Source organism: Kitasatospora sp. NPDC002551 (assembly GCF_040296005.1).
Classification (GTDB): Bacteria; Actinomycetota; Actinomycetes; order Streptomycetales; family Streptomycetaceae; genus Kitasatospora.
Genome location: NZ_JBEOWI010000027.1, coordinates 1 through 114,071, shown reverse-complemented (window position 1 = coordinate 114,071; position 114,071 = coordinate 1). Strand labels below are relative to the sequence as shown.

Genomic DNA, 114,071 nt, shown 5'->3' with positions numbered 1-114,071 from the left:
TAAAACCCCTCCGGAGACCCCCCTCTCCCCCCCCCCCCCGCCCTCCCTATCGGCAAACCCCCCCGTCCGTGTCCCGGGGGCGGGGCCGGCCGCCCGCGGGCGCTCCCCCCGGCCCGGTTCCCCGCCCGGGCACTCCGGCTCCCCGGAGCCGCCCGGGCGGGGATCACGCGTGCCCCGGGGAAGGGGCCGCGCAGCGCGTCGGCGAGCCGCGCGGCCACCCCGGGCAGGTCGGCCGCCGGGCAGACGCCGACCAGTGAACCGCCGCCGCCGGCGCCGCTGAGCTTGAGCGGCAGCGCGGCGGAGCGAAGTGCCAGCGCCCGCAGCTCCTCCAGGAGCGGGGTCGACATGCCCTGGAAGTCACGCATCGCCGCGTGCGCCCGGCTCATCGCCTCCCCCAGCGCCTCGTGGTCGCGCCGGCGCAGCGCCGCCCAGGCGGCGCCCGACGCGCGGTCGGCCTCCGCCCGGTAGGCGGCGAGGTCGGGGTCGCCCGCCGCGAGCTGCGCCCGCACCGTGCGGATGTGGTCGGCGGTGTTCTTCCGGGTCCCGGAATCCACCACGACCACCCCCCAGTCCTCCGGGAACTCCAGCCGCTCCCGGACCACCGGCAGACCGCGCTCACGGCCGTCGATCAGCAGGGCGCCGCCCTCGGCGACGGCGAGGTGGTCCATGCCGCCGCCGTTGAAGCGGGCGAACTCGAACTCGTACGCCCACTGGACGAGTACGGCGTCCGGCGTCCTGTCCGGCCCTGCCTCCTCCACCGCCTGCGCGAACGCCCGGAACAGCGCCACGATCAGCGCCGTGGACGAGGACAGCCCGCTGGCGGCGGGCGCCTCGCTGCCGACGCGCACGGCCGGCGGGGGGCCGGCCGCCCCGGCCAGCCGCTCGCCCAGGAACGCCCACACCTGCTCCGGCCAGTCGCCGTCCGTCCGCTCCGGCGCGCCGGACGGCCCGTCCGGCAGGACCTCCACCGTGGTCGGCAGGTCGAGGGCCAGGCTGACCGAGCGGCCGTCGCCCAGCCAGTCCAGGTCCTCCCCCGACAGACACGCCCGGCACGGCACCGCGACGCGGATCGGTTGTTCTTCGCTCACCTTGCCTGGAACCTCCCGTCGGTGACGAACGCGCGGTACATCCCGAGGACGATCCGCGTGGGCGGGTGCAGCGGCGCCGGCGGGTCGTCGAGGGACCGGAACTCCGCCCGGCGCACCTCGTCCGCCCCCGGGGAGAGCTCCCCCGACCAGCGCCGGGCCGCGAAGCACAGCGCGAAGCAGTGGTTGACGTCCCCGTTCGGGTAGGTCACGGTGTGCACGGCCGGCTCGGACAGCGACCCGAAGGCGACCAGGTCCTCCTTGGCGACCCGCAGCCCGGTCTCCTCCGCCACCTCCCGGACGGCGGCGTCGGCGAAGCCCCCGTCCTCCTCGCAGGCGCCCGCGGGAAGCTCCCACACGCCGTTGTCGACCCGCTGCTGGAACAGCCCCCGGCCCGCCCCGTCGAGCAGCAGGACCTGGGCCCCCGGCACCAGGAGCCTGGCGCCGCCCATCTTCTGACGCAGCGACCAGACGTACGACCCGACGTAACCCATGCGCGCACCGCCTCCTCCGGCCTCCGCCCCACGGCGGACGGCCACGGCGCCACAGACTGTCACGCGCCGTCCTCGGCGAGCCAGCGCGGCACCGCCTCCGGCGTCTTCTCCAGCCAGCGCACGTACCGGTCCACGCCCTCCGCGACGCCGATCCGGGCCTGCCAGCGCAGCAGCTCCCGGCTCCGCTCGGTGTCGGCGAACCCGCCGAGCGGGTCGCCCTCGGGGCGCGGGGTGACGATCCGGCGGGCCTCCGGGAAGTAGGGCATCAGCAGGTCGGCGACCTCCCGGACCGCCGTCGGCCGCCCGGTCCCGACGTTCACCGTCTGCCCCGCCATCCCCTCCTCGACGAGCGCGAGCGCCGTCGCCTCGGCCACGTCCTGGACGTGGATCATGTCGCGCACCTGGACGCCGCCGCCGTTCAGGCGCATCGGCCGGCCGAGCTTGGCCTGCAGGGACAGCCAGGGCACCATCCAGGAGTGGCTGCCCGGCTTCGGGATCTGCGGATCGCCGTAGACGGAGAAGTAGCGGACGATCGCGTACTCGGTGGCGGACGAGGCCCCGAGCATCAGCCGGGTCTGGTGCTCCGCCCACAACTTGCCGTTGGCGTACACCGACAGCGGGAACAGCGCCTGGTCCTCGTGGAACATGTGCGGACCGGGCGAGTCGGTCGGGCCGTCGCCGTACACGGACGCGGAGGAGACCAGCACCAGGCGGCGCACGGCCGTCCGGGCCAGCTCCTCCAGGATCACCTGGGTGCCCTGCACATTGGCGCGGAAGGCGATGTCGGGGTCCCGGGTGCAGGCGGCCACGTCCGCGTAGGCGGCGGCGTGGACCACGTAGTCGGCGTCCCGGAGCAGCCCGGCGACCGCGTCGCGGTCGCAGACGTCCCCGACGACCAGCTTGGCCCCGGTCTTCTCGACCCCGAATATCGCGTGCCCGTCCTCGGGGTAGGCGTCCATCCGGTCCAGGACGGCCACTTCGGCACCGACCCGGCACAACAGGGCGGTGAGCCGGCTTCCCACCAGGCCCCCACCTCCGGTCACCACGATGCGGGCATCGCGGAGCTTCTCCAACCGGGACTCGACGCTCTCCCCCGCGTCGGGTGCGGACTCGTTCGACGGCGCGTGCGATCCAGCGGACATATGGGGTTCCCTCCGTGAAGACGGCGAACTCTAGAAAACGCGCTCACACACAGCCACATGCTTCCCACGGAAGGTGGCGTGTCCGTCCAGCATCCTTGGGACACCAACCGTGACGCCAGTGCCAATTCGGCACTCTTGCCAGCCCACGGCGCGATCCGTACTGTCCGGAATCGATGGCACCCGCAGTATTCGCTGGTTCCAGAAGTGCCATCAAATCCCGTATGTCCCACCGATGAAAGGGTACAAAAGTGACGAGCCATCAGCTCAGCGGGGTGGTCATGACCCACCCCAAGCGCCGGCCGGACGCCGAGCGGATGGTCCAGACCTCTCCCCCTGGCGCGCTACGCGTCGTCATGGACCCGGACCCGACCGGGACTCCCTCGGTGCTGCGCACCGCGCTCGCCGCCTGGGAGGCCATCGAGGACGGCGCAACCCACCAACTCGTGATCCAGGACGACATGCTGTTGTCCGAATCGTTCTTCGAACGGGTCAACCTCGCCATCGAGGCGATGCCGGACGCGGCGCTGGCCCTGTTCGCCCTGTGGGACTCCCGCAACGGGGCCGCGATCCGCTTCGGCGCGATGGCCGGCGCCCGCTGGGCCGGCGCGGTCAACGAGTACTTCCCGTGCGTCGCGATCGTACTGCCCCGGGCCGTCGCCGACGGCTTCGTCCGCTACGGCCGCGCGCGCCTCGGCGCCTGGCCCGACGACATCCTGATGCACCGTTACCTCACCGACCTCGGCGTCCCCCGCTACGTCTCGGTGCCCAACCTCACCGAGCACCAGGACCACGGCTCGATCTCGGGCAACGCCTTCCGGGGGCCGCGCCGCTCGGTCTGCTTCCTGCCCGGCGACCGGCCCGGCGACGACGAGGGGCGCCGGCTGACCGGCCTGACCGTCCTGCCGTTCTTCAAGTACGGCGTCGCGCGCTGCGCCGTCCGGGTCCCCGGGCCGGGCCCCGAGCGGTGGCTGCACATGGACTGCGAGCAGTACCTGCGTGGTCTGGACCTGCCCGACTCGCTGTTCACGCCGCCCGGACCGGAGTCGGACGCGCCGGACGTCCGGGGGACGTGGCTCACCGCCCTCGCCATGGGCCACGAGGCCGCCCGCCTCGGCCTGGACGTCGACGGCTCCGCGCCGGAGGTGCGGCCCGAGGTGTACGCCGAGGCGGTCGCGACGATCGGGCCGGGCGGCATCAGCAACACCAGCACCGAGGAGCGGATCGCCGAACGCCGCGAGGCCCTGGCGGCCGTGGCCCGACGGGCCCTGACCGCCGGTCGCGAGGCCGCCGACCGCCCGGCCCCCCGCCGGCCCCGGCGGCGGGGCGGCCTCACCGTGCGCGGCGGCGCCTCACCGCTCGGCGAGCACCTCCTCCGGCGGCTGGCCGACCTCACCGACCCGGCCGACACCGGAGCACTCGACGCCGTCCTCGACCTGACCGGCCTGCGCGAGGGCGCCCCGGCCCGCGAGCTGCGCATCCACCTGCCCGGCGACCCGCGGCCGTACACCCTGGCCGTCGGCGAGGTGTACGGCCCCGGCTGCTCGCGCGACACCCTCATCGGCCGCATGGTGTGGGACGCCCTGCGCAGCCAGCCGGTGACCGTCCAGGGCGACCCCGACACCGAGATCCACCCCGTCTACGTCGACGACCTCGCCGACGCCGTCCTCACCGTGCTCCGCACCCGCCCGGCCACCCGCTCCCTCACCGTCGCCCCCGAGAAGCCCACCACCCTCGCCGACCTGGCGAACGCCGTCCACGCCTCCGTCCGCCCCGTCCCCGTCCACACCCACCCCACACCCCCCGCCCACCCCACCCCCGCCCCCGACCTCACCAACACCCCCCGCCCACCCGCCTGGACCCCCACCACCGCCCCCACCAAGGGCCTCCACGCCTACGCCCAATGGCTCGCCTACGAGGGCACCCTCCTCACCACCATGTGACCCCCGCCCCCACTCGCCGCTCTCGCCCGCTCGCCTCGGGCGGGAGCGCGGGCAGGGGTGGGCCCAGGCCGGGCGGGGGCCGGCCTGGGCCTGGGGGGGGTGCGGGGTCAGGGCAGGTAGCCCTTGGAGGCGAGGTTCTCGCCGATCTCGTCGTAGACCGCGGGGTCGTCGGGGGTGATCGCGGCGAGGCCGTCGACGTAGCGGTTGTACATGCAGAACGCGGAGGCGATCAGCACGGTGTCGTGGATGGTCTCGTCGTCGGCGCCCGCCGCGCGGGCGGCGGCGATGTGCTCGTCGGTGACGGCCAGGCCGCTGACCTGGACGTGGCCCGCGAGTTCCAGCAGCGCGCGCATCTTCTCGCTGACCGGTGCGGTCGCCAGGTCGCGCTTGACGGCGTCGACCACGGTGTAGTCGCCTCCGCTCAGCGTGTGCGCGGCGGCCGCGCTGTGCGAGCCGGTGCAGTAGCGGGTCTCGTTGCGGGCGGAGACGAACGCGGCGATCAGCTCGCGCTCGCCCACGGTGAGCGGGGACTCGCCGCGGAGCAGCTGCTCCGCGAGCTCACTGAGTGCGCGCCCCGAGGCGGGCTTGCTGGCCATCAGCCCCCGGATGCCCGGTCGCTGGTGGGGGACGGCGATGTGCGGCATGCGAATCAGCCTCCGTAGCACGTTACTTGTTGAACCACGAGACGGTCGTCTCATCCGTGCTGAACTGGTTCAGCAGCATAGTGGCGACCTTCTGCTCGCCGGTGGGACCCGGGTGCACCAGGTCGCCTTCGAGGTCCGAGCACTTCCACTCCAGGCCGTCGCCGCGCCCGGGGACGCCGCCGGCCGCGTTGTCCGCGCCCAGGCCGTCGGCCCACAGGTACGGGCCCCAGGAGAGCCAGGGGGCGACGCCGCCGGCGCCGTACGCGAGGGTGGGGTCGCCGTTGATCTGCTGCTCGATCAGCCACTTGACGGAGAAGCCCTGCTGGTAGGCGCCGGCGCTGCGGGCGGGGTTGTAGGTGTAGATGCGGCTGGCGACGTAGCCGAGTGCCAGATTGGCGTACTCGGCGCGGGCGTTGCGGGCGATGGCGGCGAGGCTGTCGCGCAGGGACCGGGCACCGGCCGGGAAGGCGCCCAGGTTGTCGCCCACGTACTGCTCCTTGATCCAGACGGCCTGGACCTGGGCGGCGGTCACCCCTGCGGCGTTCAGCCGGCCGGCCAGCACCGACCAGGTGGCGCTCGCCGGGTCCTCCCAGGCGTGGGCGTCCTGACCGCCCTGGGCGCCGTCGACGATCACCAGCCGGCTGTTGAGGTCGGCGTACCGGGTGGTCCTGGCGATGAAGGCCTGGAACTCCTGGGTCGTGTTGGACATGCCGATCGAGATCAGCACCACCTTGCCGTTGACCGGGTCGACCTGGCCGGCGGCGTTGCGGGGAAGCACGTGCTGGAGCGCGATGTCCTTGCCGGCCCGGGTGTGCGCGGCCGGGCGGGTGTTGCTCGCGCCGGGGTACAGTCCGCCGGACTGGCCCTGGTAGGTCGAGCCGCCCATGTCCACCAGCGGGGTCTGGTTGCTGGAGGTGTAGGAGCAGCCGGCGGCGGCCGAGGTCGTCCCGGGTGCGACGACGACGGCCGCCGAGGCGGCGGTGAGCAGGAACGCGGTGAGTCCGTGGCGCAGCTTCATGCGGCATTCCTCCCTACGTGGCAGTGCCGGTTTCTCCGTACGGCCGGCCCGGACGCGCCCGGGGGCGCCGGAGGCGGGGGCGGCGGAACACCAGGTAGAGGGCGCTCGGGAGCAGGACCGCGTCGGCGCAGAGCAGCAGGACGTTCCAGGCCCCCTCGATCCCGTGCTCGTGGGTCGGGCTGCCCTCGTCCGCCGGGTCCGCGACGGGGCGGCTGTCGGTGGCGATGGCGGTGGCGGCGCCGACCCCGAAGGCCGTCGTGCCGGAGACCTCGCGGCCGCCGTCCAGGACGAGCCGGTAGGTGACCTGGTAGGTGCCCTCGGCGTCGATCCGGACCGGCGAGACCAGGCGCCGGCCGTCCAGCCGGGGGCTGCCGTCACTGACGGGCAGGCCGTTGGGCCCGTTGACCTGGAGATAGACCGATCCGGGCTGGAAGTCGTCGCCGGAGAAGGTCAGAGCGACCTCGCTCGGGGCCTGGGCGAGGCCGCTGCCGTCGGCCGGAGTGACGCTCGCCAGCCGGACCGGCTGGCGAGCGCTGATCCAGAGCAGCCCGACGAGGAGCAGCACGACCACACCGACGCCGAGCGCGACGGCGCGCTGGAAGGACTGCGTCGATCCGGTGCCACTCACGCGGTCGCCGCGGCCTCGTGACGGTGGACGGCGTGCTTGCAGCTGCACGTCATCTCGGACAGCTCGTCGTGGTTGGGCCGCAGGTGGTAGTACATGCCGATCACCATCGGGATGAAGACGACGGTGTTGTAGAAGAGGTGCAGCTCGACCCGGGGGAACACCAGCTGCAGCACCGAGACCGCCGCCGTCTTTCCGAACAGGAAGTGCCCGGTCTGCGCCTGCAGCAGCAGGAGCAGGTGCTCGATGTGGTGCCAGAACTGGATCACCAGCGCCACCGTCCACCAGGTGCGGCCCCGCCCGACGAACCCGGGGCGCAACAGGAACAGCCCGATGATCATCACCAGGGCGTAGCCGTAGTGCATCCACTCCGACGTCACCAGCCACGGGAACTGGAGCCCCAGCAGACCCTTGGACTTCGGAACCGACCAGCCGAGGCCCCAGATCTGGTACGCCTGGGTGAGGTGCTCGGCCCAGTGGGCGAGCACCACCACCATGAAGAGGTTCAGCGCGGCGCGGTGCGATCCGTGGCTCAGCCGGCTCAACAGCTTTCTCGAGCCGGGGTTCGACGGTGCGGTGTACGTCGTCATCAGTCTGGTTCTCCTACGGGGGGAGGATGCCTGGGAGCCCTCGCGCCGACGGGGCGGCGAGGCGGTGGGACGGCGGGGCGTGCCCCAGACTGATGGCCTCGCGCCGGAAGTGCTTCTCCCAACGTGCTCAGTTTGTCAGATCGACGCGCTCGGGATGCAGGACCCGGGTCAGTTCGGCGGTGCACATCATGTAGCCGTCGGGGGTCGGGAGTTGGGAGAGGTAGTGGGCGAGGTCGGTGCCGAGGGAGAAGACCCGGACCGGGATGCCGGCGGCGCGGGCGGCTTCGACGACCCGGCGGACGCCGTCGAGGACGGCGGGATGGCGGGTCTGGTAGGAGTCGGCGACGAGGTGGTTGCCGCGATCGGCGGCCAGGTAGAACTGGACCAGGTCCTTGACCCCGACGAAGAGCTCGCTGGCGCCGGCGGCGCAGATCTGCGGGGTGGCGTGGACCGCGGCCGGGGTCTCGATGAACGCGGAGAGCGAGACGGTGGCGGGGAGTTCGAGGTGGGCCCGTAACTGGGCGTACTCGTCCGCGTCGTTGAGGAACGGGACGGAGAGGTGGACGCGCGCCGCCTCGTCGCCGAGCCGGGTGCGCAGGGTGTCGAGCACCGTGTGCAGGGCGTCCCGGTAGGCGGTCGAGCCGAGCAGCCACCGGGCGCCGTGCAGGCCCAGCTCGGGGTTGGGTTCGACGGCGACGGCGGACTGTTCGGTGACGCTGGCGGCGTGGTCGGAGCGCAGGTCGAGCAGGCGCAGGATGAGGCGCTGGTCGGGGAGGAGCTCGTCGACGAAGGCGACGAGGCGCTCGGCGATGGCCCGCCCGTAGCGGGTGATCTCTTCGGGTCCTCCGTCGAGGGCGTCGAGCGGGCTGAGCCCGGCGGCCAGGCAGAGGAACTCCTCGCGGATGAAGAAGGAGTCGACGCGCTTCGCGTTCGGCCCGCAGGAGTTGACGGTCCGGATGTCCTGGAAGTCGGCGATGACCGCGCAGGCGGCGCCGAGCTGCTCCGCGGTGGGGGCGGCCGGACCCGGCGCGGGGGCGGACCCCGCGGCCGGGTCGGGTTCGAGCAGGATCGCCCCGTTCTCCAGGTCGAGGGTGACCTCGCCGACCAGGGCGGCGAGGTCGGCCTCGTCGACCCTGAGCACCGGAATGCCGCGGCCGCGGCAGAGCGACTGCATGTGGCCGGTCTGGCCGCCTCCGCCGCAGACCACGGCGTCGGCCGCGACGATGGCGTCGTACAGGCCCGCCTCCAGATGGGGGGCGATCAGGATGGATCCCGCCTGCGGGTGCCCGGTGCGGTTGCAGGTGCCGCGCAGGGTCGCTCGGGTGCCACCGGTGAGCATGAAGCCCTGGATCCGTCGCCCGTTCAATTAGTCCTCCATGGACTCGTAGGTGTCCGCGCTGTCCGGGATCCCCAGGTGAAGCCGAAGTTGGCGTGGCGTCACGGAGACGTCGGTGAGTCTCCGGACGGCCGACCGGCCGACCGCCGTCCGCAGTCGGCGGCGGTGTCCGGGGTCGTCCGGGGCGGTGGAGGAGCCGATCAGGGCGTCCAGGCGGGCGTCGATCCGCTCCCGTTGGGCACGGGTGCCGGTCGCCATCCTCCTCACCTCCAGGTTCACAGCCTGCTCGAACACGGGGTCGGCTGCTTCCTCGAACGTGCCGTCGGAGGTACCGGATCCGGCCAAGTCGCGCGCCCGTCCGGATTCCGGGGCGACGGGCCGGCCGGAGCCGGCGGCGGCGCCGGCCCCCGGACCGGCCGCGGGGACGGGCTCGGAGAAGGACTCGGAGACGGGCTCGGACAGCTCCAGTTGTTCGATGACGTGGGCCGCGACCGCGATGGAGTGGTTCTTGATGGCGGCGAGGTTGAAGGCGAAGGCACCGGTGCGGCCGTTGCGCACGATCTCGTCGCCCTCGCGCAGCGGGCCGACGGCGGTGAGCGGACCGCTGGGCGCCCCGGAGGGATCGAGCAGGACGCCGCGGTGGTCGACGTCGAGACCTCGGCCGGTGCGCTCGTGCGCGGTGGCCAGACCGCGCCGCAGCAGGTTGCGCCACAGCGGCTCCCCGACCCGCAGGTAGTCGCTCTCCCGGCCGAAGTTGGAGACCACCAGGTCCGCCTGGACGGCCAGCTTCCCGTCCGCGGTGGCGACGGCGACCTCCAGCCGGCCGGACTCGGCGGGGGTGACCGACTGGACGGCCCCGACCAGCAGCCGGAGCGGGCCGGATTCCATCGCCCGCTCGATGACCTCGATGGTGTACCGCACCGCGCCGACCCGCAGGGCGGCGACCGCGGTGCCGAACTCGTCCAGCAGGGAGCGCAGCTCGTCCGACGGGATCCGTTCGATGGCGGTGGGCAGGTGCGGCTCCCAGGCCTTGGCGACCCGTTCGGCGACCACCTCGGGGGCGACGTCCGGATACTCGCGGGCCACGGTCGCGCAGGCCGCCTTCCACTCCGCCCGGACCCGGCCGAGGAACTCCTCGCGGTTGCGGTAGGGCTCCAGCAGCGTGCTGGGACAGGAGAGTCGCAGCACACCGTGCTCGTGGGTGCCCGGATAGGTGCGGAACATCGTCCCGGTGCGGGAGACCAGCCGGATGCTTCCGGTGTGGCCGCGGCGCAGCAGCAGGCCCGCCGAGTCGTAGGCGCTGAGCACCGAGCCGACGACGACCACGTCGGCCCCGGGCGGCAGCGCCTCCAGCTTGCGCACGCCCTCGGCCGAATAGGGGTGGCGGACGAACCCCGGGTGCTCCAGCACCTCGGTGGCGAAGGGCAGGTCCTTCAGCTCCAGGCCGGTGGCGAGGACCACGTGCGCGGCGGCCATCACGTGCTCCGCGCCGTCGCCCCGCCGGACCGTCAGGTCGGCCCCGGTGGGGGTGAGGGCGAGGTCGACGGCGTCACCCTCGGCCTCGGTGAGCACGACGCCCGGGTAGGCCTCCCGGGCGGCCTCGGCGAGCCGCTGCTCCAGGTAGTCCTGGAAGATCCGCCGGGGCGCCGGCCCCGGCTCGGTGAACTCGTGGTCGGCCCACTGCGCGGGCCAGTCACCGCGATCGGCCTCCCGGTTGGCCCAGTGCACGAAGTCGAGGACGTCCTCCCTGAACACCGACATCCGCCCGGCCTGGATGTTGAAGACATGGTCCCAGGGGTTGCCGTCCCGGTGGTAGGCGACCCCGGCGGCGCGGTAGTCGGCGCGCCGCTCCAGCAGGACGATCTCGACCGGGCGGCGGGCGAAGCGGAGCATTCTGATGGTGGTGGCGGTGCCGGCCAGGCCCGCTCCCACCACGACGATCCTGGGGCTGGTCCCTGCGCGAGTCATGCTGGAGCCTCTCGGTCACGGAGTCGGAACGCGGGGCCCGACGCCGTCCACCGCGCCGGGCCGAGCTACTGGGCTGGATGGGGCGGAAGTGACGCGTGATGGAAGTTGATGCGACGTCAACGTCATTATCCATAACGCCCGTTCCGCTCGTAACCCGCAGGACGCGCGGCCGGCCGGGGAGGGGGCGGCACGAACCCCCGCAATCAGAGCATTCACGAAGAAGACCGCCTCCCGCGCCGGGGCTAGGCTTCCCGGCGGAGCGCTCGAACCGGCCCGGGATTCAGGCCGGGGCCGCCGCTCGCCCTCCATCTGCGCAGCAAGGGCCACGACACAGACCTTGGGAGCGAACACAGCATGATCTACGAGCTGCGCGAATACACCGCGGTCCCCGGCCGCATGCCCGCCCTGATCCGCAGGTTCAACGAGCATGCGCTGAAGGGGCTGGCCAGGCACGGGATGGAGGTCGTCTTCATCTCGCTGACCGAGTTCGGCACGAACACCATGAACGAGATCGTCTACGTCCTGAGATTCGATTCCTACGATGAGCTCGAGCGCAAGTGGAACGCCCTGCTCGCCGATCCGGAGTGGATCGAGGCCAAGCGGCTCAGCGAGGTGGACGGCCCCCTCGTCGCCTCGCTGGGGCGCCGGATCCTCACCGGCAATCCGTTCGCCCAGGGCCGACCGTGATCATCCTCGCCGGTACCACCGCGCGCGAACTCAAGGAGAGCCGCATGACCGAACTGAAGGTACTCAACGGAAGCGTCGGTCAGAGCGCCATATTCATCGCCTGCTCCCGGCGCATGGAAGGCCGCCGCCCCGATGCGCTGTTCCAGGACCCGTTCGCCGAGGCGATCCTGGAGATCCTGGCCGACGATCCCACCCTCGCCAGGATCGCCGCGGCGATCGGCCAGAGCATGGACAGCGACGAGAAGTTCACCACCGACTACTTCGCCGTCCGCACCCGGTTCCTGGACGACGGCATCCGGGCCGCGCTGCGCGGCGGGGTCCGGCAGGTCGTCTCCCTCGGCGCCGGGTTCGACGGTCGCACGCTGCGGCTGGACTGCCCGGAGGGCACCGACTGGTACGAGGTCGACCTGCCCGAGGTGGTCGAGCCGAAGTCGGCGCTGGTCGCGCGGTCCGGCCTCGCGCCGACGTGCGCGCGCCGCGACGTCGTCGCGGACCTGTCCGACGACTGGGTGCCCGCGCTCCTGACCGCGGGCTTCGACCCGGGCAGGCCCACGGTCTGGCTCCTTGAGGGTCTGGTGTTCTACCTGGCCGAGAGCGCCGTGGAGAGGCTCGTGACGGCACTGACCGCCCTGTCCGCGCCGGGAAGCGCGCTCCTGCTGGAGCATCTGGCGGTCAGGATGCTCGGCGAGGCGGGCCGGGAGCTGCGCGCGCTGAACAGGACCTACGGCATCGAGTGGCTGTCGGCCCACGACGAACTCGCCCCCTGGCTGGCCGGCCACGGCTGGGACGCCGAGGTCTTCGCCCACGACGACCGGCGGATCGGGCACGGCCGCACGGTGGCGGAGAACCCGGCGATGTGGCTGGCCACCGGCGTGCTGGCCGCCGCCTCCGGTCCCGCCGCCGCGCCCGCCGCACCCACGACGCCCTGACATCGAGACGTCGAGACGTCGAGACGGCACCGGACCGACCGGCAGCCACCGCGTACACCGCCGCATACACCACGGCGACGACCATGTCCCACGGTTCGTCAGGAAGCCGTCCTCTGCGATAGATCAACTCACACCACGCGCCGTCCTCGAGTACGGTGTCCTCGGTCTGAGCAGAGAAGGAGCCTGGGCGTGACGACGAAGGATGAGGGCTTTGATCGCCTGATCGAGCCGTTCCGGCCGGAGTTGCTGGCGTACTGCTACCGCATGCTCGGCACGGTGCACGACGCCGAGGACCTGGTCCAGGACACGTACCTGAGGGCGTGGCGGGCGCGGGAGCAGTACGACGAGTCCCTCAGCTCGGTGCGCACCTGGCTCTACCGGATCGCGACGAACGCCTGCCTGACCGCCCTGAAGGCGCACGGCCGGCGGCCGCTGCCGTCGGGGCTGGTGGCGGAGTCGGAGCCGCTGGCCCCACTGGTCCTGGGGGACGACGTGCCCTGGCTCCAGCCCTTGCCGGACTCGTTGCTGAGGACGGCCGATCCGGCCGGGGCCGTGATCGACCGCAGCAGCCTGCGCCTGGCGTTCGCCGCGGCCCTGCAGCATCTGTCGGCGCGGCAGCGCGGTGCGCTGATCCTGCGGGACGTGCTCGGCTTCTCCTCCTCCGAGGCGGCGGAGATCCTCGGCAGCACCGTCGTGTCGGTGAACAGTTCCCTGCAGCGGGCACGGACCCGGCTGAAGGAGGTCGGGATCCAGGACGATGGCCTCAGCGAGCCGCCCGAGCTCGAGCAGCGGGCCTGGATCGAGCGCTACATGAAGGCCTTCGAGAACGCCGACGTCGAGAGCCTCAAGCGGCTGCTCACCGAGGACGTGCTCATGGAGATGCCGCCGATGCTCAACTGGTTCTCCGGCCGCCACAACTACGGCCTGTTCATGGAGTGGGTCTTCGACAAGGCCGGAACGGACTGGCGGCTGAGGACCGTCGCCGCCAACGGCCAGCCCGGGTTCGCCGCCTACTGCCGCGCCGGTGACGGCTACCGGCTGCACACGCTCCAGGTCTTCACCGTCACCGCCGCCGGCATCAGCCGGACGTCGGTGTTCCAGACGGCCGAGGTCTTCGCGCCCTTCGGTCTGCCGGCCGCGCTCGACGCGCGGGGGCTGCCCGTCGCGGTGTCCTGAGCCCGGATCCACCGGCCCGGCACCGCCCGGATCCGGGCCCCGGCCCGACCGCCGGAAGAGTCACCGATCTTTTTTCCGCGGGCGCGATGAGTTCCGGCCCCGCCGTCGGTATGTATTGGCGAGTTCGCCGGATCGTCCGGGCGAACCGATCGCAAGGGAGAATCGAATGTCGGACAAGCGTGCGGAAGACGTCGCCGCCATCGAGGCCGTTCTCGCCGACTCGTACAAGGCGTGGGAGGCCGGCGACGCCGACCGCATGGTCGCCAACTACACGGAGGACGCGACCGCCATCATGACCGGCTCGTTCCGCGACAGCCGTGACGTGATCCGCGAGAACATGGCCTTCGCGTTCGCGGGGCCGCTCAAGGGCAGCTCGACCTCCAACAAGCAGATCAGCCTGCGCTTCCTGGGACAGGACGCCGCGATCCTCGTCAGCGAGTCCGCGATCCTGTTCGGCGGCCAGACCGAGGCTCCGGAGGAGGGCAAGGTGACGGCGACCTGGGTGCTGGAGAAGCGGGACGGCCAGTGGCTGATCGCCGCCTACCACAACAGCCCGAAGCTGGCGCCCGCGCAGTAGGCCCTCCCACCGACCGGCGGTCCCCCGTGTAGCGGCGTGGGGCTCCGGCATCGCCACCCGCGATGCCGGAGCCCCACGAGGTCCGGGTCGGTCACAGGGCCCGTAGCTCGCGCCGGTAGTGGAGGGCCGCCGGCGGGTGCTCCCACACTCCCGGGGCGCCTTCGACCACGACGGGGATCGCCTGGATCATCGGGGCGGCGATGGCGTAGAAGCCGGGGGCGGTGGGGTCGTCGGCGTAGTGGAGCCTGTTGTCGCGCGTCGAGGCGCTGGCCACCACCGTCGTGCGCAGGGACGGGCGTCCCTCGATCTCGATGTACCAGCACGTGTCCGCGGTGACCTCGGCGGGCTTGAGGTCGTCGCCGCAGTAGAAGATGCCCTCCGAACGGTAGAACTCCTTGCCGCCGCTGATCCCCGACATCCGGATCACCCGGCCGCCGAGCGTTCCCGCGCGGATGGACGGCCCGTTGGACCGCTCGATGTCCGCGGGGGCGACCAGCTTCAGGCTGCTCGTCTCCACGGAGTCCAGGACCACTCCCATGTGCCGGGCGACGTTGCGGATGGACACCGAGTGGTAGCGCTCCAGCCCGGTCATCAGGAACTCCTCGCCCAGGGCCGCCTGGTCGAGGGGCTTGCCGAAGCCGAACTGGTCGAACAGGCCGCTGCCCACGGAGTCGGAGCGCCAGATCTCCTTCATCGTGATGTGCTCCACGTCGCTGCACAGCCCGGACAGCGTCGTGACCAGCCGTTCGCCGATGAAGTCGCCGTTCACTCCGGTGGCGTAGAGCGTCGCCCCGCCGGCCCCGGCCAGCCGCTCGAAGCGTTCCAGCGCGCCGTCGTCCCGGTAGCGCAGGCCCTCGTAGGCGAGGGAGGTGACGACGTTGATCCCGGCCTGCAGGAGCGACAGGATGTCGTCGTCGGTCCGCTTCCAGTCGACGGGGTCCAGCGGTGCGTACAGCACCACGTCGGGACGCGCGTCGATGAGCGCCGCCGGGTCCGCGGCGACCTCCACCCCCAGCGGGCCCATCCCGAGCACCTCGCCCACGTCGAGGCCCTGCTTCTCCACCCGGTACCCCAGGGCGCCGACGAGTTCGAGGGAATCGAGCCTGACGATCTCCCTGATCGCGGCTCCTCCCACCTGACCTGTCCCCCACACCGCTACCCGATACGGTTCACGCACGTTTTCCTCCACCCACGAGTGGTCCGATGACAGCCGGAACAGTGCGACTGTTGCACCGAACCGGCCGGCCGGAGTTCTCCGGGCTTGCCCTGTCGGCACCGGCTCGACTCCCGTGAACGACAGGGCAACCACGAAGATGGGTCCCGCGTCGCGCCGCCCTACGGTCGAAACCGCCAGGTTTTCCCCACCTTCACACTCAGGAGCAGCACGTGACGACTCTCGGGGCACCGCAGCATGACGAGCTCGTCGGCCGGGCGACGGAACTGGTCCCGCTGATCCGCAAGCACGCCGCCTGGCAGGAGGAGCACCGCGTCCTGCACGACGACGTGCTCCGGGCGGTGATCGACGCCGGCCTGCTCAGGATGCGGGTCCCGCACCGCTACGGCGGCTACGAATCGGACGCCCGCACCGTGTGCGCCGTGATCTCCGAACTCTCGCGCGGCGACGGCTCCCTCGGCTGGACCTCGGCCACGATGGCCATCGGCACCTGGCAGACCGGGCTGTTCCCGGACGAGGTGCAGGACGAGGTCTTCGCCGACCCGGACGTCCGGCTCGGCGGCAGCATCAGTCCGGGCGGCATCGCCGTCCCGACCGAGGGCGGCGTGATCCTCAACGGCCGGTGGCCGTTCTGCACCGGTGTCACGCAGAGCCAGTGGTTCGTCCACTCCGCCCTGCTGGCCGACGAGAACGGCGACCGCATCCCGGTCATCGTCCTCGTCCCGGTGTCCGACCTGGAGATCGTCGACGACTGGTTCACCTCGGGCCTGCGCGGCACGGGCAGCGTGACGACCATCGTGAAGGACCTGTTCGTCCCCGAGGCGCGCGTCCTGCCGATGACCCCGGTGATCCGCGAGGGCCGGCACCGCTCACTGAAGAACGCCGACTCCCCCGTGTGGAAGTCCCTGTTCTCCCCGATCGCCTCCGCCGGCGTCAGCGCGGTCCCGCTGGGCATGGTCCAGGCCGCGCGCGAGGTCTTCTTCGAGCGGCTGCCCACCCGGAAGATCACCTACACCGACTACAAGCGCCAGATCGACGCCCCGCTCACCCACCTCCAGGTGGCGGAGGCGGCCGTGAAGATCGACGAGGCCGAGTTCCACGTGCGCCGCGCGGCCGAGCGCCTGGACGGCAAGGCCGCGACCGGCGCGGACTGGACCCTGACGGAGCGGGGCCTGGCCCGCATGGACATGGGCGCCACGTGCATGCGCGCCAAGGAGGCGATGGACATCCTCAGGACCGCCAGCGGCGGCTCCTCCGTCTACTCCGACGTCCCGATCCAGCGCATCGACCGGGACCTCCAGACCATCTGCCTGCACGGAGTCCTGCACCCGAACACCAACCTCGAACTCTACGGCCGCATCCTGTGCGGGCTGGAGCCCAACTCGCACCTGATCTAGGGCCTGGACCCCTCGCCGTGACCCCGGACGTACGAAAGGTTCGCCCATGACGAGCGAGCGCCGCTCCCTGACCTTCTTCGAGTCCTTGTTCTACTCCCGGCGCGTCGGTCCCGTCGTGGCGAGCGTCCGCCTGGAGGGCCCGGTGGACGCCTCGGTCATGGACCGGGCCGCACGGCTGCTGCAGCGCGACCATCCACTGCTGCGCTGTTCCCTGCTCCGGACCGATGACGACGTCGCCCTGGTGCTGTCCGACGAGGCGCCGGGGCTGGCCGTCGCAGCGCCGGACGCCAACTCCCTCGCGGACGAGCTGAACGTCCCCCTCCCCGGGAACCGTCCGCTCAGCCGGATCTCGCTGTCCCGGACCGCCGATTCGGCGGTGCTCAGCCTCGCCGGCGACCACGCCGGCACCGACGGCCGGCTGAACACGCTCCTGTTGCGCCGGCTGCTCGGCTACTACACCGATCTGTCGCGCGGCGTGGAACCCGCGCCGAGCGGTAGGTCCGCGTTCGAGGGGTCGCTGGAGGAGGCCCTGCTCGCGGCGTACGAACCGGGCCCGGTGCGGCTTCCGGCCGAGACCGCTCCGCCGCTGACGCTGGCCGGCGAACCCGGCGAACCCGGCGAACCGGGTGAACCGGGCCCGCAGGGCGTGCACGGCCTCGGCTACGACCGGGACACGACCGCGGCGCTGGTCGCCGCTGCCCGCAAGGGCGGGATCTCCCTCACCAGCCTGCTGGCCGGGGCCCTGGCCTGCGCGGTGCGCGCCCGGTTCCCCGGCGCCGGGCGGATGCCGGTCTCGGCGGCCTTCGCCGTCGACCTGCGCCCGCGCGTCACTCCCCCGATCCCTCCGGACGCCCCGTTCTGCTGTGTGGCGCGGCTGGTGTCCGCCACCGACGTCGACGCCGGCGAGCGGCCCGTCGAGGTGGGCCGTCGCATCGGCACGAAGCTGAAGGCGCTCCTGGAGCAGGAGGAGATCCAGCACAGGCTGGTGGCCCAGCGGCTGGCCGGCACGCCCACGCCGCTCCCGCCGATGTCCTTCATGGTGTCGAACATCGGCGTCATCGAGGACCATCCCGTGCCCGACGGCCTGCGGATCACGGACAGCCGCTGGGCCGGCACGTCCCGCGGACCGGTTCCCTCGCTCTACGGATCGACGGCGGACGGCAGGCTCACCCTCGACCTGGTCCACGACACGGCGTTCCACAGCGCCGAGGTGATCGGCGATGTCATCGGGCACTTCGAGGCCTCCCTGATGTCGGCGGCCTCGGACCCCGGCGCCGAAACCACCTGACGGCGTCCTCGCGAACGGAGTTCCTGTGAACAGCGGATTGAAGACCAGGCCCGGCCTGGCGGTCCAGGCCGGGACGGTGCCCCTGGCGGTGCGGATGGCGGTCGAGGCCGAACGGCGCGGGCTGCCGTCGTTCCACACGAGCGAGTTCTACGACCGCTCGGCGGTCGTGACCCTCGCCGCCGTGGCCCGGTCCACCTCCCGGATCCGGATCGGGTCGGCCGTGGCCTGGGCCATGGCCCGCACGCCGGTGACCCTCGCCACCGAGTTCCGTTCGCTCGCGGAACTCGCGCCGGGCCGGGTGCAGCTGGGCCTGGGCACCGGCAACCCCCAGGTGATCGCGGACTGGCACGGCCTCGACGAGCGCCGCCCGGCCGCCCGGCTGCGCGAACTGGTGCCGTTGGTCCGCAGGATCTGGGAGGTCGGAACGACCTCGGTCGACCACGACGGCGCGTTCTACCGCTGCCGCATTCCGGCCGACCCCCTGCTCCAGCCCTGGCCCGAGCCGGCGGACCCGGCGGCCGGCGACAGCCGCCCCCGGATCCTGGTGGCGGGCGGCCGCCTGCCGATGATCCGCACCGCGGGCACGGTCGGTGACGGCCTCCTGGGCCAGCCCATCTTCAGCCCGGCGTTCGTCGAGGAGGTGGTCCGCCCCGCGCTCGCCGACGCCGCGGAGCGGGCCGGGCGCGAGGCGCCGGTGCCGATCACCGGGATGATCACCTGTGCGGTGAGCGAGAACGCCGAGCAGGCGCGGACCCTCGCCGCGGTGCAGATCGGCGTGTTCGCGATCCTGCCCTCGGCGGCGCCGCTGATCTCCTTCCACGGCTTCGAGTCCGAACTCGCCGCGATCCGCGAGGCGTTCTCGCGGCGCGACATTCCGGGCGTGGCGGCCGCCGTCTCCGACCGGATGCTCGACACACTGACCGTCCACGGCACGCCCGCGGAGGCCAGGGAGCGGTTCGCGGCCGTCTTCGACGGCGTCTACGACGAGGCCCTGGTGTTCACCGCCGGCAAGGGCATGCCGGAGGGCGGCTTCGAGGAGAGCCTGCTGGGCGTCTGCGAGGCCTTCGGGGACTGACCGACTGCTCGGCTTCGCCGACTCCGGGGCGGCGGACCTCCCCGGCACCACGGTGGTGCCGGGGAGGTCCGCCGCCTTCGGCCTGCCGGGCGGGCTCGACGCCCGGGGGCCCCCGGGATCGACCGCGATCGGCCGCGGGATCGACCGTCCGAGAGGGCACGTTGGGAGGAGTCGGCTCCCGGCGGCCCGCCCGACACTGGTGTCCACTCCCGGATACCCGCCCCGTCAACGGTGGCGCGCGGCTCGGACCGGATCGAAGGAGCGAACCCCATGAACGACCGTCTGAAGCGGCACCGGCTCCCGGAGTCCGCGCCCACCCCCGAGCAGAGCGAGTGGCTCGGCCGGGTCGACCGGGTCGCCCCGGTGGTCGAGGCGCACCGGGACGCGGCGGAGCGCGACCGGCAGATGCCGCGCGAGGTCTACGCGGCCCTGCGCGACGCCGGCTTCACCCGCATGTGGGTCTCCCACGCGTTCGGGGGCGAGCAGGTCTCGCTGACGGCCGGCATGTACGCACTGGAGGCGCTGGCCAGGCTCGACGCCTCGGTGTCCTGGCAGATCGGCGTCCAGGGCGCCATCGGCCGGCTGTCCGACTACCTGCCGGAGGAGACCTCCCGGGAGCTGTTCCGGGACTGCGAGGGCTTCGCGGTCGGCGGGGTCAAGCCGTCCGGCCTGGCCGAGCCGGTGGACGGCGGCTGGCTGCTGCGCGGCGAGTGGGCGATGGGTTCCGGCTCGGCGCACGCCGACTGGCTGGTCTGCACGGCGCTGGTCTGCGAGGACTGGCAGCCCGTGCAGACTCCGGCCGGCCCGGACATCGTGATGCTGTTCGTGCCCGCCTCCGAGGTCCGGATCGAGGACACCTGGTACACCGTCGGCCTGCGCGGCACCGGCAGCAACCACTTCCGGGTCGAGGAGCGGTTCGTCGCCGACGCGTACGCCGTCCGCAAGGGCCGCATGGCGCAGGCGCCGCCGGAGCGGGACTCCCGGGCCTACCCCGTCGGGTACTTCGACTTCGGGCCGTTCTCCACCGCGCCGGTCGCGCTCGGAGTGGCGCAGGACGCGCTGGACGCCTTCTGGACCACCGCGCACGCCAAGACCCCGGCCAGCGGCACCCAGCGGCTGGCCGCCAACCACGTCGTCCAGGAGCGGTTCGGGCGCGCCGAGGCGGCGCTGTACTCGGCGCGGCTGCTGCTGTTCGAGGCGGCCCGGCAGGTCGAGGAGTCCGGTACGGCCGGCGCCGACCTCAGCGCGCTGGTGCGGCTGGCCTCGGCCACGGTCGGCGAGGCCGCGACGGCCGCGGTGGACACCGTGTTCACGCTGGCCGGGACGTCCTCGATGTACGCCTCCAGCCGGCTGGAGCGGGCCTTCCGCGACATCAACGCGGTGACCAAGCACATCGCGCTCTCCTACTCGCACTTCGAGACGGTCGGCGCCTACCTGCTCAGCGAGGAACCACTGGTGATGCGCCGCTAGAGCGCAGGCCCGTCCCCCGACCCCGGCCGCCCGGCGGCCGGGGTCGCGGCCTTCCGCGCGGTCGGCCCCCGGTAGCGCGAAGAGCCGTACCGGGCCGCCTGGGCGGTCCGGTACGGCTCGCGGCGGGGCGCGGCGTCAGGCCTTGCGCGCCAGCCCGCACCACATCGGCATCGGCCGCGGGCCGGACTCGCCGGGATCCGGCCGCCAGTCGGGCAGTTCGGCCACGCCGGGCTCGACCGGCTCCAGGCCGGCGAAGTACAGGTCCGCGGCCTCCTGCCTGGTCCGGCGCACCACCGACTCGCCCCACTGCTGGTTGAGCAGCTCGAAGGCCTCGTCCATCGCGGCGTCCTCGCCGACCCGGGCGAACTGGGAGAACGCGACGTGGCTGCCCGCGGGGACGGCGTCCACGATGCGCTTCATCAGCTCGGCGGGGCCCTGGTCGTCGGGGAAGAAGTGCAGGATGCCGAAGAGGATCACGCCGATCGGCTGATCGAAGTCCAGCACGGTCCGCGCCTCGTCGAGGATCCGGTCGACGTCCTTCATGTCGGCGTGCAGGTAGCGGACCTCGTCCTCGGGCAGGTCGGCCAGCAGGTGGCGGGCGTGCGCCACCACCACCGGGTCCTTGTCCACGTACACGGTGCGGGCGTCCGGGATGATGCCCCGCGCCACCTCGTGGGTGTTCTCCCTCGTGGGCAGGCCGGTGCCGATGTCGAGGAACTGCCGGATGCCCGCCTCGGCGGCCAGGTGGCGGACGATCCGGACCAGCGCGCCGCGCGCCGCCCGGATGTCCACCGCGACGTCGCCGCCCGGCCAGGAGGCGAACGCGTACTCGGCCGCGGCCCGGTCGGCCGCGAAGTTCGCGGTGCCGCCGAGCATCAGGTCGAACACCCGGGAGACGTGCGGGACCTCGGGGTCGACGCCCGGGATGTTCCCGGCGGCCGCGTTTTCCACTGTCATCGACGTTCCTTTCCGAAATGCCGCGCCGGAGCGGCGCGGACGTTTTTCCCGGTGACGAGAGAATCGTCCCAGCCGGGGCCGCGCCGGGAATACTCCGAGAATGCCCGGCGCCTTTTCCGACGGAATGTCAGACGGCCTGGAGCGCCTCGGCGATCCGCTCGCCGATCAGCACGGTGGTCAGCGCGGTGTTGGCGCACACCATCGACGGCATGACCGAGGCGTCGGCCACGTGCAGGCCGGCCACGCCGCGGACGGCGCCGAACTGGTCCACCACCGCGCCCGGGTCGTCGGCCGGGCCCATCCGCAGGGTGCCGGCCGGGTTGAAGGCGGTGTCGACGGTGGTCTCGACGTACTCCCGGAGCAGTTCGTCGTCCTCGACGGTCTTCTCGTCCATCCCGACCACCCGCTCGGCGTGCGCGCCGATCCCGGCCGAGTTCGCCAGCTGCCAGCAGGTGCGCACCGCCTCGGCGAACAGGCCGTGATCGCGAGGGTCGGTGAGGTAGCCGAGGTCGATCCGCGGCGCGGTGCGCGGGTCGGCGGAGGCGAGGGTGATCCGGCCCCGGGAGTACGCGCGGCGGACCACCGCCATGATGCCGAACACCCCGTCGGCGCCGGCGGCGGCGCGCAGCCGGGGGAAGTGGTGGGCCAGGTTGAAGTGGTTGACCATCGCGTAGTACATGTCGTTGAAGCGCTCCGTGCCGCCGGCCGGGGCCGGGGCGGTGGTGCGCAGCACGATCTGGCCGGTGGAGGCGCTCTCGTCCGCCGCGCCGGGCCTGGGGGTCAGGAAGACCCCGATCCGCGGCTGGTCGACCAGGCCCTCCCCGACGCCCGGCAGGTCCGCCCGCAGGGGGATGCCCAGCTCCGCCAGGTGCCCGGCGGGGCCTGCGCCGGAGCGCAGCAGGATCGCGGGCGAGCCGATCGCCCCTGCCGCGAGCACGGTCCGGCGCGCCGTCAGGACGCGTTCGGCGCCGCCCTCCAGGATCCGCACGCCGCGGGCGACGCCGTCCTCGATCAGCACCCGGTCGACCAGGGCGCCGGGGACGACGGTCAGGTTCGGGCGGCCGGCGGCGGGCCACAGGTAGGCCATGGCGGTGGAGACCCGCTCGCGGGCGTCGCGGCGGTTGGACGGGATCGGGCCCACGCCGGTGGACAGCGGATGGTTGTGGTCGGCGGCGTACGGGTGGCCCGCCTCCAGGCAGCCTTCGAGGAACAGGCTCTGCACGGTGGTGAGTTCCTCGGGGCGCCAGCGCCGGAGGGGGATCGGGCCGCCGGTGCCGTGGTACGGCTCGGTGCCGAAGTCGAGGTCGTCCTCGATCGCGCGCAGCCGGGGCAGCGCCTCGTCCCAGCTCCATGCCGGGTTGCCGAGGGCGGCCCACTCGTCGAGGTCGGCGGGGGTGGCGCGGATCATCACCGTGTTGCCGATGGCGGAGGAGCCGCCGGTGACCTTGCCCTGCGGGAAGGCGGTGCGGCGGTCCGCGGTGAGCTGCGCGGACAGGCCCCAGCCGTGCCGGGCCAGCGACATCGCGTTGCCGTTCAGCAGGTCGCCGGGGGTCTGCTCGCGGGTGGTGTAGTGCGGGCCGGCCTCGACCAGGGCCACCCGCCGGGTGCCGTCCTCGCTGAGCCGGGCCGCGACGACCGCGCCCGCGGTGCCCGCGCCCACCACGATGTCGTCGTAGGAATCTGAGGTGATCATGAAGGCGCTCCCCCGTTGGTGCCGTCGAATTCACCGCACCGTATCCCCGGGGACCTCTCGCGGACTTCTCGCCGATTGCCCGGCGACGGCGCCCGGAATTCGGGCGGGGGAGAATTGACCGCGGGGCGGGAATCGGCGCGGCCGGGAGGCCGGGAAGGGCATTCTCGGAGAAGCGGGGACGGCGGAGCGGGGGCGACGCTCGGCGCGGGAGGTGGACGCCGATGGGGTGACGGTGGCCCGGCGGCGGGACGCGGTGGTGCGGCCGGCGGTCCCGCCGCCGGGCGCCGTGACCGCGCCGTGCCCGGGGCCGCTCACCAGCGCGACGGCACCCACTGCGCGTGGAATCCGTGCGGCACCCGCACCGGCAGCGGCACGACCGCGACCGGCGGACCGGTGAAGTCGGCGGTGTCCAGGACGAGCAGTTCGCTGCGGTCGGCGGCGGGGTCGTACACCAGGGTCAGCAGCCAGCCGTCGCCCTCCGGGGCCAGCGCGTCGCGCGGCACGAAGACCGCCTCGCCGCCCTCCCGGCCGCCGGCGAAGGCGTGCCGGTCGGTGCGGCCGGTCGCGAGGTCGTGCCGCAGCAGTGCGGGGCCGCACAGCGCCGCGCCCCGGCCGGGGACGAGTTCGACGGTGAAGGCGTAGCGGTACGGCAGGCCGGTGCGCCGTTCGTCGATGCGCGGGAACTCCTGCACCCGGCCGTCGAGCCGGCGTTCGAGCACGGCGCCCTCGCGGGGGTCGAGGGTCCACCGCCACAGGGCGGGGGCGGACTCGCTGGGGTGCAGCCGGTCGCGGTCGAAGGCCCGCTCGTGGCGGATCACGTCCACGGTGATCCGGCCGTCCGCGTCCTCGAAGGCGTTGACGGGGTGGAAGACGAAGCAGGGCGGCACGTCCAGCCAGAGCGCGGTGGCTCCCGGCCGGTCGCGGGGGACGATGCCGACCCGGGCGTCGCGGTCGGGCTGCCAGGTGTGGGGCACGGGCGAGCCGGCCCGGGCCTCGGCGGGGTCGTGGGCGACCGGCAGGTCGAACAGGACCGTGTGGCGCTCGGTGAGGGCGAAGGCGTGCATCCAGGGGCGGCCCTTGACCGGCACGGGCAGTGCGCTGCGGACCCGTCCCCCGGTGTCGACGGTGAGCAGGACGGCCCGGTCCCCGGCCGGGTCGACGGCGACGGCGTGGAGCTCGCCGGTCACCGGGTCGGTGAGCGGGTGGGCGCAGAACCCGCCGGGCAGGGTGCCGTCGAAGTCGGTGCGGGCGAGGGTGCGCAGTTCGGGGTCGAGGACGAGCGGCAGGGCGCCGCCGTCGGTGACGGCCAGGGTGCGGCCGGCGTGGCGGACCAGGTTGGCGTTGACGTTGCCGTCGAGGACCCCGCGCGGTCCGGGGGTGGGCAGTTCGCCGAGTTCGCGGCTGAGGGCGCCGTCGCGCAGCCAGCGGTTGCGGTACCAGTGGGCGCGGCCGCCGCCGAGGCGCAGTCCGTGCACCATGCCGGCGCCGGCGAAGGCGTGCTGCACGGCGGGGTCGTGCTCGCCGCGGGCGTTGGGGCCGATCCGCAGGAACGTGCCGTCCAGTTGCGGCGGCAGGGCGCCACGGACGGTCAGCCCGGTGTGCGCGGTCTCGGCGGGCACCGGCCGGTAGCCGGGTCCGAGCAGGTGGGTGGTGCTGTGCGGGTGACTCCTCGTGGTGGGTCCGGTGGTGCCGGGCATGGCCGCCCCCTCAGTCGATATCACTGTTACATAACACCGTCATTGACCAGCGTTGCAGCCGGCTGACATACTGTCAAGGGTGAGTCCACGGCGAGTTGACCCCAACCTCAGTACGCAGCTGATCGAGGCGGCGGCGAAGCTGCTCAGCGAAGAAGGACCGGCCGCGCTGTCCACCCGCAAGCTGGCGGCCACCGTCGGCACCTCGACCATGGCGGTGTACACGCACTTCGGCGGCATGGACGACCTGGTGCGGGCGGTGGTCCGCGAGGGCTTCACGCTGCTCAACCGGCGGCTGGAGGCGGTCGAGGAGACCGACGACCCGGTCGCCGACGTGGTCGCGCTCGGCTGGGCGTACCGGGCCAACGCCCGGGAGCACCGGCACCTCTACAACGTGATGTTCGGCGGCTCCAGCCTCAGCGGCTTCTCGCTCACCGACGCCGACCGGCAGCACGGCCGCTACACCCTGGACGCCCTGGTGCGGGCGGTCAAGCGGTGCGTCGCCGCCGAGCGCTTCCTGCCCTCCGAACCCGAGCTGGTGGCCCATCAGCTCTGGATCGCCCTGCACGGCCTGGTCACCCTCGACCTCGGCGGCTACCTGGTGGAACCGCTCACCGCGGACGTCTGCTTCGAGGCGCAGGTGTGCGGCATGATCCTCGGCGCCGGCGACGACCCGGCACTCGCCCGGGAGTCGGTCGCCCGGGCGGCGGAACGGCCGGTCTGAGCCCGCACGGCGGCAGCCCGGGCAGCGGCGGCCCTCGACGGAACGGCGGCGGGCCCGGACCCGAGGGCCCGGACCCGCCGCCGCCGGCGCGAGCGGTGCGCGCCAGGACGCGCCTCAGCCGTTCCAGGGCGCCGTCGGCCACCAGATGTACCCGAGCCTGCCGAGCAGCCGGATGTCCCAGTAGATCACCGTGAACGCGCCCGCCACCAGGAACGCGGAGGCGGTCAGCGTCGCCGCCCGGCCCGGCTTGGTGGCCAGCCAGCGCTGCACGCGCGCGCCGAGGGCGAAGGACAGCAGCAGGAACAGCAGCGCCATCACCAGGATGTTGCCGATCGACTGGAGCGCGAACGCCACCGCCCCGTACAGCGGGTTGTGCTCCACCGCCGCGTGCCGGAACAGGTTGCGGAACAACGGGTACGGGCGGCCGATCAGGAAGCCGCCGACCAGCGCGCCGACCAGCACCAGCGGGGCGTTCGGGAACCGGGCGGCCACCCGCGCCAGCGGGTCGGGCAGCACCCCGGCCGCGGCCAGCCCGATCACCAGCATCACCAGGCCGACCAGCCCGTACACGATCATCGCCTGGAGCATCCGCGGCGAGATCGTGCCGTGCGCGGAAGCGGTCGAGAACTGCGGCATGTGGGTGCCGAACAGGCCGACCAGCACCCCGTACGCGGCGGAGACCGGCAGCATGCCGACCGTCAGCCAGCCCAGCGGGCGCAGCGCGTGCACCAGCCGCTGGCGGCGGGTCAGGCTCATCTGCCCGACCAGCGGGCCGACCGCGCCGAACACCGCCACGTTGCAGGCCGTGAACGATCCGGCCAGACCGGAGACGAAGGCGAACAGCACGCCGGCCGAGATGCCGCCCAGCGGCGTGTTCCTGGCGTCGTGGCCGAGCAGCTCGTTCGCGGTGGTGAAGCCGATCTTGTCGTCGACCAGCTCCGAGGACCAGGCGTAGGCGAGCAGCAGCCCGCCGAGCAGGCCCAGCAGGACGACCAGGGCGCGGCGCTTCGGAAACAGGCCGTTGACGAACAGCGAAGTGGCGCGCGGGGGCGCCTTCACCGTCCGGCCCGTGATGGTGTCGGTCACGTGGGGTCTCCTCAGCTCACTGACGGGCCGGTCCTGACGAGAGGTCAGAAACCGGTGTGCGCGGGGCGTCACAGAGTGTCGTGGATCGACCCGGCCGGATGACTACTCCCGTGTTGCCCGGCATCGGCACGGTGGGAGTAGCCCCGCGTCGCCGGGGTCCGAAGCATGTAACCGGAGAGCTGCGGCCATCCGGGTACGCGGCGGGCTGGAGGCAGTGATGAGCGGGAGCTGGCGGGCGTTCAGGCGACGTCTGTTGACGCCGAGCCACAACGAGACGAAGTTGTCGACCCGGGGATTCCACGTGAAGGACCCCGAGGCGCGCACCAACCTGGAGACCGTCGGCGGGACCTTCCTCGACGGCTACGCGATCGCCGTCGAGGCCGCCGACCAGGACGAGGCGCACCGGCGGCTGGAACGGATACCGGTGCGCTACCGGGGCTTCGCCTACGAGGGCGCGGCGATGGGCCTGGCCATGCTGGACGGCCTGCCGATGCCCGGCCGGGGCCGGGTGGAGGAGTTCCTGGTGGGCCACGGCGCACCGCACAGCTACATGGTGCACGTCGGGGTCGGCTGGGCGATGGCCCGGCTGCCCCGCTTCCGCTGGTCGGCCATCGCCCCCGCCGACCCGCTGCTGCGCTGGCTCGCCCTGGACGGGTACGGCTTCCACCAGGCGTACTTCCGCACCGCGCGGTACGTGCACGAGCACCACCGGGAGAGCGCCTTCCCCTGGCCCGGCGACGAGACCAGGCGCTACGCCGGGCACGCCGTCGACCAGGGCATCGGCCGGGCCCTGTGGTTCATCGGCGGCACCGACCCCACCGTGGTCGCCGACCTGGTCGACGGCTACCAGGCCGACCGGCACGCCGACCTGTGGGCCGGGGTCGGCCTGGCCGCCTGCTACGCCGCCGGCGCCACCGAGGCCGAGCTGCACCTGCTGCTCGGCCGGGCCGGCCCGTACCGGCCCCAGCTCGCCCAGGGCGCGGCCTTCGCCGCCACCGCCCGGGTGGAGTCCGGTCTGCTCACCGAGCACGCCGAGGCCGCCGCCGGGGTGCTCTGCGGCCTCACCCCGCAGCAGGCCGCCGCGGTGTGCACGCAGGCCCGGCCGCGGCCGGCCGTCGACGGCGCGCTGACGGCCTACGAGGTGTGGCGGCGGGAGATCTCCGAACGGATCGTCAGCGGCGCCCCTGGAGCCAGGGCGTGACCGCCGCCGAACCGGCCCCCGCCGGGTCCGCCCCCGCCGCGGCCCGGCCCCGGCGCGGCGCGTCCCGCCGGCCCCCCGGGCCGTCCCGGGCCGCCACCCCGGTGCTGCTGGCCCGGATGGCCTCCGACCGGCTGGCCGTGATGACCGGGGCGGCGGCCGAGTACGGCGACGCGGTGCGCCTGCCGCTCGGCCCGAAGACCCTGTACTTCTTCAACCACCCCGACCACGTCCGCCGGGTGCTCACCGACAACAGCGCCAACTACCACAAGGGCATCGGCCTGGTGCACGCCCGGCGCGCCCTCGGCGACGGCCTGCTGACCAGCGAGGGCGAGCTGTGGCGCGCCCAGCGCAAGGTGATCCAGCCGGTGTTCCAGGCCCGCCGGATCAACCGGCAGGCCGGGGTGATCGCCGAGGAGGCGGCCCTGCTCGCCGACCGGCTGCTCCGCGCGGCGGGCACCGGCCCGCTGGACATCCGCCAGGAGATGACCTCGCTCACCCTGGGTGTGCTCGGCCGCTCCCTGCTGGACACCGACCTCGGCGCCTACGAGTCCATCGGCGAGGCGTTCGAGATCGTCCAGGACCAGGCCATCTTCGAGATGATGAGCCTGAGTTCGGTGCCCTCCTGGGTGCCGCTGCCGCTCCAGCTCCGGTTCCGCAAGGCCCGCGCCGAGCTGGACCGGATCGTCGCCGCGCTCGCCGACGAGCGGCGCCGCCGCCCCGCCGCCGACGGCACCCGCGACGACGTGCTCTCGCGGCTCGTCGACGCCACCGCCGACGAGCGCGACCCGGTGGCGCGGCGCACGCGGATGCGCGACGAGCTGGTCACCCTGCTGCTGGCCGGCCACGACACCACCGCGAGCACCCTCAGCTGGACCCTGTACCTGCTCGACCGGCACCCGGAGGTCGGCGACAGGGTCCGCGCCGAGGTGGACGAGGTGCTCGGCGACCGGCTGCCGGCCTTCGAGGACATGCACCGGCTCACCTACACCTCGATGGTCCTCCAGGAGGTGATGCGCCTGTACCCGGCGGTCTGGCTGCTGCCCCGCAAGGCGCTCGCCGAGGACGAGATCGGCGGCTTCCGGGTGCCCGCCGGCGCCGACGTCGTGCTGTGCCCCTACACCCTGCACCGGCACCCGGACTTCTGGGACGAGCCCGACCGCTTCGACCCCGAGCGCTTCGCCAAGGGCCGCACGGCGGGCCGCCACCGCTACGCGTACGTGCCCTTCGGCGCCGGCCCGCGGGTCTGCGTGGGCAGCAGCCTGGGGATGCTGGAGGCCACCGTGGTGCTCGCCGTCCTGCTGCGCCGGCTGCGGCTGGAGGTCCGGCCCGGCCACCGGGTGCGGGCCGAGCCGATGCTGACCCTGCGGGTCAAGGGCGGCCTGCCGATGACCGTGCGGCCGCGCGACTGACACACCGCGAGGAGGCCGGCGAGACGCCCGGCCGGGGTTCCCCCCGGCCGGGCGTCCGCGCACGGGCGGTCTGCTGCGGCTTCCGGTTCCCGGCGCGGGAACGCCGAACGCCCGGCCGGGAGGCTCCCGGCCGGGCGTCGGTGCGAGCGGTGCGCCGTCAGCCGGCGAGCCTGGCGAAGGCGCCGCCGTGGTAGAGCAGCGGGTCCCCGCCGTCGGAGCGGCCCGCCCCCAGCACCGTGCCGACGAAGATGGTGTGGTCACCCCCCTCGTGGACGGCGCCGAGCCGGCACTCCAGCCACGCCTGCACGTTGTCCAGGACGGGTGCCCCGGTGTGGCGCCCGCGCGTGTGGCCGATCCCCGCGAACTCCCGCACCCCGCGCGGGCGCCGGTGGTCGGCGAAGTGCCGCGCCACCCACTCCTGGTCGCGGGCGAGCACGGAGACCGCGAACGTCCCCTCGGCCAGCACGGCCGCGTGGACCGCCGCCGACTTGACCACGCAGACCAGCACCTGGGCCGGCTCCAGGGAGACCGACGTGAAGGAGTTGGCCGTCATGCCGCACGGCGTGTCGCGCCCCGCGGTCAGCACGGTCACCCCGGTGGCGAAGCGCCCCAGCACCCCGCGCAGCGCCCGGCCATCACGGATGTCGGCCTCGGGTGCCTGCGCCGGCAGCGGCGGCAGGTCGAGCGAGCCGGGCCGCGGTACGGAGGCGGGCGGGAAGGAGGACATGGTGATCACCCCACGATGGTGTTGCCGGTCAGGGAGGGTGCCGTCGCGGCGACGGCGTAGGGCTCCAGGGCGAGCCGCAGCGGCTCGGGCACCCTGGTGGGGCGGGTGTCGGTGTTGGGACCGCGCATGCAGGCGACCCGCTGCTGCCCGCGCGCGACCAGGTACTCGCCGCCGTCCGGGCCCAGCCGGACGTAGTCGAAGGTGAAGGCGACCTGGGTCTGGGTGAGGTCCGCCAGCCTCATCCGGATGGACAGCTCGTCGAAGGCGGTGATCTCGGCGAAGAACTCGCAGTCCACCTTGAGGGTGAACAGCTTGAGGTCGGCGCGGATGTCGGCGAGCACCTCGGGAGCCTTCTCCAGGAGGAACATCTCCCGGCAACGGCCCTGCCAGCGAAGGTAGTTGACGTAGTAGACGTTGCCGACGAGGTTGGTCTCCTCGAAGCCCACCAGGTGGCGGTACTCGTAGTGGTCCGGCACGGTCACCGGGCACCTCCCGTCAGGACGGTGAAGGCCACCGGATCGGCGACGCCGTCCAGGGCCGTCACGAAGCTCACGATCCGGTGCGCGCCGCCGCGGAAGGCCACCCAGCCGGCCGGGAGCCCGGAGGCGTCCTCCAGGCTGAGTGCCGCCACCGCGTGGCCCGCCTTGCGCAGCGTCTCCACCGCGCCCCACACCCTGGTCGCGGCCGTGCCGTACGGCTCGCCGCGCTCGGCGGCCAGCAGCCCGGCCAGCGCCGCGCCGTCCGCGCCCAGCAGCCCCTGCCACTGTTCGGCGGTCCGCTCGGCGGCCACCTCGACGTCGCAGCCGACGGTCTCGTCGGCGACCACCGTGAAGGTGACGCCGGCCGCGTGCGAGGAGGAGATACGCCGCCCGTCGGCCAGTTCGGGCCGGCCGTCGGGACGGTGCTGCACCTCGGTGGTCCGGCCGAGCGCCCAGCTCGCCGCCTCGGCGGTGCGCCGGCGCCGGTCGTCGACCGAGGTGCCCGAGCCGTCGCCGCCGGGCAGCACCACGCACCGCACGGGGTGGCCGAGCGCCGCCTCGACGCGCCGTTCCAGGAACGGGCCGAGCAGCGCGGGCAGCCACGGTCCGGCGCCGTCCTGCTTGCGCACCGCCCGCAGCAGCAGGCCCTCCCACCGCTCGACCGGCAGGCCCGACTCGTCGCGGACCTCCAGGTCGTAGAGGTAGCTGTCGCCGTCCCTGGAACGCTCGCGGGCGTCCAGGAACAGCAGCCGGCCGGTGCGCGCGGCCTCGGCGTCGGCCAGGTGCAGCCGCTCGACGCTGACCGGCAGCAGGGTCGCCTCGGGGACGCACGCCTGGATGGAGTGCATCAGCGCGTCCCGGGTGCCCGGGTCGGCCAGCAGCAGGTCGCCGGGGTGGTAGCCGGCGAACCAGTCGGTGCGCGGGGTGTCGTCGATCTCGGCGAGGCAGTGCCGGGCCGCGAGGTCCCGGTAGCCGAGCAGCCGCTGGAAGCGGTCGCCCTGGAACAGCACCGGTCCGTACAGCTCGCCGGGCGCCAGCGGCACCCTCGGCACCTCGTCGGTGACCGGCGCCGGCTCGCCCTCCGGCCGGGCCGCGCCGAAGCGCAGAACGGCCCGGAAGTGGTCGGCCCGGAAGCCGGTCTCGCTGCTGCGCAGCACCGCCTCGACGGTGTCGGGCGCGGTGGCGAGGACGGCGATCCGCAGGGTCGTCGCGCCGCTCACCGGGACGACGATGGGCCGCAGGAACCTCATGTCCTCCAGCACCGGGACGCCCTGGTGGCCGGTCAGGGCGGTGGCCGCCTGGGTCATCGCCTCCATGCCGAGGACGGCGGGGAAGAGCAGGTCGCCGTCCAGCAGGTGGTCGGGCAGGTAGCGGTCGCCGCCGCCGGTGAGCTCGGCGTCCACGACCAGCTCGATCCCGGGGTAGTGCACCTGGGGACGCTCCAGGAAGCGCAGCAGCGGCAGTTCGGACCGCTCCAGGCTGATCGTCGGGAGTCCGCCGGCCCGGCCCATCACCACCAGCGCCGGAGCGGTGCCGGGGGTGGCGAGCAGCCGGCCGAGCAGCGCCACGCCGTCGTCGGCGGGGATCGGCTCGATGCCCTCGCGGACCAGGCCCTCCAGCACGCCGAGCCGCTCCCCCATCCCCGCGCCCGACCAGACCGACCACTCCAGGGCCAGGCAGCGGCAGTCGGGGTAGTCCTGCTGGAAGCGCACGGTCAGCTCGGTGAGCCAGTCGTTGGCGGTGGCGTAGTCGGCCTCGCCGCGCAGGCCGGCCCGGCCGATGATGCTGCCGAAGGTGACGAACAGGCGCAGCGCGGCCGGGTCGACGGCGGCCAGGACGGCCTCCACGCCGTCGATCTTGGTGGCGAGGGTGCGGCGGAACGAGGCCTCGTCGAGGGTGGCGAGCGCCTGCGGCTCGTTGCGGCCGGCACCGTGCAGCAGGCCGGTGACGGGGCCGAGCTCCCGGGTGATCTCGGCGACGGCGGCCTTGACCTGGTCGGCGGAGGTGACGTCGGCCCGGGCGTAGTGCACCCGCAAACCCGCGGCCGCCATCCGGGCGAGGTTGTCGGCGAGTTCGGTGTCCCGGGCGGGGTCGGAGCGGCCCATCAGACCGATGGCCGCGCCGTCGGCCCCGGCGAGGGCGATGGCGCACTCGGCGGTGATGCCCTTGCCGCCGCCGGTGACCAGCAGGACGTCCTGCGGACCGAGTGCCTGGTGCCCGGGGTCGGGCCGGAGGTCGACGGCGCGCAGCACCGGCACCCGCCGGGTGCCGTCGGCGTCGTAGTGCACCTCGGTGAACGCGGTGGTGGCCGCGGTGTCGGCGGCGATCCGGGCGCTGATCCGCTCGGCCTCCTCGGCCGACAGGTCCTCGGCGACCGGCAGGGTGACGACGGTGACGGGGATGTCGGGGGCCTCCAGGTGCAGGGTCTTGGCGAGCCCGGCCGCGCCCCGGCGGTCGCCGACCGCGACCAGCCGGGTGCCGGCGGAGCGCCGGGCCGGGTCGAGCGCGGCCCGGGCGGCGGCCAGCATCAGGCCGAGGTGGCGCTGGTCGCAGTCGCGGGGCAGGGCGAGCAGGACGCCGCCGCCGGGGCCGTCGGCCCCGAGCCGTTCGGCGAGCGGCCCGGCCAGCGGGTGCCGGTCGCTGGCAAAGACCTCCCAGTGGCCGCCCGGTCCGGCCGCCGGCGCGGGCGGGACGGTCTCCGTCAGGTCGACCAGGAACGGACGCACCCAGGACCCGACCCCCGCCGCCGCGGCCGGCGGGCGGCCGGCGTCCGGCGACTGCTCGGCCAGCTCGTCCAGCAGCTCGGCGAGCTGGCCGAGCGTCGAGGTGGCGAAGGCGGTGGTGACCGCCGGGGCCGCGATGCCGAGCTCCTGGGCGGCCTGGTTCATGATCTGGCCGACCGTGATGGAACTGAGGTGCAGTTCGTCCAGCGGGTTGGCGGCCGGGTCGACGGTGTCGACCGGCAGCTCGGCCCGCTCGGCGGCCAGCCTGATCAGCACCTCCAGGCTGGAGGCGCCCTCCCCGGCGCGAACGGCCGCGGGAGCGGCGGCGGAAGCGGCCGGCTGCGGCAGCGCGGCCTGCGCGGAGCGCTCCAGCACGAACTCCTCGCCGCCCGCCTCGCACGGGCTGGCGAAGAACCGGAACTCCTTGTCGAGCTCCAGCGGCCGGGTGAAGCGGTCGGCGAACAGCTGCTCGTGCCGGACGGGCGCGCCCATCGTCCAGGCGGCGGCGACGGCGCCGAGCAGCCCGGCCAGCGACATCGCGTCGGTCTCGGTGGCGACCGCGGGCACGCCGGGGAGGATCTCGGCGGCCAGCGACCTGAGGATCGTGCCGGGGCCGACCTCGATCAGCAGGTTCACCTGCCCGTCCATCGCCTCCAGCGCCTCGGTGAAACGCACCGGCTGGACGACCTGGCGGGTCAGCAGGTCCACCACGTCGGTGTCGGCGGGCAGCAGGTCGCCGGTGACGGTGGAGACCAGGCCCTCGCCGATCGCGCCGAATCGTTCCTGCGCCAGGTGTTCGGCCAGTCCGGCCGCGGCCGGGGCGACGGCCGGCGAGTGGAAGGCGTGCGAGACGTTGACCCGTCCCACCCCGATGCCCTGGCGTCCGGCCAGCGCGCAGACCCGTTCGACCGCGTCGACCGGGCCGGAGACCACGGTCTGCCCCGGGCTGTTGTAGCCGGCGATCACGACCGGCTCGCCGACGATCAGCGCCTCGGCGAGCGCCGGGGTGGTGGCGAGGGCGGCCATGGTGCCGCCGCCGTCACTGGCCGAGGCCATGATCCGGCCGCGGGCGCCCGCCGCACGCAGCACGGTGTCCTCGTCCATGGCGCCCGCCCAGTGCAGGGCGGTGAGTTCGCCGAGGCTGTGGCCGGCGGCGCGGACGGCCCCGATGCCCAGCTCCTCCAGCACCCGCAGGCCCGCCACCGAGGCGGCGACGATCCGGGGCTGGGCGACGTCGGTGGCCACCTGGTCGCCGCCGGCCGGCAGGCCCAGGCGCTCGTACAACTCCTCGACGGAGGAGAAGCGGCGGCGCAGCGCCCCGCCGTCGCCGCGCCGGCCGGCACCCTGGCCGGGGAAGAGGAACCCGATCCGGGGTGCCCGTCCGGCGCTGCCGAGGAAGACGCCCTGGGCGGGGGCGAGGGCCGCGCGGGTCCCGAAGTCCAGCAGCTGGGTCAGCGCGGCGAAGCGCTCCACGGCCTGCTCGGGCGAGGAGGCCAGCACGGCGGCGCGCAGCGGCCGGTCGTCCAGGTCGCGCTGCAGGGTGGCCGCCAGGTCGCCGAGTTCGGCGTACGACAGCTGCGCGCAGAACTCGCCCAGCCGGACCGCCTTGGCGCGCAGCTCGGCCGGGTCGGCGCCGTCCAGCAGGAACAGCTCGGTATCCTGGCGGGAGGCGACCAGCCGGCGGGCCACGGCGGGCACGGCGGTGCGCCGCACGCCGTCGGCGTGCTCGACGACGACGTGCGCGTTGATGCCGCCGAAGCCCATGGAGGAGATCCCGGCCCGGATCGGCGCGCCCTGGGGCCACAGCTCGGCCCGGTCGGGGACGCGCACCGCCGGCTCGGGGCCGGTGAGTTCGGGGTGCGGGTCGACGTGGCTGGTGGCGGGCGGGATCACCTGGTGGCGGACCGCCAGGATCGCCTTGAGCAGCCCGGCGACACCGGCCGCGGCCTTGGTGTGGCCGAAGTTGCCCTTGACGGTGCTGAGCGCGGCGGGCGCCTGCGCCCCGGCGGCCCGGCGGGCCTCGGAGAACGCGCGCAGCTCGGTGGCGTCGCCGACGGCGGTGCCGGTGCCGTGCCCCTCGAAGTAGCCGACCGTCTCGATGCCGAAGCCCGCCGCGCGGTAGGCGCGGGTCAGGGCGAGCCGGTGGCCGCTCGCCTCGGGGCGGGTGATGCCGCCCTTGCCGTCGGAGGAGTAGCCCCAGCCGGGGATGGTGGCGTAGCGGAACCGGCCCTGGGCGCGGGCGTCCTCGTCGCGCATCAGGACGACCATGCCGCAGCCCTCGCCGGGCCAGAAGCCGTTGGAGCCCTTGTCGTAGACCCGCATCTCGCCGGTGGCCAGCGCCCCGGTCTTGGCGAAGCCGATGACCTCGAACGGGTCGATGCTGAGGTCCACGCCGCCGGCCACCGCGACGTCCATCCGGCCGTCGGTCAGGGCGTCGCACGCGGTGGAGACGGACAGCAGGGAGGAGGAGCAGGCACCGTCGACGGTGAAGCCGCCGCCCTTGAAGTCGAAGTGGTTGCAGATCCGGCCGGCGATGGTGTTGGCCAGGCCGCCGGCCAGGGTGTCCTCGCCGATCGGGGGGAACGCGCTCTTGTAGCGGCCCTCCAGTCCGTCCAGGAAGGCGGTCAGCGCGTCGTCGTCCCAGCCCTGCTCGCGCAGCGCGGCGCCCACGGTGCGGCGCACGTACGGCCAGCGCAGCCGCATCAGGTTGGCCCGGCTGAACTCGCCGGTGAGGGTGTTGCCGATGACGACGCCGGTGTTGGCGTCCTCCAGGCCCTCGCCGAACGGGAAGCCGGCGTCCTCCAGGGCGCGGGCGGCGGTGTCCAGGGCGAGCCAGTGGGTCATGTCGGTGGCGCGGAAGGTGCTGCCCGCGACGCGGTGGCGGACCCGGTCGAACTCGAAGCCCTCGATGACGGCGGCCTTGGCGCTGTAGAAGCGGTCGGGGGCGGCGGGGTCGGGCGAGTAGTAGTCCTCGGCCCGCATCCGCACGTCGGGCAGCCTGCGGAAGGCCCGGCGGCCCGCCAGCACGTTCTGCCACAGCTGTTCGGGGGTCTCGGCGTCGGGGTAGCGGCAGGCCATGCCCACCACCGCGATCCGCCCGCGGTCGGCCGGCTCGTCGCCGTTCCTCACCGACCGGAACCGGCTGTCCGTCACGCCGCCACCGCCTCGTTGCCCATGGGCCGCTCGGGCGCGGCCGACTGGACGGCCCGGTCCCCGAAGGCACCGTCCGCCTGCTTGCGCTTGTTCCGGAAGTGCGCCACCCACCAGCCCAGGCCGCGCAGGCCGCAGACGAGCGTGGTGGCGAAGAACAGGGTGTAGACGACGTTGAAGAGCATCAGCACGCCGTAGACCATGGCCACCGAGGCGCCGAACATGAACTGGTTGCGGCCCTTGACCGGCGTGGTGCCCGGGTCGGTGATCATGTAGTTGGTGTAGAGCACGAAGGCGACGCCGCTCATCGGGCCCAGGGCGGAGAAGATCGCCACGTCCCAGATCCAGTGGCGCAGCAGCGCCTGGATGACGAAGCCGCCGAGCCAGCCCACGATCAGCGGGATGCGCTTGGTGAGCATGGCGTTGATGACGGTGCCGGCGGTGGTGATGATCAGCGGGATGGCGATCCGGAAGAAGGTGTTGGCGTTCTCGGTGAACTCGTACGGCGGGGCGATGCTGACCCAGGAGCCGAACAGCACCAGCGCCATGGTGATGCCGAAGTTCGACGGGTTCATGAAGTGCCGCATCCGGCCGTACACGGGGGCCTGGAGGACGTGCTTGGCGGCGACGCCGATGAACACGGCGAGCAGGATCGGCATCAGCCGGTCGTTCGCGTAGAGCAGCATGTTCGCGGCGAGGGCGGTGATGTGGGAGGGCAGCAGGAACTCGTACAGGCCGCGCAGGCCGTTGCCGCGGAAGCGCGGGGTGCGCTCCTGCGCCCAGGCGCTGATCATTTCGAGGACGATCTCGACGACGTAGCCGAACGGTGCGCAGATCAGCGGCCACAGCCAGGGCTGCTCGAAGCCGAGCAGGGTGTAACCGAAGATGTTGAAGACGGACATCGAGATGGCGAAGTTGCGCAGGGCGAGGTAGCGCGGGTCGCGGTTGGGCTTCTTCTTCTCGCGGCGGGGTCGGACGGCGTGGGCGGCCACGCCGGCGATGTCGGTCGCGGTCATCGGGCCGCCACCTCCTGGATGTCGTCGGTCAGCATGAGGGTGTGGCTCCCGGCGGTCAGCTGCTGGGTCTTGGTGTGCAGCGCGCCGGTGACGTCGCGCCAGGTGAACTCGGCGGTGACGGGGCCGCTCTGGTCGCCGAGGCCGAAGCGGACGTCGAAGCTGCGGAAGCCGCCGTGGCCGCCGCCGCCGTCGAGCTGGCCGATCTGCTTCTTGCCGTCGGGGGTGGTGATGCGGACGGTCGTGCCGTAGGCGGGCGTGCCGGTGGTGGCCAGGCCCTGGCCGGCGGTGGCGCCGGTGGCGGGCCGGTACAGCCGCAGCGTCAGGTCGCGGCCGAGCGCCGGGGACTGGTTGGCGTAGAAGGCCGGCGGCCCCCACTGGCGGGCGATCGCGAAGTCGAGGGCGCCGCGGCCGGTGGTGTCGGCGGTGGCGATGCCGCGGGTCGGGATCGGCACGTCGAGGCCGAGCTGCTTGCTGATGTTGGCGAACTTGCCGCTCTCGGTGCGGGCGTAGAAGGCCATCACGTCGTCGCCGGCCAGGTCGTCGCCGGGGCCGACGTTCGGCCAGATCTTCGGGTTGGAGAGCAGGTCGTCGTTGGTCATGGCCATCTCCTGCAGCCACGGCCAGCGGTCGATGTCGCCCTTGACGAAGCCGTCGGCCTGCAGGATGTTCTGCTGGCCGTTGTTGAGGAAGTCGCCCATCTTGGCGTCCCAGCCCCAGCCGGTCCAGGCGACGCCGTTGTCGGCGGCCTCCTGGGTGAACGGGGCGATGCCGGCGGCGAGCTTCCGCTTCGCCTCGGCCTGGTCCTTCGCCCGGTTGATCCAGAGGAAATTGCTCTCCTCCAGGCCCCAGGCGACGGTGATGTTGCTGACCATCATGTCGAAGCTGCCGTTGCCGTCCACGTCGCCGAAGTCGACGCCCATGCCCTTGAAGGAGCCCTTGCCGAGCACGAAGGACTTCGGGGTGGTCGGCGTGCGCTCGCCGGTGGCCTCCTCGAAGCGGATCCGGCCCGGGGTGGAGACGTTGTGCAGCAGGTGCGCGTGGCCGAAGTCGTTCGCGATGTACACGTCGGGCAGGCCGGAGCCGGTCAGGTCCGCACCGGCGATGGCCAGCGTCCAGCCGGTGGAGGCGTCGAACGGGATGGCGTCCTTCTCCTCGACGAACCGGGCGTCCGGCTCGGCTCCGGTGGTCGAGGAGTGGTAGCGCAGGACGTGGTCGCCGCCGGCGTTCTTCGCGCTCGACAGCGAGTCGTTCATCTCGACGTTGCGCAGACCGTTGGGGTCGAGCACGTCGGAGTCGGGGAAGTAGTTGCCGATCATGATCGACGGGTGGCCGCTGCCGTCCAGGTCGGCGACGTACGCGGCGTCGGTGTTCCAGCGCGGCCCGTGGTAGCGGCCGTCGAGGCTCTCCGAGGGGACGACCTCGCGCGGCACGTACGCCTCGGCGGAGGGCGTGCCGGCGTCGGCCTTGGCCATGAACAGCACCGGGGTGCGGCCCCAGTAGGTGACCAGGAAGTCGTTGCGGCCGTCACCGTTGAAGTCGCCGGGCGTGCAGCCGGTGGGCGCCATGGTGTCGTCCATCGGCAGCGGCTTGCCGTCGAGAATGAACGGGGTGAACCGGTCGGCCTCGGGCGCGGTCGGGGTCCAGGTGACCACGACGGCGTCGGTGCGGGTGTCCACGATGCACATGCCGTCGGCGAGGCCGTGGCCGGTGACGTCGTTGATGGCGATGCTGGCACCGACCGAGGAGATCCAGGCGCGGATCTTCTCGTAGGCCGGGTTCACCTTGCGGATCGTGTTCATCGGCCGCGACTCGTAGCCCGGCGGCATCGCGATCGGCATTTCCTTGAACCGGTAGGCCGCGGCCGCGTCGTCGGCGCCCGCGACCGCCACCGATGTACGGATCATGAAGAACATCGAGGCGGCCACCACTATGGTGACCAAGCCGGGCACGATCCTGCGGAATCGTCGTCGGTACGACATCCCAATTCCCTCCCGTGGGCGACGATAAATCGGCTGTCCGAGGCCGCCGTGAAAGAATTCGGCACCTACCCGCCACCGGACCTGACACTTGAGGATGTCCCGGGTCCGCAAGGCCTGCTTCTCTGACGTTGCCAGGGTTCGAAGGGCACCCCGAACACGGTCCGCGGAATTCCCGGACCGCGCGATCGGGCAGTCTCGGAGAAGACCGGGCACGGCCGGGCGGCGAAAATCGGGGGAGATCGAACCCACCGAATCCCCGTCTGGCGAGGTCTAATCCATGGTGCACACGTATGACGTGATAGTCGTCGGGTCCGGCTCGGCCGGCGCGGCCCTCGCGGCCCGGCTCAGCGAGGACCCGGCCCGTTCCGTGCTCCTCGTCGAGGCCGGCCCGGACTTTCCCGACCCGGCCGGCATTCCGCACGCCATCACCGACGGCAACGCGATGTCGATGTACGAGCACGACTGGCGCTTCCGCGCCGAGATCCTGGACGGCCGGCGCATCATCTTCCCGCGCGGGAAGATCGCCGGCGGCTCCTCCGCGGTCGGCGCGACGATCGCGCTGCGCGGCGTGCCGGAGAACTTCGACCGGTGGGCGGCGGCGGGCAACCCGGCGTGGACGTACGAGCAGGTGCTGCCGTACTACCGGCGGCTGGAGGACGACCTGGACTTCACGGACCGGTACCACGGAAGCGGCGGCCCGGTGCCGATCCGCCGCTTCCGGCCCGAGGAGATGACGCCGATGCAGGCCGCCTTCACCGAGGCGAGCCTGGAGGCCGGCTTCCCCGAGGTCGCCGACCACAACCACCCCGAGGCGACCGGCATCGGCCCGATCCCGTCCAACCGCCGTGACCCGCGCTTCCGGGTCTCCACCGCGATGGCGTACCTCACCGCCGACGTGCGGGCCCGCCCCAACCTGACGGTCGTCGGGGGCGTCCTGGTGCACGGGGTGCTGTTCGACGGCGACCGCACGGTGGGCGTGCTGGCCTCGGCCGAGGGCCGGGTGCCGGAGGAACTGCGGGCGCGCAAGGTGGTGCTGTCCGCCGGCGCGGTCAACTCCCCCACCCTGCTGATGCGTTCCGGCATCGGCCCGGCCGAGGACCTGACCCGCCTGGGCATCGGGGTGCGGCTCGACCGCCCCGGCGTCGGCGCCCACCTGCAGGACCACCCGCGCACCGGCGTCTTCCTGCGGCCCAAGGACGGCGTGGTCGCCGACGACGTGCCGTTCCTGCAGTCGATGGTGCGGACCACGTCCAAGGGCTCCGCGGACTTCAACGACCTGCAGTACTACATGGTCAACCACTTCGACCTGACGCTCTTCCCCGAGCTGCAGATGCTGGCCCAGGCGCCGATGATCTTCGGCGTGATGGTCGTGGACCAGCAGCCGGAGTCGGTGGGACGGCTGCGGCTGACCTCCACCGACCCGGCGGCCGGCCCCGACATCCGGCTGGACTTCCTCTCCACCGACCGCGACCTGGAGAAGCTGGTCGAGGGCGTGCGCACCTGCTGGGAGCTGGCCAACCACCCCGGCATCGCCTCGAAGGGCGACGGGTTCATCGTGCTGAGCGACCGGCTGGTCGAGAAGGACGCGATGGTCGAGCAGTACGTCAGGACCAGCCTGGACAGCGGCTACCACCCGGTCGGCACGGCCCGGATGGGCACCGCCGACGACGAGGGCGCGGTGGTGGACCAGCAGCTGCGGGTGCACGGCGTGGAGGGCCTGTACGTGGCCGACGCCTCGGTCATGCCGAGCATCGTCAACTGCAACACCAACCTGACCTCGATCATGATCGGCGAGCGGCTGGCGGACTGGCTCCGCGCCGAGTGACCCCACCCTCCCGGCCCGACGGCCGCCCCGGTGCCCGCGAGGCACCCGGGCGGCCGTCGGCGCGTCAGGGGCCTCCGCATCCAGGGCAATCTGAGAGACGAGAAGCCCGCGGAATTCCTGCCACCATGGGGAAAACCACGCCGCCGCCCGCCGGGCAGAAATACCGTGCATTCCCCCGGTATTCGAAAAGGCCCGCGGGGCGGTCCGCACTGTCCGAAGGGAAGGCGTTCACCCATGACCGATCCGAATGTGCTCAGCACCGTCCGCGTTCCGCTGGTGGAGGAGAACGAGGCCGAGGGACGGACGAAGGAGCTGTACGACGCGATCAAGTCGCGGATGGGCATCCCCTTCGTCCCGGACATGTTCCGGCTCGTCTCCAGCCGTCCCGACCTGCTGGAGGTCGTGATCGCCGGCTACGGCGGGGTCTTCAACGACGGCGTGCTGCCGCGCGCGACCCGCGAGATGATCTCCGCCTGGAGCTCCAAGGTCAACGGCTGCCCGTACTGCGTCGGCACCCACAACTGGTTCCTGGCCCAGTTCGGCGGCCCCGAGGAGCTGACCGACGCGATCGAGAACTCCCCCTCGGTGGAGGAGCTGCCGATCGACGAGCGCACCAAGGTGCTGATGCGCCTGGTCACCAAGGTCGGCACCGGCGCCTTCCGGATCACCGACGAGGACTGGGCCACCACCGAGGCCGCCGGCTGGAGCAACGAGGAGATGCTGGAGGCGGTCTTCACCGCCGCCCTGTTCGCCTTCATCAACCGCCTGGTGGACGGCCTGGGCCTGGGCAACTCGGTGGCCCGCAGCCGGGTCGCCTCGCAACCGGAGGACGCCACCGTCTCCGCGGAGCGCCTGGCGGAGGGCAGGTGAGCGGGCGCTCGCGCGCGGTCCTGCTGACCGGTGCCTCCTCCAGCACCGGCATGTCCTCCGGCACCGGCCGGGCCGCCGCCCTGCGGCTGCACCGGGCCGGCTGGCCGGTGTACGCCACCGCCCGGCGCCCCGAGGCGCTGGCCGACCTGGCCGCCCAGGGCATCCGGGTCCTGCACCTGGACGTCAACGACGAGGAGTCGATGACCGCCGCGGTGGAGAAGATCGGCGCCGAGCACGGCGCGGTCGGCACCCTGATCAACAACGCGGCGTACAGCCTCAACGGCACCATCGGGGAGACCCCGATCGACGAGGTGCGCAGCCAGTTCGAGACCAACCTCTTCGGGCTGTGCCGGCTGACCCAGCTGGTCCTGCCCGGGATGCGGGAGCAGGGCGGCGGGCGGGTGGTCATGATGTCGTCCATCTTCGGCCAGTTCGCCACCCCCGGGCGCGGCTACTACCAGGCCACCAAGCACGCCCTGGAGGCCGTCAGCGACTCGCTGCGCCTTGAGGTGGCCAGGGACGGCATCAAGGTGGTGCTGATCGAGCCGTCACCGGTGCTCGGCGGCTTCGTGCCGATGTCGGTCGCCGACCTCGGCATGTCCGGGCAGGAACGGAACGGCCTGTACGACGAGTTCTGGAAGTACTTCGTCGACTGGCACGGTGCCTACCGGGAGACCGAACACCCCTCCGGCCGCGGCCGGATGGCGGTGCGCGCGGAGACCGTGGCGAAGGTCATCGAGAAGGCCGTCACCAGCGACAACCCGCGGATCCGGTACCGGATCGGGGTGCCGTCCCGGCTGCTGCCGCGGATGCGCTGGACCATCGGCGACGCGCTGTTCGAGCGCTTCGTCCGGGCGTTCTTCCCGGTCCCCTAGGCGTGTTTGACGATTCGCCTCTTGCGGGAATCGTCAAACACGCCCGGGCCTGCGCGGGCCCCGGCTCCCCGTTCCGGCGTCCTCCCGGGGCCGGGGCACAGCGCAAGGACGAAGAAGGAGGAGCCTGACCCTGATGTCACGATCGGGTGAAGCACCGACAGAAGACGCCGACGAGGCGAGGGGAGGACCCGCGGATGCCCACGAGCGACAGCGAGCCGACACATCGCGGTGGCCCGCGGAGCGGATCCGGAGCGGACTCGTGAGCGGCGGGCGGCGGCTCGTCCAGGCACCGCTCCGGGGACTGTCCTTGCTTCAGGTCCGGCACGTCTCGACCGTGTCGTTCGGCGAGGCCGCCGGCGACACGGCCCGGATCTACCGGGAGCTGGAACGGGACTTCGGGGTGCTCGCTCCGCCGGTGGCGCTGCACGCCCCGGTCCCGGAGCTGCTCGCCGCGTCCTGGGTGACCCTGCGCGAGACGATGCTGGCCGAGGGCCGCGCCCCCCGGACGGCCAAGGAGGCGGTGGCGGCGGCCGTCTCGGCGGGCAACCAGTGCCCGTTCTGCAGCACCATGCACAGCACCATCCTCGACTCGCTGTCCCTCCGGCCGGTCTCGCGCGGGCGGGCCGGCCGGCCCGGGCCGGCGGTCGGGGAACTGACGGAGTGGATCTCCACCGCGGGCAGGCCGCCGTTCCCGCCCGAGCTGCTCCCGGAACTGGCCGGAACGGCGCTGTGCCTGCAGTACCTCAACCGCATGGTCAACGTCTTCCTGGGTCCGCGGCCGCTGCCGCCGAACGCCCCTGACCAGGCGCTCGGACCGGTGCTCCGGGTGCTGACCGGCCTGATGCGCGCGTCCGTCCGCGCGAAGGCCGCACCGGGCACGTCGCTGTCGCTGCTGCCGTCCGCCGCACTGCCCCCGGACCTGGACTGGGCCGCGGGCGATCCGCGGATCGCGGACGCGCTGGCCCGCAGTGCGGCGGCCGTCGACCGGGTCGGCGCCGAACTCGTGTCCGACCCGGTCCGGAAGGTGGTGGCCGCCGAACTCGCCCGCTGGGACGGCACCGACCCCGGCCTCGGCCGGGCCTGGCTGGACGGCCCGCTGGGAGATCTGCCACCGGGCGAACGCCCGGTGGGCGAACTCGCCCTGCTCACCGCCATGGCCTCCTACCGGGTCGGCGAACGGGTCGTCGCCGCCGCCCGGCAGGCCGGCGCGGGCGACCGGGAGATCCTCGCGGCCACCTCCTGGGCGAGCCTGTGGGCGGCCCGCCGGCGGGTTCGGCACCTCCTGTCCGGCGACTGAACTCCCCGTCCGGCGACCGGATTCCGACCACCGGATTCCCGGCGCAACCGCTCCGCGGGAACCCGGTGGGAAGCCTCTCCACGGCGGCCCACCGGCGTTCCCGCACGTCTCCCGATTCGGCGATTTCTCCACGCGCCGGAACGCAGTTCCATCGATGTCCGCACACCCCCTGCTTCGCCTCCGGAAAACGGTGCGGTACCGGCCGGAGGAGCACCGCCGGAGCCACCGGTGGTTTCCGGAGGATTGCCCTCGATTCATCGACGAGCTTGGAGAGATGCCGTGCAGATCGCCGTTGAACGCGCGATAGAGACGATGTGGAACAGATACGAGGAACCACTCTCGCTGGACGAGATCGCGAACACGGCGATCCTCAGTAAATTCTATTTCTCCCGGGTTTTCCGGAATCTCACCGGCACCTCACCCGGGCGGTTCCTTTCGGCCGTCCGGCTGCACCAGGCGAAGACCATGCTGCTGGAGACCGATCTCAGCGTCACCGAAATCTCCTATCGCGTCGGGTACAACAGCCTCGGCACCTTCACCAGCCGCTTCACCCGCAGCGTCAGCCTCTCGCCCGCGCGCTACCGGGCGCTGGCGCGGGCCGGCCTGACCGAGCGCGCCGGCGCGGCGCTCTCCGGCGGCGACCGCCGCACCTGCGCGGTGCAGGGCAGCATCCACGCGCCGGAGACGGGCCGTCCCGTGCGGATCTACATCGGCGCGTTCCGCGAACCCATCGTGCAGGGACGCCCCGTCGCCTGCGAGATCCTGGACGGGCCCGGCCGGTTCACGCTGCGCGTTCCCGAGGGCGTCTGGTTCATCCGGGCCGCCGTGGTCGCCGCGAGCGACTTCCCGGCGCTGCCCTGGGAGCGGCGGCCGCTGCTGGTCGCCTCCGGCCCGGAGCTCTGCGTGCGCCACGGCCACGACAACGCACCCGTCCGGCTGGCCGCCCGCCCGCTCACCGCGCTGGACCTGCCGATCCTGCTGGCCCTGCCGGAGCTCGACTCCCCGCACCAGCCCGCCTGTTCCCTGCGCGACGCGAGCGCCCTCCTCGACCGGGAGGTGAGGAGCCTCCCCCACCGGGAGGTGGGGGCCCTGCGCACGGCGAACGGGCGGGACCGCTGAGCAGCAGCGGTCCCGCCCGTTCGCCGCGTCCCCACGACGCGCTCAGCGCCCGACGAGCGGTTCCACCTCGGCCGCGGGCGGCGCGAACGGGCCCCAGGCGAACGCCTCCGCCCACCTCCCGGGCGACTCGCCGGACCACTCCAGGCCCTCGATCTGCGGCCGGGTGCGGCGGCCGGTCAGCGATCGGAACAGGTCCACCGCCGCCCCGCTGACGGTCGCCGCGGGAGCGCCCTCACCCACCACCCAGGCCCTCCCGGGGGTCTCGATCCGCAGCGCCGGCAGCCCTCCGCCGTGCACCGCCAGACCGAAGCCCATGGTGGACAGGTCCAGCGCGCCGTCGAACGCGGGGTGGGCGGTCGGCTCGACGGGCGCGTCGAGCATCAGCCGCAGGTCGAGTTCGTGCGAGAACACGTCGAGCAGCAGGATCCGCCGGCGCAGCTCCGGGCTGTGGCCCAGGGCCTCCAGCAGCGCGCCGTCCAGCCCGTTCCAGCGCTCCAGCAGCTCGGCCGCCGGGACGCCGGTCAGCGGCTCCTTGTCGATCTGGCTGTCCTCCTGGGCGACGAACGACTCGCAGATGTGCACCAGGTGCCCGACCAGGTCCCGTACGCTCCAGTCCGGACACGCCGGCACGCCGACGGCCTCCGGGTCCGGCAGCGCCGCCACCAGGCCGGCTATCGCCTCCCTGCTGCGCCGGTAGACCGCGTGCTGCTCCGCCGGGTCGTGCTGGGTCTGTGACGCTGTCACGGTCGTCTCCTCCGGTTCCGGGGCGCCTCGTGGGTGCCGCCGTCATGATGCGGTCCGTACGCTCGCCGCACCTGCCTGACGTTTCGTCAGCAAGCCGGTACGGTACATCCAGTGGACGGCGTCGGCCATGGTCTCCTCGACCGGCCGGGACGCCGGGGCGCCGACCGTGGCGTCCGCCGCGACGGGCACGGCGTGGACGCAGGTGTAGGCCGCGCCGTACTCGGCCGGTATGTGCCAGGGCCACACGCGCTGCAGGGCGTCGGCGAGCCGGGCCGCCGGGAGCATGGCCCGGCCGGGCAGCCGGGCGGCGGGCAGGGCGCGGCCGGTGGCCGCTCGCAGGGCCGCCAGGTAGTCGGCGGTGCCGAGGTAGTGGTTCGGGGTGAAGATCCGGTCCGGGGAGTCCGGCGCCGGCCCGGTGGCGAGGCCCGCCAGGGCGGCCGCGGTGTCCCGCACGTCGCCGAGCGGGAAGCCGCCGGTGGGCCAGACCGGCATGAGACCGCGCAACACGTCGCGCAGGCGGCCGGTCTGGTCGCCGAGCCCGGGGTCGTGCGGACCGAGCAGGGCCGGCGGGTAGGCGATGCGGACCGGGGCGCCCTCGTCCTGGAGCAGCCGGGCGACCCGTTCGCAGGCCGCCTTGCTGGCCAGGTACGGCTCCGCCGGCCGCCCCACGGCGCTGCCGGCGTGCAGCTCCGGGTCGGCGCTGGGGATCAGCGCGCCGACGGTCGACACGTGCACCACCGTGCCGGCGCCGGAGCGCACCGCGGCCCGCAGGACGGTCTCGGTGCCCAGCACGTTGGTGCGGGCGATGTCGTCGCGGCGCCTGCGGTCGAAGGAGTAGACCGACCCGAGGTGGACCACCGCGTCGGCGCCCTCGCACACCCGGCCCACCGCGGCCGGGTCGGTGACGTCTCCGACGACGGTCCCGACGGCGCCCGCGTCGACCCCGAGCGGGCCGAGCGCGGGCGCCACCCGCGCCGGGGTGCGGACCAGCAGCCGCACCCGGGCGCCCGCGGACACCAGGGCGGCGACGGTGTGCGAGCCGAGAAAGCCGGTCCCGCCGGTCACGGCGACCAGCCCGGCGGATCGACCGTTCGTTGCGGCCACGGACACCTGTGACTCCTCTGCTGCCGGACTGGCGTGACGGGGCGGTTGGTTCGGGTGGTTCGGGTGGTTCGGGCGGTTCGGGCGGTTCGGGTGATTCGGGCGGTCCAGGTGATTCGGGCGGGCGCCGGTCAGCCGACGCGCTCGCCCGGGGCGGAGCCGGGGCGGCGCGCGGAGTCCACCTGGACGTCCTTGGCGAAGGAGGCCATGAGCACCGGAACGGCCTCGGCCTGGAAGTCGACCTCGGAGTCGAACTCCTTGATCATTCCCTCCAGCACCAGCAGCGACAGCAGCGGGAAGGCGAACTCCGCCGCGGCGAACACCCCGAAGTCCCGCTGGAGTTTGAACAGGCGCGGCGCGAAGGCGCCGAGCTCGAAGTCCTTGGAGAGTGCTCCGGCGACCTCGTCCACCAGGTCGGTCACGGCCGTCCGGAAGGCCTCGCGGTCGAGGTCCCCGGGCAGCCGCGCGGCGCTGTCCAGGACGATGTCGGCGCACTTCGGCCCGTTGCCCTGCGCCATGTTGAGGAAGAAGCCGGCGAAGGAGCGCCGGACGGCGTCGGGCAGGCGCACCACGAACCCGGCGTCGAGGACCACCACCCGGCCCTCGCCGTCCAGACAGAGGTTTCCGGGGTGCAGGTCGCAGTGGACCAGCCCGTCGACGAAGAGCATCAGGTAGACCGCGTGGAGCACGTCGCGGACCACCTCCTGGCGGCGCTCGACGGTCATGCCCAGCGGCCGGAAGCGGCCGATGTCGGGGACGAACTCCATGGTGAGCACCTTCGGCCCGCACAGACCCTCGATCGGTGCCGGGATCCGCAGGTCGGTGTGGCCGGCGAGGTTGGCGCGCAGCAGCTGCAGGGACTCGCGCTCGGCGGTGAAGTCCAGCTGGTGGAGGACGGCGGTGCCGAGCTGACCGATCATCTCCTCGGCGGGCAGGTCCCGCATGCTCGGCAGCAGCCGTCCGGCCCGGGCGCCGAGCAGGGCGAGCCGCAGGTCGGCCTCCAGCACCGGGCGGATGCCGTGCCGCTGCACCTTGACGGCCACCTCGGTGCCGTCGGCGAGCCGGGCGCGGTGGACACTGGCGATGCTGCCGCAGGCCACCGGCTCCCACTCGAACTCGGCGAAGGCGTCGGTGAGTCCGGCCTCGGCGAGGGTGCGGGCCACCGCGGCGCGACGCGGCGGGCGCACCTCGTCGGCCAGTTCGGCGAGCGCGTCGCACCAGTGTTCCGGGAGGAGGTCGCGGCGGGTGCTGACCAGCTGCCCGGCCTTGACGAAGAACGGGCCGAGCGCGGTCAGCAGCCGCGGCGCCCGCTCCGCGAGCCGGGCCCGGCCGCCGCGGGTCGCCAGCCGCGGCAGGGCGGCGATCAGGTGTCCGGCGACGATCGACGCGGTGGCGCCGGCTCGTCTGACCAGCAGCCACCAACGCGTCCGTTGTTCCGGCACGGCACCTCCAGGTCTCTCGCTGTCGGGCGGGCCGAACCGGCCCGACAGCGAGGAAACCAGCCCGCCGACCGGCCGATCTATACGCGATATTGCTCAATCCGGTCGCGGCCCCCGCCGGGCGGGCCGAGGTAGGTCTGGGCGATGCCCAGCCAGTGGTCGGCCGCCGCGCCGACGGCGGTCAGCGCGAGGTCGTCGCGGTGCCTGCGCCGGGTGACGAGCAGGCAGAAGTCGGCGGCCGGGCCACCGATCCGCTGCGTGGCCTCCTCGGGGCCGAAGGCCCAGGAGACGCCGGACGGGCCGGTCAGCTCGAACCGGAACGGCTCGGCGGGGGGCTCCAGGCCGCGGGCCCGGTAGGCGAGGTCCCGGGTCCTGGTGCCGAGGAAGGCGATGTGGCCGATCCGGTCGGTGAAGACGTACGGGACGCCCACGGCCTCGTGGACGTCCTGGCCGTGCGCGAACACCTCCATCAGCGCCACCGCGGCGAGCACACTCGCCGGCAGCGGGCCGTCCAGCCAGGGCACCGGCTCGCGCCGGGGTGTGGCGGCGAGCCCCTTCTCGGCGGCGGCGCGCCGCTCGGCCCAGCGGCGCAGCAGGTCGGGGACGGGCTCGGCGAGGCCTTCGGCGAGCCGGGCCGCCATGCCGCTCTCGAAGTCCCCCCGGACGGGCGCGGTCTCGGCCTCGAAGGCGGCCGGGTCGCGCACCCCGAGGTCGATCAGGTGGCTGACCAGCGCCAGGTGCGCGATCTGGTGCCGGACCGTCCAGCCCGCGGCCGGAGTCGGCGCGGACCACTGCTCCGGCGACAGGCCGGCCACCAGTCGGGCGAGTTCGGCCCCTTCCGTCGCCAGGTCGGCGCAGACGTCGTTCATTGCCGTCATGTCGGCATTCCCTTCCCTGTTGAAGCGTTTTCAACCCGATCGCTCACATTCATTTTCCGGACGCGTCCCAGGGGCGGGCTTCTCCGTGCGTGCCGGTCGCATCCGGCACTGGACATTCAGGGACGTATAGGTTTCCGCCGCCCGGGGCAGATTGTCGACAACCGGCCCACACCGCAATCCAGAAGGTGCGAGAGTCACGCGTTGGCAAAACGATGTGTCTGCGCCAAAACCCGGCCGAGTCACCGCCCGGCCGGTTCCGACGAGAATGGGAGAAGCGCGCCGGTTCCGGGAGCCGCGAGGACGTCGAGCCTTGCGGCGCTCACCCCGCGTGGACAGGGACACACCGCCTGCGCCGCGCCGGGGAGACCGGCCCGCGATCCCACGAGGATCCGAGCGTCACCGGTCCAAGATATGGCATGCGAGATACCGACGAGCCCAAGGTAGGGAGATCCGGATGGCCATTGCTGCGGCGATTGAGCGAAGTATAGACGCCATGTGGCAGAATCACGCGGATCCGATTTCCCTCGAGCAGCTTGCTGATATTGCTTCCTACAGCAAATTTCACTACTGCCGGATGTTCAATGAACTGACCGGGACGTCACCCGGCCGGTTCCTCACCGCGATCCGGATCTTCATGGCCAAGCGGCACTTACTGGAGACCCCGGACAGCGTCACCGACATCACCTACCGGGTGGGCTACAACAGCCTGGGCACCTTCACCAGCCGTTTCACCCGCAGCGTCGGCGTCGCGCCGACCCGCTACCGCGCGCTGGCCCAGGAGGACGACCTGCCGCCGCTCACCCCGCCGGGCGCCGGGACCGGCCACGGCCTGTCCTCCGTCACCGGACAGCTCTTCTTCCCGTCCGAGGTCGGCCCGGTCCGGGTCTACGTGGGCGCGTTCAACACCCCGATCGTGGAGGGCTACCCGCAGGCCTGCGACATCCTGGACGAGGACCGCCCGTTCCGCCTGCACGTCCCCGACGGCCTGTGGTTCATCCGGGCCGCCGCCGTGGCCATGGACGACGACTCCCCCCGGAACCAGATCCGCCTGCCCAGGCTCTTCGGCACGGGCTGGGCGGTCCGGGCCCGCGGCGGCCGCGCCTACGTCGCCGACGTCCAGCTCCGCGAGGTGACCCCGTTCGACATGCCGATCCTGCTGGCCGTGCCGGAACTCGACGGCTCCAGACGCCTGACGCACGCCGCGACCCGCTAGCCGTCCCCCGCAGCCGAATGGATCTCCCCCGTCCACCCCACGACAGCCGTCCCTTCGGCAGGGGGCCTCACCCACGCCGTCCCGTCCGGACCCGGCCGGGACCCTCGCCCTCCCCGCGGGCACTCGGCCGAGGACTTCCCGGCCGGGTGCCCGCCCGGCGCGAGTCCGCGACACGGCTCGCGCCCAGCGCCCGTCGGTCCGGCCCGCCAGCCGAGCGGCCCTCAGCCCAGCCCGGCCCGTCAGCCCAGCCCGTCAGCCCAGCCCGTCGAGCGCGGCCAGGATGTCGGCCGGCTCGGCGCGGGTGGTGTAGTCCGTGTCGACGAAGGCCCAGCGGATGGTGCCCGAGCGGTCGATGACGTAGGTCGCCGGGATGGGCAGCGTCCGCGGGTGGCCCGCGTTGAAGCGGTCCAGGTCGATGCCCGCGCGGGCGTAGACGGCGGCGAGGTCGTCCGGCAGGTCGAAGGCGAGGCCGTACTGCACGGCGGTGCCGCAGCCGAGGTCGCTCAGCACGTCGAAGGCCAGCTCGTTCTTCTCCGCGTACGACAGGGACTCGTCCGGGTTCTGGGGCGAGACGGCGACCAGGCGGGCGCCGCGGGCCGCGATGGCGTCGTGGTGCCGCTGCAGGGAGCGCAGGGCGATGTTGCAGTAGGGGCACCAGGCGCCGCGGTAGAAGGTCAGCACCACCGGGCCGTCCGCGAGCAGTTCGGCCAGCTCGACGCTCCGGCCGGTGGCCGAGGGCAGGGCGAAGGACGGCGCCTTCGCACCGACGGTCAGCGCCCGGTCCGCCTGGCCGGAGTCGGCCAGCTCCCGGGCCGCCCGCTGCATCACGGCGCCGACTTCGGCGGGGATCTGCTGCCGGCGGCTCTCGAAGAAGGCGCGCAGCTCGGTGTTGACGCTCATGGATCTCTCCCGCGGTAATCTCGGAATGCCATCTTGGAACGTTCGTTTCAAGATAATGGCAACCCGCGTCTCCCGGTCAAGGGTGCGGCCGGATATCTTGGAATCATCGGTCCAAGACAGGTGGTGAAGCATGGCGGACGTCAAGCACTTTGATCCGGACGCGACGCTGGACACCGTGATGCGGCTGTTCTGGCGGCAGGGCGTGGCCACCACCGGCGTCCAGGACGTCGTCGACGCCACCGGGCTCAGCCGCTCCAGTCTGTACGCGACCTTCGGCGGCAAGCAGGAGCTCTACCGCGCGGCGCTCGAACGCTACGTCCGGGAGCGGTCGCGGCCCCTTCTCGGCCGCCTGGAGGAGGACGACCGCGGCCTGCCGGCCGTCGGCGAGTTCTTCGCCGTGCTGATCGAGAGGCGCTGCACCGGCGAGTTCGCCCAGTGGGGCTGCATGGTCTCCAACGCCCACGCCGGCACCGAGAACGGCAACCCCGCGGTGCGCGCCGTCCTCGACCGGCAGCACCGGTACCTGCGCGCCGCCCTGCACACCGCCCTCGTGTCGGCGCAGCGGCAGGGCCAGCTCGCCGAGGGCGCCGATCCGGACTCCGCGGCCGACGTCCTGGCCCTCCTGGCGCACGGGGTGAACCTGCGCTCCCGCGCCGGAGCGGACGCCCGGGAGCTGCGGGCCACCGTCACGGCGGCGATCGCCGCGTTCCGGGCCCCGGAGCGTTGCAGCGACGGCTGAGCTCCGGCGGACGACCGCAGGGGCAGTCGTCCGCCGGAGGCCCGCCGGCGCAGGGGCGGCGACACCACCGGCGACACCGCGACACTCATCGCGGATCCCCGCCGCCGGCGCGCCCCGGCCCGCGCTACTTGCTCACGGCGAAGCGCATCAGGTCCTTCTCGTCCCCCTGCTTGATCTTCCCCGTCTCGTTGATCACCTGGAGCTTCCAGCCCGCGCCCGCCCGTATCGCCTTGGCCACGGCGCAGCCGTTGTCGTTGGTGAGCATGCTGGGCCAGATGTCCGCGACCTGCTGGCTGCTGCCGCCCGTCGCGTCGTAGACCTTGAAGCTGATGTTGCGGGCGTTCTGGAAGGCGCTGCGCTTCTTGTACGCGGCGGCGACGAACACGATCGCGGTGATGTTGGCGGGCACCCGGGCGAACTCGACGGTGACCGTCTCGTCGTCACCGTCGCCGTGCCCCGTCTGGTTGTCACCGCTGTGGACCAGTGAGCCGTTCCCCAGAGGATCCAGCGAATCCAGGCCGGCGAGGCGCACGGGCTCGGCCCCCTGCATGGCGATGGCGATCAGGTCGAGGTCGGTGCCCTGCTTCTGCCGGATCTTGCCCAGCAACCCGCCGCTGCTCCCTGCGGTCGGATCCCAGGAAACCCCGATGGACAGGTGGGTCACCCCGTCCAGATCCGCCGGGCCGTCTTCCTTCGTCAGCGTGATCATGCGCGGTCCTCTCGGTGGGGGAACTGTTGCGGATTCGAGTCTGCCTGGTGCGACGCCCATCGGCTCACCTGGGGCACGAGCGGCAGCCGGCGGTTCCGGCCCGCTCACCGGGTGACCCCGGGCGACGGACTTCGCGTACGACGTTGTGCGGTGCCGACCTGACATCCTCTGCGCTGTTGGACTCGGACATCGTTCGCCGGTACGACCGGCTCGCGGCACTCCACCACCGCCGGGGCGAAACCCGCCGAGTGGGCGGCACATCGTCCGACCAGGGCAGACACCGTTTCCTCAGCACAATACCCGCCGCCGTCCCGTCCGCCCGAGCCCCCGTCTCCACCGGGGACGAACTCCCCCGTGGCGGTCACCCACTCCCCGGCGCCGACCTGCCGAGCCGTCACGGCGCCGGCCCGCTGCCCGACCCGCCGGACCGCGGGGACGCCTCTCCGGCCTCCCCCGGTCACGGCAGCACGGGAGCGGCCGAGGAGGCAGCAGCCGTCCTCGCAGCGTCCTCCCGCGTCAGCGCACCCGTCCTCGGGCCTTCAGGGGGATGTCGGGAAGCTCCGGAGCCCGCAGCCGGGCCCCGTCGTAGCCGTGGACCTCGCCGAAGCGGGTGCCGGTTTCCCAGTCGGTGCGGGCCTGGAGGATTTCGTCGTAGGTGCGGCCGATGAAGTTCCACCACATGACGAGCTTCTCGGCGAAGGGTTCGCCGCCGAGGAGGAGGAAGGCGGCGTCGGTGGGGGCGTGGAGGGGGAGTTCGCGGCGGCCGGTGCCGAGGTAGAGCATGGAGCCGGGGCCGAGGCGGACGCCGTCGACGTCGGTGGTGCCGGACATGGCGAGGACGGCGTACTCGAAGTCGGGGTCGAGGGGCAGGCGCAGGCCGGTGCCGGCGGTGAGGGTGAGGTCGGCGCCGACGAGGGGGGTGTGGGTGGTGCCCGGGGAGGTGGCGCCGTCGAGGGTGCCGAGGATGACGGTGGCGTGCAGGCCCGGGGCGGTGACGGTGGGCAGCTCGGCGTGGTGCTCGAAGGCGGGCTCGCGGTGGCGGTGGGCGTCCGGGAGGGCGACCCAGAGCTGGGCGCCGTGCAGGAAGCGGGCGTGCGGGCGGGGGGACTCCTCGCTGTGGGAGATCGCCCGGCCGGAGGTCATCAGGCCCAGCTCGCGCGGGCGCACCGTCCGCAGGCTGCCCAGGCTGTCACGGTGCAGCACCTCGCCGGCGTGCAGCCAGCTGACCGTCTGCAGACCCATGTGCGGGTGCGGGGGCACCTGCATGCCCGGCTCGTCCGCGATGTCGTCCGGACCGTAATGGTCCACGAAGCACCACGCGCCCACCATCCGCCGGCCGAGGCTGGGCAGCAGGCGGCGCACCACCGTGCTCTCCCCCAGCCGCACCTGACGGGCCGGCAGCAGGTCCCGGACCGGGCCGGTGCCGGGCTCGCCGCCGCAGGTGGTCGGGGCGGGCTTGACGTCGAGGTTGCTCATGGGGCGGTCACCGCCGTGCGCGTCGGGCCGGGGAAGGTCGCGGGACCCGGATCCCGCGGCCGGAGGGGGTCGTCGCAACGATCCTCCTCCGGGGCGCGGCGATCCTCCACCCGGAACCGCCCGGCCGGGTCCCGCCCTGGTCCCCGGCCGCGTCCCGCGCGGGCTCAGTGCCCGCAGGCCCACCAGGCGTCGGCGGTCGCGCCCTCGGCGAGCGCGCGCAGCCCGGCGACCGCCCGGGCCGGGTCCTCGGCGCCGTACACGGCCGAACCGGCGACGAAGACGTCCGCGCCCGCCTCGGCGCAGCGCTCGATGGTGCTCGCCGAGACGCCGCCGTCGACCTGCAGCCACAGCTCCAGCCCGTGCTTGGCGATCAGCTGCCTGGTCCGGCGGATCTTCGGCAGCATGATGTCCAGGAACGCCTGGCCGCCGAAGCCCGGCTCGACGGTCATGATCAGCAGCATGTCCAGCTCGGGCAGCAGGTCCTCGTAGGGCTCGATCGGCGTGGCCGGCTTGAGCGCCATCGAGGCGCGGGCGCCCTTGGCCCGGATCTCGCGGGCGAGCCGGACGGGCGCGGCGGCGGCCTCCACGTGGAAGGTCACCGAGCCGGCGCCCGCCTCGACGTACTGGGGGGCCCAGCGGTCCGGGTCCTCGATCATCAGGTGGCAGTCGAGCGGGATGTCGGTGGCCCGGGCCAGCGACTCGACGACCGGCACGCCGAGGGTCAGGTTCGGCACGAAGTGGTTGTCCATCACGTCGACGTGCAGCCAGTCCGAGCCCCGCACGGCCTCGGCCTCCTGGGCGAGCCGGGCGAAGTCCGCGGACAGGATGCTGGGGTTGATCTGCGCCATGGGGCCTGTTACCTCTTCTGCCTTCGTGCTTCGTGCTTCTTGCTTCTTGCTTCGCGCCATCGTGCCGAGGGAGCGGACGCGCGGGGCGCGCACCCCGGCCATCATCTCGTGCGCCGTCGGCCGCGCGTCACCACCGAGACCTCCCCGTGACCGTCATCACACCCCGGGCAGGGTTATCGTGACCGCCGCCGTGGTCATCAGCCTGTACGGAACACCCGTACGGCGCGCCCGCCCCTCACCGAGGAAGGTCCTCCCTTGGCCGATCTCGTCCATCCCGCCCGCGCTCTGTGGTGGCTCTTCGAACCCGTGCACGCCGTCACCTACTTCACCCCGGAGGGTCTCGGGGCGTTCGAGGAGGTGGGCCTGCGCGGCGTCGCGCGCAGCTACTTCGCCGGACGCGCCGCCCCGCTCGGCGCGGTGGACGCGCCGCCGGTGATCGCCGCCTTCTTCAACTTCGCACCCGCCCCGATCGAGCGCGCCCTGCCGGCGATCTGGAAGCTGGCCGACCCGGAGACGGCGCTCGCCGCCCGGGCCGCCGGCGCCTCGGCGGCGCTGGAGCGGCTGCTGGAGCACGTCGACCGGGCACAGGTCGAACTGGCGGCCGACCTCCTGGAGGACGCCGTCACCCGGCTGGACTGCGCGGGCCGGGTCCTGGCCGCCGCCAACGCGGCCCTCCCCCGCCCGTCCGGCCCGTACGGCCGCCTCTGGCAGGCCGCCACCGTGATGCGCGAGCACCGCGGCGACGGCCACATCGCCGCCCTGGTCTCGGCGGGCCTGGACGGCTGCGAGGCTCTGGTGGTCCGCTGCGCCCTGGACGTGCGGCGCGAGGCCCTGCAGCCGATGCGCGGCTGGACGGACGAGGAGTGGGACGCGGCCGCCGCCCGGCTGGCCGAGCGCGGCTGGCTCACCGAGCGCGGGACCATCACCGAGTGCGGGCGGATCCGCCACCAGTCCCTGGAGGCGGCCACCGACCTCGCCGCCGCCCGCGTCTGGGAGCGCCACCCGCGCGCCGACCTCGACCGCCTCGCCGCCGCCCTCAAGCCGATCTCGGCCCTCTGTCGTACCGCCCTGCCCCCGATCAACCCGATCGGCCTGCCCGCGACCACCACCGCCTGATCCCCTCCCGACGGCACGCCGCCCCCGCAGAACTCCTGCCGGGGGCGGCGTGCCGTTGTCGTTCTCCGCCGCCCAGCGCACCGACCCCCTCCGGAGGTTTCGTGATCATCACCAGCGCCGACGCCGGCCCCGTCCCTCCCGCCGCGGTCTTCGCCGCCACCTTCGCCGTCCTGTTCGTGTCCCACGTCTGGGCGGACCACTGCTGGCAGACCGACAAGTGGGCGGCCGCGAAGGGGCGGCCGGACCCCGCCGCCGACGGTCCCTCCACGGCCGAGTCCTGGCGTGCCCTGCTGGCCCATCTCGCCGTCTACCACCTGGTCATGGGCGGGATGCTGGTCCTGACGGCCGCGTTACTCGACCTTCCGGTGGGCTGGCCGGGAGTCGCGGCCGGTCTCGTGTTCTCGGCCGTCAGCCACGGCTTCTGGGACCGGCGCTGGCCCGTGCGGGCCTGGATGGTCCGCACGGGCAGCGCCGAGTTCGCGAAGAACCCGCAGGGCCGCTACGCCGTCGACCAGGCCCACCACGTCTTCTGTTTGTGGATATCGGCCCTGCTCATCACACTGGTGAGATAGTCGAACCGCGAGGTCCTCAGATGCCGAGCCGGCCGGCGAACCGCAGCATCTCGGCGGGCCTGACCCTGATCCGCCCGTTGCGGTGCCGGAGGACCTCACCGTAGGGGAAGTGCGCGAGCAGGCGTTCGGTCTCCGTGCGGCCCAGCCGCAGACCCTCCGCGATCCGTTGCCGGGTCACCGGGATGTCGAGCACTGATGCCGCCGCGCCGATCGAGGACCGGTACTGCGCGCGGACGAACGGGACCAGCAGCGCCGCCAGCCGGACGACGGGGTCGCCGAACCCCTGGACCAGCTCCGTCCCGCGATCGCGCTCCAACGCGTACTGCAGCACGGTCCACTCCCGCCGGTGCGCCCGGAAGAACTCCCGGAACAGCTCGGGGCCCGCCACGGCGACGCGGCAGTCGGTGTGGGCCCAGGCACTCGCCGACCGCGGGGCTCCGCTGAGGACCCCGGTCTCCCCGAACAGGTCCCCGAGACTGCGGAAGGCAAACGTGACGGCGCTCCCGCCTTCCTCGGCACCGCCCCGCCACCGTTCGAGCCTGACCACTCCGTCGACGCAGACCATCACGCCGTCCGAGGGCCCACCCTGGTGAAACAGCGCTTCGCCCTTGAGTTTCCTCCTCACCGTCCACCGCCGGATGAGTTCCCTCCAGAATCCGGCACCGGAAAGTTCGAGCAAGCTGCGGCCGGGCCCGAAGGGCGCGCCGGCCAGTCCTTCTGTCCTCATGGGCACAGGCTAGGAATCACGCGAGCGCCGCTGTCGAATTCCGCCGAGTCGCGGCGCGATCCCCTTCCGTCTGCTAGCCTCCCGCGCCCTCCACCTGGCCTTCCACCAGCCGTGACGGAACATCACCCGTGTTGCCGGTGGTGCGGGAAGCCGCTCCCCGAGGGCGCCCCGGAAACGGACCCGGGGAATTCTCTTCCACTTCTCGCGCGCACCTAGCACGCATTCCCCGAAGGGTTTTGCCGATCCGACAAAACCCTCCTCCGCCGGATCCGCAGACTTCCTGGTGCGGGTCGGCCCGCAGGCCACCGCCCGGCCCGCCGAACGGCCCGAACCCGCCCGTTCCCCCGTCCCCGGAAATCCCAGGAGGCTCAATGCCCATGTCCCCCGACCCCGGCTCCCTCCCGAGCCGGCTCCTGCCCGAGTACATCGCCGTGGTGGCCGTCGACCAGGAGGGCTTCACCCGGCTGCCGGGCGCGCGGCTGGCCGACGCCAGTGCAGCGATCGGCCCGGCGGTCGACCGGGCGCTCACCGCGGCCGGGCTCGACGCCGTGCGCGACGCCAAGCTGTTCCCGCGCGACACCGGCGACGGTCTCGTGTTCGGGTGCGCGACGGGCTACGTCCCACAGCTGGTGGACTCCTTCCTCGACGCACTGGAGCGGGACCTCGCCCGGCACAACGCCACCCCGGACGGGCCGGCGCTGCGACTGCGGGTCGCCCTCGCTCTCGGGCCGCTGCTGCTGGGCACCGGGCCCGGCGCGGGCAACGGGCCCGCCCGGAACGAGGCGCACCGGCTGCTCGACGCGGCCGAGCTCAAGCGGCTGCTGGCCCGGGCCAGTAGGCGGACCACCAACGTGGTGGCCATCGTCTCCGACACCGTCTACCGGGACTTCGTCCTCGCCGAGCACACCGAGCTGTCCCCCGAGCGCTTCCGGTCGGTGGTCGCCACGGTGGACTCCAAAGGGTTCGCCCAGCGTGCCTGGATCTACGTCCCCTCGCCGCCGGGCGACCTGCTCGACGACCCGGCGGCGGACGTCCCCGACGGCGGTGTCCCCGACCGTGCCGCGCCCCTCGCGCTCCCCGCGGTCGACGGCGCGCGGTCCGGGCCGGGCCTCCACCAGTACGCCGGCCAGGGCGTCGTGGTGGCCGGCGGGTTCAGCGGCGACCTCAGCCTGTCGTTCACGACGCCCTCCGGGGCCCCCGACGGCAGGGGGCCGGGCCGCCGGTGAACCCTCCCCCCGGCCGGGACGGCTTCTCCCAGTACGTCCAGCAGGGCGCGGCCGTCCAGATCAACAACGGCGTCATCCACCTCCACTTCCACGCCTCGGCCGGCGCCGCCCCGGCGCCGGCCACCGGCTGGCACGCGCTCAACCGGGCGCTGAACGACCTCACCACCACCCTGCGCGGCAGCTGGCGCGCGCTGATCGGCCCACCGCCGGACCAACCCGGCTCCCACCACGTCACCGGAGGTACCGAACCATGGAACTGAGCACGTGCCGACCCGCCGGCGCGTTCGCGCTCGTGCACCAGCGGATGACGGGGCCGTCCGCGCCCCACCCCGGCGGCGTGGTCCTCGGCGACGGCGCCGCGTACCCGCTCGGGGCCGCACGCGACCTCCTCTACGTCCCCGGGCTCGGCCAGGCCGTCCGCCGGGAGGTCTGGCAGCACGCCGTCGGACTCGCGCAGCGGGAATCCGACTGGCGGCTCGTCCCGGTCTGGTTCGCCCTGCCTCGGCTGCGGTCGACGGTGTGGCGCACGTCCCTGGCGTTCCGCCTCGACCGTGCGGACGCCGAGTCGGAGGCGGTGCTCGCCCTGTTGGAACAGCTGGGGTCGGTGGAGCCCGACCAGCCGGACGTCGACGACCTCCTGGTGCGGGCGGCCGTCCGGAGGGTCTGGGCGCTCGCCCGCCGCGGCGCCGCCGAGCGCAGCGTGGCCGACGTCGCCCTCATCGCGGCGCTCCGGCACAGGAACGGCGCGGCCGTGGCGGACGGGCCCGACGCGGCCGCCCCCGATGTCGACGAGCGGGACTGGGAGCTCTCCATCGATCCACCGGCCCACCCGGACGGCCTCGCCGCGCAGCTCCGGTTCACGGTGTCGCGCGAAAGCGTCGAGGGTGTGCGGCTGGGCGCCCTCGCCGGGCGGCTCGGGCTCCAGGACGTCCTGTACCGGGCGCGCCGCCCGCTGCGCGGACGCCGGATCGGCACGCTCTCCCTGCGCCCCGCCGGAGCTGCCAGGTGAGCCGGGGGACGGACCGCGGACTGAGCTTCGCCGAGGCCTTCGACCTGCCGCTCTCGGTCGACCTCCGCACCGCCGCCCGTGCGTTCGGCATCTGCCCCGGCACCGCCTACCGGCTGATCGCCGGCGATGCCTTTCCCTGCCCGGTGCTGCGGGTCGGCCGGCAGTTCCGAGTGCCGACCGCCGCCATGCTCCGCGCCCTCGGCATCGAGGAGCGGCCCGTCTACGCCGTCGACCTGACCACGGGCACGGAGTACGCCGCCCGCGCCGAGCACGAACCGCTCACCCTCGACCTCTACGCCCCGGAGGACCTCGCATGACCACGCGCACGCCGGCCGCCGCGCACGTTCCGGCCTTCGCCCACCTGCCCACCCCGGCCGGGGTGACCGGCCCGGGCGGCGGCGGCCCGTCGCAGCCGCGGACGTGTTTCGTGATCGGCCCGATCGGAGACGGCCTGGCCGACCACGACACCCCCGCGCGGCAGTCCTACGACCAGGCGATGGAGACCTTCGAGGAGATCATCCAGCCCGCCTGCGAGTCCCTGGGGATCGAACCCGTCCGGGCCGACCAGATCACCCAGTCCGGCGAGATCAGCGAACAGATCTTCCGGCACCTGCTCGAGGCCGAGGTCGTGATCGCCGACCTCACCGGGGCCAACCCCAACGTCACCTACGAGTTGGCGCTGCGCCACCTCACCGGCCGCGCCGTCATCCACATCTCCGAGCACGGCCAGCTCCCGTTCGACATCGCCGCGGTGCGGACGATCCTGTTCAAGCGCACGCCCAACGGCCTGGCCGGCGCCCGCAGGCAGCTGGCGGAGGTGCTCACCCGCACCCTGGACAACGGATTCACGCCGCTGGCGCCGGCGCGGATCCTGTTCGGCCTCGGCTCGGCCGACGACGGGACGGACGGAGACGGGGAGCCGACGCCCCGCGCCGGGGGCGGCGACCCCGTGGGGCTCATGGAACGGTTCGCCGACGTCGAGGAGGGGATGGCCGCGATGTCCGAGGACATCACCGCGATGACCGTGCACATCAGCGCCGTCGCCGCGCTCTTCCAGGAGTTCTTCCCCGAACTCCAGCGCGGCGGCGCCGCGCGCGTCCAGCTCGCGGTCACCCTCCGGCTCTCGCGGGAGCTCACCCGGCCGGCCGCCGAACTCAAGGTTCACGCCGGCCGGTTCGCCGGCCGGATGAACGACATCGACGCGGCCGTCCACGCCGCGCTCGACCTCTTCGAGACGGCGCCCCCCACCCTCTGGCAGGGCCAGGACCGTGCGTTTCTGACCCAGATCATCGACATGGCGGTGGAGACCCGCGGCGGCGCCGAGACCCTCCAGCTCTTCCGCACCCTCCTCCAGATGATGATCGCCATGTCCCGGCAGCTGAAGGAGCCGTGCGGTGACATCATCGCGGCCGTCGAGCTGCTGACCGGGACGGCGCGGCAGTTCGAGGCCTGGGAGCAGCGCGCGCGGGCCCTCGTCGCCCGCGTGCCCGTCGGCTGAGGCATCCGGCCGCCCCAAGGCCCCCGTGGTCCGGCCGCCGTCCTCGCCCCTCTCGGGGGGAGGACGGCGGCCGGACGTCTACTCGCCCGCCCCTTCCGGGTCCGAGCGGTAGGCGAAGCGCTGCCTGGCGGTCCGTCCGCGGCCCTCCACCGGGAGCACGCCGGTCGCGCCCGCGAGGCCGAACGGCGGCATGTCGAAGTAGATGCACTCGTAGGAGCCCTCCGGCACGACGTAGGCCTCGTGCCAGAGGCCCACCCGCCCACGCAGGCGGCCGTCCTTGATCTTCTTGTTGACGAGCTTCCACACCTGGTGGTGGAAGGCGTCCGGCGCGGCCGCGTACCGGTACAGCTTCTCCTTGGACTCCCAGTACTGGACGACGTAGTAGGTGCGCGGCGAGGCGGTCAGCATGAGCTTCCCGCGCAGGCCGCGCTCGGGCTCCCGGCCCAGTTCGTGGAGCATCCGGAACATCGCCAGCATCACCGGCGCCCACTGGTGGACGGCCCAGAACCGGTTGACCCGCATGCCGATGAGCAGCACGACGGTATCCCCGGTGGCGGCCGCGGTGGTGAGGCCCGGTATCGGTTTCGCGAACACGTCTACCCCCAGCCTGTCGGCTCTTCCGGCCATTCCGCCACTTTCGCTACTCGCGGGTAGAGGCCGATGTAATCGGCGATTACATCAGCGCGGACCGACCCGGTCAACCCTCCGCGCACGCGAAGTGCCGTTCTTTCAACGGGTGTTGGCGATTCCCCGGCCGAAGGTGTCGAGCACCTGCCCGACCACCTGCTCCGCCTTCTCGACCGGCAGGTACCCGTCCACGATCATCTGCGCGAGCCCGTACACCAGCGCCTGCCCGGCGAGCCCCACCACCGCCGGGTCGCCCGGCCGCAGCAGCCCGGCCGCCTGGTCCGCGACGATCACCTCGGTGTAGGCGCGGTCGATCCCCGACAGCCGCTCCAGCAGCTCCGGCTGCGGGGCCGGCGCGAACACCCGGGACCGCACCAGCTCGAAGCGGTGCGGGTGGCGGATCGCGTACCGGACGAACCCGAGCCCGAGCGCGCGCAGCACCGCCCGCTGGTCGCCCTCGCCCGTGGCGCCCTCCCCCGTGGCGGCCGCCGTCTGCGCGCGCTGCCACTGCTCGTAGTCCGCCAGCACCCGGTCCGCCACCGCCGTCAGCAGCGCCCGCCGGTCCGCGAAGTGCCGGAAGGGCGCCCCCGGCGACACGCCCGCCCGCCGGGCCACCTCCCGCATGGTGACCTTCTCCTGCCCCCGCTCGTCCAGCAGCTCGAACGCCGCGGCGACCAGCGCCTCGGGCAGCGCGCCGTGGTGGTAGCTCCCGCGCTCCGCGGGCCTCTCCGTCATGCGGGCAGTGCTATCACACCGCCGGGAGGTCCAGCAGGTGCCGCGGCACGGCGGAGGGTGGTGCGCTGCCCCGCTCCGCCCCGGCGCCCGCCGGTTCCAGGAGCGGCGTCCACTCTTCGGCCGCCACCGGCTCGGTCAGCGCCCTTCTCCCGAACCCCGCACCGGAGTTCCCCACCACCTGGTCAACGCGGCCTCCAGCTCGCGCTGCCCGTCCCCGGCCCAGACCACATGCCCGTCCGGGCGCAGCAGCACCGCGGGCGCGTCCACCTCGGCGCCCTCGCCGTCGACGTGGTCGACGCGGTCCGCCCAGCCGTCCACCGTGAGCCGGCCGCCGGTGCGGTCGAGCAGCAGCCCGCGGCCGCCGTGCATCAGCGCGTAGAGCCGGCGGCCCCGCGACAGCGGCACGTCGCGCAGCCGCCGGCCGAGCAACTCATGGCCACCGTCCTGGAGTTCGCCACCGACGTCGTAACGGACGTCGACCGCGGTGATCATGCCGGTGACGTAGCGGTTGACCTCCTCGACCTCCATCAGCCGGGTGAACAGCTCCCGCAGCGCGGTCGGCCCCGGCTCGGCGCCGAGCAGCGTCATCTGCGCGCGGGTGTTCGTCAGCACGCGGGCGCCGACCGGGTGGCGCTCGGTGTGGTAGCTGTCCAGCAGGCCCTCGGGCGCCCAGCCCGCGACCTCGGCGGCGAGCTTCCAGCCGAGGTTGAACGCGTCCTGCACACCGAGGTTGAGGCCCTGCCCGCCGGTCGGCGGGTGGATGTGCGCGGCGTCCCCGGCCAGCAGCACCCGGCCGACCCGGTAGCGCTCGGCCTGCCGGGTGGCGTCGCCGAACCGGGAGAGCCAGTGCGGGGTGTGGGCGCCGAAGTCGGTGCCCGCGACGGCCCGCAGCCGCTCCTTGAACTCCTCCAGCGTCGGCGGCGTCGCCCGGTCCTCGGCGACGCCCGCCGCCGGCACGATCATCCGGGCGACCCCCGGCCGGCCGTCCACGTCGGGGGCCACGCCGAACCGCGGCTCGGTCCGGCGCACCCGCGCCACCACGGCGGCCACCTCCGCCGGGTCCCCGGTCAGCTCCAGGTCGCCGATCAGCGTCTCGACCGTGGAGGGCTCACCGGGGAAGCCCACGCCGAGCGCCTTGCGGACCGTGCTGCGCCCGCCGTCGCAGCCGACCAGGTAGCGCGAGCGCAGCCGGGCGCCGTCCGCCAGTTCGACGCCCACGCCGTCCGCGTCCTGGTCCAGGCCGGTGACCTCGCACCCGCGCCTGATCACCGCCCCGAGTTCGAGGGCGCGCTCCTCCAGCAGCCGCTCGGTGACCTCCTGCGGGGTGGCCAGGCCGTAGGGGTGGGCGGTGTCCAGGCTGTCCGGCCAGGGCGCCATGACGCCGCCGAACAGCCCGCCCACCCGGAACTTCTCGCTCACCGCGAGGAACCGCTCCAGCAGCCCCCGCTGGTCCATGACCTCCACGCTGCGGGCGTGCAACCCCCGCCCGCGCGACTCCTTCGACCGCTCCGCCCGGCGTTCCAGCACGGCCACGCCGACCCCGTGCAGGCGCAGCTCGCACGCCAGCATCAGCCCGGTCGGCCCGCCGCCGACCACGATCACATCCATCACCGAACGCCCCGTCCCGCTGTTCCCCGACACTCACCGGCAGGGGAGAAGACCGGCGAACCAGCACTGATCCGTGGTTTTCGCCCACTCCCGTTCCAGGCCGGTCATTCTGCGCCACCCCCACCCCCTTGCGGCAAGGCCCCCCGTCCGCTATACGTTGAGAGTGGCAACGAGTGGGAACTCCTCGTTGCCGTTGTCGTTTCCGGGCCCCGACGGGGCACGTCCGGCCCCGCGCCCGCCGGGGAACAGGCGAGGGCGCGGGGCTCGGCCGGAGCGGTCCACCACCGGAGCGGTCTACCAGGCGTAGTCCTCCGGGGCCGGGCGGCGGCCCGGGAAGAGGGTGTCGAGGCGGGCGAGGACCTCGTCGTCAAGCTTGATGTCGAGCGTGCGGACGGCGGCGTCCAGGTGGGCGGGGGTACGCGGGCCGACGATCGGGGCGGTCACGGCGGGGCGGGAGAGCAGCCAGGCGAGCGCGAGGTCCGCGGGGTCCACGCCGATCTCGGCGGCGAGGTCCTCGTAGGCCTGGATGCGCGGCCGGTTGGCCTCCAGGATCTCGCCGGCGTGCGGGAGCGCGCCACGGACGCGGGCGCCTTCGCGCTCCTTGCGCAGGGCACCGCCGAGGACGCCGCTGCGCAGCGGGGACCACGGCAGCAGGCCGAGCCCGTAGTGCTCGACGGCGGGGATCACCTCCAGCTCGATGGTGCGGTCGAGCAGGTTGTAGAGGGACTGCTCGCTGACCAGGCCGAGGAAGTTCCGGCTGCGGGCCGCCTCCTGGGCCTGGGCGAGGTGCCAGCCGGCGAAGTTGCTGGAGCCGACGTAGATGATCTTGCCCTGGGCGACCAGGACCTCCATCGCCTGCCAGATCTCCTCCCAGGGCGTGTCCCGGTCGATGTGGTGCATCTGGTAGAGGTCGATGTGGTCGGTGCCGAGGCGGCGCAGGCTGGCCTCGACGGCGCGCCGGATGGCGAGGGCGGAGAGCCGGCCCTCGTTCGGCCAGTCCCCCATCGGGGCGTAGGCCTTGGTGGCGAGCACGGTGCGCTCGCGGCGGCCGTCGCCCTTGGCGAACCAGCGGCCGATGATCTCCTCGGTGCGTCCCTTGTGGTTGCCTTCGAGGTCACGGCCGTAACTGTTCGAGGTGTCGAAGAAGTTGATGCCCTGTTCGTGGGCTCGGTCCATGATCAGGTGGGCGTCGGACTCCTCGGTGTGCGGGCCGAAGTTCATGGTGCCCAGGCAGAGTCGGGAGACGGTGAGGCCGGTGCGGCCGAGGTGGGTGAACTCCATGCCGCCCACCCTGAGCCGCACCGGCCGTGCTGTCCAGCACATTCCGCCCCGTGGGACGCGGGTCGTCCAGGTCCGCAGGGTCGGTGCCCGCGGGTGCCGTCCAGGTCCGGGGCGTCAGCGCCCGCGGGTGCCGTCCAGCTGCGCAGGGTCAGCGCCCGCGGGTGCCGTCCAGCTGCGCAGGGTCAGCGCCCGCGGGTGCCGTGCGTGGCGAACTTCCGTACCGCGAGCGGCCCGCAGAGCAGCAGCAGAAGCGCGCACCAGGCCAGGGAGACCGGGCCGGCGTGCTGCGTCGGCCAGGCGGTGGCCGGGGCGGACGGGTTGCCGAACAGCTCGCGTCCGGCCTGGACGACGGCGCTCATCGGGTTCCAGTCGGCCACCGCGGCGAGCCAGCCGGGCATGCCGCCGGTGGGCACGTACGCGTTGGTGACCATCGCCAACGGGAAGACGGCGACCGCCAGTTGTCCGGCCGCGTCCTCCTTGCCGACGGCCAGGCCGAGCAGCAGGCCGACCCAGGTCATGGCGAACCGGAAGAGCAGCAGCAGGCCGAACGCCGCCGCCGCGTCGGCCGCTCCGCCGCGGATCCGCCAGCCGACGGCGAGCCCGACCCCCGCCAGCAGCGCCAGCACCACCACGCTGACCAGCAGGTCGGCGAGGGTCTGGCCGAGCAGCAGGCCGGTGCGGGAGACCGGCATCGCGCGGAGCCGGTCGGTGACGCCGCGCCCGACGTCGCGGGCGGCGCCGACCATGGTGGGCATGATGCCGTTGACCGCGACCATGGCGAACAGGCCGGGCATCAGGAACTCCCGGTAGCCGCCGGACGCGCCGGATCCGCCGGAGGCGCCGGGCCCACCGGACGCGCCGGGGACGGTGATGGCGCTGCCGAACACGTAGCCGAACACCACCACCATCACCACGGGCACGCCCAGCGAGACGGCCAGCAGCCCGGGCGAGCGGCGGTAGGCGAGCAGGACGCGGAGCATCGAGGACCAGCTGTCGGCGACCAGGCGCGCGGGTACGGACATCAGGCGGCCCTCCCCCGGGCGTCGGCGTCGCTCCCGCGCCCGGTGAGCGCGAGGAAGACGTCGTCCAGCGACGGCGGCCGCAGCGCGGCGTCCCGGGCGACCACCCCCACCGCGTCCAGCTCCCGGACCAGCCTGGGCAGCAGCACCTCCACCCCGGGCCGGGAGACCACCTCGACGGTCCGCTCGTCCTGGTCCACCACCACGTCGCCCGTCCCGGCGAGCGCGGCCAGCACCACGGCGGCCTGGCCGAGTTGGGCGGCGTCGGCGAGGGTGACCGAGACCCGGGTGCCGATCGACGCCTTGAGCCGCTGTGGCGGGCCGGTGGCGATGGCGGCGCCGTGGTCGACGACCACGACGGTGTCGGCCAGCCGGTCGGCCTCCTCCAGGTACTGGGTGGTGAGCAGCACGGTGGTGCCGTCGGCCGCCAGCTCCCGCACCGCGTCCCAGATCTGCTGACGGCTGCGCGGGTCCAGGCCGGTGGTGGGCTCGTCGAGGAAGAGCACCGGCGGGGCGGTGACCAGGCTGGCGACCAGGTCGAGGCGCCGGCGCGTGCCGCCGGAGTAGGTGCGGACCAGGCGGTCCGCGGCCTCGGCGAGCCCGAAGCGGTCGAGGAGGTCCCCGGCGCGGGCCCGGGCGCCGCGGGCGCCGAGGTGGTGCAGCCGGCCGAAGAGGTGCAGGTTGTCGCGGCCGGTGAGGCCCTCGTCGACGGCGGCGTGCTGGCCGGCCAGGCCGATGCTGCGGCGCACGGCGTCCGGCTCGCGGACCACGTCGTGGCCGGCCACCCGGGCGGTGCCGCGGTCGGGGGCGACGAGGGTCGAGAGGACGCGGACGGCGGTGGTCTTGCCGGCGCCGTTGGGGCCGAGCAGGCCGCAGACGGCGCCGGCCGGGACGGTCAGGTCGAGCCCGCGCAGCGCGCGGGTGGCGCCGAAGTGTTTCTCCACCCCGGCCATCTCGACGGCGGCGTGGTTCCAGACGGTGTCGGACATGGCTCTGCCCACTCCCCTCACTAGGTACAGCGTACGTAGAAGAACCTGCACGCGCATCGTACTACGTACGCCGTACGTATCTAAGATGGGGAACCGAGGTGATCAACCAGTGCCGTCCAGCAATCCCCCGAACAGCAGCTCCGCCGCCCCCGCCCCGCAGCCCGGCGAGGTGCCCGAGCTGATCTGGCTGCGCCCGGAGCGCACCGGCCGCGGCCCCCGGCCGGCCCACAGCCGGACGTCGATCGCTGCCGCCGCCATCGCCGTCGCCGACGCGGAGGGGCTGGACGCGGTCTCCATGCGCCGGGTCGCCGCGGCGCTCGGCGCGGGCACCATGTCGCTCTACAACTACGTGCCGAAGAAGGAGCACCTGCTCGACCTCATGCTCGACGCCGTCGCGGGCGAGTACGACTACACCGCCCTCGCCCCGACCGGCGACTGCCGCACCGACCTGCGCCGGCTCGCGCACGAGCAGCTCGCCGCGCTGCGCCGCCACCCCTGGGTCGCGGGCCTGGTGATCGCGCGCCCGGGCCTCGGCCCCAACGCCCTGCGCTACACCGACCACTTCCTCGCCGTCACCGAACCCAGCGGCCTGGACGGCGCCACCCGGCTGGAGGCGCTCGCCCTGCTCAACGGCTTCGTCTGCCAGTACGCCCAGTACGAGCGCACGGCGGCGGCCGGCGCCAAGTGGCAGGCGGAACTGGCCGGTTACCTCGGCCGCGCCGCGATGAGCGGCCAGTACCCGCACCTGGCCGCCGCATTCGCCACCACCGGGGGCCCACCCGCCGACCCCGACGCGGTCTTCGACCGCTCACTCAACCGCGTGATCACCGCCGCCCTGGCCCCCGTCGACCAGCCCTGACCCCCCTCCCGCCACGTCGTCGAAACAGATTGACGCTCCTATTCCACCCCTTGACACCAGCTTGTCCGGAATCGGCCCGGCACAAGCGAGAATACCTTCCCATCATATTCCGCCCCCAGAACATGAGCGCCCCGCCCGATTTCCCGGACGGGGCGCTCCTCACATCGGATCCAATCCGCCGGCCGCCAGTGCCGGGCCCGACCTACTGTCGCACGAAAGGATCGCTACCCGCTTCAGTGGCTGTCAACTGCAGAACTTCCCGACCATTCTCTTTGTAGTGGACGAAGAACCGCTTGCACGTCAGGGCGCCATCAGAGGATGAAAGCGTGATGTAGGCTCCGGGCCCGGCATCGGAGAGCGTTTCATGACGCCAGGTACCGGTGAATGAAACTGCGGTGGGCGATGCCTTTCCGTTGCACGCGGCTGGAATCAGGCTCACCTCCCCGAGCGTGCCGCCCTCCAGGAGTTGGATCGTACCGATACTCGACTTCCAGGTTCCGGTGACGGGCGCCTTCCGCTCCTCCTTGGCCGCCGTACACGACAGCACGATCGGCAGAACGGCCACCGACGAGACGGCCACCGCACGGAGCCCTCCCCGAACGCGAACCCGACACAGCCCCGGGAACGCCAACATCCAGCACCTCTGCTTCGATTCGCCCTACTCGAAGTCCTTGGGGCGGGCATAGACATCCGAGCCAAGTACTTCCTGCCCTCGTCCGGGACCGCATCCCTGAACTGCGATTCCGAGGCCCCGATACCGGCCGCGGCAATCTTCTCGCCCGTCTGGTCGCGCCCCGTCCGTTGATCACAACGCGCGGGGCCCGAGGCCGCCCGCCCCCCTAGGAGGCGGGCGGCCGAAAATCCTAATATCTCCGGGCTACGGCTTCATTGCCAGTATGTACACCGTGACCGTGTTGCTGTCGGAGTAGTCAATGGTGATCTTCTGGCTCGGACTCTTCATGCCGCCATCTTTTGTCGGGACCAGTACACCTTTCACTGAATGCGCAGGATCTAGGGACCATCCCGTGAGCTCAAGGTCGGTACTGGTGAACGCGATCAGGCCAGAATGCAGCTTCTCCTCATCGGTGCCCATGCTTGCAAGAAGACCATTGAGATCGCCCTTCCCGATCCCAAACTTCACCCAAAGTTCTCCGCCGCCACCTTCCTTGCGACGCCCATAGGAAGGGTCGATCGCATCAACAGGGACAGTCACGCCATATTGTTCTCGCAGCTCACGACTAGGGATTCCCATGATTGAATCGACGCTTGCAGGTGATGCCGATGGCACATCGCGGGCAGTACTGCCAGAACTATCGACTCCATTCTCACATGACGCCAAAGTCAGCACAGTCGCACCCATGACGCATGCGATAAGAGCCTTCACACCAGACCTCATCCAGGAACTCCCTGCATCATAGATGAGCCGAATACGTCAAAGTCCTTCGCCAAGCCGACAGTATTGAGATGGGCTATCTCCGGCTGGGTCATATAGATCCATCCCTTGTGCAAATCGTCGCGACCCTCGCCAGGCGTTCCCCAGTCGTAGCGCTTCTGGATCTCCAGCTTGTAATTCGGGCCACCGGACTTCCGATTCTCACCCGTGACTCTCCACTGGAAATTATTCAATGCATAAAACCATCCAATACTAGACTCCCCGTCGGTTTCGACTGAACGAGTTACATGCCATCCGGAGTCGAACCTATCCTGCCCAGATGTCGCCGTAAGATATTTCTTTACATCCTTCCTGAAGTTTGGAATCTCATTTATCATACTTCCCGGATTAAGCTCGAAAGGCGTTCCGCTAGCGCCCAGCCAGTGCTGAAGGAGCTCTGATCCCACATTGTAAGAATTTGGCGCACCTGGCGCCATCCCCTTAAGACTCAAGCCGCTCGATACTTGATACATCCACTGCCGAATCTTCCTGTCATGCGGACCTGCCTCATGCTTTCCGAAGGCGCGATCCTCCGTATCTGAATAGTTATCCCCGGTTTCTGAAATCAGTGCCTTCATCTTCATTCGATACTTCAGGACATTTAGCTGCGTCTCCGTTGGCCGGTTATCCTCCCAGCTGCTCCCGTCGGGACATACCAAAGGGCCCATGACTCCATTGCCGCCGCAGTTCCTTGCCGCCTCTGCGGCGGCCTTCTTCTGCTCCTTCTGCTCCGCCTGAACCGCTGCCCGGATATCGGGATCGTAAAGTCCGGATGGGTCCGCCCTGTTGACTGGGGCGTTGTGACCGTAGGCGTAGCTGTTCCACTGTTGCGGATCGTGAGTCACCAGCAACGGATCCGGGCTGAGGAAGCGTCCCGTGCTGGGCTGGTACTGGCGGGCGCCCAGGTTGGTGAAGCCGGTGATGTCGTCCTTGAGGCCGTTGACGAAGCCCTTGTCGCCGGCCCACGGGGTGGACAGGGAGGCGGGGCCGCGGAGGGCTCCGAAGGGGTCGGTGGCGCGGCGGGACTCGGCCAGGGTGGTGCGGTCGATGGACAGCGAGTTGGTGCCGTGGTGGTCGGCGAACTGGTAGGACAGCTTGGTCGGGCCCTGGCGGACCAGCGTGATGCCACCGGGGATGCCGTAGTAGCGGGTGCCGGTACTGACCTTGCTGTTGGTGTCGTAGGTGAGTTCGTCACCGCTACCCAGGTTGACGGTCACCTTGCCGGGGTTGCGGCGCACCAACTGGTTGCCGTCCGCGTCGTAGACGTACGTCGTGGTAGCGGTGCCCTGGGTGAGCGAGGCGAGCTTGCCCTCGACATCCCAGGTCATGGACGTGCCGTTGGCCGAATCGGCGGCGTTCCAGGTCGGGGTCCCCCACTTGGACTGCCAACCCGGGGCGTAGACCACGAACTTGCCGTCGTCCTGGACGACCGCGAAGTAGCCGCTGCCGGCACCCGCCGTGGTCTGGGTCGACCACAGCGCGGCACCCTGGATGTCGTAGACCACGAAGTTGCCGTCGTCCTGCATGGTGGCCCGGGCGCCCGGGTGATTCTGGGTGTTGGACGACCAGATCGCCTGGCCGCTGCGCAGCGAGGTGAGGACGAGGTTGCCGTCGGCCTGCATGGAGAGCTGGACGCTGTTGGAACGCGCCGACTCGCCCGACTTCAGGACGAAGCCCGCCTTCAGCTCCCTGTTGCCACCCGGGTTGGTGATCCGGGTGGTGTTGCCGGCGGCGTCGTACTGGTTGCCGCCGGCACCCCACCCGGACCAGCCGTACGTGCTGCTCGTGCTCGCCAACGCGTGCGGACCGCCGGTGCCGCCACCGGTTCCCGCCGCCGTGGTGGGCGTGTTGCGGGTACCCGGAGCGGGGGAGGTCTGGGTGACCGTGAGGTCCTTGGCCGGGTCACCGGCGGGGTCGCGGTTCACCACCTTGGTGCGGTTGCCGGTCAGGTCGTAGGTGTACTCCTGCCAGTAGGCGGCGCTGCCCCCGACCGTGGTCTTCGCCGGCGCCACGGCGCCGCTGGTCGGCGTCGCGTTCGCGCAGGCCCCCTGGCCCGCGAGCGAGGGCGTGGGCTGCTCCAGCCTGCCGGTGTCGCTCCACGCCGTCTTCAGCCGCCCGAGGTAGTCGTACGTGAAGCACTGGAGGTCGGTCGCGGACGGGGTGTTGTTCGGGACGGTCCGGATCGCGGTGATCTGGCCGGCCTGGTTGTAGGCGTACGTGGTGTTCTGGACCGTACCGGTGGTCGCGGTCTGCTTGTCGACGTACTGGGTGAGGACGCGCCCGGTGGGCTCGTCATACGTGTTGGTGGCGACGATCTGGGTGCCCCACGGGTTCACCGTCGAGCGGATGTTGCGGCCGTAGGCGTCCCAGTCTGCCTGACGGAGGTAGAGGTCACCCGCCCCGGACAGGGTGTGCAGGAGCCCGTAGTACTCGTAGCTGTAGGTGATCCGCTCCTCGGCCAGGTCACCGGCCGCGGCCCTGCTGTCCTGGAGCGGCGCACCGGTGATGGGGTCGTAGAGCGCCGTGTAGGTGAAAGACACCTGTCCCGTCTTGCCGATCTCGCTCCCGGGGATCGACACCACGGTGTTCGTCGGGTGGTACGCCGTGTCCATCTCAGTGACGGACTTGGTGTAGGCGCTGCCACCCGCACCGCCGACGTACCGGGTCGCGGCGGCCACATGGCCCTTGGCCACGGTGTCGTAGGTGTAGCCGGTGAGCTGGTTGGCCGGGCTGACGCTGCCGTTGTAGGTACCGGTCTTGCGTCCCAGGAGGTCGTAGGTGATGGCGACCGTCTGGTTGCGCGCGTCGGTGGTGGTGGCGAGCCGGCCCGTGCTGTCGTAGGTCCGGGTCGACACGCCGGTGTCCGGATCGTCGGCGCGGATCTGACGGCCGCGCTGGTCGTAGCCGTAGCTCCAGGTGTTCCCGGCGGAGTCGACCCGGGTCGCGGGCTGGCCGGCCGGGGTGTAGGTGTAGCCGGTGACGTCCGCGTCGGCCCGGTTGCCGTTCGCGTTCGCCGTCCGGTACTGCCACAGCTCGGCCGTGCGCCCGCGACTGTCCGTGACGGTGCTGGTGGCGGTCGCGCCGGTGGGAGGTGTCACGTCCACCCGGTCGGCGCCCGGGTAGGACGTCGTCGTGGTGTTCTGCAGCACGCCGAGGGCGATGAACTGCGAGCTCACCGGTCGGCCCAGTCCGTCGAAGACGGTGTAGGTCTGACCCGGCACCTTCGCGGGCACGGCGTTGAACCGGACCGTGTTCGGGCCCGACGTGTCGTCGAAGTGGGACGCGAAGGCCCGGTTCACACGGCCCTGCGAGTCGTAGAAGGTGTCCGTGATCAACCGGCCGTGGTACGCGGAGATCGCCGGATCCGTCTGGGTCTGGAGCACCCGGCCCAGGCCGTCCATGATCTGGGTCGAGACCGCGTAGGTCTCGTTGCCCCGCAGTGTGCGGCTGGTGATCGTCGACGGCGTCGACGTGCTGTTCACGGCGTAGTCGAAGGTGTGGTTGGCCGTGGCGCTCGTTGCCCGGCCAGGGGTCCAGACCGCCTTCAGCCGGCCCAGCGCGTCGTACGACTGCGTCGCCGTCCGGCCGTTGGGGTCGGTGGCGGTGATCGGCAGGGCCCGGGCCGGGTTGAGCGTGACCGTGGTCTCCCGCCGGGCGCCTGCGTCCGGGGCGCCCGCCGGGGCGGGGGTGCCGGTCACGGTCCGGTTCGGCAGCTCGCCCGGGTTGGCCGAGCCGTACGAGCTGGTCACCACGGCGCCACCGGGGTTGGCGGTGTCGGTGGCGGTCAGGTCGGTGACGGTGGCCGCGCGGCCGTAGACGTCGTAGGTGCTGGCGCCCGTGGTGACCCACTGGGCGTTCGCGCCGTCGTAGCGGTCCAGCACCTGTGCGCCGGTGGCCTCGCCCTTCGCGCCGGCGCTGCCGTGGGCCAGGCCGTCGTACAGCGTGCGCGTACCGGAGACGGTGTTGGCCGCGGTGGCCGCCGCGTCGCAGGCGTTGCTGCCGGAGACGGTGAAGACCTCCGACACCAGACCGGTCATCTGCGGGTTGGCACCGACCGCGTAGCCCGTGCGGGTGCAGATGTCGGGTGTCCCGTCGGCCCTGGTCAGCGAGGACTTGACTCGGTTGTTGTTGTCCTTGTCGGTCTTGGTCACCGTTGAGCTCGTCCGGGTGCCGGTGGTCGTCCGGACCGTCGTGACACTGGTCGAGGTGGTAGCCGGGTACCAGGCGACCAGGTCGGGCAGGCCGGTCCGCTTGTGGGTGGCCCGGTCGACGGGGTCACTGCTCGTGTTGACGGTCGACGTTTCGGGGGTGGAGGCGTCCGCGTCGGCGTAGACGTTGCTCTCCAACACCCGGCCCGACAGCCAGTCGTCGTCGGTCTTGGCGCCACTGGTGGGGCCCGAGACGGTGACCGAGCGGGCCGTCGTGTCGGCCTTCAGGTCGCCGTTCATGCCCTGGTAGTAGCTGGTCGAGGTCTTGGCCCTCGGACCGTCCTGGCCTGAGCCGGTCACCGCGGTCACCTTGGCGTAGCCGCGGAACTGGTCCCATGTGCGGTAGGTGTCGTCGACCAGGGCGCCGTCGTTGCGGTGCCACGCGGCCGGACCGTACTCGTAGGAGGTCACCTGGGCCAGCGAGCCGGCGGTGAGGTCGGAGTTCGGGTCCACAGTCACGGTGGCGACCGGGTAGCGGAGGAACCAGTCGTCCACCGTCTTGCCCGCGCCCGAGTCGTACCACTTCACGTTGTAGCAGCTCATCGCGTTGCTGTCGGCCGCCGTCGGCATCTTGCCGGTCGTGCGCATGCACGACTCACGCTGGTAGTCGACGGCTATTCGGCCGCCCGTCTCCGTGGTGATCAGCCGTATGCGCGGACGGTAGTAGCGCGAGCGGGCCGGGACGAGGCCGTCGACCCGGTTGGGCAGGAGCAGATCCGCGAACGTGACCTCGGGGAGCGACTGCTCGGTCTGTCCGTTGAAGGTGTCCTTGCCGATGCGCTTGACCGACTGGAGCCACGGGATCCGCGTGTTCTCGGCCGGGTCGGCGTTGCGCGAGTCCTTGTACGTGTGGGTCAGTTCATAGCGGTCCACCGGACGGTACACCCCGCCGGAACGGACCGACGTGGTGATGGCGTTCAGCCACTTGGTCGACCAGTAGCTCGGACCGTGGTTGGAGCAGACGCCTTGCTGCACGCACTGCTTGTCGAGCGGTGTGTCCGGCCAGTGCGACGCGACACGCTGACCCGGGTCACAGCCGGTGGCCCCGAGGTCGCAGCGCTCCCCCGTCTCAAAATCGATCTTGGCAGCGGGCTGGTAGCCACCGTTCGCACCGAGCTGATCGGAGAGCAGCTGACCGTAGCCGATCGATTCGAGTGTCCCCCCACGGGTGTACTCGGTGTTGGTGCCCGTACCGGTGCCGCGCGCGTACCAGTTGCTCTCGGGCGCGTACCTGTAGGTGGTGAGGTTCCCGCGGACGTCCACGACGTAGTCGAGGTTCCAGCGCCAGGCCATCTGGCACCACGAGCCCTGGCCCTTCGCGGCGTCGTAGCACGGGTCGGCCGGCTTGCCGCTCCCGCCCGCGGACGGCGAGTAGACCGGCACCGTCCACGCGGAGCGGCTGTCCGGGCCGGTGGTGGTCGGCGTTCCGGCTGCCGACGGCAAGTGGTTCAACCCGAAGTAGTAGACGGTACCCGCGGTGTCGGTGACCTTGAGGTACGAGCCGTTCCAGGTGCCGTTGGTGGCGCCGGTCAGGAACTCGATCCGCGTTCCGTCGTCGTTCTTCAACCGCCAGGTGCACTTGGACTGCTCGTCCTGGGCGTTCCCGGCCACGCAGGAGGCGTCGTTGGGCACCAGCTCGCCCGAGTGTCCGCCCAGCGCGAGAGTCAGGTTGGCCCCGCCCCAGCACTGGTCGCCGGAGTTGGCGATCCCGGCCTTGCTGCACGACTTGTAGGACCGCTCGACGAAGCCCGCGCTGAGGTCCCATCCGTCGCCGATCCACGACGCCTGGGAGTTGGTCGACGATGTCCTGCCGTCGACCGAGGCGGAGTCGTAGCCGAGCGCGATCTGAGGGGCCGCGCCGCCCAGGGTGGGCGGCGACTGGATCGGGTAGTTGTAGGTGAACGAGCCCGAAGAGCTACCCGCCGTCCACGCCTGGCTCGGCGTCAGGGATGTCGCACTGTAGTCGCCCAGGCCGCTTGACGGAGTGGTCTCGGTCGCCAGCACCATCGGCGCCGGCGCGGTCGCCGAGGCGGCGGACGCGCCTGCTGGCGCGAGTTCCGCCGACTTCGACTCCGCCTGAGCGTGCTGCGTCAGCAGCGCTTCCACGGCCGGGAGATCGACGTCGACGACCAGCCGGCTCGTCTGCGGGTCGTAGTGCGAGGGAACGGGTGTCCTGGTGAGACAGTCGGCTACCTCCGGCGTGGTGAGCGCACACGCCGGGAGCGATACCAGCCTTGCCCGCTCGGCGTAGTCGCCACCGAACCCGATGCCGGACAGGTCCAGGCCCACTCGAACCGTGGCAGCGTTCGCCTGCTCGGTGCGCGACAGCGAGACGACGAGGCCCTGCACTCCAGCCGCAGTCGCGACCTTCTCGTCCGCGACGCTCACCTTGACCGGCACGCCAGTTGAGGCGTCGGCCGCCGACTTCGGCGCTACCGGCGCCAACCAGACCGGCAGCTCGCCGGCCTGCTTGGAGGCGCCGGCCACCGATTCTTGGATCTCCAGGCCACCTGGCCCACTCCGAACCGCCTTCGCTCCGGCCGCCGGTGGCACGTCCAGCACCGCGAGTGCCGAGCCCGCCAACAGCCGCGGTTCGTCCTTCCGAGGAACCCAGTTCGGCGAGCCCGTCTCCGGCGGCAGCGACTTCGGCGTCTCACTGCTGCCGGGGACGGACGCCGTCTTCGGCAGAGGAGTGTTCGGCGGCGACCAGATCCGATCCTTGTCGTCATCGGCTGACGACAAGGCCAGCGCGGGTGCGGTCGGAACCAGCAGCGCACCGAGCACGACCAGCGCACTGACGACGGCGATGTTTCGCGTCTTCCTCAAGCCCGGTGGAGGTGCACCCCCTCCAACCGGCCGATCTGAATGGACATGACGAATGGTCACTACAACCCCCACGGTGATTATCACACCTGAAGACAAGTGTCGTCAGATGACTGTGGCGGACAGTAGGGCCTGCGGGAGGGGTTCGCGAGCGAATTGGACATCTTCACCGATGTGACCGAGGTCACCTCAAAAGCAAAACGGTTCGCTCACATTCAAAGCGGACAAAGCACTCCAGCAAACCAGTTGACTCACTGTCGGTAGCTGCGGCAACTTGCTCAGTGACCATCTCTTTTTCGATCTTCACGAATCTCACACGGCAGCCCGAAGCACCATCGCAAGGGGAGACTCGCCATGCCTTCCGCTCCGCCCGGGGCTCGCTCCACAGTGCGCCACTACGCCAGATTCCGGCCACCGCGGCTCACCATCGCCGCCGCAGGGCTTGTGCTCGCTCTGACACCGGTGGCACCGGCGGCCGCCTTTGCGGCGGACGTCGTGCCGACCAGCACCGGCTCCGAGACCTCGACGATCCCGCCCGGCCTGGTGAAGACCATTGCCGACGCCGACGCCGCGCGTTCCTCGGAGAAGCCCGTCGTCACGGCCTCAGACAAGGCCGTCGCCCAGGCCAAGGCCACCGGCAAGCGCGTCCCGATACCCGAGTTGACGGATGCGTACAGCGAGACGGCGGCCACCCCCGAGGGTCACCTCGCCCGCACCCAGCACCCTGACCAGCAGCGCGTCAAGCAGGCCGACGGCAACTGGGCCCCGCTGGACGCCAGGCTCGTCACCGACCCGGCGGGCGGCTTCCGGCCGGCCGCGGCCGCTGCCGGTGTGCACCTGTCCGGTGGCGGTCCCGGCCCCCTCGGCACGCTCACCGGCCCCGACGGTGAGACGCTCGCGATCGACTCGCCGTTCCCGCTCACCACACCCGTCGTCGACGAGGATGGCGACGGGCTGATCTACCCCGAGGTCATCCCCGGCGTCGACCTCAAGGTCACCGCGGACAAGTTCGGCGGCCTCTCCACCGTCCTGATCGTCAAGACCGCCGAGGCCGCCAAGGACCCGCGACTCACGACGCTCCGGTTCGGCACCGTCACCAAGGACATCACGGTCACCGCCGACGCCTCGGGGAACCTCTCGGCCACCGGCAAGGACGGCAAGGTCCGGTGGTACGCCCCGGCCCCCCGGATGTGGGACAGCTCCAGTGCGCCGGCCCCGGCCGCTCCGGGCACCGCGCAGGGCAAGACCGTCCAGGCGGCGCCGGCCTACGGCACCGAAGCACCGTCGGGCCCGGGCCCGGTCAGCAGTGCGGACGGCCCCGCTCCGGGCGCCAAGGTCGCCAACATGGCTACCACCGTCTCGGGCGGCGCCATCGAGTTGACTCCCAATCAGTCCGTCCTCGGCCAGGGGCAGGGTCCCTGGTTCATCGATCCCGGGTGGATCCCGGACCGGCGTGAAGGCAACGCCTGGACGTGGACCCAGCAGGGCTACGCCAACACCCCCCGGTACGGGCAGACAACCGCCTCCCACGGCAGGTACGCCCGGCCGGGCGTCGGGTTCCAGGGCTACGAGGACGACAAGGGCATCGAGCGGTCGTACTTCCAGTTCGACGTTCGCGGGTACCCGGGCACCATTGTCAACAAGGCCACGATGTCGGTCTGGGAGTACGAATCGTCCGCCTTCTCGTGCACCACGTCGTACACCGTGGACCTCTACCAGACCGGCGAGATCAGCACCCAGACCACCTGGAACAACGAACCCGGCATCATCGGCGGCCGCCTGGGCGAGGCCCAGGTGGCGGGCGCCAGGCAGCCGGGCTGCAACGACAGCGTCCGGTTCCAGTACGACGTCACCTCCGTCTTCCAGAACTACGCGCCCTGGCACGACACCGTCACGTTCGGTCTGCGCGCCCGCAACGAGGCGGACCGGATGGCGTTCAAGCGGCTGGAGTACCGGCCGGTGATCGAGGTCGAGTACGACCGCGCTCCCGAGACTCCCACCAACGCCTACGCCTCACCGGCGCCCGGCACCGCGGTGCCGTGGACGAACAACCAGGGCTGTGACGGCTCGTCCCTCGCCTGGCTCAGCGCGGGAAGCAACTTCAACGGCGCGCTGACGCTCAACGCCACGGTGCACAGCCCCGTGCAGAGCACGCTCTACTCCTGGTCGCACATCTGGGACTACAGCATTCCCGGCGCACCCGACGTGGACAAGGGGTTCTCCGGTGAGACCGCCAACGGCGGCAATGCCGCGTTCAACGTTCGCGGTGACGTGATCCACGACGGCCACGTCTACGGCTGGAGCACGCACTCGACCGACAAGCTGGTCGCGATGTCCAACTCGACGCCCACCTGCCGGTTCGGCGTCGACCTGACGCCGCCCACCCTCACCGTCAAGAACATGTACGACACGCTGTCCGACGCCGAGCTCGCCGATCGGTTCCCGCCGTCCGGCAACGGCCAGGTGACCAGGAAGCGCGCCGGTGAGTGGGGCATCATCCCGTTCAGCGCCGTCGACACGACGCCCTCGGGCGGCACGCCCTCCGGCGTGATGTGCGCCCGCTTCTCCTGGGAGCCGCAGTTCAGCAACTCCCCGTGGCAGTGCGGCAGCAGCCTGCCACAAGGCGGCATCCACGTCCTGCCGGGGCGTTGGGGCACCAACATCGGCTACATCCAGGTGATGGACAACGCCCGCAACCTCTCCGCGGTCGCGCCGTACGCGTTCTACGTTCCGTGGAACCCGGACGGACCGCCGCCCGTGTTCGGTGACGTGACCGGCGACAGCGCGCCGGACATCGTGACCACCGACCAGTCCGGCAACCTCCGTTCCTACACCGTCCCCGGGAACCCGGTCGCGAAGAGCCCGGCCGTCAGTCTGGTGGCCCAGGGGCAGGACGCGCCCGCCGGCAACGGCTGGAACAACGTCCAGTTCGCCCACCGGGGTACCTTCACGGGTGGGAACAACATCGACGACGTGATCGCGCATGTTCCTGGAGACCCGAAGCTCCTGATTTACGGAAACCCCGGCATCACCGGCTACTACGGGCGAATCGACTCGAAGGCCGAGCTCGGCAAACCGAAGTGCGTCAAGACCAGCACGGAGGACTGCTCCTGGCTCACGGTTCCCGGGTACAACGCGACGGACTGGTCGAACACCCTCCGGGTGGCCAGCCTCGGCGACCCGGTGAACACGGACCTTGACTACAAGCTCCAGTTCAAGAACAAGAGCGGGCTGCTGACCGTGGAGAGCACCGCGAACGGCGCGGACGCCGCCCTTTGGTACTACCCCGCGACCGACGCCAACGTCCTGGGCAAGCCCGTCCGGCTGGCCGCCTCGGGCTGGAAGAACAAGGAGCTCATCGCCCCGGGCGACTGGGCCAAGCAGGGCCACCCGGGACTCTGGGCCCGCAATCTGGAGCAGGGTGGTGACGGCGCCAAGGGCGACCTGCTCGCCTACACCTTCGGCACCGGCACTGTTCCCGCCACCGACAAGTACGGGAACCCCGTCATCGGCGCCGACGGTACGACCCCGAACGTGCCGACGCTGACCGGGATCGCCAACAGCCTCAAGATCGGCTCGGTTCCGGTCGACGGCTGGCCGACGCTGGGCTCGGACGGTGACCTCACCGGCAAGGGCTCGCCCACCCTGTGGGGCAAGAACGCCTCCGGCCAGATCGACATCTGGTGGGGAGAGACCACCAACCCCGGCAGTACCAACGCCGGCATGGCCTGGCACGTCGGACCGGAGCGGATCGCCGACACTTCGGTCAACCCGCTCTGGTGGGCCCTCGACGGCTCCGCCGAGCTGGACAGCAACGCCTCCAACGCGCTCTACCCGAACGCCTTCACCCGGACCGCCGACCACAACGGTCTGGCCGACAAGGCCACCGCCTTCGACGGCTCGTCCACCTTCTACCGCTCCACCAACCAGGCGGGCATCGACACCAGCCAGAGCTACACCGTCGCCGCCTGGGCCCGGCTCGACGACCCCGGTGGCTACCAGAACGTCGTCACCCTGACCGGCCAGGAACGCAGCCCGTTCTACCTCCAGTACTCCGCGGCGTTCAACCGGTGGGCCTTCGTCCTGCCCGGCGAGGACTACCGCAACACCAACACGTACTACAGCGCCGTGGACAACGACGCTCCGCAGCCGGGGAAGTGGACCCACCTGGTCGGCACCTACAACGCCCCTGCGGGAACCATCACCCTGTACGTGAACGGGCGCACCACGGGATCGGCCCAGGTGCCGAGTTCCTGGCGGGCCAACGGCAGTCTGAACATCGGTGGCTCGACCACCGACCGGTACACCACGCCGGAGGGCCTGCTGAAGGGCGCGATCAGTGACGTGCGGGTGTACCCCTACGCGTTCACCGAGCCACAGGCCCAGGCGCTGTCCACCACCAACTCCTCTGTTCAGATCCACAGCGCCTACAGCGCGGGCAAGTGCCTGGACAACTGGGGTGGCGCCACAGGGACCCTCGTCAAGGTGTACAACTGCTGGAACGGCGCCAACCAGCACTTCACACTGACCAGCGACAACAAGATCAAGGTTTCCGGCGCCACCGACCGCTGCCTCGGCATCAACGACAAGCCGGCCCAGTGGGGCTCCAAGATCCAGATTCAGCTGTGCAACGGCTCCGACCTGGGCCAGAACTGGGTCCGGCGCTTCGACGGCACGTTGTACAACCCGGCCGCCAACAGCTGCCTGGAACTGCCGGGATGGGCCACCGAGAACGGCACCACGGTCGGCATCTGGCAGTGCAACGGCAACGCGAACCAGCGCTGGGTCGCCGAGGCCCAGGTGAGCTGACCGACCCGGTCATGGCCTCGCTCGACGAGAGCCGGCCGAGCGCACCAGGAGGCCCCGCCAAGGTTGGCGGGGCCTCCTGCATTGCTCACCAACTCGACCGCCCACGCCCTCGCGTCCCCGAGACGGTGTCAGATCAGTCGTGCCACTGCGCCGATCCCGGCCACGGAATCCTTCAGCATTCTCAGGGAATCCGCTTCGGGCATGCGGTCGATGACTTCGGCCTCGATCAGGTACTGACCGTAACGAAGCCAGCCGTACCACCGGTCGCACGGGTGGCCTTCGTCCACACGGAGGCAGAAGTACCGCTGCTCGTCCGTACCCGGGACGCCGATCCCTTCGATCCGCTCGACATTCCCGTAGCGGGCATAGCGCTTGTCCGGAGACCCGTCGCGAAAGACCAGCCAGGCCCAGGTCGGGGAATCGAACCCCATCACCGTCTGGGCGAAGGTGGCGACCGGAGGATCCGAAGCATCCTGCACGAACAGGCGCTGCACCCGTTTATCCAGCCCACGCATGAAGGGCGCCCCCGGAACCTCGTCCGGGCTCCGCTCCCACGCCGCCGTATTCGGTGGAGCCTGAAGAAGCAAGCCCTCGCCCCGCCCGTCCTCCCGCCACTGCGAGGCAAGCGGAAGATTCCAGAGTGACAGTCCCATCAGGACCATCAGGAGGAACCCCCCGGCGGCAATTCTTCCCCGACGGGATTTCGGCACAATCCAGTTCATTGACAATCCAGCACAGGCATCGTGGTCGGTTGGTACGCCGAGTCCACCACCAGCAGCGGGACGGCCGTTCAGGCCCGGCCCCAGCAGCGGTGGTTCGGGACCTGCTCGGTACCCCGGAGGACCCGCTGCGCACCGTCCGGGATGAGGGAGGTGTTGGGGCCAGCCCGTTCAGGCACGCGCCGCACCGGAGCGCCGCCATGCCGGACTCCACGTCGAGTGGCTCCTGGAGCACGTAGAGCAGCCGGAGATTCGACGGTTCGCCGCAGGACGGGCACCGTCTCGTCGACACGGACGGAGCGTCGAGCACCAGCTCGTCGTAGAGCGCTCCCCACGCCTGGTGCTGGTCCACCTGAGGGGCCTCCGTTCGAGCGGTCGGGATCGGATCGGATCGGATCGCGGAGGAACAGTTCCGGGCGGCCGGTCCGGGGGCCCTTGTCAGGGGTGGTCGCCGAGGGGACCATGGCGGGCATGGAGGTGGGGGCGGGGGCTGCGGCCAGGCGGGTGCTCCGGGAGGAGGACGAGCTGGTCTGCCGGCGGCTGTACGGACTTCTGGCGAACCGTGCGCAGGAGGCGCGCGAGGTCACCGCGTACCTCCGGCCGTGGCGCCGGGACGGTATCGGGCTGCTGGGGCGGCCGAAGCCGGACGCCGTCAACGCCGTCCGGCGCGCCTGCCGGTGGGCGCTGCGCGACCAGATGCCGCCCGGGTACGACGCCGTCGTCTACCGCTACACCTTCGACGGATCGTGGTCCGACGGGGCGCTGTTCGCGCTCTCGGCGCTGGACCGCCAGCGCTTCCAGGCGGCGAGCGCCGGTATCGCCTCGCGCCGGGAGTTCGAGGCCGCGCTGAACACGGCCCTCCACCGTGCCCAGTGGATCGCCGAGCTGTGCTCCGGGCTGGCCGTCGAACGGCCGGTGCTCGACATCCCCGCGGAGCGGAACCCGCCGCGCCACGGCCTGCTGCGGCACGGCATCGTCGGGCGCGCGCTGTGCGAGGAGATCGCCGAACAGCGCGCCGCCGGCGAGGCGTTGCGCCACGCGGCGGCCGCCGGGCACCCGGTGGTGCCCGCGATCCGGGCCTGGGTGGCGGCGACCGCCGGCGTCCTCGACCGGGGCCTCACCGACGAGGACGCCGGCCAGGGCCTGCGGCAGCTGACCGACGGGCTGCGGCACTGCGTCAGACGGACCGTCCCCCACCCGCCGGCCGCGGCCGGCGCCTACCTCACCCTCGGCCTGGAATACCTAGAGAAGCTGGAGCAGCGGATGCCCGACCACATCGAAGCCTCCGGCCAGGGCCCGCAGCCCGCGCCGGTCACCGTCCACGGCAACGTCGGCGCGATCAACAGCCAGGTGACGGGCAGCAGCATCGTCGTGGCCGAGACGGTCCGCGGCATCGAGGTCAGCATCGGCGCCCTGGACCGCGACGGCCGAGGCGACCTCGCCACCGCCCTCCAGCAGCTCACCGCCGCCGTCCAGTTGGAGCGCGCGTTCGCCGAGGACCTGCGCGCCCGGCTTCTCGACCACGTCGCCGACGTCGCCGAAGCCGCCGCCGAACCCGACCGGCCCCGCGCCCTCAGCCGCGCCCGCCTCGCCATGGCCGCCCTCACCGGCGCCGCCGCCACCTCCTCCCAGCTCGCCCAGACCCTCACCACCTGGCACGACGTCTTCAACCGCTTCGCCTGAGCGAGCCGAGCCGGGCCGGGTCGGGTCGGGCCGGACGCGGTCTACTCGACGAAGTCGCGCCAGAAGGCGACGGTGGCGACCGGATCCCAGCCGGCCGGGAACCGGTAGGCGGCGTCGAACTCACGGGAGACGTAGTCCGCGAGGTCCTCGCCGTAGGAGATGATGTCCGTCCCCCAGACCGACAGCACCGGGTGGCCGTGGGTCCCGCTGCCGGCGGGGAGGAAGCGGTGGCCGTAGAGGGGGACGAGCCGGGGCACCCCGGCCAGCCGCTGTTCGGCGACCGACCGGGCGGCGGCCGGGTCGGCGGGCCGCTCGCCCCAGGATTCGTGCCAGTAGCCGTGGTCGACCGAGGAGAGCACTCCGCCGGCGGGCAGGGCGAGGCGGCGGCGGAGGTCGTCGGGGTCGCCGTTGCGCCAGTCCGGCCAGGGCTGCTTCCAGGTGGCACCGTCCTGCGGCGGCGAGGCGACCGGCAGCCCGGCGGCCAGGAAGGCGCGGTGGTCGTCGGCGAACCGGAAGCCGTACGAGGCCTCGATCCGGTCGAACTCCTCGCCGGAGAGGCCCGGCTCGATGGTGCAGCAGTCCGCGTCCCGCAGGCGGCGGGCGGCCTCGGCCCCGAGACGGGCCGCGTCGTTGCTGATCATGCTCGGACTGTAGCCAGACGACACCGGCGCGCGCCAAGGATTTCGCGCCCCCGTGATGGGGTTCACCCCAGGGCGCGGGGGAGGGTGGTGCGGACCCATGCCTCGGGTTCGGACAGATGCGGAGCGTGACCGGCGTGGGCGTAGACGTGGCGTTCGGGCTTGGGGAGGGAGAGGTCGATCAGGTCGAGGATCTCGCCGTACATGGGCTCGCTGTCGTCGCTCTGGGTGAGCAGGACGCGTTCGGTGAAGCGGTTGAGGGCGGTGAGGTCGAGGTCGAGGGCGTCCGGGTCGCGCAGTTCGTCGAGGTAGGTCGGCGCGTTGCGGATGTAGGTGTGCCGGACGGGCGCGGGGAGCTGCTCCCACGCCCCCGGGCCGAGGGCGATGGTGTCGACGTAGCGCTCGGCGCCGGCCGCCGATTCGGCCTGTTCGAGGAGTTCGCGGACGGCCGAGATCCGTTCGGCGAAGGCGACGCCCAGCGGGCGCAGCTCCGGATCGGCGAGCAGGGTGCCGGTCGCCGGGGGTTCGTGGACGGCCACGCCGCGCAGCAGGTCGGGGCGGGCGGCGGCCAGCCGGAGCGCGATCAGGCCGCCGTAGGAGTCGCCGCAGACGTAGGCGGGCGCGAGGCCCAGGCCGACGATCAGACCGGCCAGGTCGGCGGCGTCCTCGTACACGGAACCCTGGGTGAGCAGGTCCTCGCTGCGGCTGTGCCCGCGCCGGTCGTAGGCCACCGCGGTCGTCTCCTCGGCGAGCCCCGGCAGCACCCGCGACCAGCTGTCGGCGTCCGTCCACGACCCGTGCACCAGCACCAGTCCCGGCCCGGCACCCCGGGTCTCGTAGTACAGCGACACCCCGTTCACCCTGATCTCGGCCATCGCGAGCCTCCCGACCTCGGTCGTGCACCGGCACCGCCCCATCCACCAGCGTGACACACCCCCGCCACCCCGGTCGGATGAGCGGACCGAAGAGCCCCCGGTCCCCGTGGCCGAGCCAGGAGGCGGTCACGGAGGGCAGCGGCCGCTCCGCCGTCGACTCGTCGTACGGCAGCACGGCGGTGGGCGCGAACCACCCCTCACCGGGGTCGATCCGCAGCACTTGATGTCGGTGTCGGCGAGGAGGAGGTGGCTGCTGCCGGGCCCGAGGTTCACGCAGAGCCGCCGGCGGGCCCCTTCTCGCGTTCCCGCTACGGGAGCGGCTGGTGGTTGTCGACGTGCAGCAGGCCGAGGCGCAGGCCGGAGGCGGGGTCGCGAACCGCTCCGGGTAGCCGTCCGGGAGCGGCTGCCAGGCGTCGTCGGGGACGACGACGGTGGTCTCGCACCCCGGCCGGAGGGTGAGGCGTCGGACGCCCGCCATCTCCCAGCGCGCGTGCAGCCGGGCGGGGTCTGGAAGGCGATGGCGGCGGGGTGCATGGTCAGCGACTCCGGAGCGGTGGTGGCGGACTGGCGTCGGGGGCGAGCAACACCCGTACCCACACCCGCTTTCCGGTGCCCCGGCGGACGACGACGCCGAAGTCGAAGGCGAGTCGGCGGACCAGGTCGATGCCGCGCCCGCCCTCGTGAAGCCGGTGCGGCCGGCGCTCCCGGCGCTCCCGCAGCGGGAGGTCGGGGCGCGGGTCCCAGACTTCGAGGCGGCAGTCGCCGTCGAACTCCTGGAGGTAGAGCCGGACTTCGCCGTGGCCCTGGCAGGCGTGGACGACGGCGTTGGTGACCAGCTCGGAGGCGATGAGAACGAGGTCGTCGACCCGCTCGCCGGATCATCCCCAGGAGGTGAGCCGGTCACGGATCTGGTGGCGGGCGGCCCGCACCGAGGTGCCGTGCTCGGTGAGGGAGGTCTCCCAGGTGCGGAGGACAGGTCTACTCAAAGTGGACATGGCGAGGCCCCTTCAGGAGCGTGTCCGTTCGGTCACGTTGAGTGTGGGGCATCCGAGATCGAAACTGCAACAGCATTACCAGAAGAAATTAATTGATCTTGAACCGGACTTGAGCGCACGGCCTCGATCTGGTGAGACTGGACATCCATACCCGAAGGGAGGGGCACCACTTGAGCAAGCAACTGTCGGCGATCAGGCAGATCCGTCTCGGCGACGAGCTGCGCGCCTGGCGGCTGGAGAACAACAGGACCCTCGTCGACATGACGGAGGGCCTGAAGGGTTGGAGCCCCGGTCGGCTGAGCAGAATCGAACGAGCGCAGCAACAGATCGCCCGCGCCGACCTCACCAAGCTGCTCGACCACGCCGGTGTCACGGGTCAGGATCGTGAGGACCTGGAGAGTCTGCTCGGAGACGGCCCGCCCAAGCAGTGGTGGCGCGACCTGGACTACGCGGAAACCATCACGCCGGCCTTCGCCGAGTACCTGGCGTTGGAAGCCGACGCATCCCACATACAGAACTACTTCCCGTCCGCGTTCCCCGGTCTCGTCCAGACCGAGGGATACGCGCGCGAGATGATCGCGGCGGGCGTCGATGCACCCAATGACGAGCTTGTCGAGGCCGGAGCCGAGGTCCGCGTCCTGCGTCAACGAAGGCTGACCGAGGATCCGACACTCGACTTCAAGGCCTACTTCGGCGAGGTCGCTCTGCTCATCGCGGGCGACCAAACGGTTCTGGCCGACCAGATCCGGCATGCGATCGAGGTCGCCAACTACCCGAATGTGACCCTGCGCATGGTGCCGCTGAGCGCCGGACGGCCCGGCGTTCTGGCCTCGGGAATTACCCTCATGCACTTCCCTGACGACCATTCCGACGGCTTCGTCTTCGTGGAAGCCATCGGCGGTATGCTCCCCAGGCGAACGGGACGCGACGTCAAACGGGCCGAGAGGACCTTCGTGCGCGTCGAGCAGTTCGCGTTGTCGCCGGAAGACACCATCGCCGCCCTCGAACGCAAGCTGGAAGAGCTGACGTGAGCAAGAAGCACGACCCCTACAACCACAACCCCGCCGAAGCCTCCTGGACCAAGTCCCCCTTCTCTGCCGAAGGCAACGGCGACTGCGTGATCATCGCCCGCTTTCCCAACGGCGACGTCTGGCTCGGCGACGACAAGAACCCCACCCGGCCCCACCTCGCCTTCGACCACGCCGAGTGGGCCGCCTTCGTCAAGGCCATCGAGAACCACTCCCCCGACTTCACCGCCTGACCCGGAGTGGGAAGTCGGCCCCGCCGACTTCCCACTCCCTCGCCTCACCGCTCCACGGGCTCCAGCCTCAGCCGCCGCGCCCGCCACGGAGGCGACTCCGCCGGGCCGAACCACACCCGCACGTCCTCGCCCTCCCGCACCGGCAGGGCCGGGAAGTCGTTCACCGCGTGCTCACTGCGGTGGAGGGCGTGCGACGGGGCCAAGTGGCGGGCGGCGTAAGCGTCGAAGGCCTCCGCCTCCGCAGGGTGGCAGACGGTCGCGAGCACCTCGCCCGCACCGCGCACGGGCGTGAAGCCCGGCCCCCGCAGCAGCAGCACGTCGTCGCTGTCCACCATCGTCGCGTTCGCCGCCTCCCGGTGCGCCCGCCAGACCGGGCCGCCGTAGAAGGCCTCCAGCGACCGCCGACGGCTCGCCATGTCCGGGAACGCCCGCAGCCACACGAAGCGGTCGGGGTCGTCCAGGTCACGGAACCGCCCGCCCACCGCGATGCCGGCGGCCTCCTGTCCTCCCACGAACTCGCGCTCGAACAGCTCGATCAGCGTCTCGCGCGCCCCCGGGTGCAGGGTGTACTGACGGAGTTCAACGATCATCATGCGCCGCAGGCTAGCCACGCTCCACTGACACCTCCTGTCAGCAGAACCGGATACTTCTCCCCATGCGCGCGAGCCGACTCCTCACTCTCCTCCTCCTGCTCCAGAACCGCGGTCGGATGACCGCCCAGCAGCTCGCCGCCGAACTGGAAGTCTCCGTCCGCACCGTCTACCGGGACGTCGACGCCCTCGCCGCCGCCGGGATCCCGCTGTACGGCGCCGCCGGACACGCGGGCGGCTACCGGCTCGTCGACGGCTACCGCACCCGCCTGACCGGGCTCACCGGCGAGGAGGCGCAGGCGGCGTTCCTCGCCGCGCTCCCCGGCGCCGCCGCGCAGCTCGGCCTCGGCGAGGCGCTCGCCACCGCCCAGCTCAAGCTGCACGCCGCCCTCCCCGCCGAGCCGCGCGCGCACGCCGGGCGGATCCGCGAACGCTTCCTGCTCGACGCGCCCGGCTGGTACGGCGACGCCGACCGCGCGCCGCACCCGCACCTCGGCGAGGTCGCCGGCGCCGTCTGGGAGCGGCGGGCGCTCCTGCTGCGCTACCGGCGCTGGCGGGCCCCGGAGGAGATCGAGCGGCGGGTGGAGCCGTACGGACTCGTGCTCAAGGCCGGCCGCTGGTACCTGGTCGCGGGCGGGGCGGCCGGCCCGCGCACCTACCGGGTGGACCAGATCCTCTCCCTCCGCCGCCTCGACGAGGAGTTCACCGCCCCCGACGGCTTCGACCTCCCCGCCCACTGGCGCGCCCACCTCGCCGACTTCCGGGCCCGGCTGCACACCGGCGAGGCCCTCGTCCGGGTGACGGCCGAGGGCGCGCGCCGGCTCGGCGTCATCCCTTCGGGCGAGGGCGGCTGGACGCAGGCGCGGGTGCCCATCGAGTCGGTCGAGCACGCGCACGGGGAGTTCCTGCGGCTCGGCGCCGAGATCGAAGTCCTGTCCCCTCCCGAACTCCGCGACCGCATCGCCGCGACCGTCCGCACGCTCGCCGCCCGCTACCAGGACTGACCGGTCACCGACCGCACCGGACCGCGGCACAGGAAGTCGGACCGGCCGACTTCCCACTCCGATCCGCCGGCGAGCCGTGACCGGTCCGGCGGCGGATCGTTGCGTCGGGCGTGAAGACGACCCGAGCCCTCGCCCTCCTCGCGACCGCCCTGTTCACCGCCGGTTTCGCGGGCACCGCCAACGCCATCACCCCCGTCCCGTTCCCCGCCCCCGGCACCGGCGTCACCTCCTCCGCGCCCGCCGCACCGGCCACCGCGCCCGCCGCCGCGCAGGCCGAGGCCAGTCTCAGGCTCACGGTGACACACGGCCGGACCCCGACCTCCGGTACGCCCCACGTCGCCATCCTCGACTGCCCGCCGGACAGCGTCACCACCCACCCCGACCCGGTCACGGCCTGCCGCCTGCTGGAGTCCGTCAACGGCGACCTCGACCAGCTGAACGTCAACCCGGGCGTCTGCACCGACCTCTACGACCCGTACACCGTGACCGCCACCGGCACCTACCGGGGCCGGCCGTTGTCGTACCAGCACACCTACGGCAACCACTGCGTCCTGCTCCGCACCGCCGGCGCGTTCTTCGACTTCTGACCCGACCCCGGCCGGCCCGGCTCCGGTTGACCGACCCGGACCGACCGACCCCGCCGACGGCCGGGGAGCGCGACCTGGAATGCTCTCCTCGGCCGTCGTGGTCGTGACAGGAGCGGGGGAAGAGCATGGAGACCGGGGAGATCGACGCGTACCTGCGGGCGCGGGACGAGCGGGCGTGGCAACGCGCCTACCGTGCACAGGGGTGGGGGGTGCACGCGCTGGGGCTGCTGGCGCTCGCCGTGTGGCTGTGGGCGGTCGGGCTGGCCTTCCTCCCGCTCTCCCACACCTACCCGAACGGCTACAGCGTGCACTGCGGTTCGCCGGTGTTCTTCGACTTCACCTCGAGCGGCGAGGACATCGACACGTGCGCCGGCTTCGCGAAGAACCGGATGCGCGACGCGTTCGGCATCGGGCTGGTGACGCTGCCGCTCTCGGTGGGCTGGCTCTGGCGGTCGGTCGGCATGCGCGTCCAGCGGGTGGCGGGCCGGCTCTGACGGGCGGCCCCCGGCACCTCGTCAGAAGGACCGGCCCGCCCCCTCCGGGACCGCCGGCGAGCGGAAGGCGCGGCGGTACTCGGTGGGGGTGACGCCGACGCGCGCGGTGAAGTGACGCCGCAGGTTGGTGGCGCTGCCGAGGCCGCCGCGCTCGCCGATCCGCTCCACCGGCAGGTCGGTGGCCTCCAGCAGGGACTGCGCGCGGGCGAGGCGCTGGTTGAGCAGCCACTGGAGCGGGGTGGTCCCGGTGGCGGCCTGGAGCCGGCGGAAGAAGGTGCGCGGGCCAGCCCCGGGAACCGCCGGATCGCCACCTCACCACCCGGCACGGACCCTGACTCCTGGGCCCCGGGGCGTCCGGGCGCGCGGGGGCCCGGGGCGCAGCGGGGCCAACGGGGTCGCAGGGCGTCGCACCACCGGCGTCCTGCCGCCCCTGACGACATGACCGGCCAGGGAGCAGGCACTCGCTCTCCGCCCCGTGCCGCCGTCCGGCCCCGTCCCGGACAGGTCTGTGACCGGCCCGGACAGCAACACTCCGTCCGGGACAGCTCGTTCACCTTGATCCGCTGCTCCCGTAGTGCCAATCTCCGTCGGGCAGGAGCAAGGAGGCCGCGACACGAACCCGCAGCCCGGGTCGGCCGCACTGTGCCCGTCCCGTCCGGGCCCTCCGGCCGGCGACGACGGGCGACTCGCGCGGAGGCAGGCGAACCGACCGCCCCCGCCGCCCCCAAGGGCCGCAGTCACCACGAGGGCCGTCAAGCGCCCACTCGTCGTGTCCTCGCACGAGAAACGTACGCAGAAGGGAATCACATGCAGCGCAAGTTCCGTCTGGGCGTCTCCGCGTCAGCCATGGTGCTGGGCGTGGCCGTCACCACGTTCGGCGCGGCCGGCTCCGCCAACGCGGCAGGCTATGAGACCAACTATGCCGGCGTGACCTCCGATGGCGCCGCCCAGTGCGCGTACCAGCTCACGTACCCGGGCAGCGGGCTCGGCTGGGTCTGCTTCGAGAAGTACGGCGACATCCTGTGGGTGACCAGGTCGTTCTACGAGGACAGTCAAACGTCCATGCGATGGGTGAACCAGCTCAAGAACTCGAGCGGCAGCTGGGTGGACTACCGGTCGGGCGAGTGCATCAACAACCTCGGCGAGAGCACCTGGGGCGTCTGCAACAAGGACTTCTACGAGAACAGCAGCCTCAACGCGCTCGGCGGCTACGGCAGCAGGATCGCCTACAAGGCCTGCACCACGACCTCGTGCAGTGCCCTGAGCCCCTGGGTCTACAACGACGGCTGACGAGACCGTTGCTCCACGCCCCGAAGCTCCCTCCCATGACTGCACGGCGGGACGCGCCGCCGCGCGCGGTCGGATGCCTTCCGTGCCGTGAAGCCTGCCCGCTCACCGCCACACGGTGTGCGGGCAGGACCTCGGGCCGTACTAGTCGCCGTCGCCGCCGTTGCCGCTGCTGGCCTGGTGGCGGTTGGCCTTCTGGTAGCCGCGCACCATCCGGCCGGCGCCGACGGTGGCGACCGCCACGGCGCGGGTCCACCGAGGGCCGCCGCGGTCGGCCCACACCACGCAGACGCAGCCTCCGACGGTCAGTGCGAGGATGCCGATCAGCAGAACACCGATCATGCCGCCCGCCTCCCTCCCTCATTCTTCGTTCCCGTACGGTTGCGGAGATGCTCCCAGGCGCGGCGCCGGTTCCGCTACTCGAACACGCAGGCCGGACACGCAGGCCGGACACGGGGCTACCGCGCGGGCGCCCGAAATCGTTTGCGCCCGACCGGTCCCGCCGGATAGGAAGCTCGCATGGTTCGAGGCGACAGGATCGGGCTGCGGGCCCGCCACGAGGACGACATCCCGATCCTGCGGACCGAGCTCTACGACGACGTGGTCAACTCCGCACGCGCCGAAGGCCGGCCGTGGCGGCCGATCACGCCCGGCTCGAAGGACCCGCGGCTCGTCGGTGACGACTCGAACCCGGCTCACGTCCCCTTCTCCGTGGTGGAGTTGGAGGGCGGCACGCTGGTCGGCACGGCGACGCTGTGGGGCATCGACACCCACAACCGGTGCGCGCACATCGGGCTGGGCCTGCTGCCGTCCACCCGCGGCAAGGGCTACGGCACCGACGTGGTCGCGGCGCTCTGTCACTACGGCTTCGTCGTCCGGGGCCTGCACCGGCTGCAGGTCGAGACGCTGTCGGACAACACCGCGATGCTGCGCGCCGCCGAGCGCAACGGCTTCGTCCGCGAGGGCGTCCTGCGCTCCTCGGCCTGGGTGCTGGGCGAGTTCCTGGACCAGGTGGTGCTCGGCCTCCTCGCCCGGGACTGGAAGCCGGGCTCGCAGGCCTGAAGCCTGAAGGCGGTCGTCGAGGGCCTCCCGCCGCTCCCGGCTCCCTGTCCTTGGAGATGTTTCGCCAGGTGTCGATCCCCAGCTTCCGCTTGACCTCTGCCTCGTCCGCGCCGCCCACACCCTGACTCCGTCCGCCGTCCCACGACACCTCCCGGATACTGGCGGCGCCCACCGACCTGCCCACCCGCGGACTTCTGCAACACGCTTCAGGGTGCGGCAGCGGTGATCAGCTGGCGCAGGGCGACGTAGTAGACCTCGTGGTCGGTCACCACCGGCAGGAACTCCGTGAGGTGGCCGGTCAGGGCGGGGAACTCCTCGGGGTCCAGGGCGGCGAGGGCGGTGCGGGTCGCGGCGCGGCCGGCGGCGGGGTCGCGGTGGTCGACGAAGCTCGCGCTGCCGAGGGTGAGCAGGTACATCCGCCGGTAGGCGGCCATCGCCTCGGCGGGGGCCAGGCCGGCGGCGAGGCTGTCGGCGAGCTGCGGTTCCACCAGGCGGGCGAGCAGGTTGCGGCCGAGCCACGGGCGGCTGCCGCGCAGGGCGACGAGGCCGGGGTGGGCGGTCAGCAGGCGGTAGAGCGCGGTGAACCGGGCCTCGGTGGCGTCGGCCCAGGCCGTCCCCGGCGCGATGACCGGCAGCCGTTCGGCGAGGTGGTCGGTGACCAGGTCGAGAAGGCCCGCGAGGTCGGTGCAGCGGCGCTGGAGCGAGGCGACGGAGATGTCCAGCCGGGCGGCGAGGGTGCGGAAGCTGAGGGCGGCCGGCCCCTGTCCGTCGACGATCGCCAGGGCTGCGACGGCGATGCGTTCGGGCGTGGCACGGTCGAGGGCTGAGGATTGCCGAGGCATACGGGACAGCGTACGGTACGCCGTACCGGTACGGCGGAACGCGAAGGTGAAGGCGGCGCACCATGGGGCAGCAGCAGCTCGGCTACGACGACATCAAGGCGGCCGCGGAGCGGATCGCGGGGCGGGTACGGCCGGTGGCGCTCGCCCCGGGCAGCGGCGCCGGGGACGGCCGTGGCCCGTGGTTCGCCCTGGAGTACCTGCAGCACACCGGCTCCTTCAAGGCCCGCGGGGCGCAGAACTTCCTGCAGGCCCACCGGGAGGGCGGCTCGCTGCCGGACGCCGGGGTCACCATCGCCTCCGGCGGCAACGCCGGGCTGGCCTGCGCGTGGGCGGCGCGGCAGCAGGGCGTGCGGGCCACCGTGTTCCTGCCCGCCACCGCGCCGCAGGTGAAGATCGCCCGGCTGCGCTCGTACGGCGCGGACGTCCGGCTGGTCGGCGCGGAGTACGCCGAGGCACTGGCCGCCTGCGAGGAGTTCGCCGCCGCCTCCGGGGCGCTGGCGAGCCACGCCTACGACCACCCGCTGATCGCGGCGGGCGCGGGCACCCTGCTGGAGGAGATCCACGAGCGGCTGCCCGGCCTGGACACGGTGCTGGTCGCGGTCGGCGGCGGCGGGCTCTTCGCGGGGGTGGCCGCGGCCGCCCGCGAGCACGGCGTCCGCGTGGTGGCGGTCGAACCGGAGCGCTCCCGCGCGCTGCACGCCGCCCTCGCGGCGGGCCGGCCGGTGGACGTCACGGTCGACTCGGTGGCCGGGGACTCGCTCGGCGCCCGCCGTGCCACCGCGCTGGCCGTGGAGGCGGCGCGCGGCGAGGGCGTCCGGTCCGTGCTCGTCCCGGACGCGGCGATCGTCCGGGCCCGGCAGGCGCTCTGGGAGGACCACCGGATCGCCGTCGAGCACGGCGCCGCCACGGCCCTCGCCGCCCTGCTCACCGAGCCGAACGGCGGTAGCGGCGAAAGCGAGGGCGACGACGGCGAGCACGGCTACCGCCCCGCCGACGGCGAACGCGTCTGCGTCGTCCTGTGCGGCGCCAACACCGACCCGGCCACCCTCGCCGCCCCGGCCGCGCCGTGACCACTCCCGACGGCCGAACCGCCGCGCCGCGCCGCTCCCTGAACGCGCAGCGGTGCGGGGAGCGGCGAGCCCGGGCTCGCGCAGGCTGAGCACGGTCTCGTGCGGCGGCGTACGGGTGCCCCGCCGGGGCGCCCGCACGCGTGACCCGGCCCAGGACCGCCGGCCCCTGGCGGAGGACACCACGTGGCGCGAGGCCGCCCGCTCGGCCGGCTCCGCCGAGGCCTGCGCCGCGCCCTTCCCGCCCGGCCCGGTGCACCGACCGGACGGCCGTCCTTCCCCCGGAGGGTGCGGAGTTGGCTCTGCGGGGGGAGGCGGTGTCGACCTCGGAAGGAGGCCGGGCGGGGCGGTCGGCGAGCAGGCTGGAGTCAGCGCCGGAAGGGGTCCGGTCGCCGTCGGAAGGGACCGAGATGACCGTCACCGCGACCAGCGCCACGACCAGCACCACGACCACGCCGGCCCGTCGCACCGCCCGCCACCGGCTCGTGCGCCGGGTGGCCGTCGTCGCCCTGGCCGGCACGGGGCTGCTGGCGGCCCTCGCACCGGCCGCTTCGGCGGCCCCGCCCGCCGCCCCGGTCGCCGGGCAGGAACGGCCCGCCACCGACCCGGCCGCGCTGCGCCGGGCGCTGGGGGCCGTGGTCGAGGAGGGCGGCTCCTCGGCGGTACTGGCGGAGGTCCGGCAGGACGGCCGCACGGCGTGGCGCGGGACGGCGGGGGTCGCGGACCTGACGACCGGCGCGCCGGTGCCCGACGGTGCCCGGTTCCGGATCGGCAGCGTCACCAAGACCTTCGCCGCCACCGTGGTGCTCCAGCTCGTGGGCGAGCGCCGGATCGGGCTCGACGACCCGGTCGAACGCCACCTCCCCGGGCTCGTCCCGAACGGCGCCGCGATCACCGTGCGCCACCTGCTCAACCACACCAGCGGGATCCACAACTTCACCGACGACCCGCGGTTCGACACCGACGGCGAGGAGGCCCTGGACCGGTGGCTGACCGTCGGCCGCTGGACGACCTACCGGCCGCTGGACGTCGTGCGGATCGCCACCGCTCAACCGCCGTACGGCAGTCCGGGCACCGGCTGGTGGTACTCCAACACCAACTACGTGCTGCTCGGCCTGATCGTCGAACGGGTCACGGGGCGCACCTGGGCGGAGGAGACCGAGCGCCGGATCATCCGGCCGCTGGGCCTGCGCGACACCTCGATGCCCGACACCTCCACGGTCATCCCCGGGCCGCACGCGCACGGCTACGTCGAACGCCCCGGCGGACCGGCCGACGTCACCCTGCAGAACCCGTCGGCGTACGGCCCGGCCGGTGCCGGCATCTCGTCCACCCGGGACCTCGCCCGCTTCAACGCGGCGCTGCTCGGCGGCCGGCTGCTGCGGCCGGCGGAGCTCGACGCGATGAAGCAGCAGGTCGACACCGGGCAGGGCTTCACCTACGGCCTCGGGCTCAGCCGCCACCCCGGCGCGTGCGGCGAGTTCTGGGGCCTGACCGGCGGCATCGCCGGCTACGGCACGCTCGTGACGGGCAGCGCCGACGGGCGGCGGCAGGTCGTCGTGTCGGTGAACCCGTACCACCTGTCCGAGGCCACCGGCCGCACCTTCCAGGCCCTCGTCGACACGGCGACCTGCGGCAGCCCGGAGGCCGCCGGACCGTCCGCGGGCTGAAGCGGCGAGGCCCGGGCCGGTGAGCTCTCCTCGCTCCCCGGCCCGCGCCCGTCCGTTCCCGCCCTCGGCGCGACGGCGACATCGGGGATCGGGAACAGGCCGTGGTTGACCGATCGCCACCGAAGGCTGACGGACGCGCGGTTCAGCCACGGGAGCCTGACCGGTACCGGGCAGTACTACCCTGCCAGCTTCGCCTGCCATGGATGACCGGGGTGCACGAGCTCCAGCCACCCGCCGAGGACGTTCCGCCGCGCCCGGCTCAGCAACGGCAGCACACCGTCGAAATCCGCCTGGTCCTTGGGCCGCGTCGCCTTTGCTTTGAACAGCAGCACCAACTCCGGCACCAGGTAGGGGATCCCGTCCGCTGTCCGTTCGATGATCGCGTCGTACGGCAGCCGCAGACTCGCGTCCCGCCGGCAGATCCACGTCCCGCCCTCGTGCGGCTCACGGAAGACGTCGAACAGGAACCGACCGCTTGCCGGATCCCGCAACCAGGTCTGGTGCGTGGCTGCCAGCGCCTCGGCTCCCGCCCCCGCCCAGACACGCCCCGAACCCACCGCGTCCCACACGTACTCCGGGAAGCGGTTCCGAATCTCCGGGAATCCCGCCGCAGGCACGGCGATCTCCAGATCGCCGTGTGGCCGTGACCGCCTCCCGCGGAACAGATCCAGCGCCCACCCTGCCGCGATGCACCAGGTGGCACCGACCCCGCCCAACCGCTCCGCGACCTGCTCCGGCCGCCATGCGTTCGCCCATCGGGCATCCAACTCGTCCGTATCGAGTACAACACCGCCGGGCGGCAGGGATTCGGTCATCGTGACAACGTACTCCCGCAAGCCGCCCTGGTCGGTCAGTCTTCAGTGGCAGAAACTCGCCTCCGTCAAGCTTCGGTGGCAACCTGCCAAGGTTCGATGGCGCGGGGCACAGGACTTCGGCGCGCCGCTGCGCTGCGCTGGCCGAGAACAGCCGTCGGATGCCGGCCATTGAAGCCGATCAACCAATCGATCAAGGAGTTTGACCAACCGTCGGGCCCGGGCGACGGCGGGGCGGGCGGGCCCCGGGGGCCCGAGCGGCGCCGCCGGCTTCGGCTCCGCCCGGGGGTCCGATCCGGAGCGCGCGCTTCTCCTGTCGGCGGCAGCACCGGGCCGCTAGAGTCGCGTCCATGACAATCATGCCCCCGGCCGACAAACCCGGCCCGGCGGCCCGGTAGCGTCGCCCTGGTCCCGTCCGCCCGCTCCACCCCGACCGGAGGTCGCCCGTGGCCCGGCTCTTCGTCCGCAGCGGCATCAACCCCGACGACCCGGACGCGCCCGTGGTGGCACTGCTCGTCGACCCGGACGGCCCGCCCGGGGAGCAGGCCGTCGCCAAGCTGGGCTGGTACGGGCACGAGGGGGACGGCGCGTTCTTCCTGCTGGCCACCGACGGCTGGGCGGAGCACTCCCTGGACGGCGACCGGCTGACCGTCGCGGTGGCGGCGTACCCGTTCACGCTCCAGCAGATCGGCGCCGACCCGGAGGCCTTCCCGGAGCGCTCGCCCGCGGTGCCCGAGGCCGCGCTGGTACTGCGCGCGGACGCGGCGGTCGACCCGGGGCTGTACGCCCGGGCCGCCGCCGCGACCGCCGTGTTCACTGCCGGCCCGGAGCTCGCGCTGGACGACGTGCTGGCCGGCGAGGACGCCTGGCCGGTCGTCCTCGCCCCGCCGCCGGCCGAGGCCTGAGGCGCCCGGCGCGCGCCGGGCGCTCCGCTACGCCCCGCTGTGCCGGAGCATGTCCTCGCGCTCCACGACCTTGACCCGCTCGCGCCCCTCCGCCGCGCCCAGCGCGCGCTCGGCGGCGTCGAGTTCGTACCAGCCCTGCCAGGTGGTGAACCGCACCCCGCGCTCCCGCAGGTGGGTGACCACGGCCTCCGACTCGGGCTCGGCGGCGCCGGGCAGCCGACCCTCGGTGTGGTCGGCGAGCAGGCAGGCGACGGTCTCGTTGGCGTCGCCCTTGGTGTGCCCGATCAGGCCGACCGGCCCGCGCTTGATCCAGCCGGTCACGTAGGTGGCGTCCTGGTGCGAGCCGTCGGCGGCGAGCACCCGGCCGGCCGCGTTCGGGACGGTGCCGGAGACCGGGTCGAAGGGCAGCTTCGGCAGCTCGTCGGAGTAGTAGCCGATCGCCCGGTAGACGGACTGGACGTCCCAGTCGGTGAACCGGCCGGTGCCGCGGACGTTGCCGGTGCCGTCGAGCTCGGTGCGCTCGGTGCGCAGCCCGGTCACCCGGCCGTCCTCGCCCAGCACCTCCACCGGGGACTCGAAGAAGTGCAGGTAGAGCCGGTGCGGGCGGTCGCCGACGTCGCGGATGGCCCAGTTCTCGATGGTCGAGGCGACCATGTCGACGTGCTTGGCGCCGCGCCGCTCGGCGATCGAGCCGTCGTCGTACTCGATGTCCTCGGGGTTGACGATCACCTCGATGTTGGGCGAGTGGTCGAGCTCGCGCAGCTCCATCGGGCTGAACTTGGCCTGGGCCGGGCCGCGACGGCCGAAGACGTGGACCTCCAGCGCCCGGTTGCGCTTCAGGCCCTCGTGGACGTTCGGCGGGATCTCGGTGGGCAGCAGCTCGTCGGCGGTCTTGGCGAGGATGCGGGCGACGTCCAGGGCGACGTTGCCGGCGCCGAGCACGGCGACCTTCTCGGCCTCCAGCGGCCAGGTGCGCGGCACGTCCGGGTGGCCGTCGTACCAGGAGACGAAGTCGGCGGCGCCGTAGGAGCCGTCGAGGCCGACACCGGGGATGTCGAGCGAGCGGTCGGCCATCGCGCCGGTGGAGAAGACCACGGCGTCGTAGAACCGGTGCAGGTCGTCCAGGGTGACGTCGGAGGGGTAGTCGACGTTGCCGAACAAACGTATCTGCGGCTTGTCCAGCACCTGGTGGAGCGCGGTGATGATGCCCTTGATCCGCGGGTGGTCGGGCGCGACGCCGTACCGGATCAGCCCGAACGGCGCGGGCATCCGCTCGAAGAGGTCGATGGAGACCCCGGGCTGCTGGGCGGCGTCGGACTTCAGCAGGGCGTCGGCGGCGTAGATGCCGGCGGGGCCGGCGCCGACGATCGCGACGCGGATCGGGCGGGTCATGGCGGGGCGATCCTCCGGAACGGGAACGGACACAACAGGACTGAACATGGCTGAACAGGGCTGAACCCGGTCCGGCCAGGGCGGACGGGGGCGAGGGTCACCCGCTCCCAGCCAACCCGGCCGGACCTCGCCACTGTAGGCGGTGCCCATCTATGGCCCCATAGAGCGAACCTATGGCCGATCCGGGAACAATCGCGTCTCCCCCCGTACGCACAAGGTCCAAAAAGTGACGCCCCGCGGCCGGCCCCGTGCCCTAGCGTTGCCCTCGCACCACGCATGAGGTCTAGACCACAGAGTGGGGAATCATGAACTCGCGCATGAGGAAAGCCCGTTGGACTTCGACCCTGGCGGCCACCGCGGCGCTCCTGCTGGCCGGGGCCGGTGCCGGGGCAGCCGCCGCCGACCCGGCACCGCAGGCCGCCGCCGGCACCGCCGTGGGCTGGCGGGCGCTCGGGCTGGCCGTCGGGCCGGAGGGAACGAAAGCGTACGTGGTGGCGGCCGACCGGGCCGGCGAGCGCACGCCGGTCGTGCTGCGGACCGTCGACCTGCGCAGCGGCGCGGTCGTCGCCGAGCTGCCGCTCGCCGAGGACGGCGCGGCCGGCCGGCCCGTGGTGAGCCAGGACGGCCGCCGGCTCTACGTCGTCGTGGCGGACCGGCTGGTGGCGGTCGACACCGCCGCCGGCACCGTGCTCTCGCGCACCCCGGCACCGGAGCAGGCCCACCCGGCCGGCTGGGCGCCGGGCACGCTCACCGGGCTGGCGGTGAGCCCGGACGGATCGAAGGTCTACGCCGGCCAGAACGGCCCGGCCGGGGACGGACAGGGGGTGCTGCCCGGCCGGGTCCTGGTGTTCGGCGCCGACCGGGGCGCGTTCACCGGCTCCCTGCCGCTGCGCGGCCACGGCGTGAACGGGCTCGCGCTCCAGGCGGGCGGCGCCACCGGCTACGTCGCCACCGACCTCGGCGTCGAGCACCTCGACACCACCACCCCGGTGCCGACCGCCCTGCGCACCGTCGAGCGGCTCGGCGCCGCCACCGAGCTGGCCGCCTCGCCGGACGGCCTGCGGGTGTACGCGCTGGGCGCGCAGGCCTCCGCCGGGACGGGGTACGCCGTCGACACCACCACCGATGTCGCCCGGCCGGTCTTCACCTTCGCGAACGCTCCGGTCGACCTCCACTACGTGGCGGTGAGCCCGGACGGCGGGCGGCTCTACCTGCTCAAGGACAGCTGGACGCCGCAGGCCTCGGTGCTCGCCCACGACACCGCGGGCGACGTGAACCTCCCGGGCGAGACCCGCACCGGCTTCGGCCTGGAGGGCGTGTCGGCCGCGGCGGTCGCCCCGGGCGGCCACGCCCTCCTGCTGGCCGGCATCCGCGGCACCGGCTCGTACCTGACGACCGTCGCGATCTGACCCGCACCGCTCCTCCCGGACCTGGACCCGGCCTCGCCCTGGCCCCGGCTCGGCCCGGCCCGGCCCGGGGAGGAGCGGACCTCAGTGCCGCCCCTGCACCGCCGGGTCGGTGAAGCCCACCGCGAACACCGTGCGCAGCGAGGCCGTGGTGGTCCCGCTGTACGACGCGCAGACGCCGGAGTCGTCGGCGCCGGTGGCGAAGTGCTTGTCGCCCCTGGGGCGGCAGATGCCCTCGGTCAGTCCCCACAGCTCGTCGACCTGCTCGGTGCCCAGCTTGGGCCAGTAGCTGAGCGCCTGGGGCGAGCCGGCGCCCCAGTTGCCGCCCCAGGCGCTCTCGCTGCCGCAGCCGGTGACCGGGCGGGTGTCGCCGGTCCAGGTGTGCGAGAGCACCGCCGGCTTGGTGCCGCAGCCCTTGGAGAAGGCGAAGTTGACCACGCCCTGGGCGTCGGTCCAGGTCATGCCGCCCTGCAGTCCGCGGTAGGCGGGGGTGGTGAAGGCGTCCTGGACGACGGTGCGCTCGCCCGAGGTGGTGAGCAGGCCGGGGTCGGTGGCCGAGCTCGCCGGGTTGAGCCGGTAGCGGACCACCCGGGAGCCGTAGGTCTCGCCGTACCACTCGCCGGTGACCAGCTTGAAGGTGGAGCCGCCGCCGGTCTTGTCGAGGGCGAGCCAGGAGAAGCAGAGCGAGGCGGGGTCGATCGGCGCGTTCGCGGCGCAGCTGGGCGCCTTCCTCGCCTGGAAGTAGCGGTGCGTCTCGGGCAGCACGTACGGGTAGCCGCAGGCGCTGGACCTGCCGCCGTTCATGCCGTAGGTGCCGACGCCGGAGCCGTAGGTGTCGACCTTGGCGAGCTTGTCGAGGTCGAACACCCGGATGCCGTTGGCGGTGTCCGTGACGTACAGGTGGTTGGCGTACCAGGCGATGCCGCCGCCGTGGCCGGTGACGAAGGTGAAGTCGGAGGCGGTGGCGGAGGTGCCGGTGGGCTCCACCAGGAGGACGTGGCGGTACTTCCCGGTGGCCCGGTCGACGAGGGTGAGCTTCAGCAGGTTGTTGGTCTTGCAGCCGTCGGTGACCGGGTCGTCGGCGTAGGTGGTGTAGTGCCAGGCGACGGCGGTCACGCTGCGGCCCTGGATCGCGCCGTCGCCGCCGTCGGCGGTGCCGGTGGTGCTGAGGCCCTGCGGGTACCAGTGCTGGGTGGTGTCGTCGCCGTAGGCGCTGGACCAGCACCAGGCGGTCTTCTTGTCGACGTCGGCGGGCGGCAGGCCGGCCTGCTCCAGGCCCGCGCAGGGGCGCATCTGCCGCAGGCGGAGCCAACCGTCGTCCTGTCCCGCCGAGTCGGTGGTGTAGTCGGTCGTGACGACGTCGGCCAGGCCGGCGTGCCGGGTGAGCTGGTGGCTGTAGAGGTTGGCGGTGGCGGCCGTGTAGTCGGTGTCGGTCAGCCGGAACTGGTCCGCGCCCGGGGTGAGCGGCTGCACCACGGGCGTCTCGACGGCGGCCGCGGGGCCCGTGGCCGGCCCGGCGAGCACCGCGGTGCAGGCGGCGGCCAGGGCGGCGAGGGCGGCCTTCCACCGTGCCGCGCGGATGCGTGCCATCAGGGGCCCTCCTTGCGCGATGATCGACAACAGCGGGCAGATGATCGCACGCCCACCGGATGTCAGGTACACATCGCGCCCAACCTGCACAGCACCCCCGGATTCACCACCCGCCCCCCGCCGCACCGGCCCACCCCCGCCGCACCGCCGCGCGCCGGCCCGGCCGCGTGACTCAGGAACCGAGCACCGCGCAGGCGGCCGCCTTCTCCACCCCGGCGAACACCTCGTCGACGTCGCGGTGGCCGTACTGGCCGGCCGCCACGACGGCCTGCCGCCGGCCGTCCCCGGTGCCGAGCTGCGGCAATCCCTCCTCCCCGGAGGGGGGTTGCCCCCATCCACGCCGAGGTCACGTCAGACCGCCGACCCGGTCGCGCAGTTGCCTCTTGACGCACCGGCGGATGCCCGATGGGGCAAGCCTGCCGCCCGTTCGTCCGCCCGTCGCGCCGAACGTCCCCGGCCGTCCCGGCCCGGGCTCCGGCGCAGGTCACGGCCGGTCGTCCACCCACCGACGGGGCGTCTGGCGGGGCCGGAGAGACGAGGGTTGACACCACAAGTTGGTCTAGTCCACCGTAGGGGAACACGCGTTTGACGAGGCCGGAACAGTCAGCGGCACCCCTTGCCGGGACGAGCGAGCCACCCTCCCCTCCGCCCGCCCGGACCGCCCGGCCCTCCCCGCCGTGTTCCACGGCGCCCGCCCCTCCGTCCCCGCGGGCCGCCGCACGGCCCCGACCGACCGACGCCCCGACCCGAACTTGGAGTGACCTGATGCCGAAGCCCGACGGGTACCTGTTCCGGGCCGCTTCGGAGCGCCCCTACTTCAGCAACGACGGCGAGTCCTACCTCGCCGCCACCGCGCTGAAGGACATCAGGAAGCAGCGCCCCCTGCGGGTGCTGTCCGAGGAGCAGTTCACCTTCTGGCAGACCTACGGCTACGTCGTCGTTCCGCAGGCGATCCCCGCCGAGGCCGCCCGCAGGCTGCTCGACTTCGCCTGGGAGTTCCAGGGACTCGACCCCGAGCGCCCCGAAACCTGGTACGAGGAGCGGGAGTTCCGCGACGAGCTGGACCGGCACCTGCACATCTACGGCTTCGTCGAGGCCTACCAGCACCAGCTCCTCTGGGACAGCCGGCAGGCCCGCCGGGTGTACGACGCCTTCGTCGACGTCTGGGACTGCGAGGAGCTCTGGGTGACCCTCGACCGGCTCAACCTCAACCCGCCGAACGTCGGGAACCGCGACCGCGCGCTGATCGAACCCACCGACGAGGGCTTCGACATCGAGCTGCACTGGGACGTCGACTCCACGGCCGGCATGCTGCCGCAGCGCGTCCAGGGCATCATCGCGCTCAACGACACCGAGCCGGACCACGGCGGCTTCCAGTGCAACCCTGAGCTGTTCCGCCGGTTCAACACCTGGCAGGCCGCCCAGCCGGCCGACCGCGACCCGATCCGCCCGGCCGTCGACCGCGCCGAGTTCCCGGTCGTACGGCCCGAGTTGAGGGCCGGCGACCTGCTGATCTGGAACGGCATGCTGGCCCACGGCGTCGCCGCCAACACCTCCGAACGCGGGGTGCGCTCGGTCCAGTACCTGTCGATGATGCCCGCGCTGGAGGAGCACGACGAGCTCCGGGAGTCGCGCATCGAATCCTGGCGTCACCTGTCCACGCCGACCTGGAACCGCACCCTGGTCGGCGACCACCGCGAGCACGAGTCGCTGCGCTACGGCCCGGCCGAACTCACCGGCCTCGGCGCCAGGCTGCTCGGCCTGGAGTCCTGGCACGCCGCCGCCCCGGCCCGCGAGGACGGCGAGGAGTGAACGGGGACACCGCCGTGCGCGACATCTGCCTCGCGCTGCCCACCAACCGGTCCTGCGGGCCGGCCATCGCCGCCGTCGGCGAGGAAGCCGCCTGGGCCGCCCGCGAGTTCGGCGTCCGGGTGCACCTGCTGATCCTCGACTCGGCGGACGCCGCGACCCGCACCGAGCACGCCAAGGCGGTCGCCGACCTGCCCACCGCCCCCGGCGTCCTCGTCCACCACCTCGACGAGGAGCAGCAGCGCGCCTTCCTGCGCGCGGCGATCGACCGGGCCCGCGCCGGGGACCCCGCCCTGGCCGCCGCCGCCGGCGCCGACCGGCTGCTCGCCCTGATGCTGCCGGACACCGTCTCCTACGGCGCCTGCACCAACCGGGCGTTCCTGCTCGCCGCCGCGCTCGGCTGCTCCTCCGTGCACCGCCGCGACTCCGACAGCAGCTACCAGTGGCTGGACGGCGCACCGGTGTTCCCGGTCCACCACGAGCTGCGCTCGATCGGCCGGCGCGCCGCCGACGCCGCGTCCGGCGTCACCCACCCCACCCTCGACCCGGTGCACGCCGAGAAGCCGGTCGCCCTGGTCGGCAGCTCCTTCGTCGGTGAGCTCTCCGTCGACCTCGGGGAGATCCGCGCGCTGGACCCGGCGCTCTACGAGGAGGTCGTGGGCCTGTGGGCGCCCGCCGACCACACCCCCGAGCAGCGCCGCGAGCTGGTCGCGGACTCCTTCGTCGGCAACGGCACCGCCCCCTTCACCCACGACCGCGCGGTGCTCGACCTGCCCGACATCTGGCGGATCGACATGTGCAACATCGCCCTGGACCGCGAGGTGTACGAGCGCGTGCCGCTGCCGCCCGCGACCGACACCATCGGCAGCGACTACCTGCTGCACCACCTGGTGCTGCACGCCGCGCTGCCCGCGGTCACCCACAACCGCAACATCGTCAACCACTACACGCCCGAGCGGCGCACCGACGCCGGGTTCACCGCCTACCAGCTGCGGTTCACCAAGTTCCTGCTGTCGATGCTCTACCTCTACCCGGTCTACGACGCGATGGAGGAGGCCGGCGGGGCGCTGCTGGACGCGGAGCACCACCTCCGGTCCGCCGCGGTGGCCGAGGCCGCCCGCCGGGCGGCCAGCGCGGACCGGGCGGAGAACCACCGCCGGCTGGCCGTCGTCGACCGCGCCTACCGTGAACTCGGCGGCCGGTACGCCGCGTTCGCCGACCACCTGGTACCGCTGCGCGAACGCCTGCTGGACGAGGCGCAGGCGGACATCGAGGCCTTCGCCCTGCTCGTCGACGCCTGGACGCCGCTGGTCCGCGCCGCCCGCGCCACCCCGCTCGACCACCTCGGCCCGGTGCCGGTGGACGGCTCCGCCCCGGTCCGGCCCGACCCCGCCCGGCCCGCCGCCACCCGCCCCGCCGCCGGCCGGAGCGCCCACGATGCCTGACTACGCACGCCTGCGCACCGCCCTGGCCGCCACCGAGGACGACCGGATCGTCTTCGACCTCGACGGCATCGAGGGCCAGTACGACACTCTGCTGCGCGAACTGCCGGGCATCGACGTCCGGTTCGCGATGAAGGCCTGCCCGGTCGACGAGGTGCTCGACTGCCTGGCCGCCCGCGGCGCCGGCTTCGACGCCGCCGGTCCGCAGGAGATCGCCCAGGCGCTGCGCACCGGCGTCCCGGCCGAGCGGATCCACTACGGCAACACCGTCAAGTCCGACCGCCAGATCGCCGAGGCGTACCGGCTCGGGGTGCGCGACTTCGCCACCGACAGCCTCGCCGACGTCGCCGCGATCGCCGAACACGCCCCCGGCGCAAGGGTGTTCTGCCGCCTCGCCACCACCGGCGAGGGCGCCCTGTGGGGGCTGAGCCGCAAGTTCGGCTGCTCGCCCGAGGACGCCGTCCGGGTGCTGACCGCGGCCCGGGACGCCGGACTGGTCCCGGCCGGCCTGTCGGTGCACGTCGGCTCCCAGCAACTCACCTCCGAGGCCTGGCAGGACGCGCTGGAGACGCTCGCCTCGGTGATCGAGGAGGCCGGCCGGCGCGGCATCCCGCTGGACCACGTCAACCTCGGCGGCGGTCTGCCCGCGCTCGGCGTGCTCGACCGGCGCGGCATCCCGCTCGACCCGCCGCTCGACAAGATGTTCGCGGTGCTCCGGGACGGCATGCGGTACCTGCGCGAAGTCTCCTCCGCGCCACTGCGGTTCCTCCTGGAGCCGGGCCGCCACCTGGTCGCCGACCACGGCGCGATCCGGGCCCACGTCGTGCGATTGACGGACCGTCAGCAACTGGACGGGAAGCGGGCCCACTGGCTCTACCTGAGCTGCGGCAAGTTCAACGGCCTGTACGAGATGGACGAGCTGCGCTACCGGCTGGAGTTCCCCACCCACGCCGGAGCCCCGACCGTGCCCGCCGTGATCGCCGGCCCGACCTGCGACAGCGACGACGCCTACGCCGACGAGGGCGCCGGCCTGCCCGTCCCCCGGGACACCGCCTCGGGCGACCCGGTGTGGATCCTCTCCTGCGGCGCCTACGCCACCGCCTACACCACCCGGGGATTCAACGGGTTCCCCCCGCTCCCCTACAGCTGCGTCCGCGCCGATCTCCCGCCCGACGCACCCGGCCCCGAGAGAGAACCGCACCCCGAGAGAGAACCGCAGTAGATGTCCGCACACCCCATCCTCGTCGACGACACCGTGCTCGGCGAGGACCTCCTGGTCCGCCCCGTCGCCGAGCACGACTGGGCCGAGATCGTGCCCCTGGAGGCCCGCGCCTACGCCGAGAGCGGCCTCTCCGAGGGCGGCGAGGCCCTGCGCTCGCGCCACCGGGCCGCCCCCGACTGCTGCTTCACCGTGGAGCACAAGGGCGAGTTCGGCGGCTACCTGCTCGCCCTGCCCTACCCGCTCGGCCACTGCCCCGACCTCGCCCGCGCGGAGTCCCCGGCCACCCGCGCCTCCACCAACCTGCACGCCCACGACCTGGTCGTCACCGAACGGCTGCGCGGCCGCGGCCTCGCCCCCCGGCTGCTCACCTTCCTCGCCGACACCGCCCGCGCCCGCGGCTACGCGACCGTCTCCCTGGTCGCCGTGCGCGGCAGCGAGGTCCTCTGGGCCCCGCTCGGCTACCGCCCCCACCCCGGGGTGGACCTGCCCGCGAGCTACGGCGAGCGCGCCGTCTACATGTCGATGCCGCTCCGCTAGCAGGACACTTCGCCGACCGGCCGCACCACCGACAGGCCCCCACCGTTCCTCCCCCCTTCTTCCCCCACCAACGAATCGGGCTGATGCACATGCTCCGCGTGCGCGATGACTTCCTGCGGGCACACCTGGCCATCGCAGCGCTGTTCTGCTTCCTCGGCTTCCAGTACGCGACCTGGGTCTCCCGCCTCCCCACCCTGAAGACCCGGCTCGGCCTGGACGACGGCCGGATCGGCCTGCTGCTGATGGTCTGCGGCATCGGCGCCGCCGTCTCCTTCCCGCTCGTCGCCTCGGCGATGAAGCGGTTCGGCTCGCGCGCCCTCGCCACCCTCTCGGCGATCGGCCTCGGCCTCGTCCTGGCCGGCCTCACCCTGGCGCCGAACTACCCGGTCCTGCTGGTGGTGGCCTGCCTCGACGGCGTCGCGGTCGGGTTCCTGAACGTCGCGATGAACGCCCAGGGAGCCGCCCTGGAGGTCCGCTTCCAGCGCACCGCGATGTCCAGGCTGCACGCCACCTTCAGCGCCGGCTCCCTGCTCGCGGCCCTGCTCGCCTCCGGCGTCACCGCCGTCACCACCACCCTGTCCGCGCACTTCGCCGTCGCCGTCGCCGTCCTCGCCGTGCTGCTGCTCCTCGCCCAGACCGGCATGCTGGCGGACGAGCCGGCCGCCGCCGCCCCCGCCGAGGCCGGCACGACCGCCGAGGCCGCCGAGACCGCCGCCCCGGCCAAGCGCCGCGGCATCCCGCTCCCCTCCCGGATCACCGTCTGGATGGGCCTCGCGATGGTCTTCGGCACCGTCACCGAGGGCGCCATGAACGACTGGTCCGCCCTCTACCTGGAGAACGTCGTCGAGGCCTCGCACCAGCTGGCCCCGATGGGCATCGCCGTCGTCTCGGTGATGATGGTGCTCGCCCGGCTGTTCGCCGACGGCTGGCGCACCCGCTTCGGCGACGGCCTGATCGTGCGCGTCGGCAGCACGGTGGCCGGGCTCGGCCTGGCACTCGCCCTGCTGGTCGGCGGCGTGGTGCCGACCCTGGTCGGCTTCGCCTGCGTGGGCCTGGGCGTCGCCGCCGTCACCCCGTGCGTCTACGTCGCCGCCGCCCGCCAGGGCTCCGACGCGCTCGCCCTGGTCGCCGCCACCGGCACCACCGGCCTGCTCGCCGGTCCCGCCCTGATCGGCTTCATCGCCGACGCGAGCAGCCTGGTGTGGGGCATGGCCGTGGTCGCCGCCTCGGCGCTGGTCGTCGCCCTCTGCGCCACGCAGATCCGCTGGCCCTCCCTCGACACCGGGACCGACACGGAGACCAGCACCGCGACCGACACCGCCCCCGGCACCACCGAGGCCGCCGCGCCCACCGCGCCCACGGACCCCGCCCTCAGCGAGGCCTGAGCCCGCCCCGCCTCCGGCGCCCCCGCGACCGACCGCGCGGGGGTGCCGCCCGCTCCCCCGAAAACCCGTCGCCCACCCGTCACCGCGCGGCATACGCTCGCCGGATGACCACCCGCACCTTCCGGATCACCGTCCGCGGCGTCTTCGACGGCCTCACCCCCGAGCAGCACGCCGAACTGCGGTCCCGCGCCGCCGAGCACGACATCCTCTTCGCCGCCTTCACCCCCGAGGGCCACCTCAGCTACGACCTGAGCGCCCGCGCCGTCTTCACCTTCCGCTACCAGGACACCGGCGAGGCCGAGGAGGACATCCTCGACGCCACCGAGCGCGCCGAGAGCGCCGCCCGCGGCTGGCTCGACGAACGCGGCTACGGCTACAAGAACCTCCGTTCCCAGGCCGAGGACCTCTCCCAGGCCCCGCTCGGCAAGCGTCAGCGCCGCGCCGCCCGCGAGGTCTGAGCCCACCCGGGCCCCCGGCTCCCGAGGCCCCGGAGGCCGGGATGAACCCGCCGAGCCCGCACAGCCCGCCGAATCCGCACAGCCCGCCGAATCCGCAGGCCGGCCCGGCCCCGCTCGCCACCGAGCTGCTCGGCCACCCGCCGGGCACCCGCCTGCCGCTCCTCAACTGCGACGACTTCGGACTCGACGAGGACGTCAACCTCGCCGTCGTCGAGGCGGTCGAACACGGCGTCGCCGCCTCCTGCAGCCTGATGACCTGCTGCCCGGGATCCGCGCACGCGCTGCGCCTGCTGCGCGAGCGGCCCGGGCTGCCGTTCGGGATCCACCTCACCCTGGTCTGCGACACCGACGCGCCCGGCCCGCGGTGGGGCCCGGTCGCCCCGGCCGCCGCCGTGCCCTCGCTGCTCGACGCGACCGGCCGCCTGCTGCCCGCCACCCCCGACGGCCGGGCCCGGCTGCTCGACCGGGCCCGGCCGGCCGAGGTGGAACGGGAGTTCCGCGCCCAGATCGAGGCCGCCACCGGCCCGGGGCTGCATCCGACCCACCTCGACTTCCACTGCCTGGCCGACGCCGGCCGCCCGGACCTCCTCGACCTCGCGCTCGCACTCGGCGCCGAGTACGGCCTGGCCGTCCGGGTCTGGCTCGCGCCCGCCCTGGAACGCCTGCGCGCCCGGGGGCTGCCGGTGGTCGACCACCCCTTCCTGGACAGCTTCACCGTCCCGCTGGACGACAAGCCCGCCCACTACGCCCGGCTGCTCGCCGCCCTCCCGCCGGGCCTGAGCGAGTGGGCCGTCCACCCCGGCCTCGCCACCCCCACCACCCGCCCCGGCGACGACGACCGGCGGGTGCGCCGCTCCGACCACGCCTTCCTGGTCGACCCGCGCACCCGCGAGCTGCTCGCCGAGCACGGCATCACGGTGACCGACTACCGCCCGCTGCAGGCCCACTGGCCCCGGCCGGCCGACCGCGACACCACGCCGGCCGTGTCCGATTCCTTCAATACCGCCGCCCCGGCGCCGCCTACGGTCGAGCCATGACCCGCACCACACGCCTCACCGACACCCGGCTCGACGCCGCCGCGCGCTTCCTCTGGACCTCCGGGCGCGTCCTCGAACAACGCCGCTTCGCCCACCTGTTCGGCCCCCGGCCCGATCCCGTCGGCGTCCTCGCCGCCCTGGGCGCCCACTGCGCCCCCGACGGCGGATTCGCCTACGGCCTCGAACCGGACGTCCGGGGACCGGCCCCCCAGCCCATCGCCGTCCCGGCCGCACTGCTCGCCCTGGAGGAGGCCGGGGCCCTGGACGCGGCCCGTGCCCTGCCCGTCTGCACATGGCTGGCCGAGGTCGCCGCACCCGACGGCGGCGTTCCCGTCGTCCTGCCGAGCCTGCGGCCCTATCCGCGCCCGCCGTTCATTCCGGTGCCCGAGGAGGGCGCGGAACCGGTCGGCGAACTGCTGAGCACCGGGCAGATCGTCGCCCCGCTGCTGCGCCAGGGCATCGAGCACCCGTGGCTCACCGCCGCCACCGCGTTCTGCCGCGCCGCCGTCGAGAACCTGGGCGAGACACATCCCTACGAGGCCGGCGCCGCGCTGCGCTTCCTCGACGCCGTCCCGGACACCGCCTGGGCCCGCAAGGCCGCGGCCCGCCTCGGCGAACTCGTCCGCGAGCAGCGGATCGTGCTGCTCGACCCGGACCGGCCGGAGGAGGCGCAGCTCTCCCCGGGCTACGCGCCGGGCGAGTACCACCTGCCGCACGACTACGCCCGGGCACCCGGCAGCCTGGCCCGCGGCTGGTTCACCGACCGGGAGCTGGCCCGTGGCCTCGACCACCTCGCCGCCGCCCAGCAGCCGGACGGCGGCTGGCCGATCCACTGGGCGCGCTGGTCGCCGTTCACCGAGTCCGAGGCCCGCCCCGGCGTGACCCTCCAGGCGCTGCTGGTCCTCCGCGCCTACGACGCCGCGCCGGAGTCCTGACCCACCGCCCCACCCGGCCGGGCCGTGCGGCCCAGCAGCACCGTCGGCGGCACCCCCGCCCACCGGCGCACCTCCCTGGTGAGGTGCGCCTGGTCGGCGTACCCGGCGCGCACCGCCACCTCCGCCAGCCCGCTCCCCGCACCGGCGCCGTACCCGGCCGCGCACCGATCCGCGCACGCGCCCCGCTCCCGTTCCCGTTCCCCGGCCACGGCCCCGTCCCCGGCCACGGCCCCGTCCCGGTCCGCGCGCGCGAAGGCCAAGGCCCGCTGGAAGCGCAGCACGGCGTGCAGGGTCTTCGGCCCGTAGCCGACCGCGTCGGTCACCCGACGGCGCAGCTGCCGCTCCGAGAGCCCCAGTTCCGCCGCCAGCTCCGGCACCCGCGCCCCCTGCGCCCGCCCCAGGGCGGCCACCGCCCGCTCGACCACCCGGTCCGGCGGCCGACCGGGCACCAGCGAGGCCGCGAAGGCGTCCAGCACCGCCGCCGCCTCCCGCAGTCCGGGCGCCCGGGCCAGCCGCTCCCCGAGCCGCTCGGCCGTCGCCGCACCGGCCAGTTCGGCCAGCGGGACCTGGCGGTCGCACAGCTCCCGGACCGGCACCTCCCCCAGCAGCAGGCCCCCCGCCCCTGGCCGTAGCCGCAGCCCGGCCAGCTCCGCCCCGCTGCGCACCGGGACGCTGCGCGGCGCGTTGTCGGGGCCGACCACCTCCAGCCCCGCCTCCGACCACACCAGGTCCACGCACCCGTCCGGCACGACGAGCTGGCCGTACTCCGCTCCCCCGGCGTTGCGCCGTGTCCAGAGGCAGGCCACCTGCCGCCCCGGCGCGAGGGCCGGGCGCCATTCCGTGTACGCGCGGGAGCTCACCACCGCGCTCCGGATCGCACGACGCGCCGCGCGCCGCCCCGAGCCGGGCGCACTCCGGCGCCAGGGCGCCGACCCGTGCCACCCGACCGCACCGGCCGGCGCACGCCGTCGGCCACCGGGAAGGTCGGCACACGGCCTCCTTGGCAGGCATCCACCAACATGTCATTGTCAATCATCACGTCAGATCCTTTACTCCCCAGGGGAGTTCTGGCGATCGACGCTAGATGCCGAGTCGTCATGCGCTCCCGCGAAAAGCCAGGTCAGCACACTTTTCACTTCCGGTCATCCCCCACCCCCGCACCCCCACACCCCCACCCAGCCGACCGACCACCAGCGGAGAACCCCATGCCGGACCTCGATCTCAACCTGCTCGTCGCCCTGGACGCCCTGCTGGAGGAGGGCAGCGTGACCGGTGCCGCCGAACGGCTGCACACCTCGGCCCCGGCGATGAGCCGCACGCTCGGACGGCTGCGCCGGGTGCTCGGCGACCCGCTCCTGGTCCGCGCCGGGCGCGGGCTGGTGCCGACGCCGCGCGCGGTGGAGCTGCGCGCCGAGGTCCGCGCCCTGGTCAGCCGGGGCCAGGCGCTGCTGATACCGCCCCCCGCCGCCGAACCGGCCGGGCTCAGCCGCCGCTTCACCCTCCAGACCGGCGACGTCCTGCTGACCACGATCGGCGCCGCCCTGCTGGCGACGGTCCGCGCGCAGGCCCCGGCGGTGACCCTGCGCTTCCTCGGGGACGACCTGGAGGGCACCAGCGCGATGCGCGACGGCGTGATCGACCTGGAGGTCGGTGTCACCGACCACCTGGACCCGGAGACCCGCACCGAGCCGCTCACCACCACCCGCCTGGTGGGCATCACCCGCGCCGGACACCCGCTGGCCGTCGGCGGCCCGCCGACCGCCGAGGAGTTCGCCGCCGCCGACCACCTCACGGTCTCCCGGCACGGCCGGGGCCCCGGCCAGGTGGACCAGCGCCTCGCCCAACTCGGCCTCACCCGAAGGGTGGTGGCCACCGTGCCGAGCTACCCGGCGGCGCTCTTCCTGCTCCGCGACACCGACCTCGTCGGCCTCGCCCCGGCCCGCCTGGGCACCCCGGCGGCCGAGGCCCTCGGCCTGGCCACCTTCGCGCTCCCGGTCGACCTGCCCGACGTGGTGCTCAGCATGGCCTGGCACCCGCGCAACGACCAGGACGCCGGCCACCGCTGGCTGCGCGACCTGGTCCGCGGCGTCGTCACCGCCCACGGCGGCACCCACCGCGCTCTTGCGGGCTTCCCCCTGCCCGCGCCCCCGCGCCCGGCCCCGCACCCCGCCCTGACCGCCCACTGACCCGCACCCGAAGCGCACCGACGGCACACCGGACTACCCACCGACGGCTCGCCGGCAGCACGGCGGCGGCGGGGGGGGGGGGGGGGCCGGCGGGGGCCCGGCCCCCCCCCCCCCCCCCCCCCGGCGGCCCGCGCGCCCCGACAAACCGCCGAAGGCC

Annotated in this window: 97 protein-coding genes and 2 pseudogenes; 49 read left to right on the top strand and 50 right to left on the bottom strand. The window is 72.9% G+C overall.

Annotated elements, in window-relative coordinates:
* The 3 genes from ABT093_RS22900 to ABT093_RS22890 all read right to left on the bottom strand — a co-directional run.
* Positions 1-1,088 (bottom strand): GHMP family kinase ATP-binding protein (locus ABT093_RS22900; protein WP_350567156.1); only part of this gene is annotated, 1,088 nt, incomplete at its 3' end.
* Positions 1,085-1,579, bottom strand: a complete 495-nt coding sequence (locus ABT093_RS22895) for an NUDIX domain-containing protein (RefSeq protein ID WP_350567154.1) — start codon at positions 1,577-1,579, stop codon at positions 1,085-1,087. The genes ABT093_RS22895 and ABT093_RS22900, both read right to left, overlap by 4 nt.
* A 59-nt stretch (positions 1,580-1,638) precedes the next feature.
* Positions 1,639-2,721 carry an NAD-dependent epimerase/dehydratase family protein gene (locus ABT093_RS22890; protein WP_350567151.1) on the bottom strand — a complete coding sequence of 361 codons (1,083 nt, stop codon included), beginning with the start codon at positions 2,719-2,721 and terminating at the stop codon, positions 1,639-1,641.
* 248 nt (positions 2,722-2,969) lie between these two features.
* Here ABT093_RS22890 and ABT093_RS22885 point away from each other — a divergent pair, with 248 nt between their 5' ends.
* Positions 2,970-4,661 carry an NAD-dependent epimerase/dehydratase family protein gene (locus tag ABT093_RS22885; RefSeq protein WP_350567148.1) on the top strand — a complete coding sequence of 564 codons (1,692 nt, stop codon included), beginning with the start codon at positions 2,970-2,972 and terminating at the stop codon, positions 4,659-4,661.
* Positions 4,662-4,768: 107 nt separating this feature from the next.
* Here ABT093_RS22885 and ABT093_RS22880 read toward each other — a convergent pair whose 3' ends face one another.
* The 6 genes from ABT093_RS22880 to ABT093_RS22855 form a co-directional block, all read right to left on the bottom strand.
* The gene (locus ABT093_RS22880) at positions 4,769-5,305 is read right to left on the bottom strand and encodes a carboxymuconolactone decarboxylase family protein (protein ID WP_350567146.1); all 537 of its coding nucleotides are present in this window, start codon (positions 5,303-5,305) and stop codon (positions 4,769-4,771) included.
* Positions 5,306-5,327: 22 nt separating this feature from the next.
* Positions 5,328-6,323: a hypothetical protein gene (locus tag ABT093_RS22875; protein WP_350567143.1), complete on the bottom strand. Its 996-nt coding sequence runs from the start codon at positions 6,321-6,323 to the stop codon at positions 5,328-5,330.
* A 13-nt stretch (positions 6,324-6,336) separates the two neighbouring features.
* The gene (locus ABT093_RS22870; protein WP_350567140.1) at positions 6,337-6,951 is read right to left on the bottom strand and encodes a copper resistance CopC family protein; all 615 of its coding nucleotides are present in this window, start codon (positions 6,949-6,951) and stop codon (positions 6,337-6,339) included.
* A complete protein-coding gene (locus tag ABT093_RS22865; protein WP_350567137.1) occupies positions 6,948-7,538 on the bottom strand; it encodes a hypothetical protein in 591 nt (196 codons plus the stop codon). The genes ABT093_RS22870 and ABT093_RS22865 overlap by 4 nt, the downstream gene beginning before the upstream one ends.
* A gap of 127 nt (positions 7,539-7,665) precedes the next feature.
* Entirely contained in the window at positions 7,666-8,904 is a 1,239-nt protein-coding gene (locus ABT093_RS22860) for a putative PEP-binding protein (RefSeq protein WP_350567134.1), read from the bottom strand.
* Positions 8,905-10,842: an FAD/NAD(P)-binding protein gene (locus tag ABT093_RS22855; RefSeq protein ID WP_350567131.1), complete on the bottom strand. Its 1,938-nt coding sequence runs from the start codon at positions 10,840-10,842 to the stop codon at positions 8,905-8,907.
* Positions 10,843-11,196: 354 nt separating this feature from the next.
* Here ABT093_RS22855 and ABT093_RS22850 point away from each other — a divergent pair, with 354 nt between their 5' ends.
* The 4 genes from ABT093_RS22850 (at position 11,197) to ABT093_RS22835 (ending at position 14,211) form a co-directional block, all read left to right on the top strand.
* Positions 11,197-11,529, top strand: a complete 333-nt coding sequence (locus tag ABT093_RS22850) for an NIPSNAP family protein (RefSeq protein ID WP_350567129.1) — start codon at positions 11,197-11,199, stop codon at positions 11,527-11,529.
* Positions 11,530-11,573: 44 nt separating this feature from the next.
* Entirely contained in the window at positions 11,574-12,458 is an 885-nt protein-coding gene (locus tag ABT093_RS22845) for an SAM-dependent methyltransferase (protein ID WP_350567127.1), read from the top strand.
* Positions 12,459-12,647: 189 nt separating this feature from the next.
* Complete coding sequence (locus ABT093_RS22840; protein WP_350567125.1) at positions 12,648-13,634, top strand: sigma-70 family RNA polymerase sigma factor; 987 nt, start codon at positions 12,648-12,650, stop codon at positions 13,632-13,634.
* Between the two features lie 166 nt (positions 13,635-13,800).
* The gene (locus ABT093_RS22835) at positions 13,801-14,211 is read left to right on the top strand and encodes an SgcJ/EcaC family oxidoreductase (RefSeq protein WP_350567123.1); all 411 of its coding nucleotides are present in this window, start codon (positions 13,801-13,803) and stop codon (positions 14,209-14,211) included.
* Between the two features lie 91 nt (positions 14,212-14,302).
* Here the strand turns inward: ABT093_RS22835 and ABT093_RS22830 are convergent, their stop codons facing one another.
* Positions 14,303-15,364: a hypothetical protein gene (locus ABT093_RS22830; RefSeq protein ID WP_350567170.1), complete on the bottom strand. Its 1,062-nt coding sequence runs from the start codon at positions 15,362-15,364 to the stop codon at positions 14,303-14,305.
* A 233-nt stretch (positions 15,365-15,597) separates the two neighbouring features.
* Here ABT093_RS22830 and ABT093_RS22825 point away from each other — a divergent pair, with 233 nt between their 5' ends.
* From ABT093_RS22825 to ABT093_RS22810, 4 genes are all read left to right on the top strand, one after another.
* The gene (locus ABT093_RS22825) at positions 15,598-16,782 is read left to right on the top strand and encodes an acyl-CoA dehydrogenase family protein (RefSeq protein ID WP_350567120.1); all 1,185 of its coding nucleotides are present in this window, start codon (positions 15,598-15,600) and stop codon (positions 16,780-16,782) included.
* A gap of 46 nt (positions 16,783-16,828) precedes the next feature.
* Positions 16,829-18,070 carry a phthiocerol/phthiodiolone dimycocerosyl transferase family protein gene (locus tag ABT093_RS22820; RefSeq protein WP_350567118.1) on the top strand — a complete coding sequence of 414 codons (1,242 nt, stop codon included), beginning with the start codon at positions 16,829-16,831 and terminating at the stop codon, positions 18,068-18,070.
* Positions 18,071-18,095: 25 nt separating this feature from the next.
* Positions 18,096-19,145: an LLM class flavin-dependent oxidoreductase gene (locus ABT093_RS22815; RefSeq protein ID WP_350567115.1), complete on the top strand. Its 1,050-nt coding sequence runs from the start codon at positions 18,096-18,098 to the stop codon at positions 19,143-19,145.
* 270 nt (positions 19,146-19,415) lie between these two features.
* Positions 19,416-20,615 carry an acyl-CoA dehydrogenase family protein gene (locus tag ABT093_RS22810; RefSeq protein WP_350567113.1) on the top strand — a complete coding sequence of 400 codons (1,200 nt, stop codon included), beginning with the start codon at positions 19,416-19,418 and terminating at the stop codon, positions 20,613-20,615.
* A 135-nt stretch (positions 20,616-20,750) separates the two neighbouring features.
* Here ABT093_RS22810 and ABT093_RS22805 read toward each other — a convergent pair whose 3' ends face one another.
* The 3 genes from ABT093_RS22805 to ABT093_RS22795 all read right to left on the bottom strand — a co-directional run bounded on the left by ABT093_RS22805 (position 20,751) and on the right by ABT093_RS22795 (position 24,962).
* Positions 20,751-21,572: an SAM-dependent methyltransferase gene (locus tag ABT093_RS22805; protein ID WP_350567110.1), complete on the bottom strand. Its 822-nt coding sequence runs from the start codon at positions 21,570-21,572 to the stop codon at positions 20,751-20,753.
* Positions 21,573-21,699: 127 nt separating this feature from the next.
* Positions 21,700-23,265 carry a GMC family oxidoreductase gene (locus tag ABT093_RS22800; protein WP_350567107.1) on the bottom strand — a complete coding sequence of 522 codons (1,566 nt, stop codon included), beginning with the start codon at positions 23,263-23,265 and terminating at the stop codon, positions 21,700-21,702.
* A gap of 311 nt (positions 23,266-23,576) precedes the next feature.
* Complete coding sequence (locus ABT093_RS22795; protein ID WP_350567105.1) at positions 23,577-24,962, bottom strand: carotenoid oxygenase family protein; 1,386 nt, start codon at positions 24,960-24,962, stop codon at positions 23,577-23,579.
* A 79-nt stretch (positions 24,963-25,041) separates the two neighbouring features.
* On the opposite strand from ABT093_RS22795, the gene ABT093_RS22790 reads away from it, so the two are divergent.
* Positions 25,042-25,683, top strand: coding sequence for a TetR/AcrR family transcriptional regulator (locus tag ABT093_RS22790; protein ID WP_350567102.1), 642 nt, complete (start codon positions 25,042-25,044; stop codon positions 25,681-25,683).
* 114 nt (positions 25,684-25,797) lie between these two features.
* Here the strand turns inward: ABT093_RS22790 and ABT093_RS22785 are convergent, their stop codons facing one another.
* Positions 25,798-26,769: a hypothetical protein gene (locus ABT093_RS22785; RefSeq protein WP_350567099.1), complete on the bottom strand. Its 972-nt coding sequence runs from the start codon at positions 26,767-26,769 to the stop codon at positions 25,798-25,800.
* Positions 26,770-26,986: 217 nt separating this feature from the next.
* Here ABT093_RS22785 and ABT093_RS22780 point away from each other — a divergent pair, with 217 nt between their 5' ends.
* Both ABT093_RS22780 and ABT093_RS22775 read left to right on the top strand, forming a co-directional pair.
* Positions 26,987-27,970, top strand: a complete 984-nt coding sequence (locus ABT093_RS22780; RefSeq protein WP_350567097.1) for a DUF1702 family protein — start codon at positions 26,987-26,989, stop codon at positions 27,968-27,970.
* A gap of 116 nt (positions 27,971-28,086) precedes the next feature.
* Positions 28,087-29,379, top strand: coding sequence for a cytochrome P450 (locus ABT093_RS22775; protein WP_350567168.1), 1,293 nt, complete (start codon positions 28,087-28,089; stop codon positions 29,377-29,379).
* A gap of 157 nt (positions 29,380-29,536) precedes the next feature.
* On the opposite strand, the gene ABT093_RS22770 is transcribed toward ABT093_RS22775, so the two are convergent.
* The 5 genes from ABT093_RS22770 to ABT093_RS22750 are packed head-to-tail and all read right to left on the bottom strand — an operon-like array spanning position 29,537 to position 39,453.
* Positions 29,537-30,106 carry a flavin reductase family protein gene (locus tag ABT093_RS22770; protein ID WP_502884292.1) on the bottom strand — a complete coding sequence of 190 codons (570 nt, stop codon included), beginning with the start codon at positions 30,104-30,106 and terminating at the stop codon, positions 29,537-29,539.
* A 5-nt stretch (positions 30,107-30,111) separates the two neighbouring features.
* Entirely contained in the window at positions 30,112-30,582 is a 471-nt protein-coding gene (locus ABT093_RS22765; RefSeq protein WP_350567166.1) for an acyl-CoA thioesterase, read from the bottom strand.
* A 2-nt stretch (positions 30,583-30,584) separates the two neighbouring features.
* Complete coding sequence (locus ABT093_RS22760) at positions 30,585-36,461, bottom strand: type I polyketide synthase (protein WP_350567092.1); 5,877 nt, start codon at positions 36,459-36,461, stop codon at positions 30,585-30,587.
* Positions 36,458-37,474 (bottom strand): enediyne biosynthesis protein, encoded by a 1,017-nt coding sequence (locus ABT093_RS22755; RefSeq protein WP_350567089.1) that lies wholly within the window; start codon positions 37,472-37,474, stop codon positions 36,458-36,460. Before ABT093_RS22755 ends, ABT093_RS22760 begins: the two co-directional genes overlap by 4 nt.
* On the bottom strand, positions 37,471-39,453 hold the full coding sequence (locus ABT093_RS22750; protein ID WP_502884291.1) for an FG-GAP repeat domain-containing protein: 1,983 nt from the start codon (positions 39,451-39,453) through the stop codon (positions 37,471-37,473). The genes ABT093_RS22755 and ABT093_RS22750 overlap by 4 nt, the downstream gene beginning before the upstream one ends.
* A 277-nt stretch (positions 39,454-39,730) precedes the next feature.
* Between ABT093_RS22750 and ABT093_RS22745 the strand changes: the two genes are divergently transcribed.
* The 5 genes from ABT093_RS22745 (at position 39,731) to ABT093_RS22725 (ending at position 45,439) form a co-directional block, all read left to right on the top strand.
* Positions 39,731-41,278: a GMC family oxidoreductase gene (locus ABT093_RS22745; protein WP_350567086.1), complete on the top strand. Its 1,548-nt coding sequence runs from the start codon at positions 39,731-39,733 to the stop codon at positions 41,276-41,278.
* A gap of 234 nt (positions 41,279-41,512) precedes the next feature.
* On the top strand, positions 41,513-42,148 hold the full coding sequence (locus ABT093_RS22740) for a carboxymuconolactone decarboxylase family protein (protein WP_350567084.1): 636 nt from the start codon (positions 41,513-41,515) through the stop codon (positions 42,146-42,148).
* Positions 42,145-43,023, top strand: a complete 879-nt coding sequence (locus ABT093_RS22735; RefSeq protein WP_350567082.1) for an SDR family NAD(P)-dependent oxidoreductase — start codon at positions 42,145-42,147, stop codon at positions 43,021-43,023. Before ABT093_RS22740 ends, ABT093_RS22735 begins: the two co-directional genes overlap by 4 nt.
* Before the next feature lie 307 nt (positions 43,024-43,330).
* Positions 43,331-44,320 carry a carboxymuconolactone decarboxylase family protein gene (locus ABT093_RS22730; RefSeq protein ID WP_350567080.1) on the top strand — a complete coding sequence of 330 codons (990 nt, stop codon included), beginning with the start codon at positions 43,331-43,333 and terminating at the stop codon, positions 44,318-44,320.
* Between the two features lie 279 nt (positions 44,321-44,599).
* Positions 44,600-45,439 carry a helix-turn-helix domain-containing protein gene (locus tag ABT093_RS22725; protein ID WP_350567077.1) on the top strand — a complete coding sequence of 280 codons (840 nt, stop codon included), beginning with the start codon at positions 44,600-44,602 and terminating at the stop codon, positions 45,437-45,439.
* A 42-nt stretch (positions 45,440-45,481) separates the two neighbouring features.
* Here the strand turns inward: ABT093_RS22725 and ABT093_RS22720 are convergent, their stop codons facing one another.
* The 4 genes from ABT093_RS22720 to ABT093_RS22705 all read right to left on the bottom strand — a co-directional run bounded on the left by ABT093_RS22720 (position 45,482) and on the right by ABT093_RS22705 (position 49,601).
* Positions 45,482-46,183: a maleylpyruvate isomerase family mycothiol-dependent enzyme gene (locus tag ABT093_RS22720; RefSeq protein ID WP_350567074.1), complete on the bottom strand. Its 702-nt coding sequence runs from the start codon at positions 46,181-46,183 to the stop codon at positions 45,482-45,484.
* 42 nt (positions 46,184-46,225) lie between these two features.
* Positions 46,226-47,293 carry an SDR family NAD(P)-dependent oxidoreductase gene (locus ABT093_RS22715; RefSeq protein ID WP_350567072.1) on the bottom strand — a complete coding sequence of 356 codons (1,068 nt, stop codon included), beginning with the start codon at positions 47,291-47,293 and terminating at the stop codon, positions 46,226-46,228.
* 122 nt (positions 47,294-47,415) lie between these two features.
* Positions 47,416-48,726: an ABC1 kinase family protein gene (locus ABT093_RS22710; RefSeq protein ID WP_350567069.1), complete on the bottom strand. Its 1,311-nt coding sequence runs from the start codon at positions 48,724-48,726 to the stop codon at positions 47,416-47,418.
* A gap of 77 nt (positions 48,727-48,803) precedes the next feature.
* On the bottom strand, positions 48,804-49,601 hold the full coding sequence (locus tag ABT093_RS22705; RefSeq protein WP_350567066.1) for a TIGR03084 family metal-binding protein: 798 nt from the start codon (positions 49,599-49,601) through the stop codon (positions 48,804-48,806).
* 454 nt (positions 49,602-50,055) lie between these two features.
* Here ABT093_RS22705 and ABT093_RS22700 point away from each other — a divergent pair, with 454 nt between their 5' ends.
* Entirely contained in the window at positions 50,056-50,814 is a 759-nt protein-coding gene (locus ABT093_RS22700) for a helix-turn-helix domain-containing protein (protein WP_350567063.1), read from the top strand.
* A 252-nt stretch (positions 50,815-51,066) separates the two neighbouring features.
* Here ABT093_RS22700 and ABT093_RS22695 read toward each other — a convergent pair whose 3' ends face one another.
* Positions 51,067-51,714, bottom strand: a complete 648-nt coding sequence (locus ABT093_RS22695) for a peroxiredoxin-like family protein (RefSeq protein ID WP_350567060.1) — start codon at positions 51,712-51,714, stop codon at positions 51,067-51,069.
* Positions 51,715-51,844: 130 nt separating this feature from the next.
* Between ABT093_RS22695 and ABT093_RS22690 the strand changes: the two genes are divergently transcribed.
* On the top strand, positions 51,845-52,453 hold the full coding sequence (locus tag ABT093_RS22690; RefSeq protein WP_350567058.1) for a TetR/AcrR family transcriptional regulator: 609 nt from the start codon (positions 51,845-51,847) through the stop codon (positions 52,451-52,453).
* Positions 52,454-52,577: 124 nt separating this feature from the next.
* On the opposite strand, the gene ABT093_RS22685 is transcribed toward ABT093_RS22690, so the two are convergent.
* The 3 genes from ABT093_RS22685 to rpe all read right to left on the bottom strand — a co-directional run bounded on the left by ABT093_RS22685 (position 52,578) and on the right by rpe (position 55,486).
* Entirely contained in the window at positions 52,578-53,162 is a 585-nt protein-coding gene (locus ABT093_RS22685) for a TerD family protein (RefSeq protein ID WP_350567055.1), read from the bottom strand.
* 516 nt (positions 53,163-53,678) lie between these two features.
* Positions 53,679-54,638, bottom strand: coding sequence for a pirin family protein (locus tag ABT093_RS22680; RefSeq protein ID WP_350567053.1), 960 nt, complete (start codon positions 54,636-54,638; stop codon positions 53,679-53,681).
* A 164-nt stretch (positions 54,639-54,802) separates the two neighbouring features.
* Positions 54,803-55,486, bottom strand: coding sequence for a ribulose-phosphate 3-epimerase (gene rpe / locus ABT093_RS22675; RefSeq protein ID WP_350567050.1), 684 nt, complete (start codon positions 55,484-55,486; stop codon positions 54,803-54,805).
* 255 nt (positions 55,487-55,741) lie between these two features.
* On the opposite strand from rpe, the gene ABT093_RS22670 reads away from it, so the two are divergent.
* On the top strand, positions 55,742-56,602 hold the full coding sequence (locus ABT093_RS22670) for an SCO6745 family protein (protein WP_350567047.1): 861 nt from the start codon (positions 55,742-55,744) through the stop codon (positions 56,600-56,602).
* 101 nt (positions 56,603-56,703) lie between these two features.
* Positions 56,704-57,174 carry a DUF3307 domain-containing protein gene (locus ABT093_RS22665; protein WP_350567045.1) on the top strand — a complete coding sequence of 157 codons (471 nt, stop codon included), beginning with the start codon at positions 56,704-56,706 and terminating at the stop codon, positions 57,172-57,174.
* A gap of 16 nt (positions 57,175-57,190) precedes the next feature.
* Here the strand turns inward: ABT093_RS22665 and ABT093_RS22660 are convergent, their stop codons facing one another.
* On the bottom strand, positions 57,191-57,901 hold the full coding sequence (locus tag ABT093_RS22660; protein ID WP_350567042.1) for a Crp/Fnr family transcriptional regulator: 711 nt from the start codon (positions 57,899-57,901) through the stop codon (positions 57,191-57,193).
* 371 nt (positions 57,902-58,272) lie between these two features.
* On the opposite strand from ABT093_RS22660, the gene ABT093_RS22655 reads away from it, so the two are divergent.
* Genes ABT093_RS22655 through ABT093_RS22635 form a run of 5 tightly spaced genes read left to right on the top strand, consistent with a single transcriptional unit; the run spans position 58,273 to position 61,634 of the window.
* On the top strand, positions 58,273-59,127 hold the full coding sequence (locus ABT093_RS22655) for a hypothetical protein (protein ID WP_350567040.1): 855 nt from the start codon (positions 58,273-58,275) through the stop codon (positions 59,125-59,127).
* Positions 59,124-59,387, top strand: a complete 264-nt coding sequence (locus tag ABT093_RS22650) for a hypothetical protein (RefSeq protein WP_350567037.1) — start codon at positions 59,124-59,126, stop codon at positions 59,385-59,387. Before ABT093_RS22655 ends, ABT093_RS22650 begins: the two co-directional genes overlap by 4 nt.
* Positions 59,378-60,136 (top strand): hypothetical protein, encoded by a 759-nt coding sequence (locus ABT093_RS22645; RefSeq protein ID WP_350567034.1) that lies wholly within the window; start codon positions 59,378-59,380, stop codon positions 60,134-60,136. The genes ABT093_RS22650 and ABT093_RS22645 overlap by 10 nt, the downstream gene beginning before the upstream one ends.
* Positions 60,133-60,453: a DNA-binding protein gene (locus ABT093_RS22640; RefSeq protein WP_350567032.1), complete on the top strand. Its 321-nt coding sequence runs from the start codon at positions 60,133-60,135 to the stop codon at positions 60,451-60,453. The genes ABT093_RS22645 and ABT093_RS22640 overlap by 4 nt, the downstream gene beginning before the upstream one ends.
* The gene (locus ABT093_RS22635; RefSeq protein ID WP_350567029.1) at positions 60,450-61,634 is read left to right on the top strand and encodes a hypothetical protein; all 1,185 of its coding nucleotides are present in this window, start codon (positions 60,450-60,452) and stop codon (positions 61,632-61,634) included. The genes ABT093_RS22640 and ABT093_RS22635 overlap by 4 nt, the downstream gene beginning before the upstream one ends.
* Positions 61,635-61,712: 78 nt before the next feature.
* Here the strand turns inward: ABT093_RS22635 and ABT093_RS22630 are convergent, their stop codons facing one another.
* From ABT093_RS22630 to ABT093_RS22605, 6 genes are all read right to left on the bottom strand, one after another.
* The gene (locus ABT093_RS22630; protein WP_350567026.1) at positions 61,713-62,228 is read right to left on the bottom strand and encodes a DUF4188 domain-containing protein; all 516 of its coding nucleotides are present in this window, start codon (positions 62,226-62,228) and stop codon (positions 61,713-61,715) included.
* Positions 62,229-62,363: 135 nt separating this feature from the next.
* The gene (locus tag ABT093_RS22625) at positions 62,364-62,996 is read right to left on the bottom strand and encodes a TetR/AcrR family transcriptional regulator (RefSeq protein ID WP_350567023.1); all 633 of its coding nucleotides are present in this window, start codon (positions 62,994-62,996) and stop codon (positions 62,364-62,366) included.
* Between the two features lie 135 nt (positions 62,997-63,131).
* Entirely contained in the window at positions 63,132-64,607 is a 1,476-nt protein-coding gene (locus tag ABT093_RS22620; RefSeq protein ID WP_350567021.1) for an FAD-dependent monooxygenase, read from the bottom strand.
* 291 nt (positions 64,608-64,898) lie between these two features.
* Positions 64,899-65,885 carry an aldo/keto reductase gene (locus tag ABT093_RS22615; RefSeq protein ID WP_350567019.1) on the bottom strand — a complete coding sequence of 329 codons (987 nt, stop codon included), beginning with the start codon at positions 65,883-65,885 and terminating at the stop codon, positions 64,899-64,901.
* A 182-nt stretch (positions 65,886-66,067) separates the two neighbouring features.
* Positions 66,068-66,907, bottom strand: a complete 840-nt coding sequence (locus ABT093_RS22610; RefSeq protein WP_350567016.1) for an ABC transporter permease — start codon at positions 66,905-66,907, stop codon at positions 66,068-66,070.
* Positions 66,907-67,893, bottom strand: coding sequence for an ATP-binding cassette domain-containing protein (locus ABT093_RS22605; protein WP_350567014.1), 987 nt, complete (start codon positions 67,891-67,893; stop codon positions 66,907-66,909). Before ABT093_RS22605 ends, ABT093_RS22610 begins: the two co-directional genes overlap by 1 nt.
* 109 nt (positions 67,894-68,002) lie before the next feature.
* Here ABT093_RS22605 and ABT093_RS22600 point away from each other — a divergent pair, with 109 nt between their 5' ends.
* Positions 68,003-68,752, top strand: coding sequence for a TetR/AcrR family transcriptional regulator (locus tag ABT093_RS22600; protein WP_350567011.1), 750 nt, complete (start codon positions 68,003-68,005; stop codon positions 68,750-68,752).
* Between the two features lie 202 nt (positions 68,753-68,954).
* On the opposite strand, the gene ABT093_RS22595 is transcribed toward ABT093_RS22600, so the two are convergent.
* The 3 genes from ABT093_RS22595 to ABT093_RS22585 all read right to left on the bottom strand — a co-directional run bounded on the left by ABT093_RS22595 (position 68,955) and on the right by ABT093_RS22585 (position 77,278).
* A complete protein-coding gene (locus ABT093_RS22595) occupies positions 68,955-69,332 on the bottom strand; it encodes a hypothetical protein (protein ID WP_350567009.1) in 378 nt (125 codons plus the stop codon).
* 297 nt (positions 69,333-69,629) lie between these two features.
* Complete coding sequence (locus ABT093_RS22590) at positions 69,630-70,112, bottom strand: hypothetical protein (RefSeq protein ID WP_350567006.1); 483 nt, start codon at positions 70,110-70,112, stop codon at positions 69,630-69,632.
* 32 nt (positions 70,113-70,144) lie between these two features.
* On the bottom strand, positions 70,145-77,278 hold the full coding sequence (locus ABT093_RS22585; protein ID WP_350567003.1) for an RHS repeat domain-containing protein: 7,134 nt from the start codon (positions 77,276-77,278) through the stop codon (positions 70,145-70,147).
* Positions 77,279-77,710: 432 nt separating this feature from the next.
* Between ABT093_RS22585 and ABT093_RS22580 the strand changes: the two genes are divergently transcribed.
* Positions 77,711-82,024, top strand: coding sequence for a LamG-like jellyroll fold domain-containing protein (locus ABT093_RS22580; protein ID WP_350567000.1), 4,314 nt, complete (start codon positions 77,711-77,713; stop codon positions 82,022-82,024).
* 128 nt (positions 82,025-82,152) lie between these two features.
* Here ABT093_RS22580 and ABT093_RS22575 read toward each other — a convergent pair whose 3' ends face one another.
* The gene (locus ABT093_RS22575) at positions 82,153-82,746 is read right to left on the bottom strand and encodes a hypothetical protein (RefSeq protein ID WP_350566997.1); all 594 of its coding nucleotides are present in this window, start codon (positions 82,744-82,746) and stop codon (positions 82,153-82,155) included.
* Between the two features lie 468 nt (positions 82,747-83,214).
* Between ABT093_RS22575 and ABT093_RS22570 the strand changes: the two genes are divergently transcribed.
* Entirely contained in the window at positions 83,215-84,426 is a 1,212-nt protein-coding gene (locus ABT093_RS22570) for a hypothetical protein (protein WP_350566995.1), read from the top strand.
* 41 nt (positions 84,427-84,467) lie between these two features.
* On the opposite strand, the gene ABT093_RS22565 is transcribed toward ABT093_RS22570, so the two are convergent.
* The 3 genes and pseudogenes from ABT093_RS22565 to ABT093_RS22555 all read right to left on the bottom strand — a co-directional run.
* On the bottom strand, positions 84,468-85,067 hold the full coding sequence (locus tag ABT093_RS22565; protein WP_350566992.1) for a hypothetical protein: 600 nt from the start codon (positions 85,065-85,067) through the stop codon (positions 84,468-84,470).
* Between the two features lie 62 nt (positions 85,068-85,129).
* The gene (locus ABT093_RS22560) at positions 85,130-85,939 is read right to left on the bottom strand and encodes an alpha/beta fold hydrolase (protein WP_350566989.1); all 810 of its coding nucleotides are present in this window, start codon (positions 85,937-85,939) and stop codon (positions 85,130-85,132) included.
* A gap of 536 nt (positions 85,940-86,475) precedes the next feature.
* Positions 86,476-86,799 (bottom strand): annotated as a pseudogene (locus ABT093_RS22555) (ATP-binding protein); the annotation flags it as partial.
* A 305-nt stretch (positions 86,800-87,104) separates the two neighbouring features.
* Here ABT093_RS22555 and ABT093_RS22550 point away from each other — a divergent pair.
* On the top strand, positions 87,105-87,965 hold the full coding sequence (locus ABT093_RS22550; RefSeq protein ID WP_350566987.1) for a helix-turn-helix domain-containing protein: 861 nt from the start codon (positions 87,105-87,107) through the stop codon (positions 87,963-87,965).
* Positions 87,962-88,195: a DUF397 domain-containing protein gene (locus ABT093_RS22545; RefSeq protein ID WP_350566985.1), complete on the top strand. Its 234-nt coding sequence runs from the start codon at positions 87,962-87,964 to the stop codon at positions 88,193-88,195. The genes ABT093_RS22550 and ABT093_RS22545 overlap by 4 nt, the downstream gene beginning before the upstream one ends.
* A 44-nt stretch (positions 88,196-88,239) precedes the next feature.
* Here the strand turns inward: ABT093_RS22545 and ABT093_RS22540 are convergent, their stop codons facing one another.
* The gene (locus ABT093_RS22540; protein ID WP_350566982.1) at positions 88,240-88,788 is read right to left on the bottom strand and encodes an NIPSNAP family protein; all 549 of its coding nucleotides are present in this window, start codon (positions 88,786-88,788) and stop codon (positions 88,240-88,242) included.
* Between the two features lie 62 nt (positions 88,789-88,850).
* Between ABT093_RS22540 and ABT093_RS22535 the strand changes: the two genes are divergently transcribed.
* The 3 genes from ABT093_RS22535 to ABT093_RS22525 all read left to right on the top strand — a co-directional run bounded on the left by ABT093_RS22535 (position 88,851) and on the right by ABT093_RS22525 (position 90,870).
* On the top strand, positions 88,851-89,789 hold the full coding sequence (locus ABT093_RS22535) for a helix-turn-helix transcriptional regulator (protein WP_350566980.1): 939 nt from the start codon (positions 88,851-88,853) through the stop codon (positions 89,787-89,789).
* A gap of 110 nt (positions 89,790-89,899) precedes the next feature.
* The gene (locus tag ABT093_RS22530) at positions 89,900-90,376 is read left to right on the top strand and encodes an SSI family serine proteinase inhibitor (RefSeq protein ID WP_350566977.1); all 477 of its coding nucleotides are present in this window, start codon (positions 89,900-89,902) and stop codon (positions 90,374-90,376) included.
* A gap of 125 nt (positions 90,377-90,501) precedes the next feature.
* The gene (locus ABT093_RS22525) at positions 90,502-90,870 is read left to right on the top strand and encodes a hypothetical protein (RefSeq protein ID WP_350566974.1); all 369 of its coding nucleotides are present in this window, start codon (positions 90,502-90,504) and stop codon (positions 90,868-90,870) included.
* A 21-nt stretch (positions 90,871-90,891) separates the two neighbouring features.
* On the opposite strand, the pseudogene ABT093_RS22520 reads toward ABT093_RS22525, so the two are convergent.
* Positions 90,892-91,161, bottom strand: a pseudogene (locus ABT093_RS22520) (helix-turn-helix domain-containing protein); the annotation flags it as partial.
* Positions 91,162-91,677: 516 nt separating this feature from the next.
* On the opposite strand from ABT093_RS22520, the gene ABT093_RS22515 reads away from it, so the two are divergent.
* Complete coding sequence (locus ABT093_RS22515) at positions 91,678-92,160, top strand: hypothetical protein (protein WP_350566971.1); 483 nt, start codon at positions 91,678-91,680, stop codon at positions 92,158-92,160.
* 141 nt (positions 92,161-92,301) lie between these two features.
* Here the strand turns inward: ABT093_RS22515 and ABT093_RS22510 are convergent, their stop codons facing one another.
* Positions 92,302-92,499, bottom strand: a complete 198-nt coding sequence (locus tag ABT093_RS22510; protein ID WP_350566969.1) for a hypothetical protein — start codon at positions 92,497-92,499, stop codon at positions 92,302-92,304.
* Positions 92,500-92,676: 177 nt separating this feature from the next.
* Here ABT093_RS22510 and ABT093_RS22505 point away from each other — a divergent pair, with 177 nt between their 5' ends.
* The gene (locus tag ABT093_RS22505) at positions 92,677-93,219 is read left to right on the top strand and encodes a GNAT family N-acetyltransferase (RefSeq protein ID WP_350566966.1); all 543 of its coding nucleotides are present in this window, start codon (positions 92,677-92,679) and stop codon (positions 93,217-93,219) included.
* 206 nt (positions 93,220-93,425) lie between these two features.
* Here the strand turns inward: ABT093_RS22505 and ABT093_RS22500 are convergent, their stop codons facing one another.
* The gene (locus ABT093_RS22500) at positions 93,426-94,061 is read right to left on the bottom strand and encodes a TetR/AcrR family transcriptional regulator (RefSeq protein ID WP_350566963.1); all 636 of its coding nucleotides are present in this window, start codon (positions 94,059-94,061) and stop codon (positions 93,426-93,428) included.
* Positions 94,062-94,123: 62 nt separating this feature from the next.
* Here ABT093_RS22500 and ABT093_RS22495 point away from each other — a divergent pair, with 62 nt between their 5' ends.
* Both ABT093_RS22495 and ABT093_RS22490 read left to right on the top strand, forming a co-directional pair.
* Positions 94,124-95,131, top strand: a complete 1,008-nt coding sequence (locus ABT093_RS22495; protein ID WP_350566960.1) for a threonine/serine dehydratase — start codon at positions 94,124-94,126, stop codon at positions 95,129-95,131.
* Positions 95,132-95,538: 407 nt separating this feature from the next.
* Entirely contained in the window at positions 95,539-96,798 is a 1,260-nt protein-coding gene (locus ABT093_RS22490; protein WP_350566957.1) for a serine hydrolase domain-containing protein, read from the top strand.
* Positions 96,799-96,974: 176 nt separating this feature from the next.
* Here the strand turns inward: ABT093_RS22490 and ABT093_RS22485 are convergent, their stop codons facing one another.
* Positions 96,975-97,613, bottom strand: coding sequence for a nucleotidyltransferase domain-containing protein (locus ABT093_RS22485; protein WP_350566954.1), 639 nt, complete (start codon positions 97,611-97,613; stop codon positions 96,975-96,977).
* A 443-nt stretch (positions 97,614-98,056) separates the two neighbouring features.
* Here ABT093_RS22485 and ABT093_RS22480 point away from each other — a divergent pair, with 443 nt between their 5' ends.
* Positions 98,057-98,515 (top strand): hypothetical protein, encoded by a 459-nt coding sequence (locus ABT093_RS22480; protein ID WP_350566952.1) that lies wholly within the window; start codon positions 98,057-98,059, stop codon positions 98,513-98,515.
* A gap of 27 nt (positions 98,516-98,542) precedes the next feature.
* Here ABT093_RS22480 and ABT093_RS22475 read toward each other — a convergent pair whose 3' ends face one another.
* The gene (locus ABT093_RS22475) at positions 98,543-99,907 is read right to left on the bottom strand and encodes an FAD-dependent oxidoreductase (protein ID WP_350566949.1); all 1,365 of its coding nucleotides are present in this window, start codon (positions 99,905-99,907) and stop codon (positions 98,543-98,545) included.
* Between the two features lie 317 nt (positions 99,908-100,224).
* Here ABT093_RS22475 and ABT093_RS22470 point away from each other — a divergent pair, with 317 nt between their 5' ends.
* Positions 100,225-101,316 (top strand): hypothetical protein, encoded by a 1,092-nt coding sequence (locus ABT093_RS22470; protein ID WP_350566946.1) that lies wholly within the window; start codon positions 100,225-100,227, stop codon positions 101,314-101,316.
* An 81-nt stretch (positions 101,317-101,397) separates the two neighbouring features.
* On the opposite strand, the gene ABT093_RS22465 is transcribed toward ABT093_RS22470, so the two are convergent.
* Together ABT093_RS22465 and ABT093_RS22460 are read right to left on the bottom strand one after the other, a co-directional pair.
* Positions 101,398-102,903, bottom strand: coding sequence for a hypothetical protein (locus ABT093_RS22465; protein ID WP_350566944.1), 1,506 nt, complete (start codon positions 102,901-102,903; stop codon positions 101,398-101,400).
* 172 nt (positions 102,904-103,075) lie between these two features.
* The gene (locus ABT093_RS22460) at positions 103,076-103,207 is read right to left on the bottom strand and encodes a hypothetical protein (protein ID WP_350566941.1); all 132 of its coding nucleotides are present in this window, start codon (positions 103,205-103,207) and stop codon (positions 103,076-103,078) included.
* Positions 103,208-103,668: 461 nt separating this feature from the next.
* Here ABT093_RS22460 and ABT093_RS22455 point away from each other — a divergent pair, with 461 nt between their 5' ends.
* The 8 genes from ABT093_RS22455 (at position 103,669) to ABT093_RS22420 (ending at position 111,728) form a co-directional block, all read left to right on the top strand.
* On the top strand, positions 103,669-104,715 hold the full coding sequence (locus tag ABT093_RS22455) for a phytanoyl-CoA dioxygenase family protein (protein ID WP_350566939.1): 1,047 nt from the start codon (positions 103,669-103,671) through the stop codon (positions 104,713-104,715).
* 14 nt (positions 104,716-104,729) lie between these two features.
* Positions 104,730-106,157, top strand: coding sequence for a DUF6271 family protein (locus ABT093_RS22450; RefSeq protein ID WP_350567162.1), 1,428 nt, complete (start codon positions 104,730-104,732; stop codon positions 106,155-106,157).
* Positions 106,150-107,376, top strand: coding sequence for a type III PLP-dependent enzyme (locus ABT093_RS22445; protein ID WP_350566936.1), 1,227 nt, complete (start codon positions 106,150-106,152; stop codon positions 107,374-107,376). Before ABT093_RS22450 ends, ABT093_RS22445 begins: the two co-directional genes overlap by 8 nt.
* Positions 107,377-107,913 carry a GNAT family N-acetyltransferase gene (locus ABT093_RS22440; protein WP_350566934.1) on the top strand — a complete coding sequence of 179 codons (537 nt, stop codon included), beginning with the start codon at positions 107,377-107,379 and terminating at the stop codon, positions 107,911-107,913.
* Between the two features lie 89 nt (positions 107,914-108,002).
* A complete protein-coding gene (locus ABT093_RS22435; protein WP_350567159.1) occupies positions 108,003-109,298 on the top strand; it encodes an MFS transporter in 1,296 nt (431 codons plus the stop codon).
* A gap of 104 nt (positions 109,299-109,402) precedes the next feature.
* Positions 109,403-109,756 (top strand): DUF6204 family protein, encoded by a 354-nt coding sequence (locus tag ABT093_RS22430; RefSeq protein WP_350566931.1) that lies wholly within the window; start codon positions 109,403-109,405, stop codon positions 109,754-109,756.
* 41 nt (positions 109,757-109,797) lie between these two features.
* Positions 109,798-110,793, top strand: a complete 996-nt coding sequence (locus ABT093_RS22425) for a ChbG/HpnK family deacetylase (RefSeq protein WP_350566929.1) — start codon at positions 109,798-109,800, stop codon at positions 110,791-110,793.
* The gene (locus tag ABT093_RS22420; RefSeq protein ID WP_350566926.1) at positions 110,790-111,728 is read left to right on the top strand and encodes a hypothetical protein; all 939 of its coding nucleotides are present in this window, start codon (positions 110,790-110,792) and stop codon (positions 111,726-111,728) included. Before ABT093_RS22425 ends, ABT093_RS22420 begins: the two co-directional genes overlap by 4 nt.
* Here the strand turns inward: ABT093_RS22420 and ABT093_RS22415 are convergent.
* Positions 111,704-112,588 (bottom strand): DUF6597 domain-containing transcriptional factor, encoded by an 885-nt coding sequence (locus ABT093_RS22415; RefSeq protein WP_350566924.1) that lies wholly within the window; start codon positions 112,586-112,588, stop codon positions 111,704-111,706. The two genes, ABT093_RS22420 and ABT093_RS22415, sit on opposite strands and share 25 nt — an antisense overlap.
* 345 nt (positions 112,589-112,933) lie before the next feature.
* On the opposite strand from ABT093_RS22415, the gene ABT093_RS22410 reads away from it, so the two are divergent.
* On the top strand, positions 112,934-113,914 hold the full coding sequence (locus ABT093_RS22410; protein WP_350566922.1) for a LysR family transcriptional regulator: 981 nt from the start codon (positions 112,934-112,936) through the stop codon (positions 113,912-113,914).
* The last annotated feature ends 157 nt before the right edge of the window (positions 113,915-114,071 follow it).

Coding starts and splice junctions, on each gene's coding strand:
- ABT093_RS22745 (WP_350567086.1), top strand. CDS start 39,731: ATGGTGCACACGTATGACGTGATAGTCGTCGGGTCCGGCTCGGCCGGC.
- ABT093_RS22485 (WP_350566954.1), bottom strand. CDS start 97,613: ATGACCGAATCCCTGCCGCCCGGCGGTGTTGTACTCGATACGGACGAG.
- ABT093_RS22615 (WP_350567019.1), bottom strand. CDS start 65,885: ATGGAGTTCACCCACCTCGGCCGCACCGGCCTCACCGTCTCCCGACTC.
- ABT093_RS22470 (WP_350566946.1), top strand. CDS start 100,225: ATGAGGAAAGCCCGTTGGACTTCGACCCTGGCGGCCACCGCGGCGCTC.
- ABT093_RS22510 (WP_350566969.1), bottom strand. CDS start 92,499: ATGATCGGTGTTCTGCTGATCGGCATCCTCGCACTGACCGTCGGAGGC.
- ABT093_RS22740 (WP_350567084.1), top strand. CDS start 41,513: ATGACCGATCCGAATGTGCTCAGCACCGTCCGCGTTCCGCTGGTGGAG.
- ABT093_RS22440 (WP_350566934.1), top strand. CDS start 107,377: ATGTCCGCACACCCCATCCTCGTCGACGACACCGTGCTCGGCGAGGAC.
- ABT093_RS22540 (WP_350566982.1), bottom strand. CDS start 88,788: ATGATGATCGTTGAACTCCGTCAGTACACCCTGCACCCGGGGGCGCGC.
- ABT093_RS22805 (WP_350567110.1), bottom strand. CDS start 21,572: ATGACAGTGGAAAACGCGGCCGCCGGGAACATCCCGGGCGTCGACCCC.
- ABT093_RS22590 (WP_350567006.1), bottom strand. CDS start 70,112: ATGGGTGCGACTGTGCTGACTTTGGCGTCATGTGAGAATGGAGTCGAT.
- ABT093_RS22695 (WP_350567060.1), bottom strand. CDS start 51,714: ATGAGCGTCAACACCGAGCTGCGCGCCTTCTTCGAGAGCCGCCGGCAG.
- ABT093_RS22750 (WP_502884291.1), bottom strand. CDS start 39,453: ATGTCGTACCGACGACGATTCCGCAGGATCGTGCCCGGCTTGGTCACC.
- ABT093_RS22475 (WP_350566949.1), bottom strand. CDS start 99,907: ATGACCCGCCCGATCCGCGTCGCGATCGTCGGCGCCGGCCCCGCCGGC.
- ABT093_RS22430 (WP_350566931.1), top strand. CDS start 109,403: ATGACCACCCGCACCTTCCGGATCACCGTCCGCGGCGTCTTCGACGGC.
- ABT093_RS22895 (WP_350567154.1), bottom strand. CDS start 1,579: ATGGGTTACGTCGGGTCGTACGTCTGGTCGCTGCGTCAGAAGATGGGC.
- ABT093_RS22680 (WP_350567053.1), bottom strand. CDS start 54,638: ATGAGCAACCTCGACGTCAAGCCCGCCCCGACCACCTGCGGCGGCGAG.
- ABT093_RS22755 (WP_350567089.1), bottom strand. CDS start 37,474: ATGACCGCGACCGACATCGCCGGCGTGGCCGCCCACGCCGTCCGACCC.
- ABT093_RS22465 (WP_350566944.1), bottom strand. CDS start 102,903: ATGGCACGCATCCGCGCGGCACGGTGGAAGGCCGCCCTCGCCGCCCTG.
- ABT093_RS22850 (WP_350567129.1), top strand. CDS start 11,197: ATGATCTACGAGCTGCGCGAATACACCGCGGTCCCCGGCCGCATGCCC.
- ABT093_RS22425 (WP_350566929.1), top strand. CDS start 109,798: ATGAACCCGCCGAGCCCGCACAGCCCGCCGAATCCGCACAGCCCGCCG.
- ABT093_RS22690 (WP_350567058.1), top strand. CDS start 51,845: ATGGCGGACGTCAAGCACTTTGATCCGGACGCGACGCTGGACACCGTG.
- ABT093_RS22505 (WP_350566966.1), top strand. CDS start 92,677: ATGGTTCGAGGCGACAGGATCGGGCTGCGGGCCCGCCACGAGGACGAC.
- ABT093_RS22515 (WP_350566971.1), top strand. CDS start 91,678: ATGCAGCGCAAGTTCCGTCTGGGCGTCTCCGCGTCAGCCATGGTGCTG.
- ABT093_RS22800 (WP_350567107.1), bottom strand. CDS start 23,265: ATGATCACCTCAGATTCCTACGACGACATCGTGGTGGGCGCGGGCACC.
- ABT093_RS22455 (WP_350566939.1), top strand. CDS start 103,669: ATGCCGAAGCCCGACGGGTACCTGTTCCGGGCCGCTTCGGAGCGCCCC.
- ABT093_RS22685 (WP_350567055.1), bottom strand. CDS start 53,162: ATGATCACGCTGACGAAGGAAGACGGCCCGGCGGATCTGGACGGGGTG.
- ABT093_RS22445 (WP_350566936.1), top strand. CDS start 106,150: ATGCCTGACTACGCACGCCTGCGCACCGCCCTGGCCGCCACCGAGGAC.
- ABT093_RS22525 (WP_350566974.1), top strand. CDS start 90,502: ATGGAGACCGGGGAGATCGACGCGTACCTGCGGGCGCGGGACGAGCGG.
- ABT093_RS22435 (WP_350567159.1), top strand. CDS start 108,003: ATGCTCCGCGTGCGCGATGACTTCCTGCGGGCACACCTGGCCATCGCA.
- ABT093_RS22795 (WP_350567105.1), bottom strand. CDS start 24,962: ATGCCCGGCACCACCGGACCCACCACGAGGAGTCACCCGCACAGCACC.
- ABT093_RS22875 (WP_350567143.1), bottom strand. CDS start 6,323: ATGAAGCTGCGCCACGGACTCACCGCGTTCCTGCTCACCGCCGCCTCG.
- ABT093_RS22490 (WP_350566957.1), top strand. CDS start 95,539: ATGACCGTCACCGCGACCAGCGCCACGACCAGCACCACGACCACGCCG.
- ABT093_RS22605 (WP_350567014.1), bottom strand. CDS start 67,893: ATGTCCGACACCGTCTGGAACCACGCCGCCGTCGAGATGGCCGGGGTG.
- ABT093_RS22780 (WP_350567097.1), top strand. CDS start 26,987: ATGAGCGGGAGCTGGCGGGCGTTCAGGCGACGTCTGTTGACGCCGAGC.
- ABT093_RS22575 (WP_350566997.1), bottom strand. CDS start 82,746: ATGAACTGGATTGTGCCGAAATCCCGTCGGGGAAGAATTGCCGCCGGG.
- ABT093_RS22890 (WP_350567151.1), bottom strand. CDS start 2,721: ATGTCCGCTGGATCGCACGCGCCGTCGAACGAGTCCGCACCCGACGCG.
- ABT093_RS22535 (WP_350566980.1), top strand. CDS start 88,851: ATGCGCGCGAGCCGACTCCTCACTCTCCTCCTCCTGCTCCAGAACCGC.
- ABT093_RS22835 (WP_350567123.1), top strand. CDS start 13,801: ATGTCGGACAAGCGTGCGGAAGACGTCGCCGCCATCGAGGCCGTTCTC.
- ABT093_RS22645 (WP_350567034.1), top strand. CDS start 59,378: ATGGAACTGAGCACGTGCCGACCCGCCGGCGCGTTCGCGCTCGTGCAC.
- ABT093_RS22410 (WP_350566922.1), top strand. CDS start 112,934: ATGCCGGACCTCGATCTCAACCTGCTCGTCGCCCTGGACGCCCTGCTG.
- ABT093_RS22865 (WP_350567137.1), bottom strand. CDS start 7,538: ATGACGACGTACACCGCACCGTCGAACCCCGGCTCGAGAAAGCTGTTG.
- ABT093_RS22655 (WP_350567040.1), top strand. CDS start 58,273: ATGCCCATGTCCCCCGACCCCGGCTCCCTCCCGAGCCGGCTCCTGCCC.
- ABT093_RS22570 (WP_350566995.1), top strand. CDS start 83,215: ATGGAGGTGGGGGCGGGGGCTGCGGCCAGGCGGGTGCTCCGGGAGGAG.
- ABT093_RS22700 (WP_350567063.1), top strand. CDS start 50,056: ATGGCCATTGCTGCGGCGATTGAGCGAAGTATAGACGCCATGTGGCAG.
- ABT093_RS22635 (WP_350567029.1), top strand. CDS start 60,450: ATGACCACGCGCACGCCGGCCGCCGCGCACGTTCCGGCCTTCGCCCAC.
- ABT093_RS22775 (WP_350567168.1), top strand. CDS start 28,087: ATGGCCTCCGACCGGCTGGCCGTGATGACCGGGGCGGCGGCCGAGTAC.
- ABT093_RS22770 (WP_502884292.1), bottom strand. CDS start 30,106: ATGTCCTCCTTCCCGCCCGCCTCCGTACCGCGGCCCGGCTCGCTCGAC.
- ABT093_RS22855 (WP_350567131.1), bottom strand. CDS start 10,842: ATGACTCGCGCAGGGACCAGCCCCAGGATCGTCGTGGTGGGAGCGGGC.
- ABT093_RS22810 (WP_350567113.1), top strand. CDS start 19,416: ATGAACGACCGTCTGAAGCGGCACCGGCTCCCGGAGTCCGCGCCCACC.
- ABT093_RS22820 (WP_350567118.1), top strand. CDS start 16,829: ATGACGAGCGAGCGCCGCTCCCTGACCTTCTTCGAGTCCTTGTTCTAC.
- ABT093_RS22660 (WP_350567042.1), bottom strand. CDS start 57,901: ATGAGGACAGAAGGACTGGCCGGCGCGCCCTTCGGGCCCGGCCGCAGC.
- ABT093_RS22880 (WP_350567146.1), bottom strand. CDS start 5,305: ATGCCGCACATCGCCGTCCCCCACCAGCGACCGGGCATCCGGGGGCTG.
- ABT093_RS22845 (WP_350567127.1), top strand. CDS start 11,574: ATGACCGAACTGAAGGTACTCAACGGAAGCGTCGGTCAGAGCGCCATA.
- rpe (WP_350567050.1), bottom strand. CDS start 55,486: ATGGCGCAGATCAACCCCAGCATCCTGTCCGCGGACTTCGCCCGGCTC.
- ABT093_RS22610 (WP_350567016.1), bottom strand. CDS start 66,907: ATGTCCGTACCCGCGCGCCTGGTCGCCGACAGCTGGTCCTCGATGCTC.
- ABT093_RS22625 (WP_350567023.1), bottom strand. CDS start 62,996: ATGACGGAGAGGCCCGCGGAGCGCGGGAGCTACCACCACGGCGCGCTG.
- ABT093_RS22495 (WP_350566960.1), top strand. CDS start 94,124: ATGGGGCAGCAGCAGCTCGGCTACGACGACATCAAGGCGGCCGCGGAG.
- ABT093_RS22500 (WP_350566963.1), bottom strand. CDS start 94,061: ATGCCTCGGCAATCCTCAGCCCTCGACCGTGCCACGCCCGAACGCATC.
- ABT093_RS22560 (WP_350566989.1), bottom strand. CDS start 85,939: ATGGCCGAGATCAGGGTGAACGGGGTGTCGCTGTACTACGAGACCCGG.
- ABT093_RS22705 (WP_350567066.1), bottom strand. CDS start 49,601: ATGACGGCAATGAACGACGTCTGCGCCGACCTGGCGACGGAAGGGGCC.
- ABT093_RS22565 (WP_350566992.1), bottom strand. CDS start 85,067: ATGATCAGCAACGACGCGGCCCGTCTCGGGGCCGAGGCCGCCCGCCGC.
- ABT093_RS22420 (WP_350566926.1), top strand. CDS start 110,790: ATGACCCGCACCACACGCCTCACCGACACCCGGCTCGACGCCGCCGCG.